Below are 114,227 nucleotides of genomic sequence, written 5' to 3'. Positions count from 1 at the left end.
TAGCCGGACCGCCAGGAACGAGTCCATCCCCAGTTCCTGCAACCTTCGAGTCGAAACCACTTCCCGCGGTTGCACTTTGAGTACCGTGCCGACACACCGTCGGACCTCGTCTGCTGCTGTCACAATCTCCAGCCCTTGCTCGACCAACCCGATACAGCTACGTTAACGATAATGATTGTCAGTATCAATCATTGGCGATCGGCGGTCACGTGAGGTAGCGCCAGTGGTGGGAAGGCTGGCGTCGCGACTGTTTGTTCGGCCGAAACTGCTAGGAGGGAACGGCTTTGGTGAATGACACGACACGTCGCGGCGCAGACGCTCTCGACAGCTATCGCCTGCTCGGGCGGTCAGGGCTGCGGGTATCGCCGCTATCGCTCGGAACCATGACCTTCGGAACCGACTGGGGCTGGGGATCAGACAAGCTCCAGGCCCGCCGGATATTCGACACCTACGTCGCCCGCGGCGGCAACTTCATCGATACCGCGAACCAGTACACCAACGGCACCGCCGAGGAATGGTTGGGCGAATTCGCCGCCGCCCGCCGCGAAAGCCTGGTGCTGGCAACCAAATACAGCGCGATCCGACGGCTGACCGATCCGAATTCCGGTGGCAATCACCGCAAGAGCATGGTGGCCTCGGTAGAGGCGAGCCTTCGACGACTTCGCACCGACTACCTCGACCTGCTGTATCTGCACCTATGGGACGGCCTGACGCCGATGGAGGAAATCATGCGCGCCATGGACGATCTCGTCCGGGCGGGCAAGGTGCTCTACCTCGGCATCTCGGATACACCAGCGTGGCAGATCGCGCGCATGCAGACGTTGGTAGAACTGCGCGGCTGGTCGCCGCTGATCGCGCTGCAGATCGAATACAACCTCATCGAGCGGACCGTGGAACGCGAGCTGATTCCGATGGCACGCGAGCTCGGCCTCGGGGTAGTTCCCTGGTCCCCCTTGGCGAGCGGTGTCCTGACCGGCAAATACACCCGTGCCGATCTCACCGACGCCACAGCGGCCGGAGGATCACGCAAGAGCATCGCAGTGGCCAACGACTCACTGACCGAGCGCGGACTGGCGATCGCCGACGTCGTCGATCAGATCGCCCACGAACTCGGGCGCACACCGGCGCAGATCGCACTGGCGTGGACGCTGCGCAACTCCGCCGTCACGTCCCCCATTGTCGGAGCCCGCACTACACGCCAACTCGACGACAACCTCGGCGCGTTGAGCGTGACCTTCGATGACCACCACCTCAATCGGTTGCAACACGCCTCCGCGGTGGAACTCGGTTTCCCCCACGACTTCCTCGCGCGGCCGCTGGCCCGCAGCACCGTATTCGGTGATCTGCGTATCCGCGCCAACGGGCCCACTGAGCCGTAAACAGCCACGTGCACAACGAATTCTGGCGAATACGTCCAGAACAGGAAGGACGGGTGCTCGCCGATGCCGAACATCGCCGACATGCTGACGGACCGAATGCTGTCTCGTCCCCGGGGGCCGATCGCCCGCCTGTGGTGGCGCGATATGAAGGCCCACCACGAGATCTTTCGCGACACCCTGCGAGCGCTGGAGCTCCAGCCAGCGGACAACCTGCTCGAAATCGGTTGCGGTGGAGGCACCTTCGTACAGTGGGCCCTGGAGTCCGGCTGCCGCGCGACCGCCGTCGACCACAGCGCGGATATGATCGCGCTCACCGCCCGCAACAATGCCGCCGCAGTGCGCGACGGTCGCCTCGAGGTAGTCGAGGCGACCGCAGAGGCACTACCCCTGCCCGATGAGCAATTCACCTGCGCGGCAATGGCAAACGTCTTCTGCTTCCTCGACGCCCCACGCGCACTCACCGAACTGCGCCGGGTACTCGCCCTGAGCGCACGGATCGTCGTGCATACCGTCGCGCCGAATCCGCCCGCATCGGTCGTGCCGCCGCCGGTGGCCCGGCGCATGCGCCTGTACTCCGACGACGACCTTCGCGCACTGTTTCAGGATGCGGGATTCACCGAGCCCAACCTCGCGCGGCTCGGTGCGGCCTTCCAACTCGTCACGGCAAGTCGCTGAGGACCGTACTTCGGCTCGCCGTTGTGTGTCCTCATGCACCGCTACCGGATTCACGAGCCTGACCTGGGCCCGAATCGTCCTATTCCGGGTCGTAAAGGCCGCTGCCGCGAAATCTGCTGTGCCCCGATCGCCGCAGCGACGTAGCCGTCGCGAGCGTTCTCGGTGCGGGCTCAGGCCGATGCCGCGAGGCGTGGGTTGTCGAACTCAGTGTTCGTCGTAGTGGCCGTCGTGCGCGGCGTGGCGATGGCCGTCGTGCACGTAATCGACGTGGTCGCCGTGTGGAACGGCGACATGCCCACAGCCCTCGCCGTGGACGTGGTCATGGCTGCCGTGAGCGATGTGTGTCGCGGGTTCGCATTCGTCGTAGTGGTCATCGTGGGCGCGATGCAGATGGCCGTCGTACACATAGTCGACATGGTCGCCGTGAGGGACAGCAACGTGCCCGCAACCAGGGCCGTGGGTGTGTTCATGGCTTGGATGCGGCGCGTGAGCTGCTGCGGTCATTATGTTCCTCTCCCTATTCTCGCGTACTGAGGTGAATGTCTGCTTGTCGCATCATTATGTGCGCATATGCGATATGTGCTGATGAATTGCTGAGATGTAGCACTACCTGCGGCATGTCCTCCGGCAACGTCACGCACTCGGGTCGTGGATCACCGGGATCCCTGTTAGATTTATGACAATGGTTTTCAGTTTCAAGATCTGATGAGGGATGCACGATGGCTCGTCCGGGTTTCAGTACACGTTTGATAGGGGCGGCGGCTTGCGCGGCCGCGATTGTCGCGATGGGGACGGCGTGCAGTTCATCGTCGGATTCGTCGGAGTCCAGCGGCAAGCTGGAGGTGGTGGCGACGATCAACGCGTGGGGCAGCATCGCTGCCCAACTCGGCGGTGACAAGGTGCACCAGACCAGCATCATCAGCAGCCCCGACACCGGTCCGCACGACTACGAGGCGACGCCCGCGGACGCGCGTACCGTTGCCGGGGCAAAGGTGGTGGTGGCCAACGGGATCGGCTACGACGCCTGGATGGACAAGCTGGTGGACGCGAATCCGAATTCCGAGCGCACCGTATTGGATGTCGGCAAGCTGGTCGGTGTCGCCGACGACGGCAACCCCCACCAGTGGTACGCGCCCGACGCTGTGGCCAAGGTTGTGGACGCGATCACCGCGGACTACAAGAAGGCCGATCCGGCCGATGCCGCGTACTTCGATCAGCAGAGGCAGAAGTTCCTCGACGAGGGGTTGTCGACGTATCACGGTCTGATCTCCGAGATCAAGACAAAGTACGCGGGCACTGCGGTCGGTGCGAGTGAATCGATCTTCTCCCCGCTGTCGGATGCGTTGGGCCTCAACCTGATTACGCCGCCAGCGTTCCTGAAGGCGATCAGTGAGGGCACCGACCCGACGCCCGCGGACAAGGCCGCCATCGATCAGCAGATCGCGACCAAGGCGATCAAGGTGTATGTCTACAACAGCCAGAACAGCACCCCGGATGTGCAGGGTCAGGTCGATGCGGCCAAGAAGCAGGGGATCGCGGTGGCGACGGTGACCGAAACCCTTGCCCCGGAGAACGCGTCGTTCCAGGATTGGCAATCGAGCCAGTTGACGCAGCTGCGCGACGCGTTGCACACCGCGACCGGCAAGTAGGTGACCAGCACGCAGACAGGGGCCGCGATGGATGATGTCGCGGTCCCACCGAACTCAGCGGCCCCTGCCGATGCACCCCCCGCAGCCGCGATCCGGCTGCGGGGGGTGGCCGCGGTCGTGGGTGGGAAACGAATCTGGTCGGATGTTTCCTTCGACGTGCGGCCTGGAGAGTTCGTCGCCGTGCTCGGGCCGAACGGCGCCGGAAAGTCCACACTGCTCAAGGTCGCACTCGGCCTCACACCGACAGTCGCGGGCACAGTCGAGGTGCTGGGCGCTCGCGCCGGTCGAGGCAATACCCGTATCGGCTATCTGCCGCAGCGGCGGGCCTTCGATGCGAGCGTGCGCATCCGCGGCGCCGACATCGTGCGACTGGGACTCGACGGTGCACGCTGGGGGACACCGATCCCGTGGTTGTCCAGACTGCTGACACCCCAACGGTTCCGGGCCCGAGAGCGTCGACTGCGCGAGGTGATCGAGCTGGTCGGGGCGAGCGCGTATGCGCACCGTCCGATCGGGCAGTGCTCCGGTGGCGAGCAGCAACGGCTGCTGATCGCCCAAGCCTTGATCCGACGACCTCGGCTACTGCTGCTCGACGAGCCCCTCGACAGCCTCGACGTGCCGAGCCAAGCCGGGATCAGCGCACTGGTGCGCGATATCTGCCGAGCCCAGCAGGTCGCGGTCGTTCTGGTCGCGCACGACGTGAATCCGATCCTGCCGTATCTGGACCGACTCGTGTATGTCGCGCGCGGAACCGCAGTCAGCGGTACGCCCGAGGAAGTAATCACCGGCGACAAGCTGACCGCCCTCTACGGCATTCCGATCGAAGTGCTGCGCGACAGCACCGGCCGCATGGTGATCGTCGGACAACCCGACGTGCCCGCGGTGCACGCTATCGCGGATCCTGGTGCGGGGCAGCAGCGATGAACCCGGTCGCGACCTGGAATCTGGCGCATGATCTGCGGCAGATGATGGCATATCCGTTCATGGTCAACGCCATGCGGGCGGGCACCATCGTGGCCGTTGTGGCCGGGGCGGTGGGCTGGGTGATGGTGCTGCGGCGCGAGAGCTTCGCCGGGCACACCCTGGCCGTGGTCGGATTTCCCGGTGCCGCGGCGGCCGTCTGGCTCGGATTGTCCACCGGATTCGGCTATTTCGCCGCCTGTGCTGGTGCGGCACTGGTGATTGCCGCGCTTCCGTCGGCGGCCCGATCTCGCGGGGTCGGTGAGCAGCCCGCGGTCATCGGTACCGTGCAGGCCTTCGCGTTGGCCTCCGGCATGCTGTTCGTCGGCCTCTATAAAGGGTTCCTCTCCGGGTTGACGAACCTGCTGTTCGGCACCATCGCCGGTGTCGCCGACGACCAGGTCACCGTGTTACTCGCTGCTGGAATCCCCTGTCTGGGGCTGCTCCTGCTGTTGGGCAGGCCACTGCTGTGGGCCTCGCTGGATCCGGAAACCGCGGCAGCCCACGGGGTTCCGGTGCGATTGGTGGGCACGGCGTTTCTGCTGCTGCTCGGCGTCGCTGCGGCCGGTACCAGTCAGGTCACCGGGAGCCTGCTGGTCTTCGCACTACTCGTCGCGCCCGCGGCGGCCGCGCACCAGCTCACCTCCCACCCGGGTATCGGCATCGCCGTCTCGATAGGGATCGCCCTTGTCGTCACCTGGGTCGGTATGGGTTTCGCGTTCTTCTCGCCGTATCCGATCGGATTCTGGGTCAGCAGTTTCGCCTTCGCCTGCTACCTGCTGTGCGCGGGGTACCGAGCAGCACTGCAGCGTTGGCGAGGACGCCATGCGCCGGTACCGCATCCCCACCGCGCGTTCGAACGGGCCGTCGCATGAGCGAGCGCAGCCAGCGAATCATACGCCTGCCCATATCGCGCAGGCCAGCGCCGGGCGCCAGCGAGGTGCGGGCATGAGCGATCTGCCGGCGATGCTGTCGCAACCGTTCATCATCCACGCACTCACCGCGGGCACCGCCGTCGCGATCCTGTGCGGACTCGTCGGCTACTTCGTCGTCCAACGCGGTGAAGTCTTCGCCGGTGATGCCCTCGGCCACGTCGCCTACACCGGAGCCATGGCCGCCCTCGCCGCCGGAATAGATGCGCGGATAGGACTTTTCGCCGCGACCGTCATCGCCGGACTCGCGCTCGGAGCGGCCGGCGCCCGCGGTGCCGACGATGTCGCGATCGGTTCGTTCTTCGCCTGGATGCTGGGGCTGGGTGTGCTGTTCCTGACCTACTACACCACCCACCGAAGCACAGCGAACGGCACAGCGAACGTCACCGTCCTATTCGGCAGTATCTTCGGCATCAGCGCCAGCGGCGCGACGACCGCGGCCCTCATCGCCATCGGTGTGAGTATGGCGCTGCTTGCGATATCGCGCCCGCTGCTGTTCGCCACGGTTGATCCAGCTGTCGCCAGGGCGGCGGGAGTGCCCGTCCGAATCCTGGGCGCGCTGTTCATCGCGATCGTCGGCGCCACCGTCGCCGAGGCCACCCAAATCGTCGGTGCCATAGTCGTTCTCGGGCTACTCGCCGCCCCGCCCGCCACAGCCGCGCGGCTCACCAGGCGACCTTGGTGCGCATTCTGGCTGTCTGCGGGACTGGCCACCCTGGCGGTCTGGGCGGGCATCACACTGTCCTATGCGATCCCGGCCGCGCCGGCCAGTTTCACGATCATCGCCGTGGCCGCAGTGGGCTATGCGGGCGCCGTACTCTTCGACCAGATTCGCCGACACCGTTCCCAGGTCTATGCCGCAACCGGACCATCGTTCAGCTGAGCGCACAGTGGCGCGTCTACGTGTGACCGTGCGGCAGCGCGTCGTGCTCGACGCGCTGCGCCGCGACGACCGGTTCCACAGCGCCCAGCAGCTACATGCCGACCTGCGCCTGATTTCTACCATCGGAATCGGGCTGACCAGCGTCTACCGCATTCTGCACCGACTCGCCGACCTGCAACTCGTGGAAACCCAGCAGGCTGAGGACGGCGAACTCTTGTATCGAATCCGAGACGGCGTCGGCCACCACCACTACCTGATGTGCCGAATCTGCGGCCGCGCCGAACAATTCACCCTCGACGAGGTCGAACAGCACGCCGAGCCTATCGCCCGGCAACATCGCTACCGCGACGTCAGCCACCGCCTCGACCTCTACGGCATCTGTCCCCGGTGCGCCACATGATCATAGAATGGCCCGCAGTGCCAGGTGAGTACGGCGCGGACGCGTGCGGTGAGCGCGACCGCCGCGAACACCGTATCGCCGATAACACGGGACCACAGGCGGTCCATTATCAATCAGAGGTTGGCTGACGAACCGATTCGACGGCTGCCGCGGACAAGATGGGGGATCAGTGCTCGCACAGAACACGCTGTACTCGGTACGGACGAAGCTGTCCTCGACGTATGTGCTTGCGGCTCTGGTCGTCGTCGGGCTCCTTGTGCAGGGTCCGCTGGCGCCGTGCGGTGGGGGCATCGGCGCGGTTGCAGACCGCGGTGACGATCTTCGCCGGTGTTTTCGTCCAAGCGGTGCCGTTTCTTGCGCTCGGTGTACTGGTCAGTGGCGCGATCGCAGCCTTCGTTTCCCCCGCTGTGCTGCGAAAAGTTTTACCACGTAATGAATCCGCGGCGATCGGTGTGGCCGGTCTGGCGGGTATGGCACTGCCGGGCTGTGAGTGTGGCGTAGTGCCGGTGGCGCGTCGGCTGACCGATCAGGGCGCGCCGGGTTCGGTCGCGTTGGCGTTCATGCTGTCCGCCCCCGCGATCAACCCCGTGGTCTTGATCGCGACGGCGGTGGCGTTCCCGGGCGAGCCGGGGATGGTGGCCGCGCGGTTCACCGGTTCACTCGCCACCGCGGTGGTAATGGGCCTGATCTGGTCGCGGATCGGGCGTCCGGCGTGGATGCTCCCGCGCGGCGGCGGGCACGACCACTGCGTGGTCGGACGGACCCGCTGGGAGGCCTTCACCGAGGCCGCACGCCACGACCTCCTGCAGGCCAGCGCCTTTCTCGTACTCGGCGCCGCGGCCGCGGCCGCCTTGCATGTGCTGGTTCCGCCGTCCTGGTACGAACATCTGGCGGGCCAGATGGCGATGGCCGTTGTGGTGCTGGCCGTCCTGGCGATCGTGCTGGCACTGTGTTCGGAGGCCGACGCATTCGTCGCGGCGAGCATGTCGACGCTGCCACTGCTGCCACGCCTGGTGTTCCTGGTAGTCGGCCCAGCAGTCGATGTGAAACTGTTCGCCATGCAAGCCGGAACCTTCGGGCGGGTGTTCGCAACGCGGTTCGCGCCGTTGACCTTTGTGGTTGCCGTGACATGCGGCACCATCGCCGGACTCGTCTTCCTGGGAGGTGCCCGATGAAACGAGAGACCCAGAATCTGCTGTTGGTGCTGATCGGCGCCGCAGTGTTGTGGATCGCGCTCGACGGCACCTACCTGCGCTACGTGAAACCGAGCCTGTATCCGTTCCTGCTGATCAGCGGCCTCGGATTCATCCTGCTCGGACTGGTCGCGGTCGTACGCGACATCCGCCACGGCACAGCCACCGAGAGTGAGCACCACGAGCACGGCAGCGGCCGCTCCCACTGGTTGCTGCTTATCCCCGCCGCCGCACTGCTGCTCATCGCCCCACCCGCACTCGGCGCGAGCGCCGCCGTGACCAGCTCTCCGGTCCAGGTCGTGCCGCGCGATTCGCCTGCGGCGGCACCGAAGAAGTGGCCGTTCCCACCGCTGCCCGCCGATCCCGCACCGACCTTGCCGGTCGTGGATCTGGTCAACCGGGCGCTGCTGGATTCCAATCATTCCCTGGACGGCCGCGAGGTGACGATCAGCGGATTCGTCATCCGCCCAAAGGATCTCGAGCAACAACACCCCGATACAACCGAGGCCGACCTGGCACGCGTGGTCATCACCTGCTGCGTTGCCGATGCCCGCTACGTACTCGTACATCTGGCCGGTCTGCCGGAACCGATCGAGGACGACGCCTGGCTGGAAGTTCGCGGTGTCGTCCATACCGACAGCGCCCAGCACGACCCCGACCAAACCCCGACCCTCGCCGTCATCAACTACCAACGGATCCCGGCTCCCGACCGTCCATACGAACGCGGCCGCTAGCGCAAGCCCACCGCGCGACCGAGAAGCAGAGCGGGCGAACGGTCTGAATGCCGCCACCTTCTGATCGGTGTGACCAGCGGGGTTACATCGCAAGGGAAGGGCCTCGACGATATCCGCAGAGCTGGAAAGACATTCGTGATATGACGGTCAACGATCGCCGGGTCGACATGCTGGCTTCTCAGGGTTCTCTCAGCTGAACCCGTATTGAACCCCCGCAGGCCACCACCTGCGGTTTTACGATGATTCGGCTCGAAAAAGTCACCCACCCTCCTGCATAACCGCAGGTAGAGCGGGTATTGGTTGTGTCCGGAGGGGGAGCTGACCCACATCCCCAACCTCGCATTCGTCGCCGACCTGCAGTTATCCTGAGCATTCTCGGAGCGACTGCCAGGGGCGCGGGGTTGCGCCTTCGGCGGGGCGTGTCGAACATGGGAATGGGGGACGACCTGCGGGTTTCGGGTGGGCGGCTGGTTATCGAAGCGAATTACCAGCTGTAGTGACGGGTGGTGCCTGTCATCACTTCTCTGGGGATCTTCCGGGCGGCGACTGCCGATTCGGGAGAGTATTTGCAGCTCAGTGGCTTTCGCGCAGACTGTAGCAGATCATGACACGTGTGGTGCTGCAGTCGCTGGCCAGATCGAGGTCAGGCGGGGCGTGGTGCGTACATGATGATCGCGACGCCGATCTGGCAGATCACGGCGCCGGTGAGGTCCCAGCGGTCGGGAGTCGTCCAAGGCCAAGATCGTATTACCTCAGAACTGTAGGGCTCCCCAAACCCAGCCGCCGCCACCGGGCACAACCGCGCAGCCAGATCGGAAAGGTCTTGGCGGGCATCGACGGAAGTGTGCGATGGCGTGTGCACGCCTGGGATCGCGTTCGGTGCCGCTTGCGGAGCCTGGGCTGTGTTTTCGGTGATTGCTCGGTCGGTGTGCTGTGCGGGGGAGTCGTCCACAACGTGGCCGGTAGCGTACGGATGCTCGTCGCCGTGAGTGGAGTGGGCGAGGGCCAACAGTGCGACGGTGGATTGCGCCATCGACCCTTCGATGATCAACGGCCACAACCACGCCTCGCTGTGCGGGACGACGGGCGTGATCACCGTCGATCACACCCGCCAGCAAACATCCCCGAGGGTGCCGCAGCGTCGATTTCCGGCAGATGCGCCACATATCGGCGCAGGTCAGAGCAGAGAATCACAGGTCAACCTCCGTGTGTGCGAGAGCACTCGCACACACGGCACCGATATCCAACAAAAATGTTGCAGATCCGTGCGCGAGAGGGGACTTGATCACGAATCTCTGTCATCGATGACGCGGATTGGTGTTCAAGTGGAGGCTATTTCGGTTCGCTGGAGCATAGCATAGAGTCGCCGGTGAAGTTGCAATGTCTGTATTCTGTTGATTTGTAACGATTTTCGGTACTGCGGTGGAAGTAGCTGAGTGGGACCGTTGTCGCGTTCTGTCGGTTGGTTCGGTTTCGGTCTGTTGCCTGCTTCAAACGGGTTGTGGCATGGGCGGAATCGCTGATCAGAATGTTGTCCAGTGTGGTGCCGGTCTCGTGTTGTGGGCGACCGGGAGCGTGGCTGCCAGAGTGACGTTTCGTAGGTCGGACACCACTTCTGAGCCATACTGCTATCGGTACTGTGCATCGACGCTGACCGGGCCCGCAACCGTCATTGACGGCAATCGACACGCCCACAACGACATTCAGGGCGGGTAGGACTGCGGTGCGTGGCCTCGAGGTCAAGCGGAAGCCCCACATGGGCAACGAACCGGCGAGACTCATGTAGCGGCCGTAGGCAAGGATGACCAACAGCACGCCGTAGTCGCGTGGCCAAGTCCGTGCCGGCAGTACCGCGGCGCCTCCCGCGACGATCAGTACGACTCCCAGGACCAGTGCGGGGGCTCCGAGTGCGGTGATATCGTCGTTGCTGCGCTGGGTATTCGGCGAGGGGACACTTTTGGTGCCTTTCGCCGATGGACGTGGGCCGCTCGGTGCCATCGACTCCGGTGGTGATCACCCAGGGGCCTTCGTCGAACTCCTGCACCGCGGCGGCGACGATCGGAGTTCCCAGTTCGTCCCCGACAACGATCTTCGCGCCGGAGTCGGCCAGGATGTAGGCCACCTCGGGTCCGGTCAGGCGGAAGTTGATCGGCACCGCTATGGCGCCGAGAAGGTTTGCGGCGAGGATGATTTCGACAAACTCGGGGCGGTTCCCCGCGACGAGGGCAACGCGGTCACCGAACCCGACACCCCGAGACGAGAATCCCCGCGCCAGCCGATGGATCCGGTCGCGTAGCTGCACCCAGGTCGCGGTCGTCCCATTGAACCGGATCGCCGCACGGTCACCGAGGACCGCGGCATGCCGCTCCGCATGGTTCATCCGATGCGACCGGCGGGCGAGCTGGGGTTGTTCGGCGGGCTTGGAGTGCACGTGATTTCACCGTTCTTGGAGTTCTTCGCGTGTTGCTCGATCAACCACTCGTGGATTCGATCGGCGACATCGGCCCAGCCGGGCTCGAGCATCAGATTGTGGCCCATATCTGCTGGCCTGGGTGGCTTATGACCGTGGCCAGGCCGAGCGGGCGGCCGGATTGGCCGCTGCCGCCGGGCATGTGTGGCGTTCGCTGGGGACGTCCCTGGACGCCTTCGGCCCGCAGCTGTCCGAATCCCTTGAGCGCCACACCCCGCCGCGTTCGGAATGGTCGACGCCGGAACGCGGTCCGTCCGCCGACCGCATTCGGGATCTCGGTGACGTTATCGAGCTAGGACTGGGACCGGAGGAACACACCGTCGGCGGATCGCGCGTGGCGGCGCAGCCGTTGACCAAGCGGGAACTCGAGGTGGCCGCTCTCGTCGAGAGCGGTCTGTCGAACCGTGAGATCGCGCAGCGGTTGGTCATCTCGAAGCGAACGGCCGACGGCCACATCGAGCGGATCCTCGGGAAACTGGGGTTCACGTCCCGGGCACAGATCGCCGCGTGGATGGCGCGGCACACCAAATCTCAACTCTGACAATAGCCGTGGCCTGTGAGGGGCGGTCGCGGCAGCAATAGGGAGCACAATGCGACGCACGATCTATGACACCGACCATGACGACTTCCGGGATTCGGTGCGAGGATTCGTCGGCCGGGTCCTGCAGCCTCGGCATGAACAGATGCTGGCGGACAAGACGATTCCGCGTGACATCTGGAAGGAAGCCGGGACACAGGGGCTGCTCGGCCTGGCGATACCGGAACAGTACGGCGGTGCCGGAGCTGATGAATTCCGATTCAGTACCATTGTCGCGGAGGAGATTTCGTCACTGAGCCTGGGAATCGCCTCATGCTTCAGCATCCACTCCGATGTGTGTCCGCCCTACCTGGTCGAGTTCGGCACCGAGGTCCAGAAACGGCGATGGCTGCCAGGAATGGCCGCGGGGGAGCTGATCTGCGGTATCGGCATGACCGCGGTTCGAGATCATGCCGTGCGAGGCAGCTGCGCTCGGGCGAGCGTCTGGGAGGCGGATGCGCAGACGCGGCGCAGTGCGTGCTCCAGTCGGCGGCTGTCGAACCGGCCATGTCGTCCGGCTACGGAGAGAGCGGCGATCGCGCGGCCCCGGGAGTCGAAAACCGGTGCGGCCAAGCACACCAGCCCGAGGCGGCTTTCCTGATCGTCGTCGGCGATGCCGTTGGCGCGGATGGTCGCGAGCTCGTCCGCGAGGCGATCCGGATCGGTACGGGTATGGGAAGTGAGGGCTGGGAGCCCTCCTGCGATAACCCTGGCGGCGGTGTGGGAATCGTACGCGAGCAAGATCTTCCCGACAGCGGTCGCGTGCGCGGGGAGCCGCCCGCCGATTCGCGAGGGAGCCGGGATCGTGCGATGTCCGTACAGCTTGGCCAGGTACACGACGTCGGTGTCGTGCAGGGCCGCCAGATGCACTGTGTGACGGGTCATCTCGTACAGGTCGGTCAGGAACGGCAGCAGCAGGTCCCGGACGCGCTCATGCTCGGGCGAGTACACCGCCTGGCCCAGCTGATGCAGCCGAGCTCCGAGCCGGTAGCCGGTGCCGATACGTTCGACCACGCCGTTTCGCTCGAGCATCCCGAGCACCCGGAAGGCCGTCGATTTGGAAAGATCGGCGCGCCGGGCGAGCTCACTGACACCGACACCGGTGCTGGCCTGGTCTCCGAAGGCGACCAGCAGGCTGATGGCCTTGTCGACGGCGGCGCGATCGTCGCGGACCGGATCGGCAAAGGACGTGGTCATTGTGAGTTCCTCCGGCTAACGGCTGGTGTCCAATCTGATACACCGCCTCGGCACTTATATATGACAATCATGCAAACTGGCGGGCCGTTCGTCAATAATGACGACTGGCATATTAAAAGTGACGATCTGTACGTGATCAGGTGTCCGACCACACATTCAGCACAGTGCGGCACGTGAGATGCTCGGATGTATGACCACTTCGGAATCTTCGCCGAGCGCCCGCCGCATGCGATCCGACGCGGCACGAAATCACGCCAAGATACTCGCCGCGGGGGACCGCCTGCTCTCCGAACGTGGATTGGATGTCACGCTCGACGATGTGGCCGCCGCCGCGGAGGTCGGAGTGGGGACTGTGTACCGGCGGTTCGCGAACAAATCCGAGTTGATCGCCGAGATCACCGGCGGATACGTCACTCGATTGGAGGAGGCTGCCGCGGCGGCCGACCGGAATCCGGATCCATGGTCGGGGTTGGCGGGCCTGCTCGAGCGAACCTGTGAGCTCGTGGCAGGAAACCGGGGACTGGCCGCTGCCATGAGCGAATCGGCCGACGGCGCAAGGACCTTCGCGCGCTTCGAAGCGGCCGTCGCACCGGTTCTGGAGAACTTGGTGGACCGGGCCCGGGCCGACGGTGCAGTGCGAGCGGATCTCGCCCCGGCCGATGTTCTGGCATCGATCACGATGGTGCACTCCGTCGCGGCCTTCACCGGGGCTGTGCGGCCGGGCAACTGGCGGCGCTATCTGGCGTTGCTGTTGGATGGAATGCGGTACCCGGCCGCTCCGGCTGTTGAGCCCGCACTCACGATGGCGGAGATCCGGAGCGCGCGGGCGATCGCGGCGGCGCGGGACCGTCGCTGAATCAGAGGCAAGGACAACCCGGTTCATCAAGAGTGACGGCGGTTGCCGGGATCGCGCTCAGGGTGCGGTCGCGGGGCCGTTTCGGTTCGAACGCGGCTGCTCGCTTGTGGAATCCGGTACCACGGTCACCCGGTCGATTCGTGATCGGCGATTGGCTATCTGCTATCGCACACACTCTCAGCCGGCCCCTACTGGAAGTTGACCGTCTGTTCGTCAACAATGACGACATGTACATCAAAAGTGACGGCAAGATCGACGAGAACGAGCTGGTGGCTCGGAACGTCCGTCGGTATCGCCGTGAGCGGGCCATGTCCATCGGCGAACTAGCCCGTCGTTCCGGGTTGTCGAAACAGACCCTGTCCAAGATCGAACAGGGAGTCGGCAATCCCACCGTGGAGACGCTGGCGTTACTGGGCGCCGCGCTGGATGTGTCGGTGCGTCGACTGCTGACCGAATGGGGTACCCCCGTCTATGTCCAGCGAGCGAGTGAAGCGGAATGGTTCGAGTCGATGAACCGGTCCGAGCGCATGCTCGACGAGACCTACGGTTCGGGCTATGTGCGGACGCTCGTGCTGCGGCTGGAGCGGGACAGGCAGCAATCGACCACAATCGAGCCGCACGCCCCTGGCACCCTGCATCACCTCTATGTGATCACCGGCAAATTGCGCACTGGGCCTATCAGCGACTCGGTCGACTTGGTCGCTGGTGATTTCGTTCGGTTTCCGGGTGATGTGCCGCACTGCTATGTCTGCCTGACTGACCGCGTGGTCGCTCACATGGTGACGACGTATCCACAAGTGCGTCAGTTCGGTCCCACGGTGCACGAGGGCTCGCACCGGCCGGGGGTTCCGATGACCGTGCCGGACTGACCAGGCCGGTGCGCGGACCCTGGTAGCAGCAATGCGAACATCGCCAGGACGATCATCAGCAGGCTCGTGACCAAAGCGAGCCAGCAGTATCGCTCTGGGGCGTGTCCGTCCACTGGACGCCGGGCTCGCGGGCGGGAGCGAATCACGTGCCCGGCACGTGGTCGAGGTCCATGTCGACGGCGGTGACCCAATCTGGTTCCGCAACCAGCACACGGAGTTCGATGTCGGGCAGGTCGACGTCGACGACGTAGCGGAATCCTGCTGCCCGCGCGTATTCCAGGGTGCTCGGATCGTCGGTTGGCACCGCGAAAATGACCTTGCGGCACTGGGAATCCGCGGCCTGGACGGCGGAGGTGAGCACTCGGAGCGTGTCCATCTTCTCTTGCGGGTCACCGTCGCTGATCCGGATCTCGAGGTCGTGAGATCCGACCGGATAGGCGTTGCGTAGTCGCCCCGCCACGCAACGTTCCAGCTCGACAGACGCGCGGAAGTCGGGCGTGCGGCAGATTTCGGCGAGAAGAATTGTACGCGAGCGGTCTTGGATGGCGAACGTCCACGGATCCGGCAATTCCAGGATTGGAACGGGGGGCGTGGTCATGGTCGCACTTCCTTGTCGATCAGATGCCGGATCCTGACCTTGTCGAGCTTTCCGGAGGCGTTGCGCGGCACGGTTTCGACAACATGCAACCGCCGAGGAAGTTTGTACCGTGCGAGTTTCGACGCCGTGTGCTGCCGGACATCCTCGAGCGTGAGCTCGGTCCCCGCCGCGCAGCTGATGACGGCCGTGACGGTCTCACCCCACTGATCATCGGGTGTGCCGATCACGGCGACATCGAGAATGCCGGGCAGATCGGCCAGCGCTCGTTCGACTTCGGCGGGATAGATGTTCTCGCCGCCGCTGACAATCATGTCCTTGAGCCGGTCGACGATGTAGAGGAAGCCGTCCTCGTCGAGATATCCGATGTCCCCGGAGTGGAACCATCCCTCCCAGTCGAAGGCCGCACCGGTCGCCGCCGGGTTGTTCCAGTACCCCGGTGTGACGTTGGGGCCACGCACCACGACTTCACCGGCACTGCCAGCCGGTACAGGGGTATTCGTTGGGTCGACAACCCTGACCTCGGTGTGGGGCATGGGGATTCCTGCGGAACCGATCTTCGCCTCGGTGAACTCGGCGGGGAGATGGGTTGCGAAGGGCGCGGTTTCGGTCAATCCCCACGCCTGCTGCAACGTGATCCCCTGTGCTGCATAGTGTTCGATGAGAGACGTCGGGACCGGAGCTCCGGCCACCACAATGGTGCGCAGATGGGGGAGCGCTGTGCGAGCCAACTCGGGCACCCGTGCCAGCGCGGCGAGCATGGCTGGAACCGCGAAAAACGAATTGACCTCGAAGTCGATCAGATCGCGAAGAAAAACAACAGGTTCGAAGCCGCGGCGGATCACCAATGTGCCCCCGCGGACCAACGTGCGCAGTGCCAGTGCGTTGAGGCCGCCGATATGGAACAGCGGGGCGGCGGCGTGGGTAACGTCTCCGCGACGGGTGTCGAGACGAGAATCGACGTTGATCCCGTTCCACCATAGATTGCCGTAGGTGAGAATCACGCCTTTGGGGAATCCGGTTGTGCCGGAAGTGAACATGAGGATCGCGGGCTGGTCGAAAACCCGTCGTAGCGGGACTGTCGTCGGCTTTCTCATGGTGGTGAGTAGCGGGCTCCAAGGCTCCCACCCCAGAGGCGAGCCCTCCGCCGGCACTTCGGTGTCGTCGTCGACGAGCAGAAGGAGACGCACAGCGGTTTCATGCCGCACCGCGTCCAACAACTCACGATGACCGGGCTCACAGACCGCGGCGATGGCGCCGCTGCCGCGCAGCACCGCGCCCAACTCCGGCTCGGCGAGACGGAAGTTGACGGGCACGAAGATGGCACCCAATCGGAAGGCGGCGAGCATGGTGATCAGGAACGCGGGACTGTTGAGGCCGAGATAGGCGATCCGGTCTCCGGCGCCCACACCGCGGTCGGCGAGGGCGGCTGCGAGTCGTGCGGCTCGAACGTCGAGCTGCGCGAAGGTGAGATCGCCTCCCGCATACCGGATCGCGAGTTTGCCCGGGTGGTGGTGGGCGGTCACCGCGATCGCGGATGCTGGATTGACATCTACTGTGGCACCGGGACTCACCGGATGCGTCATGGTCATCGAAACTCCTTTGGCTCGCGGCCGGGCGTGTCAGAGGTGGTCGCCGCCGGCTGCGCTGGCGAAACCGCGCACTCGGATGCCACCGTCGACCTCGATTGCCTGGCCGGTGATGGGGCCGCTCTGTTCACGGGACGCGAGCAGCACATAGGAACCGGTGAAGTCACGGGGATCGGTGCTGGAGTCGTGCAGCGGAATGGGGGGCGGCGGCGTATCGGCGGTCCGCTTGGCGAACGACGTCGCTATCGAACGATCGCGCAGGGCAAGGGATTCCGGTCCGCGCAGGTCGGTGTTCATGCCGCCGCAGGCGACGCCGTTGACGCGTACCTTCGGTGCCAGTTCGTAGGCGAGTTCGCGCATCAGACCCAGACAGGCATGCTTGCTCGCCGTGTAGATCGGTCCCCCTCCGGCGACATAGAAAGAGGCGTTGGACAAGGTCATGATGATGCTGCCGCGCGTCTTCACCAGTTCGCGCCAGGCGGCCTCGGCGGCCAGCATGTAGCCCTTGACGTTGATCGCGAACAACTCGTCGAAGGTGGCGGACAGCTCCTCGGCGGTCAGCCTGGTGAGCTGGCGCTGGTAGTCCCAGATACCGGCGTTCGTCACCAGGGTGTCGAGTTTGCCGAATTCGGTCACGGTTTCGCCGACGGCCGCGTGGAGCTGCTCGGAATCGCGGACATCGGCCTGTACGGCGTGCATGCGGGATCGGTCCGGCGAGTTCGCGCATACCTCCTTCAGCCGGTCGAGGTCCCGGCCAACTATCGTGACCGAAGCGCCTTCGGCGACAAAGCGTTCCGCCACGGCGCGACCGATGCCGGAGCCGCCGCCGGTGATGAGTGCGACGTAGCCGTCGAGCCAGCCGCTCATGCCAGATCCGCCAGGAAGTCGCCGACGAGTCGTTCGAATTCGCGTGCGCGTTCCAGCTGTACCCAATGCCCGCAGTCGCCGAAGACATGCAGCTGCACGTTGCGGATGTTCTTGAGCATGATCTGTGCGCCGTCGAGGGTGATCGTCCGGTCATCGCGGCCCCACAGCAGCAGGGTCGGTGCCTTGATCTTGTGCAGTTCGCGCCAGAGCGGATCCATGCCGTGGCGTTTCGCGAAGGCGGCGTTGTATCGGTGGTAGAACTCGATGTGGCTGTCGTCCAGCGACGCCTCGTAGCGGGCCTTGATCACCTCCGCACCGAACTGTTTGTGGTCGAAGACCATGGTGCGGATGAAGTTGGCCATCTTCTTCTCGCTGGGCCCGCCGCTGTTGTAGTAGCGGAACATCTCCTTCTGGCCCTCGGTCGGAGTAGGGCCGAACGGCAGCCAGCCGCCGCCGGGGGCCATGAGCACCAGACCGGAGATCCGCTCGGGCTGCGACTGCGCCATGGCGATCGCGGCCGCACCGCCGAGGCTGTTGCCGAGCAGATTGAACCGGTCGATGCCGAGCGAGTCCAGGGTCTGGAAGAGGGCGTCGACGGTGATCTGCGTGATCGAGCGCGCGTCGAGCGCGGCCTCGTCGGGCCGGTAGCTGCCGCCGAATCCAGGCTGGTCGGGCAGGATCACGCGGAAGCGGGTGGCCAGCGCGGCCAGGTTCTGGTGATAGTTGCTGACTCCGGACGCCCCCGGGCCGCCGCCGTGCAGCATGACCAGCACCGGGCCCGATCCCGCCTCGGCGACGGCGATCGGACCGAGCGTGGTCGCGACGGTGTGCTGAGTGAGCTGAACGTCGTTCTGCTGCACGGTGGTATCGAGTTCTGTGGTGGACACGATCGGGTTCCTCCCGTTAGAAGAAGGTGGATATGTTCTTGGCCTGCAGGATGTTCTGGTCCAGCAGGATGGTGCGGCGGGCCACTCGCAGCCCGGCCTCGTCGCGGCGCAGGATGTCGGTACGCCCACCCGCGAAGGTGTTCTCCTCGCGTTCGAGCCGGTTGCGGTAGACGAGGAATGCCGACCGAACGAGCAGGTCGTCGGCGGTGAAGCCCGCGTGCTCATTCGGATCGACGTGGTGCACAACCACATTGGTGATCATGTGTCGGGTGCGCGAGGGCGGGTCCTCGGCCCATGCCATGCCTGAGTCGAAACGGCGGATGCGCCAGGCCAGGCTTTCCTTGGACTCGTCGTAATAGGCGGCCTCACCGCGCGCGGCGATCGACAGGGCCTGCTGCCGTCGTAGCCGGTTGGTGCGGGTGGGCATCCAGTAGTCGAGGTCGTCGGCGAGCAACTCCAGCCAGTCGGTGAACCGGCCGTCGTCGAGCAGCTCTGCCTCGAAGTAGTAGAACTGTTCGACCTCGAAGTGGATATCGCGGTCTGCTCGTTGTCCGGCAAGCGACTGCGCTGTCGTGGTGCTCACGCTGTTATTCCATCCTTCTTCAGGAGACCGCCGAAGCCGTTGTGCCGCAGAACGGCACATCATCCGCGCAGTAGTGTTCGAAGCCCGACCGACGAGTCCGCGAGCCGGTCCGGATCCACGGCGATTCCGCGATCGATGAGGCGGCGCGCCGCACGGACCGCCGCGGAATCGTCGACACCGACCGCACCGACGATCCGGTCACCGACCAGGCCGAAGGCAGCGAAAGCGGGATCGCCGAGTGCGCCGCGCAGTACGGTGCGCTCGGCTCCGCCCAGCGCGCCGACAACCTCGATGTGCCGGTGGTGGCGGTCGGTCCAGAACCATGAGGCACTGTCGGCCGGCGCGGCGATGCCGAGGATGGTCGCCGCGGCGCGCTGACCGTCACGCTGTGCGGCTTCCCAATGCTCGGTGCGTGGCGACAGGTCCCCGTCGCGGCGGGTGCGGGCGGGGTCGCCGACCGCGAGCACTGCGGGATTGGAGGTGGTCTGCGTGTGGTCGACGACGATGCCCCGGTCGACGTCGAGTCCGGCGGCCTCTGCGAGCCTGGTCTCGGGTGCCATACCTACACCGAGGACGACCACGTCGAAGTTGTCGGTCCGGTCGGTTCCGGTCAGCAGTGCCTCGATGCCGGAAGCGTTGTCGCGCAACGTCTGCACACCGGCACGTATGGTGCGGATACCGCGGGCGCTGTGCTGCTCATGCATCCATTGGGCGATCTCGGCGCCGACGGCTACCGTCAACGGCGGGCGGACCGGGTCTACGAGTGTGACCTCGCATCCGAGATCGACTGCGGTGGAGGCGACTTCGGCCCCGATCAAACCCGCGCCGACAACCAGCACCCGGGCGCCGGGCGTCAAGGCGGCTCGCAGCCGCGTCGCGTCGTCGGCTGTGCGCAGCACGTGTACCCGGGTGCTGGTGCTGTCTGGAATCGGGGGACGAGCGGCACTGCCGCCGGTGGCGAGCACGACCCGGTCGGCGGTGATCGCCGTGCCGTCGAACAGCTCCACCTCACCGGTGGAAGTGTGCAATGCGGTGACCTTGCTTGCTGGAATTAGTCGAATCTTGTTGTCGTCATACCACTGCGGCGTTTGCAATGCGATCTCGGTGAGCTGTTTGGCGCCGCTGAGGAAGTCCTTGGACAGCGGCGGCCGGTCATAGGGAAACTCACCGGTGTCCACGATAGTGACGTCGCCGACGAATCCCCCCGTGCGGAGTGAGGCGGCGGTACTGACACCCGCGATGCCGCCGCCGACGATCACGACGCTGCCGATCATGGCGCCTCGTTCGGGAACAGGTAGACCTCGCCGTCGCGGACTTCGACGCGGTGCGGACGCGCATCCCGGGTAGCTGGGAGGCATTGCACCTCGCCGCTTTTCAGACAGAACATGCTCGAATGCATTGGGCATTCCACGAATCCGCCCTCCACCCATCCTTCGGCGAGGGACGCGATCTCGTGCGGGCAGGTGTCATCGAGGGCGTAGACGCTGCCATCGTCGTCGCGCAGGAGCGCGACGTCGTCGTCGGTGCCGGTGACGGCCTTGCCGATCGCGATACCCTCGCCCACCGGGATCTCGTCCAATGCCGCGACGCGGATTCCATTGCTGCTCATCGGGTTTCCTTCTCGTGCCAGGCCGGGGTGTTCATCAGGTCGCGCCAGCGGCCGTAGAAGGCCCGGCCAGCCGCGTCGCTGTACAGTTCGCTGGTGGTGCCGGGGTGGCGGCCATCCTCTCGCTCGGAGCCGATCCCCATCTGGTAGTTCAGGGGCACCGAGTTGGTGATGAAGCCGTGCGAGATCGCCTGCACCTCGCTCCAGTTCTCACCGTCGTCCTGCTCGAAGATGCCGCTGGGGCCGAAGGTTCGCAGGTTGTACAGCCGCTGTGCCTCACGCACTTCCGGCGGCATCGACTTGTCGACCACGGTCCAGGACCACACCTCCATCCGGTCGGGCCCCTTGGGATGCCAGACGCGGATGGTGCCGATCACCGGCAGGTAGGAGAAGTTCGGGAAGACCGTGGCATGGCCATCGGTGAGCGGTCCCTCCACCCGGGCCTCGCCGAGACGCTCGCGCAGCGCGTCATAGTCGATCCACTCGTGGACCTTCTGGGCGTTGAACCGGTTCTTCGCATGCACCGGGAAACCCGCGCCGTGCCCGTTCGGATCGAGGAACTGACGACCCGTGCGGTGCACGATCTCGTTCTTGGGATTCTTGGTGGGGGACAACACCATCAGCGCCGAGGCGTGGCTCATGTTGACGTGGTACCAGTCGGTGGCGAACTGCTCGGCTGCCAGCTTCCAGTTGCCCTCCAACACCCATTTGTGCACGCCGCCGACGATCACGGTGCCTTCGTCGTCGTGGTCCAGCATGGCGTCGAGATACCAGGCCATATCGCCGAGATAGTCACGCAGCGGCGAGGGCTGGGGATTCCAGGTGCCGAAGATCAGCCCGCGGTAGGTCTCTACGTGCGGCACCTCGACCAGGCCCCAGTCCTTGGTATCGAACGATTCCGGATAGCCGTCCTTGTTCGGGATCGAGACGAGCTTGCCGTCGAGATCGTAGGCCCAGCCGTGATAGGTGCAGGTGAAGTTGCGGGTCGCCCCTTCATCGGCGCGGCAGACACGGGCACCGCGGTGGCGGCAGGAATTCAGGTAGGCGCGGATGCGCCGGTCCTTGTCCATCGTGACGATGACCGGGTCCTCGCCCATGTAGGTGGTGAAGAAATCGCCCGGTTTGTGGAACTGGTCGATGTGCGCGAGGAACAGCCAGTTCGGAGCGAAGACGCGCCTCAGCTCCTGCCGGTACAACTGCTCGTCGGTGAATATGGCCCGATCCAGCAGGCCGGCGTCGCTGTCGACCAGCCCCGAGACATCGATGTTGCGGACCAGCGCGGCCGGGCGGCGCAATGCGCCACACGGCGTGGCACATGCGGCTTCGCGGCCGGTGGCGGGTTCGATGGTGGAGGTCATGTGTACCAGGGAAGCGGTCGGGCCGGGCCGATCTCCACCGCACGTTCCGCAGGGCGGCACATGCGTCCGGGCACGATAGCCGTGATGTTGGATCCTCCCACCTCGTTCCATTGGACGGCACGCGCGCTATGAAGCGACGGGCCTCGCACGCGACCGTGGCTGGCATGCTCGCAGCACAGGCAATCGCACAGAGTGCTACCGATCCGCTCTCAGGATTGGTAGTGCGCGATATTCCCGTCCCGATCCCGAAGCCCGGGTGGACGCTCGTCCGCGTGGTGGCGACATCGCTGAACATGCACGATCTGTGGACACTGCGCGGTGTCGGCCATCCACCCGAACGGCTGCCCATCATCCTCGGCTGTGATGCGGCGGGTTACGACGCCGCCGGTAACGAAGTGATCGTCCACCCCGTGATCGCTGATCCGGACGCGGGCGATGGCGACGAAACGCTGGACCCGAACCGGGCGTTGATGTCGGAACTTCACGACGGCACGTTCGCCGAATTCCTCACCGTTCCGACACGCAACCTCGTGCCGAAGCCGACGTGGCTGTCCTTCGAGGAGGCGGCTTGTCTGCCCGTCGCGTGGACGACCGCATACCGGATGTTGTTCACCAAGGCGGGCATTCGCGCGGGGGACCGGGTGCTCGTGCAGGGCGCCGGCGGGGGAGTCGCCTCTGCTGCAATCAAACTCGCCGTCGGTGCGGGTGCCGTGGTCTACGCGACCAGCCGCAGCGCCGCGAAGCGGCGCGAGGCTCTGGCGTGGGGTGCACACGTGGCTGTCCCGAGCGGTGAGCGGCTGCCCGAAAAGGTCGACGTTGTCATCGAGACCGTTGGCGCGGCGACGTGGGAGCACTCGTTGCGCTCATTGCGGCCCGGCGGAGCGGTCGTCGTTGCCGGGGCGACCAGCGGTGCCCAGCCGCCGGCCGATCTCGCACGGATCTTCTATCTGCAGCAGCGCATTCTCGGTTCCACGGGCTGCACCCGAGGTGAATTGGTATCCATGCTGCGCATGATGGAGTCCACCGGCGTGCGCCCCGTCATCGATCGGACGTTCCCGCTCACCGATATTCACAAGGGCTTCCAGCTCATGATCGACGGCGAGCTCACCGGCAAGGTCGTCATCAATCCTCCCGCTACGGCGCATTGACCGCCCGGCACTACTCACCTCCGAGGTACCACTCATGACCGCAGCAGCTGTGGGGCTGTCCCATTCGCCACTCATCGGCAAGAACGACCCCGAGCCGGATGTACTCGCCCGCGTCGGCGAGGCCGTCACGGCCGCAAGAGAATTCATCCAGGCATTCGATCCGGAACTTGTGGTGCTCTTCGCGCCCGACCATTACAACGGCTTCTTCTACAAGGAGATGCCGCCGTTCTGCCTGGCCACCGAGGCACACGCGGTCGGCGATTTCGGCACCACCGCCGGGCCGCTGTCAGTGGACTCCGGTGCTGCCAAGCTCATCGCGCGAGGGGTGCTCGATCGGGGCATCGATCTGACCGTGTCGTCGAGAATGACCGTCGACCACGGCTTCGTCCAGCCGTTGGAGATGCTGTTCGGCGGAATCGCCGAGGTGCCGGTCGTACCGGTGTTCGTCAACGGGGTGGCGACGCCGCTGGGTCCGGTGCACCGGATCCGGGCCCTGGGCACCGCCATCGGCGACACGGCCAACGAGCTCGGCCTCCGGGTGCTATACCTGGCCTCCGGTGGGCTTTCCCATGATCCGCCCGTGCCGGTGCTGGATGGCGCACCACCGCGCGTGGCCGACGCACTCATCGAAGGCCATCCGCCCACGCCGGTCCAGCGTGCCAAGGGCGAGGAACGAGTCGTGCAGGCTGGCCGTGACTACGTCGCCGGAACCTCGACGATGATCCCGATCAATCCGGATTGGGACAATCACCTGCTCGACGTGCTCCAAACCGGCGCCCTCGCGGAACTTGACGACTGGACCGTGGAGGGTATGGCAGAGCACGGTGGCGGCTCCGCACACGAAGTGCGTACCTGGATCGCGGCGTACGCGGCCCTCGCCGCCGGTGGCGAGTACGAGATGAATCACCGCTTCTACGAGGCGATTCCGGCTTGGATCGCCGGCTTCGCGGTAACGACGGCACGGCGTCGATGAAGTACCCGCACTACAGCGACAACGGCCTGACCGGCGCACCCGCGGTCGTGTTCCTCGGATCGCTGGGCACCACCCTCGAGATGTGGGAACCCCAGCTGCAGGCGTTCGGCCGCCACTACCGGACGATTGCGGTGGACCTGCCCGGCCACGGCCGCACCGCGGTCCCGGATGACCGCTGCACAGTGCGGGGATTCGCGGATCAGGTAGTGACGCTACTGGACGCGCTGGGCGTGGACCGCTTCTCTGTGGTGGGCCTCAGCTTCGGTGGCGCGGTCGCACAGGCTCTGGCAGGAATCTGGCAAGACCGGGTGGTCGGAGCTGTGATCGCGTGTCCCGCAGCGAGTTACGACTCCGACTTTTGGCGGTCCCGCGCGCTGTACGTGCGCACACATGGTCTCATCGAGATCGTTCGCCGCACCGCGGATCGGCGCTTCGCGCCGGGTTTCGCCCGGCGCGCACCCGACGTATACACGTCGTCACTGCTGACGCTCTCGACGATGAACCCCGCCGGCTATGCCGCCTGCTGCGAAGCTTTGGCCGCACACAACGCCGCGATATTGCTGCCTCGCATCACCGCGCCGACCCTGGTGCTGGCGGGCGAGCTGGATCGGGTGACGCCTCCGTCGCTGGTGCGCGGAGTCGCCGAGGCGGTGCCAGGCGCGATCCTGCGGACTCTGGTCGGCTGCGGGCATCTCGCAAACGTGGAGGACCCGCAGGAGTTCAACGCCCTCGTCGGGGCACATCTCGAGAATTCGATTCGGCGTTTCGGGCGGGCGTACCGCACAGCGGAACAGCTGACTGGCAGCCCGGGTTTGCCCCGGGCATGATCGGCCCGGCAGCTATCGGAAGGACGTGAAACCACCATGAGCACAACCGAAATCGACGCGAACATCGTCGGATTGGCTGCCGACCGCATCACCGGCGCGATCCGCGAACTGCGGCCGGTCCCGCCGGTGCGTGACCTGATCGGCGTAGGCGACATCGCACTCGCCTACGCCGTTCAGGAAGAGCTGATTCGCCGCCGTGAAGCGGCAGGCGGTGTCGTCGTCGGCCGGAAGATCGGACTCACATCTCCCGCGGTGCAACAGCAGCTCGGTGTCGACCAGCCGGACTTCGGCGTGCTGCTCGCCGACATGGACGTCTCCGGTGCGGCCGAGATTCCTTCGCGGAAGCTGCTGCAGCCGAAGGCGGAGGCCGAGGTCGCCTTCGTGCTGAAATCGGATATGGCCGAAGGCGAACTGGACGACGCACAGATCCGCGCCGCGGTGGACTACGCGGTGGCCGCGCTCGAGATCGTGGACTCCCGCATCGCGGACTGGGACATCACCATCAGCGACACCGTGGCCGACAACGCTTCCAGCGGACTGTTCGTGCTGGCCGAGACGCGGCTCACGTTGGACGAGTTCACCCCGCGCGAAGTGACCATGCGGATGTACGCCGACGACGAGCTCGTGTCCGAGGGGACCGGCGCGGCCTGCCTCGGCGACCCGCTCAACGCCCTGGCCTGGTTGGCTCGCACCGCCCGCGAGTACGGAAACCCCTTGCGTGCCGGGCAGATCATCCTCTCCGGTGCGCTCGGCCCCATGGTTCCCGCCCCGCCCGGCACCCGCATTCGTGCCGACATCGGCCCGCTCGGTTCGGTGTCCGCCACGTTCTCCCCGAAGGAGGGGCAATGACCAAGACCAAGGTGGCCATCATCGGCTCCGGCAATATCGGCACCGATCTGATGATCAAGATCCTGCGCCTGTCCGACACCCTCGAGGTGGGGGCGATGGTCGGCATCGACCCCGAATCGGATGGTCTGGCCCGGGCCAAGCGTCTGAAGGTGCCCGCGACTCATGAGGGGGTCGACGGGCTGACCAGCCTGCCCGGCTTCGACGACATCGAGATCGTGTTCGATGCGACCTCGGCCAAGGCGCACATCGCGAACGCGAAAAAGCTTGCGCCGTACGGCAAGACATTGATCGACCTCACCCCGGCCGCGATCGGCCCGTTCGTGGTACCGCCTGTCAACCTGGACGAGCACCTCGACGCCGGGGTGAGCAATGTCAACATGGTCACCTGCGGCGGACAGGCGACGATCCCCATGGTCGCGGCAGTCTCCGCTGTCACGCCGGTGCACTATGCGGAAATCGTCGCTTCCATCTCGTCGAAATCCGCCGGGCCCGGCACCCGCGCGAACATCGACGAATTCACCGAAACCACCTCCCACGCCATCGAAACCGTCGGCGGAGCGGCGCGCGGCAAAGCGATTATCATCCTGAATCCAGCCGAACCGCCGCTGATCATGCGTGACACCGTCTTCTGCCTCATCGGCGACGCCGACCACGACGCGATCCGGGCCTCGATCGCTGAAATGGCTGACCGGGTATCCCAATACGTGCCCGGTTACCGGCTCAAGCAGGAAGTCCAGTTCACCCCAATTCCGGCGGACGAGCCGGTCAACACCTTGGTGCCCGCCGGTGCGGGGCCGGTGACCACTCGGGTTTCGGTGTTCCTCGAAGTCGAAGGCGCGGCCCACTACCTGCCCGCCTACGCCGGGAACCTCGACATCATGACCTCCGCGGCGCTGCGCGTCGCGGAGTCCATCGCTCGACGCAAAACAACTGCCGCCGACGCTGATTCGCGTCTCGCCACGGAGGCTGCACGATGACCCGCCAGCTCTACATCCAAGACGTCACCCTCCGTGACGGCATGCATGCCATCCGTCACCGCATCGACCCCGCTGACGTCGGCCCCATCGTGGCGGCGCTGGCCGCCGCAGGCGTCGACGCCATCGAAGTCGCCCACGGTGACGGGCTCGCGGGCGGCTCGGTCAACTACGGCCCCGGCAGCCACACCGACTGGGAATGGATCGAGGCCGCCGCCGCCAACATCGGCGACGCCGTGCTCACCACCCTGCTGCTGCCCGGCATCGGCACCATCGCGGAACTGAAGCGCGCCCACGACCTGGGGGTGCGATCGGTGCGGATCGCCACCCACTGCACCGAGGCCGACATCTCCGCCCAGCACATCGGCACCGCCCGGGAACTCGGCATGGACGTGTCCGGATTCCTGATGATGAGTCATATGGCCGAGCCGAAGGAGCTAGCGGCCCAGGCCAAGCTGATGGAATCGTATGGCGCACAATGCGTCTACGTCACCGACTCCGGTGGCCGACTGACAATGGACGACGTGCGGGAGCGCATCCGCGCCTACCGCGACGTACTCGACGCCGACACCCAGATCGGCATCCACGCCCACGAAAACCTGTCGCTGTCGGTGGCCAACAGCGCCGTTGCCGTGGAAGAGGGTGTCACTCGCGTCGACGCCTCCCTCGCCGGCCAGGGGGCCGGTGCGGGAAACTGCCCGATCGAACCTTTCATCGCGGTCGCGAATATCAAAGGTTGGCAACACAACTGCGATCTCTTCGCCCTGCAGGACGCCGCCGACGACCTCGTGCGCCCGCTCCGTGACCGACCGGTCCAAGTCGACCGCGAAACTCTCACCCTCGGCTACGGCGGTGTGTACTCCTCGTTCCTCCGCCACGCTGAGCTGGCCGCCCAGCGCTATGGCGTCGACGCTCGGACCCTGCTTCTGGAGGTCGGTCGTCGACGGCTCGTCGGCGGCCAGGAAGACATGATCGTCGATATCGCCCTCGATCTCGTCGGTGAAAAGCAGCTCACGCCCGGAAGCTGATTTCCCGACGAACACCGGTGGCCCACCCCGCTCCTGGCCGGGGTGGCCATCGCCACCCTGCCCCCTGGCCCCACCCAGGATGAATGCACTGTTCACCTGGGCCTACGACTGCGCAGATCAACGACGAACTCAGGAGAGCCGATATGGCGGAGGCAACCACGGCGCGGCAAGACGTGCGTTTCTTTTCGGGTGACGGCGAATGTCAGGCATGGCTTTACCTGCCGACGGTTGCAACGGTTTTCACACGTGTTCCCATCATCGTCATGGCCCACGGTTTCGGTGGCATCAAAGAGATGGGACTCGACAAATACGCCGAGCGTTTTGTGAAACGGGGCTACGCCTGCCTCGTATTCGACTACCGGCATTTTGGTGCCAGCAGCGGCGAACCACGTGAGCTGATCGACGTGGATCGCGAGCTCGAGGACTACCGAAGTGCGGTCGCCTACGCCAGAACAGTGCCGGAGGCTGATCCCGACCGCGTCGTTCTGTGGGGAACCTCGTTCGCGGGCGGCCACGTCACAGTGACCGCGGCCGACGATCCGCGCATCGCGGCGACGATTGCGCAGTGCCCGTTCACGGACGGCTTCGCAGCGGGTAAGCGGATGCCCTTCTTCACGCTTCTGAGACTCATGGGTCGCGCAGTTCAGGACTGGTGTGCAGCTCGACGGGGCAAGGAGCCCGTGCGAGTCGAAGTGGTCGGGGAGCCCGGAGAAGTCGCGGTGATGACAGCTCCCGACTCGAAGCCTGGTTTCGATTTGCTCATCGCGGATTCCGGCCTGACGAACTGGCGCAGCCAGGTCCCGGCCCGTGTCATGTTCCAAGTGCCCCGGTACATACCCGGCCGCCGCGCCAAAGATGTTCGTACACCGATCCTCTTCTGCATCTGCGATGGCGACAGCGTCACGCCGTCGGGGGAGACCGATCGATACGCCGCCCAGGCAGTTCACGGGGAGGTCCGCCATTACCGGGCAGGACATTTCGATATCTACGTGGGGGAACCGTTCGAGACAGTGATTCGCGACCAGATCCGCTTTCTTGAGCGGAACGTTCCAGTGGTTCGGTGATACGCGTTTCGTCAAATGACGGAAAACCAAATTGAAAGAGGGTCTGAGTCCTTCGAGAGCCGGAAGCGTTCGAGCGGTGCGTCTCACTTCCAGTGCAGCCACTCCGGCAGCGAGCAATCGATTCGAACAGTCTGCGTGCGTTTCGGTGTTTCCTCTAGCGCAGCGGCCAGGACCCTACCATCGGTCAGACGGATCTCAAGGTCGAAGTGCAGATGGATAATTTTGGGACGCCCGATCGCGAAGGTCTCTGCAGTTGAGCTCGATCTCGCAGTCCGCGTTCGGGGCGCGGGCTACGACAATTACAGGGATAAACCCGTGAAGCGGCTCCGGGTCGAGGTCGGTCTCAGTCAGCTCCAACTGGCCGAGCGCTCGGATCTCAGTCGACGCATCGTGATCAATCTCGAAGCGGGGGGCAGAAGAGCTAATCCACCTATCTCGCTGTTATGTGCGTGCAGGCTTCGTCGAAAGAAGCTCCTCGTTCGAGCAACTTTCGGTAGGGGCGGAGGAGCTGCTCGTATCCGTTGGAGAAGAGACCGTGGAATTCGCCGTGAGAGCCGAATAGCGCCAGGAAGTTTTCTTGGCTCGGCGATCCTTTAACAAAGACAACATCGTCTTCGGGTCGGCGCCTGCCGTAGGAGTGGAAGCGCATCCCGTACTGATCGCTCCAGAAGTATGGGGGAGTGGTGAATGGGACCAGATCACCTCGCGCGATGTTGAGCCCAACGCGTCGGCCGTGCTCGATGGCATGGGTCCAGTGCTCGACCCGCGACCGGGACTCAAGGAGCGGGTGTTCGAGTGCCGCGACATCACCTGCGGCCCACACATTCGCCACGTTTGTGCGTCCAAACTCATCGGTGACGACGCCGTCGCTGAGCTCCACGCCCGAGTTGACGAGCCAGTCCACGTTCGGTTCGACTCCAATTCCAACCAAGACGAGGGGAGTCTGATGCGATGAGCCGTCACTGAAGTGCAGGACGTACTCGCCTTCGTCGCCGGTGATCGCGCTCAGCGTGATGTCGCCGTGCATATTCACACCGTGGCTCGCATGGAGCTCTTGGAGAAATCCCGCGATTTCCGGGCCGATAAGCGCTTCGAGAGGAAGACGCTTGTTGTCAAACACGTCTACGATGACACCGCTCTCGGCCAGTCCGCTGGCGACTTCAAGACCGATGAAGCCGGCTCCGACGAGGGCGATCCGCCGATGGACCGTCAACGCAGCGCGAAGCGCGATCAGATCGGATGCCGTTCGCAGCACGGGAAGCGGTTTGCCATCCGTGGTGCGAATTGTACGAGCTCGCGCGCCTGTGGCGATGATGATCGACTCCCACGGCATCGGCTCGCCGTTCATGGTGATGAGATAGTGGCGGTCGATATCGAGCCCCACGGCGGTCTCCCCGCTCCGAAGCGTGATGTTGGTTTCCTCGAGCCTCTCGGTGCTTCGGAGGTCCATGAATTCCGGTGCTCCTTCGCCCACCAGAAGTCCCTTCGAGACCGTTGGTCGATCGTAGGGCGCGCGAGTTTCCTCATTCAGTACGGTGACCGGTCCCTGATAACCGCCTTCTCGAAGCCCATCTGCGGCGCTCAACCCGGCCGCAGAACCTCCAACGATGAGGATTCCTTCGTGGGGTGTCATGAGATCGACTCGAGAGGGCGCTTAGCGAGAGCCTGGGCGGGGCAATAGCGGATGGCTTCGTCCAGATCCTCTTCCTCCGACGCGTCGACGGCGTGGACCTTGAGTACTGCGACGGGGCTACCCGGGGGTGTCTCGAACACCTCGGGCATGACACTCACACAGACTCCGTACGCCCGGCAGCGGGTGGTGTCGAGATGGATTTCGAATTGCTCGGTCACTTGAAATCACTGCCCATCCGGGCTGCAGGTTCGACGGTCATCTGAGCTCCTTTGCACCTCTGACTAACCCACCGGACGGCCAGCGCCCAGTTCCGCAAAGTTTATGGTGCCGAATGAAATCGATACAAGCTATGTCCGTCGATGACAGAGAATCAATCTATTTGATATCAGAATTCGATGTACGTCGGAATTCTCCAGCCTGTTGAGCCGCGTCGCGGAGCTTCGATCGCAGCCAGAGATGGCCAGACTCCTCCGTGTAGCTGGGGTGCCAATACATCGCCTCGGAGACCTCTCCCAAGGGGATGGGGGGTTCGAGCAGGCGGAGTCCGACACGACGCGCAACCATGCGGGCGGGAGTGCTCGGCATAAGCATGATCAATCGTGTGTCCTGCAGCAGGAATGGAGCAGTGCCAAATCCGGTGGCAACTTCGGTTCTGCGGGGGACGCCGAGTCGATCCAGTTGACCTTCGACCAGGGCGTAAGTATCGCCGAATGTGATCGCGAGATAGGGCAGATCACTGAACTGCTCAAGGGTGAGTTGCTCCCCGACATCGGGATGCTTGCGGTCGAGTGCCACGACATAGGTGTCAACGAACAGGCGCTCGTGCGCGAGCGATCTCATCTCCGCAGCGCTGACCGTCTCGGGCGGGGAGAGTACGAGGTCGAGGTCGCTGTTTGCTAGAGGCTCTTCGATCCTTGCACTGACGGGCACGACGCGAATGCGGACGTTGGGTGCGTCGGTGCGGAGGGTGGTCATCAGAGGATGAAGCAGGGTGATCGTGCTGTACTCACTTGCCATGATTGTGAACATCCGCGCATCGGTCGCCGGATCGAAGTGTCGGCGTGAACGCAGAAGCAGCTCCGTATCCGCGAGTAGCTGGCGGACCGGACTCACAAGGGACGCCGCAAGCGGAGTGGCCACCATGTTCCTGCCTCGGCGCTCGAGAATCGGATCATCGAAGAGTCTTCGAAGCCGCTTCAGGGTAGCGCTCATTGCGGGCTGGCCGACGGACAGGCGGCTAGCCGCGGAAGTTACATTTCGGTCGACCATCAGCGCATCAAACGCGACGAGAAGATTGAGGTCGACGCGGCGCAGATCCATGCATGCACTGTAGTGCCGCGAATCTGTTACATCAACCAAGCTGATATATGACTATCGCGAATCATTGTTTGAAGCGAAACGGGAGTCGGCCTAACGTAATCGGGAAGTGGCCCCTCGCCGATTAGCAACCGGCCGCGCTGAGCAAGAGAGTCGATGATGACCAGAACCCTTGAACGACAGGCCGTTGATCCTTCGACGCCGTTAGACCCGTCAGACCAGCGAACATTACGCGAGACCCTGGTCGTAATGCTGAGCGAGGCGCCGGGCTTGGCCTCGGACATCGCCGCGAGCCTCCAGCTTCCCGAGGCCGTTGTCCACGCTGTTCTTGTGGACCTAGTGGCGGAGGAGCTCGCTGTGGAGGGATGCGACGGCTCTGTCCGTTGGTACGGCGCACGAACGATCGGAACGGTGTAATGGCACGTCTCCACAGCCTGGGTTATGTCGGATTCCAGACTCCCCGGATCGACGAATGGGAACCGTTGGCGTCCGAAATTATCGGATTTGAAACCTCTCCGCAGGTGGACGGCTCGCTCCGTATTCGCTGGGATGACCGTGCGTACCGCCTGCAGCTGCATCCAGGTCCAGATGATCGCATCGCCTACATCGGATGGGAGATTCGAGACCAGCAGGAACTCCGCTCGTTCGTCGACCACCTTCGCTCACACGGTATTTCTGTTGCTGAGGGCTCCGAAGAGCTTGCCCGCGAGCGAAGTGTCCAGCAGCTGGCGACCTTCACCGATCCTTACGGATTGCCTCTTGAGGTATTCACGGGCCAGACGTACTTGGACCGCACGTTCAGAGGTCGGCGGGCGACTACCGGTTTCATCACCGGCGCTCAGGGGGCTGGCCACATCGTGGTCGTGGTCCCCTCGCTCGAAGGTGCATATGCCTTCTACCGGGATATCCTCGGGTTCCGGGTGACAGACGTGGTTGACACCGGATTCGGCGTGATGTCATTCTTGCGTCTCAATCCACGCCATCACAGCCTTGCCTTGTGGGAGATGCCCGGCGCGCCGGACGGCCTTATCGGATTGCAGCATCTCATGGTCGAGGCGCACGACTTCGACGACGTGGGTCGCGCATACGACCTAGTCGAAGCGAGCGACTACGAGCTCAGTTCGACGATGGGGCGCCACGCGGGGGATGAGCAGATGTCGTTCTATGTGCGCACTCCGAGCGGTTTCGATCTCGAGTACGGCGCCGACTCGCTTGTCGTCGAAGACGAGAATTCTTGGACGGTCCGCTACTACAACAAATCCGCGGGCGCAAAGAACGAGATCTGGGGACATCATTTCCGCCCCCTCGCCCCCCAAACGTCGATCCGGCCGTTTCATCCCGCGGCAGACGGCGAATCTGAACAGACCCCAGTCTCGGCTATCCAATGATCGACAGTCACGCTCACGTCTTTTTTGATGTGCTCCTCGGGAAAGCCGGCCCGTATGGTCCGGCCGTACGCGAGTTCGCGCCGGGGCAGTTCGAGGTCGTGACAGGAGGGTACTCGTTCGCCATCGGCGCGAATGATTCATTCGCACCCGTCATGGAATCGCGGGTCGCGGCGATTGAGCCCGCGGGCATCACCACTCAGGTGTTGTCGCTCTCTCCGCTTTGGCTCTTCCACGAGGCGCCGGCGGCAGTGGCTGTGCCCTTCCTGCGGGAAGCCAACGATCTCACAGCTGAAATGGTTGGGAAGGCACCGGGTCTGCTTCGTGCGTTTGCGGCGCTCCCGGCCCAGGACATTTCGGTGGCGATCGATGAGTTGCACCGCAACGTCAAGCGGGGATTTGTCGGCGGGTATATCGGATCCAACGCGCGGGTCAATCTTGACGACCCGGAGCTGGACGATCTGTACGCGGTGCACGAACAACTGGATGTCCCCCTGCTGATCCACTCGATCGTGCCTGGGGTGGATGGCCCTCCTGGCGACTCGCGGCTGAACCGATGGCTCGGAAACGTGACCATCGGGTACCCCATTGAGGAAACGTTGACGGTCACTTCCCTCATTCTCGGCGGGGTGCTCGACAGACACCCCAAGCTGGACGTGCTGATCCCTCACGGCGGTGGTGCATTTCCCGCGATCGCGGGTCGGATCTTTGACTCGCTCCGTCTTCCTGGCGCTCCCATCTCAGCGGAACAGGCCCGTGAAGGTTTGAGCCGATTGTGGTTCGACACGCACGTGCATTCGCCACATACGCTCGATCTTCTGCTGGAGGTCGCCAACGTCGATCACCTCGTCTACGGGTCGAACTTCGGCGGATGGGACAGCAGCTCGACGTCCGAGGTCGCGAATATGGCCGAGCTCCTCGATGCCAACGCTCGCCGACTGTTTCGAATGACGCCATAAGCCCGCACGACACCTAAAGCGAATCCCGAGCACCATCACTGACACAACGGAGTGGCAATGACACTGATCGACAAACAACCGTCCATACCCACAGACGAACTGATCGAGCGAGTCACATCATCGATCGAGGAGGGCGCCATCCCGGTTGAGATCTATAACGATCTGGGGATCTTCCAACGCGAGATGGACAACATCTTCGGCAGCTGCTGGGTGTTCGTCGCGCATGAGAGCGAGATTCCGAATAAGGGCGACTTCGTTCAGCGCCGCATCGGTATTGACCCGGTTATCGTCACCAGAGGCGGTGGCGGAGACATCAACGTGCTCTCCAACTATTGCCGGCACCGCGGGACTCAGGTCTGCCAGACCGACGCCGGCAATTCGCGATTCTTCAAGTGCCCGTACCACGGGTGGACCTACTCCAATAACGGTGACCTCGTAGGCACGCCCCACGTGCAGGATGCCTACGGTGAGCGGATGGACCCGGAGAAGTTCGGTCTTTTCAAGGCTCCCCGCATCGAGTCCCGGCACGGCTTCATCTTTGCGTCACTCGCTGCCGATGGTCCCAGCCTCGATGAGTATCTCGGTGGAGCGGGCTGGATGTTCGATCTGGTGGTAGGTCTGCACCCCAAGGGTCTGTGTGTGGCTGGGCCCCCGGAGCGCTATCAGGTGAAGGCCGATTGGAAGACCGCTGCTGAGAACTTCGCCGGCGACACCTACCACATCGATTCGCTGCACTGGAGTGTAGAGGAGATCGGGCTGGCGCAGGGCTTTCAGGCGAACACCGCCATCTCCGTCACCTACGAGATGGACAACGGGCACGCCTTCAACGGCCATACCTGGACGAAGGTGATCCACCCCGGATACGTCTTGTGGGGATACCCGCCAGAAGTCACTGAGAAGTTCGACCTGTCGGAGATGGACGAGACACAGATGTTCGTCCTGAACCACGAGCCGCCGGCAACGGGAACGATCTTCCCGAACCTGAGCTTCATCCGGATCGCCGCGGCGATACCCCCGGGGACACCTCCGACGATCCTCACGAGCTTCCGGCAATGGCAACCCGTCGCTCCCGGGGTCCTCGAGATTTGGAACTGGCAGTTCGTGTGGGACTTCCAGACACCGGAGGAAGTGGAGGCAGCCCAACAACTGGGGCAGTTCACTTTTGGCTCCGCGGGCATCTTCGAGACTGACGACACCGTCGCCTGGGAAGGAGCTCCGCGCGCCGCCAAGAGCCCGTGGATGAAGCGGGAGCAGTTCGCTTTCAACTTCGATCAGAGCAAGCGCAGCCCGATTGACCGCGAAAACGACCCGAACTGGACCGGTCCCGGGATCAAACGAAACACAGGCTTCGGGGAAATGAACCAGCTGCACTTCTACAGGCAGTGGGCCAATGTCATGCGAGACGGCATCGACGGCCAGCTGAACCCGGCTCGTAAGGAGGGGCAATGAACGCCGCCGGCTCTATCGACACCGCAGACCGCGTGCTGCTCAGAGAGAACGTGACCCAGTTCCTGGCGCGCGAAGCGCGACTTCTTGACGAGGGTCAGGAGGAGGAGTGGTACGGCACTCTAGACGATGAGTACGAGCTCTTCATCCCAATACGTCAGGCGACCGAGCCACGCTCCAACGAGATCGACCGCTCGGGCTACCGCACCAAAGAGACCAAGGCTCATGTCCGCATACGCCTCGACCGGCTCGCGACTGGTATGGCGTATTCGGAAGTTCCCCCGTCTCGTACGATGCGGATGGTCGGGTCCATCGATATAGAAGAAACCGATCGCCCCGACGTGGTAGCCGTACGCAGCGCGGTGCTGCTCTACCGACAGCGCGGCATCGATCCGCACTTCGATCTCCTGCCCTACAGGCGCTATGACACTCTCCGGTCCACGGCCGAGGGGTTGCGGCTGTTGAGCCGGGAGATCATCCTGACTGAGGTCAGCCTTGCTACCCCCAATCTCGGCCTGTTCCTATGAACGTTGGTCAGCCGGTCACGCTCGATGACCATGTGGTACTTGTCACGGGAGGGGGATCGGGGTTAGGGCTGGGCCTCACCCGCTACTTCACCGATATCGGCGCGCAGGTGATCGTCCTCGAGTACGACGTGAATAAGGTGAAGGCCCTTCAAGCGGAGTTCGGTGATCGAGTTCTCGCGGTCGTTGGGGACGTTCGCAGCGTTGCGGATTTGCAGCACTGCCGTGATGTCATCGTCGAGCGGTTCGGCCGCTTGTCCGCAGTGGTAGGAACGCAGGGCATCTCCGATGGAGTCGTCCGTGTCGAGGATATGACGGCTGAGCATATTGACGCGCTTTTCGACGAGGTCTTTGGCGTGAACGTCAAGGGCTACATGCTCACCGCAAAGGTATTCCTCGAACTCCTACGAGCCGATCGCGGAGCGATCGTGCTCACCGCGTCGCAGGCGGCATATGCAGCTGACGGAGGCGGCATCGTCTACACCGCGAGCAAGGGCGCCGTGACGAGCCTGGTCAATCAACTTTCCTTCGAATTCGCGCCCGAGATCAGGGTGAACGCAGTAGCGCCGACAGGAATCGGCAAGAGCGAACTCCGAGGTCCGGAGACGCTCCACCTTCAAGACTCGAAACAGTCAGATTCCGCCGACGTTTTCCGCGAGCAGTTCGAGTGGCTGGCCCCCATGCAGCACTTGCCCGACGCCGAGGAGTATGGCCCCCTCTACGCGTTCCTCGCCTCACGGCAGAACCAGATCATGACAGGTCAGACCGTCATCGCCGATCAGGGAGCCCTCAATCGTGCGTTGATAAGCATGGGCGACCTGATCAAGCGGATGCCCAAGGCCTGAGTTACCGGACCAAGATAGGAACAGTCGATGTTTGAGTACTTCCCGGGCAATTATGTCTGGAATCTTGCTGTGGTCGGCGCGCTCAACGCGGGCGGTCAGATCGATGAGGTGGACCGCGCGTGTCGACCGCTGCTCGAGGCGGCGAAAGGCGGCAGTGATGCCGGCACCGACCAGTTCTTGCGCGCGTGGACCGACCTCACCGACTCCGTGGCGGGCCAGGCCGAGCAGGCCGAGCGGGATGGGCATTCTCTCTCAGCCGGGGGAATGTATGCGCGCGCATCCAACTATTTGTCCACGGCCGAGCGCATGCTCCCCGCCGGTCACCCCGATCGTCTGACTACCTACCAGCGTGTGCTCGATCTCACGCAAAAGGCGTTTGACCTGCGCGACTACAACGTGTCCAGGGTGGCCATCCCGTTCGGCGAGACCACGCTCCCCGCGTACTTCTCCGCGGCCCCGGAAAGTCAGAACGGCCCCGCCCCCGTCATCGTGCTCCTCAACGGCCTGGATTCCACCAAAGAGCTCATGTACTCGTCCGGCTTCTGGTCTGAGCTGGCGGCACGCGGCATCTCCTGCCTGATGCTCGACCAGCCCGGAACGGGCGAGGCCCTACGACTGCAGGGCCTCGTCGCGGTGCGGGAATCCGAGACGTGGGGCAAGTGGGTAGTCGACTGGCTGGAAACACGTAAGGACGTGGACCCCGCCAAGATGGGGGTCGTTGGCTGGTCTCTCGGGGGGTACTACGCCCCGCGGGTCGCCGCCTTCGAGAAGCGCTTTTCGCTGTGCGTGGCATGGGGTGCCAACCACAACTGGGGCGCGGTCCAGCGTCGCAGGCTCGAGCGAGAAGGCGAAAACCCCGTCCCCCACTACTGGGATCACGTCAAGTGGGTGTGGGGGTACGACGACCTCGACGAGTTCATCGCTTTCGCCGACTCGATCCATCTGGATGGCGTGGTCTCGGAGATCACCGTCCCCTTCCTCATCGTCCATGGCGAGAACGACCGACAGATCCCGGTCGCATATGCGCATCGCTCATACGATCAGGCCGTGAACGCACCGTCTCGCGATCTACGGATCTTCACCCGCGAGGAGGGTGGCGCCGAGCACATCGGCCTCGACCACCTTCCCGCCATGTGCACCTACATCGCGGACTGGGTGAGCGACACGTTCGCGGCCACAGACTCACCCCACACGTCAGCCGCGCTCTCTGCCGAGGTCGCCGGTTGACGGCCTTGCCGCAGATGGCGCAGCGCTTGACACTACTTTTCAGGACGGACTCATGTCGCAGGTAGACAGCTCCAACTCGAGCCTCAACTCTGACGTGGAAGTCGCAATTGCCGAAATGGCGTCGCGGGTTTCAAATCGGGGTCGTTGGGGCGCTGAAGATGTCCTCGGAACGATGAATTTCCTGAACGACGACAAGCGGCGCGAGGGAGCCGGGCTCGTCCGCCGGGGCGCGGCGTTCTCTCTCGCACAGGGCTTCAACAGCGACGGTCCCCAAACGGGGTGGCGTCAACGCAACAACCCGGTACATACCATGTTGGCGACAGGTCTGGATGCAGAGTTTGGCGCGCAGGGGTTGCCACATGGTTGGGGTGGAGCGGATGACTATATCGTCACCCCGCTTCAAGCGTCGACGCAGTGGGATGGCTTGGGGCACGTCTTCGATCATGGCGAGGCGTACAACGGACGTCGCGCGTCCCAGGTCGTCACTAGCGACGGGGATCTGGTGACGGGTATCGAGACCGTCGCCGATCGCATCGCTGGGCGCGGGGTGCTCTTGGACGTCGGGCGTGCAATAGGTTCGGATGGCGAACTCACCGACGGTTATGCCATAACGGTAGATGACCTCGAGCGGACGATCGATCTTCAAGGGGAGAGATCGGCGGTCGGTCGAGGCGACATCATGCTCGTCCGGACAGGGCAACTGTCCCGTGCCCGTCGGGATGGTTGGGGAACCTACGCCGGCGGCGCCGCGCCGGGGCTGTCCTTTACGACAGCCGAGTGGCTCCATGGTCGCGAAATCGCCGGCGTCGCGACTGACACCTGGGGGTTCGAAGTGCGGCCGAACGAGTTTCCCGATGCCTTCCAGCCCCTGCACCAGGTCGTCATCCCACACATGGGACTGTTCATCGGCGAGATGTGGGACTTCGACAAGTTGGCTGAGGACTGCGCCGCGGACGGGATTTACGAGTTCTTCCTGACGGCGGCCCCCCTTCCTGTGACGGCAGCCGTCGGGGCACCGGTCAACCCGGTCGCGATCAAGTAGCCGACATTCGTATTCACGCGTCACACAGCTAGGGAGAAGAGTCCGTTCCATGCGATTCGCCACGTGGGAAATTGATGGCACCGTCACGACCGGAGTCGCTGGCCCGGACGGTCTCCATGCGTTCGCCGATCAGCGGCCCATCTTGGAAATCGTCCGCCAGGGCCTACCTGCAGCACTCGAGGCTGGGACAGCAGCGTTGCGCTCCTCTCCCATCACGTTCGAAGCCGCGCGGCTGCTGCCGCCTCTCAATCCGCCGACGGTGCGGGACTTTGCTGCGTTCGCGGAACATATTGACGGCGTCTCCCGGCTGGTGACGGGCGAAGGCGGGGTCATCCCAGAGTGGTACGAGGCGCCGGTCTTCTACTTCAGCAACCCATACGCAATGATCGGGGCTTACGACGATGTTGCCGTCCCCCCCGGCTGCGACGTGCTCGATTATGAGTTGGAGGTTGCCGCCGTCATCTCGGGGGATGGCTCGTCGGTCGCTCCTCATGACGCGAGAAGCCATATTTTCGGCTACACAATCTTCAACGACTGGTCCGCTCGCGACATCCAGACACGCGAGATGAAAGTTGGCCTCGGTCCGACAAAGGCGAAAGACTTTGCCACCACCCTCGGGCCCTTCCTCGTCACCGCCGACGAAATCGACGAGTTCCGAACGTCGGACGGCTTCCTCGATCTCGAAGCCACAGTCTCACTAAACGGGACAGTGATTGGCCGTGACAACCTACGGAACATGAGCTGGACATTTGATGAGCTTGTGGCGCAGGCCTCGCGGGGCACATGGGTCAGGTCGGGCGATGTCCTTGGGTCCGGCACGGTTGGTAACGGCGGGTGCCTTGGCGAAATTTGGGGACGATCGGGGGAACGCGACCCTTCGCCGCTTCAGCCCGGAGACGTCGTGGAAATGACAGTCGACGTTCTGGGCTCGATCCGCAATGTGGTAGTCGCGGGACCACCTGCTCCACAGATTCCTGAGGGACGCCGACATGACTGGGCAGCCCACCGCCGAGGCTAGGTGGGTTGCTTATAGGGGCTGCTCGTCACTCGATCGTCGCCGGTAGTGCTCCATCTCAACACGAAGTAGGCTCCGGCCACTCACACAAACTACCGGGCGATTCCAACAGAATGGCAGGATCCTCGAGCCTGGTCCTAGCGAAACTCTCAGTCGCTCGTGCCGCCGAAATGAGGCTCACAGGACAGCCGATAATCGAAGCAGCACGCCCCTCGGCGCCCTGCCCGGGAAGTAGATGAGCGTCGACCCGGACGGGTGGCCCGACGCCGCCGGCGCATAGCGGTCGACCCCGGACTCGTCGAGGAACTCCTTCCGCAGCCCGACCGCCGGGCGCACGTCGTCGATGGTGGCGGCGAACTCGTCGACTGCGCGCTGGACCGCCTTCGGCATCGTTCGCCCGAGGACTGGTCGATGACCGCCGCAGCCTGTCACATCGGTCGGGCGGTACCTGAGGCGACGATCGGGGCAGCAAACGGGGGCGCCGGCTCTGCCCGGGACCAAGGGTTGGACACCGTGACACGAGTCACTTAGTCTGAAGAGACATATGTAAGACCTTAGATATGTCGGTCTTGTCAGTTCCGTTGAGGTGAAAGGAGCCTGGGATGAGCGACTCTTCAAACGGGTGCCCCGTGCAGCACATGGTCGGCGAGGACGAGCACGGCCAGTTCGACCATCACGATCCAGCATTCATCGCGAACCCCTGGGCGACCTATGAAACGCTCCGAAGCGAATGTCCCGTGCTACACAGCGACCGGTACGACGGGTACTGGTTGGTGACGCAGTACGACGACATCCTCGCGATCATCAAGGACTGGGAGACGTTCACGTCGAGCGTCGTCGGGACCTTGCTCATTCCAACAGGCGTTTCGCGGACGCTTCCCTACCTGCCCCTCGAATCCGACCCTCCGGAGCACACCCGATACCGCTCGTACGTTCGGCCGGTGTTCTCGCCTCGGCGAGTGAACTCGTTCGCCGGGCAGTTGGCGCAGCTCGCCCGAGAGCTGCTTGCTCCGATGTTCGAGCGAGGAGAGGGCAACATCCCCTCCGAGTTCTCCGAGCACATGTCAGCAACCACGCTCGCAACGTTCGTCGGTCTGCCTCCGGAGGACCACGAGCTGTGGGTCGATCTCGTTCACCGCGCCTTCGAGGGCAACGTCCGCGACGAGAAGGCGGCCCAGCGGGCATCCGCGGAATTCCGCGATTACGTCACGGGCCTCATCGCTCGGCGGCGCGAGCAGCGGGCTGACGACCTCATCTCACAGCTCATGGACGCCGACGCCGATGGCCGTGGCCTCACCGACGACGAGATCTTCGGCTTTGTGCTGCTTTTACTGGTTGCGGGTCACGAGACGACCGCCTCGGCACTCTCGTACGCTTTCTGGCTCTTTGCCTCACGGCCCGACACAATCGAGTTCCTCCGCGAGGATCGCAGGCGTATCCCGCTCGCGATCGAGGAGATCATCCGGCTGTCCTCGCCCGTGAGTATCTTCGCCCGCAACGCCACGAAGGACGTCGAGCTCCGCGGCCAGAAGATCAAGAAGGGCGATGTGGTCGGAATGGCATTCGCCTCGGCGAACCGAGACGAGCGACACTTCGACCACGCGGAGGAGGTCCGCCTGGACCGGACCGGCAATGATCACCTCGGGTTCGGGCATGGCACCCACGTGTGCCTCGGCGCGCCGCTCGCACGCCTGGAGCTCACGAGTGCGATCAATGCGCTCCTGGATGCCGACGTCGACATCTCGCTCGGTGGCGACATCGGTTGGTCGGGTCGCGGCGACGTCATGTCGATGAAGGTCGTGCCCGTCACCTTCCGGCCGCGGGTGACGTCGTGAACGGCCACACCGTGATCGTCTCCGCGATCCGAGACGTCGGGGCGGGCGTCCGCGAGGTCACGGTCTCGGCGAAGAACGGGCTCGAACTCCCGCACTGGTCGCCCGGTGCACACGTCGACCTCCACCTCTCGCCCGGGATGACCCGCCAGTACTCTCTAACCGGTGAGGCCGACGCCCGAGATTGGCGGATCGCGGTGCTCCGCGAACCTGCGAGTCGCGGTGGATCGGCGTACGTACACGAACAGCTGCAGGTCGGCCACGTACTGGAGACGAGCGAGCCGCGTAACCACTTCGAGTTCGATGCGGAACCCGACGTCATCCTCATCGCAGGCGGGATCGGCATCACGCCGATGGTGCCGATGCTGCGCGACGCCGACCGCCTGGGGCTCAACTGGCGGCTTCTCTACGGGGGCCGGTCCGCTTCGAGCATGGCCTATTCGCAGGAACTTTTGGCCAGATTCGGCGACCGAGTGATCCTGTGGCCGCAGGACTCCCACGGCTTGCTCCCGCTCGAGAAGCTCCTCGACGGCATCGATGCGAGAGCGGGCGTCTACGTCTGCGGACCCCCGCCACTCATCGACGCGGTCTATGCGGCCTGCGAACGCGGAGGGTCGGGAGCGACAATCCACTCGGAGAGATTCACGCCCGTCGAGGTGGACGCGGATGGCGACACCGCCTTTGACGTCGAGCTGGCGCGCTCGGGTCTGATTTTGTCGATCGAGCCTGGCGAATCCGTTCTCGAGCGCGTGAACGCCGCCGGTGTTTTCGCGGCGTCCTCGTGCGGAGAAGGTACCTGTGGCGCATGCGAGACAGCGGTCATCGACGGGGACGTCGACCACCGTGACAGCGTGCTCTCCGCGCCCGAGCGTGCAGCCAACGACTGCATGATGATCTGCGTCTCCCGGTCGCAGGGGTCGCGACTCGTCCTCGATCTCTGAGTCCCGCTCACGCCCGTCGGCGGGGTGGCTCTATACACTCACCTCACCATGAGTCTTCGATACGCGCTGCTCGCGCTCTTCACCGGCCGGGAGATGACGGGTTACGAGCTCTACAAGCAGTACCTCGGATCGACCGAGTTCGTCTGGCACGCGAGTAGCTCTCAGATCTACCCAGAGCTCCGCCAGATGGAAGCCGAGGGCCTCATCGTCGGCGAGCAGATCCCCTGGCGTGATCGCGGGCGCAAGACGCTGTACTCGATCACGCCGGCCGGGACGGAGTCGTTCCGGGCGTGGATGAACGCCCCGCTACCCTACGGCGAATTTCGTGACGCGCATCACCTGAAGGCCGCCTACTTCGAGTGGGCCGATCGGGATGCGGCGCGTGCGCAATTGACCTCACACCTCGCGCACTACGCGACCCTGTTGGAGCGTTGGTCGAGGTTGATCGAAGCGCTCAAGACCGGCATCGACTCACCTCTGCAACCGCGGCTTGACAGGATGCCCGCCTCCGACGCGGCGACCATCGTCCGGTTCAAGGTGTTCGCCTACGAGGGCCTGCTCCGTCGAGCTGAGGGAGAGATCGCGTGGGCGCAGGCGGGATTGGCGCTGCTCGACGAACTCCGACCCCCTGAGAGCGGTGTCACTACCAAGTCACGATGAACACCGTAGGTGGTCGAGCCGCACCGACGAGCCCATCCAATTTCGAAGAATCCCCACGACCTGGTACCGGTGGGCAACACGCGGGGAGTTCGCGGGTGAGTACCTATCGGAAGCAAATTGTCTGCGATCAAGTGTGCAGGACACGATGACAGGCCCAGACGACACTATTCGGGCTCTCCGAACCACCCTGGTCGCCAAAGAGCGCGAGCTCAACGATTTGCTGGATCGGCTCAGAGTGGTCGAGCACGAACGCGACGAGGCACTATTGCACGCTGCGCGACAGGGCGCCTCACTGGCCACGGCTTCGGGGTCGGTGACGACTGGCGTGGTGGAGACCGACGACCGGATCGTGTTGCAGGAGGTGGGCATCTACACCTACCAGCACCCCCTGGAGAACGCGGAGCAATTCCGTGAACGGTTGGCCGCGGTTCGTGACGAGATCAAGGCGGCGGTCGTCGGGGGAGAGGCCGTGGTCGCGTCGGACATGTTCAGCTTCAACAATTCTCTCGCCAAAGGCCGCAAGATGACTTCAGATCTGTCGAAGCTCATGCTGCGCGCCTATAACGCCGAGGCCGACATCTGTATTCGTACCATCCGGGCTGGAAACCTTGCGACGGCCGTAAGCCGTCTGGACAAGGCTGCCGCCACGATCGCCAAGCTCGGAGACATGATGCAGATGCATGTCGCCGAGGACTATCACAGGCTCCGGGTCGCAGAACTCGAGCTCACAGCCGACTACATGATGAAGGTGCAGGAAGAAAAACTCGCTCAGCGTGAGGAGCGCGAGCGTCTCCGAGAGGAACGCAAGGTCGAGCAGGAACTGGCCGTGCAGAGGGAGAAGCTCGATAAGGAACGAGCGCATTATCAGAACGTGCTCGACTCCCTGGCCGGCCGCACCGATGAAGAGGCTCAGCGTATTCGAGACAAGTTGGGCGAACTCGACCAGGCCATCGCACAGAACGACTATCGGCGTGCCAATATTCGCGCTGGCTTATGTTTACGTGATCAGCAACCGCGGCGCATTCGGCCCGGATGTGGTCAAGATCGGTATGACGCGGCGGCTCGAACCGATGGACCGTGTCCGCGAATTGGGGAGCGCCTCGGTACCGTTCCCATTCGATGTGCACGCGTTGTACTTCTCCGACGACGCCGCGCGGAGCGACGGTTATGTCATCGGCTACGGCGAGGTCGAGCCCGGATACTGGGGACTCGGCGTTCCGCTGGCCCGACCCGACGACGAGCCCGCAGCTTGCGTCGTACTCATCAGCGCATCCGAAGAACTGGTCCGACGGGTAGTCGCCGACATGTTGGACGCTGCCGCGGAATTGAGCGAGTACAAGGGCTGAGCGCCGGGCACTTGCGATTGCCATAATGGCTGATGTCACTCAAGTGCGTGCAAGTGAAGATCGCTGACGATCTGGAGATGAGCACCCGGGGCCCGGCGAACTGGACCGTGGTGGCTGCGTGCTGTGCCGTCCTTCTCGTTGAAGGTTTCGACCTCGCGATGTTAGGCAGCACGTCCCGTCCTGCGTGAGTACGAACCGTGGGGCGTCGACGCCTCGACGATCGGCTATATGGGCTCCGCCGCGGTCATGAGGCTGACAGTCTTGACGTTGTCAGATTGGTTCGTTGGCGAGTACGGCGGTGGTGATCCCGAACCCCGCGATGTACTCCTTGATAGGCCGATAGAACTCGTAGGTCACCCGGTAGTCCCCACACGCGGCCAATGCCGAATACGCGGACACCCAGTTGCGCACCTCGTGTGCTGAATGGCCGGCCACTGCGTCCATCTCCTCGGCCCTGTAGCCGTCGAAGTTCTCGACGCGACCGGAGCGGCATACGTCGAGAAACGCGCGATCCCAGTCGGGATTGAGATCCATGATGTCGGCGTCACCGGCGGCGAACGCGCGAGCTGTGTCGATCACGCGAGTCTGACGCGCGGCGCGGGCTTCGGGCGTGGGGTTTCGGCCGTCGGTGAGCAGCTTGCGCTGTGCCTCGGTGGCCGTGGCGATTTGGGGTACCGGAGGGTCGTGCGACAACCCGCCGGATCCGATGAACAGGATCCGGCTGTTCGACGACGCGAAGTACTCGCCCACAGCCTGGCCGAAGGCACGAACACGCGACATCTTTACGAACGGCCGTGCCACCGAGTTGACGAAGATCGGGACGACCGGCACGGGCGCTACGTCGCCGAAGATGATTTCCATCGGCTGAACGGCACCGTGGTCGACCTCCATCTGCCGAGAGATCGCCACGTCGATCCCGCGGTCGATGACATGCTCGGCGAGTGCTTCGGCGACATCGGTCGGGACGTTCAGTTCGCCTGCGAACGAGTCGTAGTCGCCGGTGCCGCGCGCCCTGTACCCGATACAGAACGGTGGCATCAGGTCGTAGAAGAATCCGTTGTAGTGATCCGGCCCGAAGTTGACCACAAGATCGGGGGCAAAGTCGCGGACAAAGGCGCGGGCTTGCTCGAATGCGGCGTCGACCGAGGCCTTGACGTCCTCCGGTGGGTCCACGTGATGCAGGAGCGGGCTGTGCGACATGCAGAGCAGTGCGTGTGGCATGACGGTTTCCTCAGTGTCCGACGCCGTGCGAGGCCAGGTATCGGGTGATGACTGTGTTGAAGTCCTCCGCGCGTTCGACCTGCGACCAGTGGCCGCACTGGCTGAAGATGTGCGCGTCGGCATGCGGAACGAGATTGAGCAGTTCCCACGTACGCGACACCGGGATCACGACATCCTGCACGCCGTGGATCAGCAACACCGGAATCTCCAGCGTGGCTAGCACATCGAAGTCGAGGGGCAGTTCGTGTCGATCGCGGTCACGGGCCGCGACGACGTCGGCCAAACGGTCGGACGCGGTGTCGTTGAGTGCGGACTGGTAACGCAGCGCGACAAGTTCATCGGTGACGAGCGACTTGTCGACGACGAAGAGTTCGAGTGTCTTGCGAATTCCTTCTTCGGTGAGCGTCGGATTGGAGTGTCCGGCAAGAGCTCCCGTCAACTTCGCGCCACCGGTGCCCATCGATACGATGCCCAGCAGACGCTCCGGAAAGTCGATCGCGAACTGGAAGGCCAGCCACCCGCCGAGCGAATTTCCGACGATCCATGTCTTCTCGATCCCGATGGCATCGAGGACTCTGACCGCGTGCCGGACCCATTCCTTGATGCCGTACTCGGTACCGTCCGCGACGACGCTTTGACCGTATCCGATGGAATCGATTGCGATGCAACGGCCGTGCTCGCTGATGGCAGGCAGGTTGAGCCACCAGTTCGCCGCGGCCGTGACCCCGGTGCCAGATCCGTGGAGGAAGAGGATGGGGGTCCCTTCGCCGAGCTCGTGGTAGTGCGTGATCTCGCCTGGTGCAGTCTCGATCCACCGGTCCTGTAGACCGAAGAACGGATCGGTGGTGTAGTCGGGGATGGTGGTGCCGGTCATGGTGTTCCTTCGGTGTGGGTGTGGGCCGTGATCAGACTGCGGCGGTGACGATGTTGTGAAGACTCTGTGGGCGACGTCTTCACGAACGACATCGACGCCAGGATCGCGTCGAGGGTGGCCGGTGCGTTCTGGGTCAGGCATGCGCCTGCCACGAAACGGTCGGGACGTAGGAATACCAACGGCGTAGGTCGGTCGTCGAACCACTTCTTGAGCCGCCCGCTGTGGTCTCCCAACACCAGTACGTCTGGATCCATGTGCTGATGCGCCCACTCGCGCTGAGTCTCGGGCACAACTGCCACCAGTCGCGCCCCCAGTGCGTCGAGCTTCCGGAGAGCATCCAGCGGCAGAACGTCTTTGGGACTGTTTCCCCATACGATCACCGACCACCAGTTCCCGATCGCGTCGTCCAACAGAATGCCCGACGCGTCCCCCGTGGTCACCCTCGGCTGCGGGAACTGGACTCCAACAGGGGAGACAGTGGTGTTCGCGGTCCGCACCGGGATCAGCCGGCTGGTGATGGTGGCGCCTGCACGACCGGACGTGCAGTCAGAGGGATCGGCGAGCACACCCTGGGTATAGCGCGGCATGGGCTTGAAGCGCATCTCCGCGAAGTAGCTCTTGATCTGCGGAAATCTGTTGAGGATCGACGATGTGGCGTCACGGGCAAGCGCAGCAACAGGATTGGTGATCCTGATGACGTTGCCGAAGGTGAGGGACAGGTCCACCATCGCCTTTGCGTGATCCTTGCGTTCGGTGGTGTAGGTGTCGAGCAGATCGTCGCCTGCCTGGCCCGAAAGAACCGTGGCGAGCTTCCAGCCGAGGTTGGTGGCGTCGCGGATTCCCGAGTTCCAACCCTGCCCCATCCACACCGGCATCAGATGCGCGGCGTCGCCCGCGACGAGTTGGCGGCCGCGTCGGAAGTTGGAGGCCACGCGACCGTGGTGGGTGAAGACGCGTCGGCGAATGAATTCGAGCCCAGCCGGGTTCGGGACGTGTGCGGCGAGAAGTTCGTTGACATACGCCGGATCGGTGACCTGGTCCTCGGTTTCGTCGTCGTGGAGCATGAATTCCCAGCGGCGAACGGCGTGCGGCAGCCCGATTGAGACGTACGGTCGCCGGGGATCGGCGCCGAGGAAGACGTTGGGCGTGCCGAGTGGGTCGTTGTTCACGTCGACGACCAGCCAGCGCGTCGACGGCGACTCTCCTTCGAACGTCACTCCCAGCCGCTTGCGCGTCGGCGACTTCCCGCCCTCACAGCCGACGAGGTAGCGGCCGCGGACACGGTGCTGCGTGACCTGTCCGTCGGCCGAGGTCGCGAGGGCGAGGGCAGTGACGCCGCCAGCGTCTTCTTCGACGTACTCGACGCGGTGGTCGAATAGAACCTGGACGTGATCGAAACGCGCGAGGCCGTCGTAGAGCGCGCGGTCCACCTCGGGCTGGATGAAGGAGTGCTTGCGCTCCCAGCCGAACTCCTCGGTTTGCGGGTTGTTGACCAGCATGACTTTTCCGGCGCCGTTGACCAGCCGCATGATGTGCTGCGGGCTGGTGTGCGGGCGGACGGTGTCTACGAGGCCCACGGTCTGAATAGTGCGGAACGATTCGTCGTCCAGTCCCACGCCTCGCGGGTAGTCGATGAGCGAACTCATCGCTTCCAGAACAGTGACTCGTTGTCCGTACATCCCGAGAATGTTTGCCAACATCAGGCCGGTGGGGCCGGCCCCGACGATGACGACATCGGTGTCGTGATATGTGTCCATGGCTCCTGCTCAGCCGTTGAGGTGCATATAATGGGTTTCGAGCGCCAACCTGGGTCAGGACACCAGGAGGCCACCGTCGACGTTGAACTCTGATCCGGTGATGTTCCGAGCTTTGCTGGACGCAAGGAATGCCACCATGTCGCCGATGTCCTCGGTGGTCTGTAATCGGCCGAGCGGGATCCTCGAAGCGAAGCCTTCCCATCCTTCTTCGAAGCTGAGGCCATTGAGCCCACTGAATTCTTTCACCACCTTGTCGTGCAGATCGGTGGCCACGATGCCGGGGTGTACGGAGTTGACGGTGATGTCGTACTGGGCGAGTTCGGCTGCGAAGCTTTTGGTCATCCCGACGATGGCGAACTTCGATGCGCAGTAGGCCGCAATCAGGGCGACGCCTCGTTGGCCGCAAATCGATGACATGTTGACGATGCTGCCGCCGCGCTGCTCGATGAGAGCCGGCAGAAGTGCCCGAGTCGTCGTGAAGGTGCCCCGCACGTTGATCGACATGAGAAGGTCGTATTCCTCGTCGGTGACGTCAACGGTGTTGCGGGCTCCGATGTTCATTCCCGCGTTGTTCACGAGGACGTCGACCCGACCGTATTTGCGCAGCACCGTCGAGGCCAATTCGTTGGCGGAGGCGGAGTCTCGGACGTCGAGCTGGACGCCGAGTGAGTCCGTCGGGAGTTCTTCGGCTCGCTTTTCGGCCGCCGTGAGATCGATGTCGGCGATCACGATCTTCGCCCCCTCGTCGCTCAGCTTCTGCGCGCAGGCCAGGCCGATGCCGTTGGCACCGCCGGTGATGACAGCGACCTTCCCGTCGAGATCAGACACAATGTTCTCTTTCGTAGGCTGTGGGTGGAGTTGATGGACCACGATGATGCGCGCCCGCTAGACCGGTGAGGGGGTCCAGAGTCCGACGTCGTCGCGCTGTTTCAGCATGACCGGGAGCATTACCTCGGTCATGGCTCCACCGGTGCCCCACTGATCCTGTGTCTCCGAACGGGTCGGATCGTATACCGATGGCTCCCAAGTGTTTTCATCGACGATTTCGAGTTCGGTCGTGTACTCGATAACATTTTCCAGCGGATCGAGGAAGTAGGAGAATGTATTGTCGCCGGCGCCGTGGCGACCCGGGCCCCACAGCGGCCGGTAGCCACTGCGGATCATCCGGCCCGTGCCGCGCATGTATTCGTCGAGCCCTCGCATCTCGAACGAGATGTGGTTCAACGATGTGGACGGCGCCCGTGAGATCGCCAGAATGTGGTGCTGCGAACTGCTGCGCATGAAGCACATCAGATCGCCCAACCAGTCCGACAATCGGAATCCGAGATGCGTTTCGTAGAACGCCTTGGTCTTCTGGACGTCCGTCGAATTGATCACCACGTGGCTCAGTTTCCGGGGTATCGACTCCCGTTCCTCGAGCAACCGGAACGGGCGCTGCTCCACGTCTGCAGACACCTCGATGAGACGACCGTCCAAGTCGAAGAACCGCAAGCCGTACCCACCGCCGGGGGTCGTCATCACGGCCGGGTCGCGATTGATCTTCACCCCTGCTCGTCCCAGACGCTCAGCCAGGAGGTCGACCTCACCGATCGACTGTGCTCCAAACGAAATGAGGTCGAGACGCTTCAGTCGGTCCTCTCGTATGCGCAGGATGTAGTGCTCTGGATCAGCGGGCGTCGCGAAGAACGTCACCCCCGAATCGTTGGCTATTGGCAGCAGACCCCACACCTTCGTGTAGAACTCCACAGCCTGGTCGTAGTTCGGCACGGCAAGACCGACGTGCCGCAAATGCGTGATCGGACTGAATCCGGAAGCCATCGGTGAACTCCTCACCTCTTTACTGCATCCCGGGTCGGACGCCGTTGAAGTAACGGTAGTGGCGTCGATCACGTGGCACCAACAATGTTTGGCGATGCTTTGCTATCGACCCGATCAATTCGACGGCCTACCATCAGCCCATGGATCTTCGGCAGGTCGATCTGAACCTCCTCGTGGCGTTCGATGTGCTCATGTCCGAGCAGAATGTGACGGCGGCTGCGCGCCGACTTTCGGTCGGACAGTCGGCGATGAGTTCGACGTTGTCGAGGTTGCGGGCGTTGCTCGACGATCCGGTGCTCGAGCGCCGGGGCCGGACCATGTTCCCGACTCCTTTGGCGGAGGCTCTCGTGGTTCCGGTGCGAGAGGCGCTGAGTCGATTCAATTCGATTCTGACCGAACCGCCCGTCTTCGACCCTGAACGGGACCGTCGCAGCTTCACTGTGATGGCGAGTGAGTACGCTGCCCTGGCCGTACTCCAGCCCCTGCTGGTCGAGCTACGGAATGCAGCGCCGCACGTCGAGCTGCGCATCCAACCGGTTTCTGCGACCTTCCTCCACGACATGACAGCCGACACCGTGGATCTGACGATCGTTCCGCTGGCCGCGGACTCGATCACCGATTCCTTCGGTTACCAGACGCTGTACAGCGACCCCTACGTCATCGCCGTCGATGCGGCCAACCCGCTGGTCTCGCGCGAGATCACGCTCGAACAGTTTTCGTCGCTGCCCTATCTCGCAAGCAGCAACGGACATTCCCCCACGCTCGTCGAGACGCAACTGGACCGACTCGGCATTCCGCGGCGGCTGGAGGTGACTACGGGTTTCGGCCTTGCACCGTTCGTGCTGCGCGACACACCACTCGTCACCGTTCTTCCCGCCAGTTTGGCGTCGGCGGTCGCCGAGGGGGCCCGGTTGAAGTTGCTCACGCCGCCCATGCCGCTGGAGCCGATTACCGAGGCCATGATGTGGGCGGATCGGAACGACGACGACCCCAGTCATCGCTGGCTCCGAGAACGGCTCGTTGATATCGCCTCCCGGAAAACGTGGTCTCCGATGCCGGGCGTCGCCCGGTGAATAAGCCGATCGTGTCCGAAACCGGCTCTTCGCCACACCCTTCTCTGGCACAGCTGGGCCGTGTCGATCTCAACTTGCTGGTCGCGTTCGAGGCGTTGATGTCCGAACGGAGCGTCACCGGGGCGGCTGCGCGCCTGATGATCGGACAATCTGCGATGAGCTCGACCCTGGCGCGGCTGCGCAGGCTCTTCAAGGATCCAATTTTGGTGCGGCAGGGCCGAACGATGATCGCCACCCCACTCGCGAACGCACTGACCAGCTCGGTGAGCAGCACGTTGGCCGAACTCCAGGTGACGTTGTCCTCCCTGGGCTCGTTCGACCCGAAGGTCGATGAGCATGCGTTTTCTGTGGTCGCCAGTGATTTCGCGGCGGCCGCGCTTCTTCACCCGCTGCTGGTCGAGATCTCGTCGACGTACCCGAACATCCGTGTGCAGATTCGAACGGTCTCGATTGACATTCCCGCTGAGATGCTGCGCGGACGTGTCGACGTGATCGTGCTGCCTCGAGAGGTCATCTCGTCGTTCCCCGCCCTCTGGAGAGACGACGTCCGTCGCGAGGTGCTCTATCGCGATCGCTACGTGCTGGCTGCCGATGCCGCCAACGGCGCGGTCCGTTCGGCGATGACGGTCGAGGAGTTCAGCGCCATGCCCTACCTTGCGGCAACCTTCGAGGACGGGCGGCCCTCTTTGGGGGACACGAACCTCGATGTCCTAGGCATACCGCGCAGAGTCGAGGTCAGTACCAGCATCGCCGTGGCCCCCTTCATGTTGCGCGACACCACATTGGTGACGCTGATCCCGCGGACACTCGCGACACGCATGGCCAAGGCCGCCAATCTGCAGTTCATCGATCCACCCATGCAGCTAGAACCGATCACCGAAACGCTCATCTGGCTGCGCCGCCTCGATGGGGATCCTGCCCAGGCGTGGTTCCGTGACCGACTGCGGACGCAAGCAGCCAAACTGGTGGCTACGCCTTAGCGCTGATTGCGCGCGTCAGGCCGGGTTGCGGCCTACGAAGAATTCGCGGAGCGGGTCCATGGACGGGTCGAGGCCGGAGTCGATGAGACCCTTGCGGAGAGCGAGCATTTGACCGTCGTGGATTCGTTGGGTGGGCTGACGCAGCGGACCACCGTTGTATCCCTGTAACCAGCCTTGGAACTTCCACGCCTGGCGGTTGATGAACGCGCCACCATTGAGCGTCGGCGCCAGGGCCGCCTTGGCCTTGCGCGCAGGATGCGTTTGCCAAAACAGTTCTGCCGCGTCGTCGTGCTTGCCGTCGGCGAGCAGGTTCATCACCCGCGGAATGATGGGCCCGTAGAACTCGTGGTCACTGGTTGCCGAGAGCTGAATGGGCATCACCTGTGACAGGGGGATCAGATCGGCCTCGATGGGTACAGAGATGACGACTTCGTCGCCGAACAGACGGTGGCACTCGATGATTCCCTGGATGTAGGGAAACCCGCCTTCAGCTTTGATGACGGCGATGTTGTGGCAATCGTCGAGCAGGCGACGGATGAGGCGGCTGGGGATGTCCGACGGGTGGATTCGTGGACTGAATCCCCACAGATACATCGGGAAGACGATGACGGCGAGATTGGTGGCGTCACACACCGCCTTCGTATATCGGTAGACCTCCTCTTCCGACTCCGGGTAGAAGTTCGGCGGGTACGACAGCAGCACGAGATCTGCGCCGGCCTCCTCGGCGCCGCGAACGGCCTCGATGTTGTCGGCGAGAGTGCTCCAGCTTCCGTGGTGCACGACGACGAAGTCCGTGCCGGCCTCATCGCGGATGATGCGCAGGAATTCCAGGTATTCCGGCAGGGTGATGTTGACCTCGGAGACGCCCAGCGTCCCGAGGAAGCCGTGTTCCTTCGCGAGACGGATGTCGTGGCGGATGCCTGCCTCGTTGATGGATTTCAGGTCGCTCGTGAACGACGGGATGGTGCAGTTGACGGCGCCGATGAGCTTCTCGCGGGCCCATTCGCGGGCCTCGGTGCGGGTGTAAGCAGCCATGGTGTTTTCCTCTCGGGGGGTTGTTCAAGGGCCAAGTTGTTTCTGTTCAGGAAGCGATTTCTACGACGCTCCGGCACCCTCCCATGCGAGGTATTTCATTTCCATGTACTCGTCGATTCCGTAGACCGATCCCTCTCGGCCCAGACCCGACTGCTTCACGCCACCGAAGGGCGCGATCTCGTTGGAGATGAGGCCGGTGTTGATGCCGATCATTCCCGCCTCGATACCCGCGCTGACCCGCCACGTACGCTCAGCGTCGCGAGTGAAAAGGTATGCAGCCAACCCGAATTCGGTGTCGTTGGCCATGCGGATCGCATCTGCCTCCTCCTCGAACCGGACCAGCGGTGTCACGGGTCCGAATGTCTCCTCGCGTGTGATGCGCATCGTGGAGTCGACATCGGCCAGAACCGTCGGTTCAAAGAACAAGCCGCCGCGATCGTGACGCCGACCGCCGCAGAGCACACGCGCACCCAGGCCCACCGCGTCGGCAACGTGCTCCTCCACCTTCGTGACCGCGTCGACGTCGATGAGCGGACCCTGCTGGACACCGCTTTCGAATCCATCACCGACCAAGAGGCCCTCGACCTTACGTGTCAACGCTTCGGCGAACCGATCGTAGATCCCCGACTGGACATAGACCCGGTTGGCGCTGATGCAGGCCTGGCCCGTATTGCGGTACTTGGTGGCGATCACGCCTGCGACCGCCGCATCCAGATCGGTGTCGTCGAAGACGAGGACCGGCGCGTTGCCGCCGAGTTCCATGGAGGTTTTCTTTATGGTTTGTGCTGATTGGGCGAGCAGGAGCCGACCGACCTCGGTCGACCCCGTGAAACTGACCTTGCGGACGATGGGGTTGCCGGTCAGCACCGGACCGATTTCGTGCGCGTTGCCGACCACGATGCTGAGCACTCCAGCCGGCACGCCGGCTCGTTCAGCGAGCTCGGCCAGGGCCAGCGCTGTCAGCGGCGTCTGCTCGGCGGGCTTGACCACCATCGTGCACCCGGCGGCGAGTGCGGGAGCAGCCTTGCGAGTGATCATCGCGGCTGGGAAGTTCCACGGCGTGATGGCAGCGCACACACCGATCGCCTCCCGCAGCACCACGACTCGTCGAGACGACTCGGGAGCGGCGAAGATATCGCCGCGAACGCGTTTGGCCTCCTCACCGAACCACTCGATGAAGGACGCCGCGTAGTTCATCTCGCCGATCGCCTCGGCCAGGGGCTTGCCCTCTTCGAGAACGATGAGCCGCGCCAGGTCCTCGGTGTTGTCCCGGACCAGCTCGAACCACCGACGCATAATTTTCGAGCGCTCCTTGCCGGAGAGTCCGCGCCATGCGGGCAACGCGCGCTGTGCAGCGGCGACGGCGAGCTGGGTCTCGTCCGCGCCGGACGACGGCAGATCAGCGATCGGTTCACCGGTGGACGGATTGTGCACGACGAGCCGTTCGCCGCCGTCGCGGGTGAGCCACTGCCCGTCGATGTAGGAGGACGACCTGAACAGCGATGGGTCGGCGAGACCGAGGCTGGACCTCTGTGCGGTCACCTGAGAAGTCATAGCTGCGCCTCTATTTTTGGACGAGGGGGATCGAGATGGGGAGCGGGACTCCGAGTCCAAGGCGCCGGGCCTCGGCCAGACACATGGCTGCGACGGCGATGTCCTGCACGGCTGAGCCCACCGACTTGTACACCAGGATTTGGTCGCTACTCGTGCGGCCCGGATGCCGGCCCGCCACGAGGTCTGCCAGCGAGATGGTCTTCGACCCGAGATCGACGCCGGCTGCTTTGGCTGCCAATGCATCCCCGGTGTCGTGCAGAACCTCATCGACCATGTCAGCGACGATGAGCTCCGCGCGATCCAGTAGCTCGACGTCGACCTCGTGTTGTTCGGGGAGGGTCGATCCGACGGAGACAACGGTGGTTCCGGGCCGGAGCCACGCACCACGGACGGTGGGTGACTCGTCGCGCGAACGGGCCGCACAGATCACCAGGTTGGCTGCGCCGACTGCACTCTCGGCATCTTGGGCAGCGCTCAGGGGCAGTTCCAGATCATCCAGATCCGCGACGAACCGAGACCGGCTCTCCGCACGGGGGCTCCAGACGCTGACCGCGGACAGGGCGCGTGCTGCCTTTATGGCGCGGAGGTGCTTCTTGGCCTCGAAGCCAGAGCCGATTACGGCCACATTGAGCTCGCCGGGGCTCGCCAGGAGGTCAGCGGCGACCGCCGAGGTCGCGGCGGTGCGGAATCCGGTGATCGACTGACCGTCTATCAGAGCCACGAGCTCAGCGGTGTGCTCGTCGAACAAGGGGATCAGGTAGGACACCTGACGGGTCTTCATGGACGCCGCAATGAGTTTGGCGCCCATGAGACCGTTGTCGGCCGATACCCCGGTGAGAGTCCGGAGCCAGCTGCCGTCACCGCGAGCCATCGACCGTTCCGGATAGCGGGAGTCTGCAACATCGCCGGCGTACGCAGCGCGAAGTGCCTCGATTGCCCGTGCCCAGCCGAATGAATCTCGGACGGCCTGGTCGTCGAGTAATAGCGTCATGAGGCGGAGGCCCTGAGGTTGAGCGTGCGCGCCTGGAGGTGCGCCGAGCGTGCAACGTGTCTGCCACCGGCATGACTGATGCGTTCGAATCGATTCATTGGAACCACCTCATCGGGGTCTCGGCGTCCCGCGAACACGGATATGCGGGAGATCCGCTGCGCCAACGTCACGTTAAGACGACCTGCGATTCGCGACAAACAATTTCCGTGAATGCTCGACCATCGACGACATCGATACCGCGCGTGGATCCGAGCCTCTCTTGGCGCTGGCTCGAGTGTGGTCTTCCATCGATGCCATCAATTGTCGGGCATCGAAAGTTACGCCTTCCGACACTGTGAGCGCGGTCATACGATGGGCCAACCACTGTGATCGCGGTCATACGATGGGCCAACTATCACTGGCGTCATATCGGTCCGCCCGGTGCTTGTAAGGAGTTACATGACTGTCATCACACCCACCCTCGCGTCGGAAGTCACGCCGATCCTCGACCGTGTCGAGACGGAGCTCGAGAAGAATCGGGTACCGGCCGAGATCTGGAACAACGAGGCGATCTTCCGCGCTGAAATGGACCAAGTCTTCGGCACCTGCTGGGTCTTTGTCGCGCACGAGAGCGAAATCCCCAACGCTGGAGACTTCGTCCAGCGCCGCATAGGCCTCGATCCCGTGATCGTCACGCGCGATGGCAAGGGTGACATCAACGTGTTGTCCAACTACTGCCGCCACCGCGGCACCCAGGTGTGCCAAACCGACTCCGGAAATTCGCGCTTCTTCAAGTGCCCATACCACGGCTGGACCTACTCCAACAACGGCGACCTCGTCGGCACGCCTCACATGCGCGAGGCGTACGGAACGCGGCTGGACCCGAAGGAATGGGGTTTGAAGAGGGCCCCACGGGTCGACGTCCGGTCCAGCTTCGTCTTCGCGTCGCTGGCCGCAGAAGGTCCCTCGCTGGACGAGTACCTGGGCGGGGGAGGCTGGATGCTGGACGTCCTGGTGAACTTGGCACCCGGCGGCATGAAGGTGGCCGGCCCGCCCGAGCGGTATCAGATCAACGCGGACTGGAAGGCCGGTGCCGAAAACTTCTCCGGTGATGCCTACCACGTCGACACCTTGCACTTCAGCAACGAAGAGGTGGGGATGATCCAGGGTACAAGCGCCAACGCCGAGATGATGCACTCGTACGATCTCGGCGGCGGCCACGCGACACTCGGTTTTCCGTGGGCGCAAATCGGCATGCCGCTGTGGGGCTATTCACCGGAAACTGTCGCTCAGTTCGATCTCTCGGTCCTCGACGACGCTCAGCGGTACGTCCTCGAGACCAACCCGCCGACGATCGGCAACATCTTTCCGAACCTCAGTTACCTCCGCGCCTTCGCCCCTACGGTTCCCGGCGGCCCTCCGTCGGTCGTCACCTCTATCCGGGTGTGGCAGCCCCTCGCCCCGGGCAAGATGGAATTGTGGAATTGGCAGTTCGTCTGGGATTGCCAGAGTGACGAGGAGAAGCTCGATTCCTACGTGACAGGCCAATTGCTCTTCGGATCCGCCGGCACCTTCGAAGCGGATGACACCGTCGCCTGGGAGGGTTCCGCCCGCGCGGCGAAGAGCGCGTGGATGCAACGCGAAAATTTGAGTTTCAACTTCGAGCAGGCCGGTCGGACCACGGTCGACCTCACGCCGGACCCCGATTATCACGGTCCAGGCATCAAGCGGCCCACCGGCTTCGGGGAATTAGGTCCACTGAATTTCTACAAGCACTGGCTTGCCGTCATGCGTGGCGACTCGTCGTCCACGACGACCGAAGGGCGCTCCTCGTGATGACCGCTATCGAGACCACCGAGCACGCGCCCCAAGCTGCCCACCGAAGCCCCCTGGCGGACCCCGAACTGCAGAACATTGCGACTCAGTTCTTGGCTCTCGAATCGAAGTTGTTGGACGAAGCTCACGAGGAAGACTGGTACCAGCTCCTGGATCCCGAACTGCTGTACGTGATCCCGATCAGGCAGGCCACCGAACAGCGATCGGACGAGGTCAATCGCGCCGCGTTTCGGGTCCGCGACACCCTTGCTCACGTACGTCTACGCATCGATCGTCTGGCTACTGCCCAGGCTTACTCGGAAATTCCGCCCTCGCGCACCATGCGTCTCGTCGGGTCGGTCTTGGCCCGACCAACCGACCGAGACGACGTCATTTCGGTCTCGAGCGCCGTGCTTCTGTATCGCCAGCGGGGCATCGATCCGCACTTCGACCTCATCCCCTACCGGCGCAACGACGAACTCCGTATTACGGCTGACGGGCCACGACTACTGCGCCGGGAGATCCTCTTGACCGAAGTTTCGATCGCAACTCCCAACCTCGGACTGTTTCTGTGAGCAAAGGATGGCTTCAAAATGAGTGACCAGACTGTCGTCCGCTTAGACAGCGTCCGGTGTCGTTCCTATGGGATCTGCGCGAGCATTTTGCCCGATGTCTTCGATATCCCGCCAGACGCCCCGTCGGCGGTCCTGCTGCGTCACGAGGTTGATCCCGATGACGTCGAAGACCTCGAGGAAGCAGTACGGGCGTGCCCGGCCCAAGCCATTTTCCAAGGTTCCGGTCCGACGTGACCGCCGGACTGAAGGAGACCGACAACGTCGTCGTGGTCGGAGCGTCAGCAGCAGGCTTGGCGGCCGCAGACGGACTGCGTGAAGGCGGGTTCGAAGGTCCGATCACGGTCCTGGGCTCAGAGCTGCACCATCCCTACGACCGTCCGACGCTATCGAAGGGTCTACTGCTCGGGCAGGGCGAGCCGGAGCTCCTCGAGATTCGCTCAGCAGAGCGAATCAGGCAGAACCGGATCACCCTTCTGCTTGGGCACCAAGCAGTCGGTCTCGACATCGATCGCAAGTTCGTGATCACCAATTACGGTGAGACGCTGCCATGGGACGCCGTGGTTCTGGCGTGTGGTGGTCGCGCGCGAGTGCTTACGACGGTCGAAGGTGAAGCGCTTCCGGTGCTCCGCACACCGAACGATCTCCGGGCCCTGCGACGGGCCGCTGCCCGCCACGGAGACGTGACCGTCGTCGGCGCGGGGCTCATCGGGCTCGAGATCGCAGCTGGACTCAGTGCCCACGGCGTGTCCATCACGGTTGTGCACGACACCGAGCGCCCCATGGACGGCATCGTCGGGCCCGAGCTCGGCCAGGTGATCTCCGACCTGCACTCCAAGCACGGTGTGCAATTGAAGATGTCGAGTGCCGTCACGTCCGTGACGGGTGAACTGGGCGCCTACACCCTTCATCTGGTGGACGGCTCGACCCATCAGACGCCCTACGTAGTCGTTGGCATCGGGGTCGACCCCGAAGTGGATTGGCTTCTCGACTCGGGTGTCGCGCTGGACAGAGGCGTCCTCACCGACGCGGCAGGTCAAACCAACGTGCCCGGAGTGTGGGCGGCCGGTGACGTCGCCCGCTCCGCTCACCCCATGTTCCGCGAGCCGTTGCGCATCGAGCACTGGACACACGCCGTCGAGAAGGGCAGGCACGTCGGGCTCAACATCGCCCGCGGCACCGAAGAGTCCTTCGGCGGCGTGCCCTACTTCTGGAGCGATCAGTTCGGACGCCGGTTCCATAGCTACGGGCGGCGGGCCCCCGGTGACGAGATCTTCGTCGCGGAGGGATCGCTGATGACTGATGAATTCCTGGTCCTGTTCGGCCGCGACGGTGAATTCCACGCCGTCTTCGCTAGCGGGCTGTCACGGTCGCTGCGCGGCTATCGCAAGCTTCTCGCGAGGGGCGGCACCTGGGACGACGCCCTCGATCTCGCGCACGCGTCAAACCCCGATCTGGCACGCTCAGCCGCCCGTTGATGGGTGTCTGCAGCCCCAGCGCAAACCACATCCCGTGAAGGACTGCAAAAAAATGCAACTGCTCAATGACCACGTCGTTCTCATCACCGGCTCCGGCTCCGGCCTGGGGCTCGGCATCGCCCGGTACTTTCGGGACGAGGGCGCGACGCTGGCACTGTTCGAGTACGACGAATCAAAGGTCTCGAAGCTCCAGGACGAATTCGGCGACGACGTACTGGTGGTACACGGCGACGTCCGCAGCATTGCTGACCTGACGCGTTGCCGCGACGAGGTCGTCGGGCGCTTCGGCCGGCTGACAGCCATCGTGGGAGCCCAAGGCATCTACGACGGCAACGTGCGGTTGGCCGACATCCCGGTGGAACGTCTCGACACCCTCCTGGACGAAATCTTCGCCGTCAACGTCAAGGGCTACGCCCTTACCGCACGGATCTTTTTCGACCTGCTCGACGCCGAGGAGGGTGCTGTCGTGCTGACCTGTTCGCAGGCGGCGTTCGCCGCTGACGGGGGAGGAGTGGCCTACACCGCCAGCAAGGGGGCCATCCGCGCCCTGGTCAATCAGCTGTCCTTCGAATTCGCACCCCGGGTTCGCGTCAACGCGGTCGCGCCGAGCGGCATCGCGAACAGCCAATTGCGGGGCCCTGCCGCCCTCGGTCTACAGGACTCCCTACAATCCGACATCCCGGCGGACGCCTTCCGGCAGCAATTCGAGTGGCTCGCTCCGCTTCAGCACATGCCCTCTCCAGAGGAGTACGGCCCGCTCTACGCATTCCTGGCGTCACGACACAACAGGGTCATGACCGGGCAGACGGTACTGGCGGATTCGGGTGCTCTGAACCGGGCACTGATCAGCACCGGCGAACTGATGGCCACGATGCCGGGCGCCTAAGCGCCCCACCCACCACACCGAGATTGCAAGCAACAGAAAGAGACTCATGTTCGAATACTTCCCGGGCAACTACGTCTGGAACCTGTCCGTGGTGGGCGCTTTGAACTCCGGCGGCCAGATCGACGAGATCGACCGCGCCTGCCGCCCGTTGCTCGAAGCGGCGAAAGCCGGTAGTGATGCCGGCACGGACGAGTTCCTGCGTGTCTGGACTGATCTCACGGATGCGCTGGTCGAGCTGGCCCGGGTCGAAGAGAAAGCGGGCCACGACCGGACCGCCGGCGGGATGTACGCCCGTGCCGCGAACTATCTGTGCACCGCCGAGCGGATGCTCTCGGCGGGTCACCCCGACCGCGTGCCCACCTACCGCCGGGTGCTCGAGCTGGCACAGAAGGGATTCGATCTCCGAGACCACAGCATCACCCGGGTTGCCATCCCATTCGAGGACACGACGCTGCCCGCCTACTTCTCAGCGGCGCCGGCGACCTCGGAGGGGCCGGCGCCGGTCATCATGCTCATCAACGGCCTGGACTCGACCAAGGAGCACATGTACTGCTCGGGATTCTGGGCCGAGTTGGCAGATCGGGGTATTTCGTGTCTCATGCTCGACCAACCCGGTTCCGGGGAGGCGCTTCGGCTACAAGGTCTGATCGCACGCCGCGAGTCCGAGACCTGGGCCAGCTGGGTCGTCGACTGGCTGACGGCCAGAAATGATGTCGATACCGCCCGGATGGGGGTCGTGGGCTGGTCGTTGGGCGGCTATTACTCGCCCCGGGTCGCGGCCTTCGAGAAGCGCTTCGCCCTGTGCGTCGCCTGGGGAGCCAACCACAACTGGGGTGCCGTGCAGCGGCGTCGGCTCGACCGCGAGGGCGAGCACCCGGTGCCGCACTACTGGGACCATGTCAAATGGGTCTGGGGCTATGACGATCTCGACGAGTTCATCGAGTTCGCCGACTCGATTCACCTCGATGGCGTCGTCGACAAGATCACGGTGCCGTTCCTGATCGTGCACGGCGAGAACGATCGGCAAATTCCCTTGGAGTACGCGCACCGGTCCTATGAGCAGGCGGTGAACGCACCCTCTCGCGACCTTCGCATCTTCACCCGGCAGGAGGGCGGTGCCGAGCACATCGGGATCGATCACCTCCCCCACGTCGGCGCCTACATCGCTGATTGGGTCACCGACACCTTCGCGGCCATGGTCCCGCAACCGACTGGTTAGTACCCAAGCCAGCCGATTGCATTGTCCGCCCATCAATCTGGTGAGGATCCCACATGCCCGACACCAACGCCGTTGCCGAGACTCGCAACGTCGACACGAACAGTCCCTTCTACAGTCCCGCCGCCGAGGACGCTATCGCCGAAGCCGCATCGCGCTGCTCGAACTGGGGACGGTGGGGCGACGACGACGTGCTGGGCACCATGAACTTCCTCGATGACGCGAAGCGGGTCGAGGGTGCCTCCAGAATTCGTCGGGGCGCTGCCTTCTCGCTCGCCCAGAGCTTCGACGCAAACGGCCCGCAGCACGGCTGGCGAAAGCGCAACAACCCGGTGCACACCATGCTGGTCAGCGGCCTCGATGCTGAGTTCGGTGAACCCGATATGCCGCACGGCTTCGGCGGTGCCGATGACTACGTGGTGATGCCGCTGCAAGCCTCCACCCAGTGGGACGGGCTGGGCCACATCTTCGACCACGGTGTCGCCTACAACGGACGTCCCGCGTCCAAGGTCGTCACCAGCGAGGGCGATCTTCTGACGGGCATCGAGACCGTGGCCGACCGCATCGCAGGGCGCGGCGTGCTGCTCGACGTGGGTCGCGCGCTCAGGGAAGACGGGGAGCTGCCCGACGGCTACGCGATCACCGTCGAGGACCTGGAGAACACCATCTCCGCGCAGGGGGAATCGTCCGTCGTCGGGCGTGGCGACATCATGCTCGTCCGCACCGGGCAGCTGTCCCGGGTCCGTCGCGACGGATGGGGCAGCTACGCCGGCGGTGCCGCCCCCGGGTTGTCCTTCACGACCGCGGGTTGGCTCCACGACCGGGAGGTCGCCGCGATCGCCACCGATACGTGGGGCTTCGAAGTCCGCCCCAACGAATTCGAGAACGCCTTCCAACCGCTGCACCAGGTCGTGATCCCGCACATGGGGCTTTTCATCGGGGAGATGTGGGATCTCGACAAGCTTGCCGCAGACTGCGCCTCCGACGGGATCTTCGACTTCTTCTTGACTGCCGCGCCCATTCCGGTGACGGGCGCCGTCGGTGCGCCGGTCAACCCCGTCGCGATCAAGTGACTCGACCGGCGGGCTGAGCCCGCGTACCAACACGATAGGAGCTTCACCCATGCGTTTCGCCACGTGGGTTCAGGATGGTCAGGTCACGACCGGCGTCGCCAGCGACGACGGCCTGCACGCGTTCGACCGGCAGACCACGATCCTCGAGCTTGTTCGCGCCGGACTCCCGGTCGCCTTCGAAGCCGGGGCCGCCGCACTGGGTAGACGTCCCGTCGATCTCACTGCGGTGCGGCTGCTCCCGCCGATAGAGCCCCCCACAGTGCGCGACTTCGCAGCCTTCGAAGAGCACATCGTTGGGGCCGGCCGATCGATGGCGGCTGCGGCCGAAGTCGAGCCCGAGTGGTACAAGAGACCAGTCTTCTACTTCAGTAATCCCTACGCGATGATCGGTGCCCATGACGACGTAGCCGTGCCACCGGGATGCCAGGTGATGGACTACGAACTCGAGGTCGCAGCCATCGTGTCGCGGGACGGATCGTCCGTCACACCGGCAGAGGCTCGGGACTACATCTTCGGCTACACGATCTTCAACGACTGGTCGGCTCGAGACCTCCAAGCCGGGGAGATGAAGGTCGGCCTCGGCCCGGCCAAGGGCAAGGATTTCGCTACCACGCTCGGCCCGTTCCTCGTCACAGCCGATGAACTCGATCCATTTCTGACTGCCGACGGCCTCTTGGACCTCGACGGGACTGTGTCGGTGAACGGCACAGTCATCGGCCGGGACAACCTGCGCAACATGAGCTGGTCGTTCGACGAACTTCTGGCCCAAGCGTCACGCGGGACGTGGGTCAGGGCCGGAGACGTCCTCGGATCCGGAACCCTCGGCAATGGCGGATGTCTCGGTGAGTTGTGGGGTCGCTCCGGTACGCGCACGCCGGAGCCACTCCAGCCCGGCGACGTGGTCGAGATGACCGTCGCGACACTCGGCACGATCCGCAACACCGTCGTTCCGGGCCCAGAAGCGCCGGCGATCCGCGAGGCACGTCGACACGACTGGAAAGCTCAGCGCCGCAACTGAGTTCGAGCACGGTGGGCCGGCAGGACATTCAGATCATCAGAGCCTTTGACATGGACGTTGTCGTCGAGCCTGCATTCCTGGCGTCGTGGTCGCGCCGGCCCATCGCCAACTCACCGAATTACTCATTCGACAATTGAGGTAGCTACGTGATGACGAAATCCAACACCATATGGCTGATCGCGGAGGTCGGCTGGTACATCGCGGAGGGTGTTGCGGGCCTCGCGTCGACCTACGTCCCATTCGACTATGACTACTGGGCCGGGAAGAGGCTGCAGCGCCGGACTGACCGTGCATTCGGAGTGCTGGTGGAAAGCCTCGACTTCGACCTTGGAAACGGCTGAGTTGTACTTGCCCAGTCTTTCTCGATGCGGGTTCTGGGTGCGGCGGTGTCAGGATGAGCGCGCCACGTCGATGCTGCCGCGGCGGACAACAAAGCTCCCGTCGTGACGAACGCTGCCCCGATACCTGTGCTGGACAACATGACTCCCGCCGCGGCAGGGATGAAGACCTGACCCAACCTGTTCCCTGTCATCCGTAACGACAACGCGGCGCCTCGGCTCGAGGCGACGGCATAGCGGAAGCACAACTTCGATCGATGCCGGATACCGCCACCGCGGCTGTCTTCTGGCGCCGGGCTGCCGGCGCACAGCGATCGACGCCGAATGGGCGGACGAGTTGGTGAACGTCCTCGCCGCAGGGTCGACTTGACGCTACCGACGACGCGGGAAACCCCCTGACCTCACCGCCACGGTGGCCAACTCCGCAGGTCCGTCGAACCCTGCGGGGGATACGATCCCAGAATCTTCAAGTTAACAGCCTCGGGTGGACCGATGGAAGTGCAGCGCGCACCCTTGCCGGAGGCGTCCCGACATCGGAGGTCACCATCACCGGTGAGCCTCACGCGCAATCACCCAGCGGAACTGTAGCTGTCCCGGTCGCGATCGTTGCCACCATGCTGTGCGCCGCACGCACCCCGTGATCGAAGCGTCCGTCTGTGAGATGCGCCGACAGCACCGCCGGTGGGGAGCACGCCGCATCGCGCACGAGCTGCGACAGGAACTCGGCAATCGTGCCCTGTCCACCGAGCCCTTACCAGGAACGAACTGATCAATCCTCAAGAACAGCAACACAAACGAATCTACAAGCGGTGGGAACGCGAAGCTCCGATGCACCTGTGGCAGCTCGACCTGGTCGGAGGGATCTTTCTGGTAGGAGGTCGCGAATGCAAGATCTTGACCGGGATCGACGACCACTCACGATTCATCGTCGTCGCCACCGTGCTCGAGAAGCCTTCCGGTGTGGCCGTGTGCGCAGCGTTCGTCGCCGCGATGGGGCGATGGGGCGTTCCCTTCGAAGTCCTCACCGACAGCGGTAAGCAGTTCACCGGCAGGTTCACCCGCCCGCTACCCGTCGAGGTGCTCTTCGAGCGCACCTGCCGCGAGCACGGCATCAGCGCCCGCCTGACGAAACGGCGATCACCGACGACCACCGGCAAGATCGAACGGTTCCACCGAACGCTGCGACGCGAACTGCTCGACGAAGTGGGGCCATTTGCCACAATCGAAGCCGCGCAGCCCGCCCTCGATGAATGGGTGCACAGCTACAACACCCAACGCCCACATCAGTCCCTGGGCATGGCCTCCCCGGTGACGCTGTTCCGCACACGAAAGGATGCGACGCCGGCTGCTACCAACACTGCACCCACGGCGATCACCGAGTCTGCTGCTGAACAATCAACATCGACGGGCTCATCCGCCAGGGCGCGAAGGATCTGACCATCGTCTCGAACAACGCGGGCAACGGTGAGGTCGGGCTGGCCGCCCTGTTGCAGGCCGGTCGGGTCCGGAAAGTGATCTGCTCCTTCCCACGACAGACCGACTCGTATGTCTTCGACACGCTGTACCGCGCGGGCGAGGTCGAACTTGAGGTCGTCCCACAGGGCAATCTCGCCGAGCGAATGCGCGCCGGCGGGTGCGGGCATCGGTGCGTTCTTCTGCCCGACCGGGGTCGGCACACCGCTGGCCGAGGGCAAGGAGACCCGCGAAATCGACGGGCGCACATACGTTCTCGAATACCCGATCAAGGGTGATGTCGCACTGATCAGCGCCCATCGCGCCGACACCCTGGGCAACCTGGTCTACCGCAAGACCGCCCGGAATTTCGGCCCCGTCATGGCCACGGCCGCCGCGTCGACCATCGTCCAGGGGACGAGAACCGTTGCGCCGTCGTCGATTCCGGCGACTGCCTCGTCGACGGATTCCACATAGACGAGATCGCGGTCGGGCACCCGAACGAGCGGGTCGGCCGGTGCCGGACCATGGATCAACTTCGCCAACGGCGCCTGCGGAAAAGCCAACAGCGGGATCATCGGCCACTACCCGCCAAGCACCCGCCCGACCGCGGGAATCGACCCCACCAGCTAGCACTCTTGCCGACACGCGTGCCCCAAAATATTGCAGGTCAGGACAGACCCTCAGTTGGCTGCAGATACGGGGGCCAAGGGCGACGCCACTGCACTGGTCTGGCGCTATATGCTGAGGTACACCATCGAGCAGGACCTGTATATGGGTGAAATCGACTCGTTCAAGACTCAGCGCGAGGTGATCTCCACGGTCCCGGTGGAGCTGGCGGAAGCTGGATTCGCCGACGCCGAGGAGATCGGTCGCGGCGGCTTCGGCGTGGTGTATCGGTGCTCCCAGACGGCCTTGGATCGGACTGTGGCGGTCAAGGTTCTGACGGCCGACCTCGCGGAGGGCAACCGGGAGCGGTTTGTTCGGGAGCAGCGGGCGATGGGCCGGCTGACCGGGCACCCGAACATCGTGGCAGTACTGCAGGTCGGCACCACCGCATCCGGTCTGCCCTATCTGGTGATGCCCTACTATCCGCAGGATTCCCTCGACGCCCGAATCCGTCGTTACGGTCCGCTGTCGGTGCAGGAGTCGTTGCAAGTGGGGGTGAAGGTTGCCGGGGCGCTGGAGACCGCGCACCGGCTCGGCATCGTGCATCGGGATGTTAAGCCCGCCAACATCCTGATCACCGATTACGGTGAGCCGGCACTGACCGATTTCGGGATCGCGCGTATCGCCGACGGATTTCGTACCGCCACGGGCACGGTAACGGGTTCGCCGGCGTTCATCGCACCGGAGGTGCTGGCGGGAGAACAGCCGACCGCGGCGGCCGATGTCTATGGTCTGGGCGCTACCTTGTTCGCCGCGTTGACCGGGCATGCGGCGTTCGAGCGACGCAGCGGGGAGCAGATGGTGGCCCAGTTTCTGCGGATCACCACGCAGCCGACGCCGAATCTGCGCGAGCACAGCATCGACGAAGAGATCTCGACCGCAATCGAACATGCCATGGCCCGCGCTCCCGAGCAGCGGCCCGCCGCGGCGGCCTTCGGCGAGCAGTTGCAGCAACTGCAGGTCGAGCGCGGGTGGCCGGTCGATGAGATGGCGGTGCGGATCACAACGGGTGCCGAGCAGCCAGACAGAACCCCGATTCCATTGATTCCACTTGCCACCGGCCGCTCGCCGGTTCGGGGGCCCGCACCGTCTGGTTCGTGGGTCAGCGCACAGGCGTCTCTTCCTCTGGAGCTGACGAGCTTCGTCGGCCGCCGCGCCGAATTGACCGAGGCCAAGAGCCTGCTGGCGAGCTCGCGGCTGGTGACGTTGACCGGGATCGGTGGGGTGGGCAAGACCCGGCTGGCGTTGCGGGTCGCGACCGGTGCGCGACGCGACTTCACTGACGGGGTGTGGTTGGTCGAGCTCAGCGAGCTGCACGATGGTGGCCTGCTGCCGGGGGTGATCGCTGCCGCTGTGGGGTTGCGTCCGCGGGGACAGTCGGTGCTCGATGTGCTGATCGAATATCTGGCGCCACGGCAGTTGCTGCTGGTGCTCGACAATTGCGAACAAATCGTGGATGCGGCAGCGAAGGTTGCCGAGACTCTGCTGCGGGCGTGCCCGGGGCTGCGGATCCTCGCCACCAGCCGCGAGCCGCTGGGCATCGGCGGGGAATCCGTACTGCGGGTGCGGCCGCTGACGGTTCCCGATCCAGATCGGGAACCGTCGCTGCGGGGTGCGCCCCGCTACGACGCGGTCAGCCTGTTCGTCGAACGAGCCGCCGCCGCGGTGCCCGGCTTTGCGCTCACCAAGGACAACCTCGCCGCGGTGGCCGAGATCTGCCGCCACCTCGACGGGCTGCCGCTGGCCATCGAGTTGGCGGCAGCCCGGCTGCCAGCACTGTCACCCGAACAGATCCTGCAACGGCTCACCGACCGGTACGCGCTGCTCACCCGCGGCAGCCGCAGCGCGCCGAGCCGCCAGCAGACCCTGCAGTGGTGCATCGACTGGAGTCACTCGCTGTGCACCCCGGCCGAACAGCAGGTGTGGGCCCAGCTGTCGGTATTCGCCGGCAGTTTCGAACTCGACGCCGCCGAACAGGTGTGTCGAGACGACCTCGGAGCACAGGATCTGCTCGATGTGCTCACCGCCCTGGTCGAAAAGTCCATCTTGAATCGCGAGGAGTCGGAGTCGGTGGTGCGGTTCCGGCTGCTCGAGACGGTCCGTGACTACGGCCGCGACAAACTCGACGAAGCCGGCGAATACCTGGAATTGCGGCGCCGGCACCTGGACTGGTATCGGCAGCTCGCCGAGGACGCCGAGGCCGATTGGATCAGCTCTCGACAACTCGACTGGATCGCCCGCCTCGACCGCGAACAACCGAACCTGCGCGAGGCATTGGACTTCTGCCTGACCGACACCCGAGCAGGATCCGACGCCGCGTTGTCGTTCGCGGCAGCCCTGCAACTGTTCTGGTTCTCCCGAGGCCAGCTCAGTGAGGCTCGGCACTGGCTCGACCGCGCCCTCGCCGGCGCACCCGCCACTGCCACGCCCGCACGCGCCAAGGCACTGTGGCGCGCCAGCCTGGTGACCGAATCCCAGGATGATCTCCCCGCAGCATCCGCACTGGTCATGCAGGCGCGGGCGCTCGCCGAACAGACCGAGCATCCGATCGTGCACGCGTTCGCGAACCTCACCCAAGGTCTGCACGCGGTCCGCATCGCTGACTCTGCGCGCGCCCGCGCTCCCACGGAGGCGGCCCTCGAGACGTTCACTGCACAAGGCGAGGTCTACGGGCAGGTCTGGGCCCTGCTCGGGCTCGGATGGGTGCACACATTCCGGGAGGACAGCGCAGCAGCTCTCTCGTACTTCGAGAAGGCCCTCGCGATCATCGAATCCCACGGCGAATCCGCACATCGGTCATATGCCTTGTGGGGGGCGGCGATTGCCGCGTGGCGCCAGGGTGATCGCGACCGTGCGCTACAGTTGCTGCGGCAGGAGTTGCAGCTGGCCAGGCAACAGAAAGACCTGCTCATGGCCGCGATAGCCCTGGAAGGTCTGGCTTGGGTCGTCGGCGCCGAGGGCAGCGCGCGGCGCGCCTCGGTGTTGCTGGGCGCCGCGCAGGCACTATCTCAGGCGATTGGCGGCTCTTCCATACTGTTTCCGGGCCTGGCGGTCCACCATGAGGACTGCGAGCGAGCCGTCCGTCGCACGCTCGGCCAGCGATCCTTCGAGGCCGCCTACCGCGAAGGCGCCGCACTCGATCTCGACTCCGCGACCGACTACGCCCTCGGAGAGCAACCAAGGGCCGCAGCTGCTGATCCGGCGAAGCTGACCAGACGGGAGCAGGAGGTTGCCGACCTCGTCGCCGACGGCCTGACCAACAGGGCCATCGCCACCCGCCTGGTCATCTCGCTGCGCACCGCTGAGGGACACGTCGAACACATCCTGACCAAACTCGGATTCACCTCCCGCGCCCAGATCGCCGCCTGGGTCGCCGAGCGGAGCCGACCCGCACACGGTTGAAGGTGTCGGACTGGGTCATCCCTTTGAACGATCGGCGAGATCGCCCCACGCCGACCGGGTGATCCGGCCACTCTGTACGCGTCCTCGGAGCGGGCGAAGCGCGAATGACTGTCCAGAGAAAAGCCATGCCGATGAAGCCGAGCCCGGGGTGCCGCCGGGACTGATGCCGACGAGGCCGTCTTGGCCTGCTGTTTTCATGCCGAATGCCATCTCGATTGCCGGGAGAGCAGCGTGGGCCGCAAAGCGTGGGGTGGGTCGAGGACGTCGTAGAGTGTGGTGCGCCGGGTCAGCTGCCTGCCGAGTTCGCCGACCGTCGCTGCCAGTTCGGCTTCATCGAGTCGCTGGCCGTGGGCGGCGCCGGCGGCCTGATGTTCTCGTCCATGAGAGTGCCGCCGACGTCGTCGACTCCGACCTGCAGCAATTGCCGGACTCCGGATATGCCGGTCTACATCCACGATGCCACCAATGCCGGAGTGGATTTCGACGCACGCCAACTGGACGCCGCGGGCCTCGGATACCCGCTGGGCGAAGCCGCCGTCATGTTCGACGCGTGTCGGCTCTACGAATTAGCCTCCGCCGCAGCCTGCACACGTGCAGCGAGTCGGCACGGCAGCGGCGAACAATCGGGTCGGCCCCGTGGATCCCAATTTCTTCCGCACAACGCTGGGGCATTTCGCCAGTCGAGTCACCGTGATCACCGGCGCATCCGCCACGGGACCGGTCGGTTTTCAGCTGCCAATCGTCGGTGTAGCGGTCCCGCAGGGCCGATTCCCGTGCACGATGGGAGTCGTCTCGGTGCCGTTCACGCTCACGGTCCATGCTTGCCTGGTGATGGATCGCGTCGAGATCACGGCTGCACGACGGTCTGTCAGATGAATTAACGACGGATCTGAGCATCGGTTGCTGGTCGGAATGGTCCGGCCTTCAAAAGGTGATAGCGAATGCGTTCAGGGACTGACTTCTACGCCGTCCGAAAATGAGTGGAATCTGCAGTGGTGTGAAACCCAGCATGGTGTGATGACACACGAGCAGGCGGCGTATCGGATTGGCTGGGATCAGCTGCCCGGTCCAGTGCGCGCGGCGATCGAGCCGCGCTTGGGTGATCGAGCTCGGATGGTGACGGTTCCGTCTGGCGGGTTCAGCCACGGCATGGCCGTGCTTGTCGAATTGGACAACGGCCGAACGGTTTTCGTGAAGGCTATCCATGGCGATGACACTCTCGCGGTCCGGCATCGGATCGAAGCAGATACCGTGTCCCGTCTACCTGCTGTGGTTCCGACGCCTGCGGTGCTGTTCTCGATCGAGACGGCCGGTTGGGTAGTCACCGTTTTCGAAGCTGTGCCTGGTCGTCATCCTCGCCTCGATCGCCTTAACGAACTGGCTGCCGTGTTGGACGCTGTCGAGCAGCTGGCGGTGGTGTTGACGCCCAACCCGCTCGCCGACATGCCCACAATCGAACAGTCCTACGGGGCGGAGCTGACCGGTTGGCGCCAGTTCGCCGAACACGGTCCGCCCGTCGATCTCGACCGGTGGTCGCTACGCAACCTGGACCGGCTGGCCGCGCTGGAAGCGACCTGGTCGGATCTGGCTGCCGGTGACACGTTGCTGCACACCGACCTTCGCCCGGACAACATGCTGTACCGCGACGACGGCAGCGTGGTCGTGGTGGACTGGGCATGGCCATGCGGCGGCGCCGCGTGGGTCGACCTCGTCTCACTGATGCCATCGCTTCTCGCCAGCGGCATCGATCCCGAACCCATCCTCGCCACCCATCCAGTCACCGCTGACACCAACCCCGCCGCTATTACCGCGTTCGTGTGCGCGCTGTCGGGCTACTGGGCACGCAACAGTCGACTACCCGCACCACCGCGGTCTCCAAATCTGCGCGTCCACCAAGCCGAAAAGGCCCGCATCGCCCGAGAATGGCTGACCAGGCGAATCACGCCACCGGGCGGTAGGCGCGGAACCGCGAAAATCCGTCGACGACAAACACGTTGATGGCTACGGTTCGGACTCATGGCGCCTGTTTCGCGAACCCCGATTCCCTGGGAGGCGGTTCGGCTGCGTCCATTGCGGATATCGGACGAGCATGTCGTCCGCGCGGCGCATCAGGCTATGTCCGACGAGGGCTTTTCGTTCGCCTTGGGACTGGCCCAGGACGTGGCGTGGTCGCAGTATGTGTCCGCACTTGAGGACCAGCGGCAGGGGTTGAATCTGCCTCACGGCGTCGTCGCCGCCACGTATCTGGTGGCCACGGCACGCGACCAGATAGTAGGTCGCACGTCGATCCGGCACACCCTAAACGACTCGTTACGCCGCAGGGGTGGTCACATCGGCTATGGCGTTCTGGCCCAGTATCGGCGTTGCGGCTACGGCACGGCAATCCTGCGTCACAGTCTCACGATCGCCCGCGCACTTGGCATCGACCGCGCGCTCATCACCTGCGACAACGACAACCTTGGATCACGACGAATCATCGAATCCTGCGGCGGCGTCCTGGAATCGGTCGAACCAAACTCCGACGGCACCATCATCCGCCGCTACTGGATCGACTGAATTCCATCTCGCATCAGCTGCTGGCGACCTTCGCTGCATTTCGCGCCTCCCCATGCGACTTTCACGGGTACCGGAAGTATCCCCACCTGAGCGGCCGTACTCGTCGATCAATCACGCTGCCGGGCACCGCGATGGTTGGATGATGCGTGGCGGCAGATGTACGGCTACCGAACGTGTGGAGGGGACTTGTTGGTGGATCAGCGATGGGTGTGGTCGGAGGACGAACTGGACGGGTGGGGCGCTCAGGCACTGGCTGATGATGCGGGGATCACGATGGCACGCAAGGAGTTTGAGCGCACCGGCTACGCCGTGGTGTCACGGTTGATTCCTGCTCAGTTGCGGTCGGCGGTCGCCTCAGAAGCTCTGCGGTTGGTAGAGCACGTGGGTGTCCGGCGTGATCTCGTTCTCGCCGCGACCGGATACACGCCGCGGCGGATGCGGAACGTGACTCGGGTCAATATCGCGTGCAACGGTTCGGTGATCGAGGCGATCTACGATTCCGCGGCGACAACACAGCTGCTGTCGGCCGTGGCCGGGAAACCAGTATTTCGGTGTCCGTACGAGCCCGAGCAGTTCGTGATCACCAGGCTGGAGGACGCTGGTGATACGCATGGATGGCATTGGGACGATTACAGTTTCGTGTCGTGTGAGGTCTCGGGACCTAGTTGACGCGAGACGCTCAGCACCAGGTTGAAGGTCTCAGGACACGGTGGACTGCGGCGGTCAGAGTTTCGGGGCGTGGATCTTGGCTTTCCAGCGGCGGATCGGGATGTCGGTGGTGCGGGGGTGGATGCAGATTTCTGCGCCATCACAGGTGACGCGGAAGTGGGTGTCCTCGGCGTGGATGGTGACGATCCGTCCGGCGTAGGTGCGGCCGATCCTCAGGTTCTGGCGGGCCACCATGACGACACCGTCGCGGGGGACTTTCCGTTGGACGCTGATCGGGCCGGGTTTCGGTGGTGGCAGCGGGGTGTTGGCGATGCGTGCTCCGCGAAGTTTGGTGCGTTCTTCGGCTGGCATCGGCGCCGGGAGCGTTTTCGCGAGCACGCCGTCATGGACGACGTGGAGCAGATGTCCATCCAGGCGCAGCAGGACCTTTCGACCGGCGAGTTCGGATCCGATTTTGACGCGATATTGGCCGAGTCCCGTTGTGCCGCTGCCGTCTACAGATCTCTCTAGTTCGATAACCGCCCCGGCCGGGAGTTCGTCGACGTGTCGAGCAACCGCCGCGGCCGGTGGTGAGCCAGCGGGCTGGGCGCCGCGCATGGTCAGCTGGTGGAGGTCGTCCGCGGTGAGGTTGGACGGCACGGTCTTGATCAATTTGCCGCCGATGAGGACATGGACGCTGTGCTGGTCTGCCCACACATGCGCAACCTGCCCGGCCAAATCTGGGCTAACCCGCGCTCGCTGCACCGGTGCGAGCACAGCGATCTGCCCGCTGGGCGGCACGACTGTGTCGAACTCCACCGCCCCCTCCGAGGACGGCATCACCAAACCCGCTTCCTCTGGGGCGGAACTCGTGCCCGTGCCGGTGGTCGTGTCCATGCTGGCCTCGTGCGGTGAGGCACTCATCTGGGTGATAGTCAGCGGTTCGGGCTGGTCGTTGGGCCGGAACAGAGTCGCCGGGGTCTGCATGTCCAGTGCTTGATGCGGGCGCGAGTGGTTGTAGGCGTGCACCCATGCCGTGATCGCTGCCTGCGCCGATGGCAGATCCTCGAACGACCCTGACGGGTCCAGCAATTCACGACGCAGGGTCTGATGCCACCGCTCGATTTTGCCCGTTGTCGTTGGTGAGAACGGTTTCGTCAGCCGTGCTGTGATGCCGTTCTCGCGGCAGACTCGTTCGAACAGCACCTCCGCTGGGCGGGGTTTGGTGAAGCGGCCGGTGAATTGTTTTCCGTTGTCGGTCAACACTTCTGCGGGCACGCCGTAGATGCGCATCGCTTTCAGGAACGCATCGGCAACCGCTCGCCCGGATGGCACCGCGAGCACCGAGGCGATCACCACGAACCGGGAATGATCATCGATCCCGGTCAGCATCTTGCACTCACGACCGTCTTTCAGGAAGATCCCACCAACGAGGTCGAGCTGCCACAGATGCATAGGCGCTTCACGCTGCCACCGCTTGTATTTGCGTCGATGCTGCTGCTCCTGGCGCCGGACCAGGCCATTGCGCACCAACATACGATGTACCGTCGCCCGTGACGGCGGCGCGGTCACTCCGGATCTGGCCAGCTCGAACGCAATTCGCCGAGCGCCCCACCGCGGATGCGCGCGCCGCATCTCACACGTGAGCGCTTCGACATCAGCCGATACTCGGGTCGGACTCGTCCGAGGGCGGCTCGATACCGCACGGAGCGCCTCGATCCCACCTGCCTGGTACTTGGCCTTCCAGTTGTAAACCGATTGTCGAGACACGCCGTACCGCACGGCCACCTCACTGACCGCGGATCCGTCCAAGACCTCCAGGACAGCACGAAAACGATGCTCTACCAACCAATCCCGGTCTTCGGTCGACTCGCCACTCGGCACGACCAGTCAGCATCACGACGCACGCCGAATTTGTCAAAAAGGTCCCGAGAACCGAAAGCCCAAGAGGTCCTGAGCCTTCACACGACACAGTTTCGCATTGGTGTGGGTGGCGGAATGTCCACCGACCCACGATGGCGGGTTCGTGGAGTGCATTCCGGACACGGTATGGGACAAGGCGAAGCCAGAGGTAGCCCGGCTCGTGCAGGATCGAGTGGTACACACCTTGAGTGTCGGCGCGGGGAATGTGTACTTGATGCGGACGAACACAACATTGCATCGGGTGCACCCGATCCGGCGCGGGCGACGCACGATTGTCAACATGGCATTCGCGTCGGCGGGCGAGCTGAACGCGGCGGTGTCGCACGAGACGATGGACAGCCTGTGGTCGACGCCAGGGGCCGAGTGAAGGGGAGCTGACCGGTGCAACGCCTCGAACTGAGTTCTGTGGACGGTATCCGGCTGGACTTCGCGCTCCACCACTGCCCGGTCGAGCCCCCATTAGGAGTGGTGCTGTTGGTGCACGGCATCACGGTGGACATGGACGAGGGCGGGGGCATGTTCGTCCGGTTGGCGCAGCAGTTGGTGTCGCAGGGGTTCGATGTCGTGCGGTTCTCCTTCCGAGGGCACGGTGCGAGCGGTGGAACGCAGCAGGGGGTGACGATCGCCGGTGAATGCTTGGATCTGCAGGCCGTAGTGACCGCGGTCCGCGAGCGATTCGCTGGGCAGCGAATGTCGATTGTGGCGGCGAGCTTCGGTGCTGTATCGACGGCAATGTCGTTGTCGTGGCTCGATGATCTGTATCGGCTGGTGCTGTGGAATCCGGTGCTGGATCTGCGGCGTACGTTTCTGGTTCCGGAGTTGGCGTGGGGTGAGGAGAATTTCGGCGCTGTTGGGCAGAAATGTCTGGCCGACAACGGTTTTCTGCTCGTTGACGGTGAGTTCCAGCTCGGTCGTGTCCTGTTCGCCGAGTTCGCGCATTATCAGCCGTTGGATGATTTCCATGCCGCAGACGTGCCGACGCTGATCGTGCACGGCGACCACGACACGGCAGTGTCGTATGACGTCACTGCCCAGGCCGCGCGATCACGATCACACACCACACTGCACACGATTGCCGGGTCGGACCACGGATTCGACTCCCGGGCACGCGAAGACCAAGCGATCAGCACGACCGTCGACTGGCTGGTCGAACAGTCGATGTCGTGACGGGCGTAAAGCTCTCGCAACTGTATACGCCGATCCGACTCGGCGAATCCGTCATCGTCGGGGAACAGTGCACGCTCGGGTATCCGAAGGAAGCCCGTATCCGAGACGCGCAACGCGGGCAGCACACGATCGGCGAACCTGTCGTGATCGGAGACCGCACCCTGTTGTTCAACCAGGTAGTAGTGAACGAAGGCACCACGCTGGGGGCGGACTGCGTGCTGGAGGATCGTTCCCGGATCGGCTACGGCTGCGTGATCGGTGACCGGACGAGAGTGGTGCAGCCCCTCCGACAAAGTCGGAATGATCTCAGTGCGTCCGGATTACGCGATTGTTGCGCGCATCCCCAGGAACTGCTTCACCTCTGCAACTGCGGCATGCGGCCGTACCGCAGTCGCGATTGCATCCAACTTGCGTTGTAATCGAGCGGACCCAACCCCGCTGATGCTGTTGAAGTTCGCCGTAAGCAGCGAACAGCCGTGGGCAGCATCGCCAGCCTTGATGTGGGTGTGGGCAAGCTCCAACTGCCACACGCTTCGCTCACGGGGCCATTGTGCTGTACCGGCAATAGCCTCCTGCAGATAGGCCACGGCCTGGTTGTAGTCACCGGCTCCCATGTATGAAATGCCGGTCAGCCCGTTGAACTCCGCTTCGGGCAGCCATACCCAATCGGGGTCATACCCTCGTCCGGACTCGTACGCGCGGTGTGCCCGGCTAAGTGTCTTCTCCATCGCTGGCTTGTCAGAAGCGGCACCCAGAGCTTGTGCCTCGCGAAGAGTGGTCAGTGCGCGCACCTTCGGGCCACCGCTGCGACGAGCGGCATCCTGCGCGGCCTGTGTCAGATGTACCGAGTCCTGCGGGCGTGGCTGACGGCCGGGAAGTTCTTCCAGCCCGTCGGTATCCAGGTCGATAATGCTGGCGTTGAGCAATGCGTGCGATGTGGCGATCCCGTCGCCTGCTGCGGCGGACTTCTGGGCTGCGTCGGCGTAATAGCGGCGGGCGGCGTTTCGGTGGTCCGCGTCGTAGTGCACCCATCCTGCGGCGGTCATCATCTCTGCGGTGGCCGTGGCCAGCGCTTTGCCGGTGTCCTCGTTGTAGCTGCCGCTGTCGAGCAACTGCTGGACGTAGCGAGCCTGGCCAGCCGCCAGATGGCACAGTCGGTCACCGCCAACAACGAGATCCAACTCGTGAATCTGGTTAATACTGTCCGTGATTTGAGCGACGTCGCTGGCGCCGACTTTTATCCCGGATGACGCAGCGTGGGCTGGCACGTTCGCCGCGACCATGGCAGCGCCTGCGCCCCCGAGTGCCCCTGCTCTGAAGAAGTTGCGACGGTCCACGTCTGCCTCCTCGTCCGACTCCACTACCAGTATGGCCAGCGGAACCTGAAGCGCGCGTGCGACGAGTCGCAGGACACGGACGTCGTGTGAGGCGGGGCCGCCGCGCTCCAAGCCCGAGATTGCGGGCTGAGAGAAGTTGAGCAACTCTCCCAGCTCTGTCTGGGTCATCCCGATAGATTTCCTGATCCGGCGGATGACGTCGCCGGTTGTCATATACATATCCAGCGTCCCCGATTGTCGGCTGATTTGCCCAAGCTGTCTACCTGAAAACCATTCCCCCGCAGAATATATGGGTTTTCGTATAAACAAAATGGAAACCTAAATTTCCGCGCCCACCTGGCGTTTTGGCGGCTTTACGGTCGGTTTCGGTGCCCGGCACCGGGCCGACGCCGTTACCGCCTCGGGCGGCGCATTGGCCCCTGTGAGCCGGGGCCGGTGGCGAAAGCCCCCGGTGCCGGGTACCGCCTGACCTTGCTGCTTATTGCACCGGAAGAAGGATGGACGATGCCCACGAATTCTCTTGCCATGTACCAACTCATCGCCCTGTGCGACGCTGGTGCCCATCAGGCGCCGATGCTGCCGTTCACAGTTGCCCAAGCGCACGAGATTATGCAGATCCATATTGCTTGCCGTGCGAAGCAGTGCCCGCGCAAGGCTGCCGCACAGCAGATCCTGGTCGACGCCGATCGGATGGTTCTAGCCCCGAACAGACTGCGGTGATGGTGGTGACGACACATCAGTCGCATGTCGCATCGCCGCCGCGTCGAATTCGCCACATCCACATCGAATTCGGAGCGCTGAACTTGGATTACCAAGCCAGTGCCGAACAAGCCCAAAATGTGGCCGATGAACTGGCCCAGGGCTTTCCTGAATTCGTTGTCACGGTCGATGACGATGTGCGCGTCGATCTGCCGCCTTTGCCGTGCGGCGAACTTTGGGACTGACCGCACTGGCCAACCATCGAGCACCAGTTGTCTGCGAAATGTGAAGGGACGCGCACTGTGCCATCTGACCATCAACCACCAGATCATTTTGTATTCGGGCTCTCACTGAACAGAGCGGCGTTGTTTTCAGCCCCACCGGTTGAGGCTCGGCCTGACCAGCCACTGCCGGATGCGGGGCCGTTCCTGCGGGTGTTCGCGAGCGTCGATGAACCCGGCACGGTGCTCATGCGCTGTGCTCGGCAGTACATCGGCATCTGGCGCCACGTCTACGAGCATGGCCGCAACACGGGCGTCCCGGCTGAGGAGCACCTTTCACTGCTGACGTGGCTGATCGACCGCGAAGCGGGAGGGCACGTCAGGGGGATTACGGTCGACGCTGACGCACCGACGAATCCGTCGTCGTATGGCGAGATGGTGGCCTGGCTGGGTTGGAAGTACCTGCTGGTGGCGCTGCGGCAGGACCAATCCGCTCACGCCGAAAACGATGCGGTGGAACTGAATCGGCAGATCGAAGCGCTCGACCGGTTGGTCGCCGATGTGCGGGCTGGACGGGTGCGGTTGCCGGACAAGGCCAGGGGTGTGTTTCCGCCGAAGACGATTCGGCCGGAAGGACCAACCAGCGACGAGTCTGACAGACCGCAGGCGAATGGGTCGCCCGAAGAGGCAGAGTGCTGATGACGAACTCCTTCAGCCACAGGACATTCGTTCAAGCCGAGGGAGTGCTCGCGGAGTACATGTGTCAGGTACACCTGATGGAACTCACCCCTAAGCGTGCTCGCCAGCTCCTCGAGATCCACCGCTACCACCATCCGGATGACTGCGTGGTGCATGCGGAGGCGGCGTATCTGCTCCTGAGCGAGAACGAATCCTGAACGATGCCAACGCTGCTCGTCGCCATCCCGTGGAGCGGCTCAGTCGTCTTCACAGCGGTGTTGTGCTTCCGGTTGGGTTACTGGTGGAAGACAACCGAGCTACAAGGGCGGCACGCTGTAGGGAACGTGTCGAGTAGGGACGATCCGTGGGAGTCCGACGAGTACGAGCTCGGTGACGAAGTGTCGACGAGTGCATCGCTGCTGGCGAGGCCGCGGCGGTGGTGGAGCGAAGATGACGACACTGAGGTGATGCCGGTGATCGATGACGCCGCAGATGACCAGTAGCTCGGACATGCACCGTCAACGTGGCCCGCTCCGTTTCCGGAGCGGGCTGTTGGCGGCTCATGAGACTTTCAGTTTCGCCCCTTTGCGCAGCCGAATTGCCCGGTGCCCGTTCAGATCTCCCGATACCGCGCCAGGACTTGTTTCACGGCATCTGTGACCGGTGGTTCCTCGGCCAGGCTGGTCCATGTGTACGCGTCGTGTTCGGTCAGCTGCACTGTGTCGGTACTGGCGACCTCGACGGTGAAGTTGAATTGGCGGCTCTTCTTGCCGCTGCCGGACTGGTAGTCGAAGTCGCCCAGGTAGTTTCGGATGGCGGTGACGTCGAGGCCGGTCTCCTCTTTGATTTCCCGGATCAGGGCTTGGTCGATGGATTCGCCGGGATCGACTTTGCCGCTGGGAAGTTCCCAGATCCCACCCATGAAATCGTCAGTGGGGCGTTGCAACAGCAGAATCTTTCCGCTGTGTTGGACGACGGCGCCCACGACGAGTTGTTGCACCTCGTCACGGTCGGCTTCCCGCGTCAACTTCTCCAGCAGTGTTGTCTCGACCATCGAGTTCTACCCTTTCAAATCGGCGTGGTGGGTGATGACTTTGTAGAGCGCTTCGATGTAGCGGTCGACGAGCGGCAGGTCCTCGTCTCGATGCCAAACAGGGAGTTTGAGAGTGGCATGGTGGAGCTCTTCGGCTCGTGGGTAGTCACCAGGGGCGTAAGCCAGCTTGCCAGTGAAGGCGGGAAACAACGGATCTGGCTCCTGGAAAAGCGGCAGCAGGTTCAGCGGGCAGGTCGATCCTGGTCGGTCGAATTCGTAGCAGCCCTCGGCCTGCAACGCGGCGTGGAAACGCTCGACCGGCACGTCGTCGAAGAATTCGCCGTCGTAGAGGATCGTGAGTCCGTACCAGGCTGGTCGCGTGTGTGGTTCGTGCCAGGTAATGGTCAGGCCCGGCTCTCGCTGGAGTTCGTCGTGGATGTGCTCGGCGATGTGCTGCCGCCCTGCGAGGTAGTCATCCAGATGTGAAAGCTGTTCCAGCGCAACGGCTGCGGCCAGTGGGTGGATGCGATGCTTGAGTCCCATGCCCGTCACGGCGTAGCGACTGAGGTCGGAACGCGCTGGGATTTCGTTTCGGCACCGCTTGTTGTACTGGCCATGCAGCAAGACGCGGTGATACACCTCCTCGTCATCGGTGAGGATGAGGCCGCCTTCGCCTGCTGACAGCGGTTTGGGCCCGTTCATGCTGAAAGCGGCGGCTCGCCCGAACGTGCCGAGCTTCTTCTCACCGATACTCGCCCCGTGAGCGTGGGAAGCGTCTTCAAGCAGTAGCAAGCCGTGGGCGTCCGCCAGTGTGCGCAGACGTTGGACTTGGGCGGGCATCCCCCACATATGGGTCACCACAATGGCTTTGGTGCGGTCGGTGATGCGTCTCGGCACGTCGGCCGGATCGAGGTTGCCACTGGCGTCGCAATCGGCCAGGACGGGGGTCGCAGCCAGGTGCAAGAGCGGTGTGGCGGTGGCGAAGAACGTGTATGCGGGCACGATCACTTCATCGCCCGGCCCGATGCCGCAGGCGGCGTACATCGAATACAGCGCCGCTGTGCCTGAGCTGGTGAGGATGGCGTGGCGGACACCGAAGTAGCGCTGAAGCGCATCTTCCAGTCGGGCGATGACACCCGAGCGGTCATAGATCGAGATGCCCTCGTCGAGCTGGTCGAGGACGGCGATGCTGGTGGCTTCGGTCAGTGGTGGCCATGAAAAGTGCGGCGCTGCTCCGGATATGACAGGCGCGCCGCCGAGCAGCGCGAGTGGTGAGGTCACAAGAGCTCCTTGGGATTGAGGGGGATGTGGGTGCGCGCAGCCTCGTAGCAGGCGGCGACAAAGGCCATGTGAGCGAGGTTTTCGGCTGGATCGCTGAGGTTGGGTCGGGTGCCGTTGATGACGCGGTGGAAGTAGTCGATCTGGCAGGCCGCGGCCGAGGGCCAGGCTTGTTCACGATGCAGTGACTCGATGACCTCGCCGCTGTTGGTTAGTCGGCGGATGCGGCCACGTTCCAGATGCACGACGCCGTCAGACCCGACGAGCCGGATTTCTTCGGTTTTCGGTCCGATGAACCGCGAGAGGAGCAACGAGCCGTAGAGGCCGCCTTCGTACGAAAAGTGAATGAGCGCAGTATCTTCGGCGTCGTACCGCCGGTCCGGTCGCGCACCGACCGACAGTTCGGCAGCGATGCTGTCGGGCAATCCGAAATACCACAGGAGCAGGTCGATGAGGTGGTAGCCCATGTCGATCACGCAGCCGCCGCCCGCCTTGGCGGTCTGCCCACGCCAGCCCTCGGACGGGTCATCGACATGCACGGTGTAGCGTGCGTCGATCAGAAACGGCGTGCCGATCTGATCAGCGAGCTGTGGGAAGCTCGTATAGATCGGATTGAATCGCCGTTGCAGCGTGACCATCAGCTTGATGCCGGATCGTTCGCACAACTCCGCCAGTTCGATGGCCTCGACCAGGTCGGTGGCGAAAGGCTTCTCCTTGAGCACGTGGACCTTATGCTCCGCCGCGCACTCGATCACCGCCCGGCCAACATCGTGCGGGACACAGACCACGACGAGGTCGACGGCCTCAGCCTCAAACATTTCGCGGTAGTCGGTGAAGCCGGGCACCTGATGCAACGTTTGCTGCTCATGCACGATGTTCGCGTCCGCATCGCAGACGGCGACCAGCTCGACGTGATGTGACGCCACGAGCGCTGGAAGGTGATCGTTGATTGCTTGACGTCCGAGGCCCACTACAGCGGCGCGCAGTGTTGTGCTGCGGTCAGCGACACGGCGCGCTGTGCGCCACCCGGATTCAACGTCCGGGTGGACGATGCGCGACGCTGGTGCCGCACCGATAGCGCCTTGGACCGATTCACATGGTCTCATTGGATCCCCCAACTGATCACGTTGTGCACGACGCCCCCGCCAGATCGGAGCCGTTGTTCAAGCCTCACGCACGCGGCGCTTCAGAAAGAGGGCAAGTTACGGGGCAGATAATCTGCCCGACTCGGTGTCGGTGCCGCTGGATAGACTGAGCCGACCAATACCGGCAAGGGACGCATGCAACCGAACGTGCAACTCCAGCAGCGACGGGAGGCCACACCGTCGTCGGTCAATTCTGGTCAGGCAATTGGCCGCGCCGAGCTGGCCGAGGCCGTCAACGCCTACATTTGGCGCCAGCACGGTCAGCGACGCGAACTCGATGCCCGCACCATCGCCCGCTACGAGCGCGGCACTGTCCGCTGGCCCAACGAGCTCTACCGGGAAGCCTTCCGCGCCATCCTGCACGCCACCGACAGTGAGCTGGGCTTCATACCGAATCGTCGGCGCCGCGACGCGGCGACACAGCCGGACGGGCTGCTCGCGATAAACCTATTCAGCCCTTTCGATCCGGGCACCGGTCCTGCCCACTATTTCGGCCCGAACGCCGACGACAAGCCGATCCGCCGTGTCGGCACAACCGAAGTCATCGACATCCAAACGGCCACGCGCACAATCGCTTCGGCGGAGAACCTCCGTGGCGGCGGCTCGATCAGCCTTGTCGCGGGCAGACAACTTGGCCGCTTCGTGCGCCTGCTCGATGCAAAGGCGTCGCCGGGCACTCGCCGGGCCATGCTCGAAGCGATCGGCAACTTCGGTAGCGTCGCTGGATATGCCTCCTTCGACATCGGCGATCACACGGCGGCTGAGCGCAGGTTCCGGCTGGCACTATGGTGCGCCGACGCAGCCGGATCGTGGGAGCTGCGCGCCAGCACGCTCGCCGACATGGCACGCAAGATGGCCTATATCGGCAATCCTGATGGCGGATTGTCGCTCATCGAGCTGGCCCAAGTGCGATCCGACCGACTCTCCGCCACAACCCGCGCCATGCTCAGCGCCCTACGCGCCCAATACTTGGCCGCTACGGCACGGCCCGACGAAGCACTCTCCGAGGTGGCACGCGCCGACGAATACTTTGCCCAGCGCACCCCTGCCACGGACGCCCCGTGGCTGTGCTTCTACGACGAGGCGGAGCACCTCGGTAGCACCGGCAAGGCCCTGATCCCGATCGCACAAGCTCGACACCGAATCAAGTTGGCAGCACCCAGGATTCAGCGAGCTGTCGAACTTCAAGCTGCAGAATACCCGCGCTCCCAGACGTTCTCGCTCACGCGCTTGGCTACCCTGACGATGCAGATCGGCGACCCGAAAGAAGCAGTAGTCCTTGGGATCCGTGCGGCTACGCAGGCCGGCCAGCTCGACTCGCATCGTATCCACAACGAACTGCAGCGATTGGCTGCTGCTTCGTCACGTCACCGGCGAATGAAGGACGTCGTGGAACTGCGCGAAGTCATCACCCGCCGATCTGCAGCGAAAGCAGCGTTATGACGGCAGCAACATCATCCGAGGAAATACTGGCGAAGGCCGCTCAGCGAGCCGACCTCGACCTGAATGAGCACGAGGTGATCCGCGAAGGATCCCACGCGATTTACCGGGTTGGTGACATCGTGGCCCGGATCGGGAGGCCCGGCAGCCTGAAGGCTGCCGAGCGGGAGTTGCGAGTGTCGCAGTGGCTCAACAGTTCTGGTATCCCGACAGTGGAGACGGTATCGGAACTGCCTCAGCCTATCGTTGTCGACGACCGACCCGTCACCTGGTGGCATCTCATCCCGAACCATCGGCCGGCCACCCCTGCCGAGCTCGGCGCCATGCTCCGCGCACTCCACTCGTTGACACCGCCGACCGATCCCGACTTGCCGAAATACGACCCGTTCGGTGACCTTCGCGAACGATTGGCGACCGCGGGCACGGTAGACCTCGATGACCGAATGTGGCTGCTGACGCGCTACGACGAACTACGGCGGCAATATGACACGCTGCCCGGTCCGCTACGGCTCTCGGTGATTCATGGTGATGCCTGGCAAGGCAATCTGCTCGTGCCGCAATCGGGTGTTGCGACTGTGCTGGATCTCGACAAGGTATCGGTTGGCCGGTCGGAATGGGATCTCATTCAACTCGCTGTCGACTACACCGACTTCGCACGGATTCCCGAGACTGACTACCTGTCGTTCGTGAACGCTTATGGCGGCCAGGACATCACAGGGTCATCGGACTTCAGACTCTTCGCCGATATCCAAGAGCTACGTTGGGTGGGGTTCTCGCTCGAGCGCGCTGCAGCGAATGCGGTTGCGGCGCAACAAGCAAAACATCGAATTGCTTGCTTGCGTGGGCACTTACCGAAACCGTGGGAATGGAAGGCACTCTAAGTAAGGCGGGCTTGTCGGTGCCGGAAACGAGTGGGAGGCCGCACATTTGATGCGATCCGGCCAACCCGGCGGGATCAGCCACTGGCTCCGGCACCGGATACCCCGGCGGCTGACAACACCGTCGGAGCGTTCGCCGCCGTGATCACTTATGCGTCGCTGTGTGCGGGCGCCGAGCGTGAGACAGGGGTGGATCACGGAGGCGCGGTTCTGCTGAGTCGGCTCTGCCGTGCCTACGACATCCCCGCGCCGGATTGCTGTCCGGCGCATCACGCTTGCCGGAGCACACAAGGTCACCGCATGCCGGGAACGAGCGGTCGCGTACTGGTGGTTCCGCGCCGCCTCCTCGGCCTGCGCTGGTGGTGGGTGAGGGTGCCTGTGTGGCATGTCGGGAACTCACCGATACCGGTATCGCTGTGGTCGGTACAGGTGAATGGCCGGTAGCGGTCCTGATGCGGCTCGGCTGGAGCTTCGAAGAAGCAACGGTCATGATCAGCGGCATCACCGGGTGTATGGGCGTCGGACCACTGACAGATCGTCATCGTCAGCGTCCTGCCTTGCTGGTGGCGCCGGTGCTAGCGTCCCAAGCTATGGCTGGCTCCGGGTATGTGCCGCATCTGTATTCGATCTCGATCAAGGGCGTCGTCGTCCGTGACGGCAAAGTGCTACTGCTCAAGAACGAACGCGAGGAGTGGGAACTGCCGGGCGGTCGGATCGAACCGGAAGAAACCCCCGAGGAATGCGTGGCACGGGAGATCACCGAGGAGACACAGTGGCCGGTCAACACCGGCCCGATCCTCGACACCTGGATCTACTACATCAACGCAGCCGAACGACACGTCTTCATCGTCACCTACGGCTGCTATCCCGACACCGACGACGAACCCGTACTTTCCCACGAGCACAAGGAAGTCGGGCTGTTCCGGGATGACGAGATCGGCGGGCTGAACATGCCTGACGGGTATAAGCGGTCGATCATGACGTGGTTCGCTCAACTGCGGGCAGCCGAAAGCGTCTAGGTGCCCGTGGCGGCCGGGGACAAGCGGTGGCCTCCGCAGGGGCGAGAAGAATCAACTGAGGCCAGACGAACCGGATGGCGGTTGCGGAGTATCACCCAGCACTTTCACCTCCTGGGTCGGTGCAACCACCTGGTATGGGTCGGTTTCGGTTGCTCCGCAGCCACCGCCAACGAGATACCGACCCGCTGCCAGGTTGTCACGCATGATCTGAATCGTCTGCCCCGCTTGTGCGTACCCGGCACCGCTGTGTTCGGCGAATTCGTGCACTGATCCGTCGATTCCGATCGTTGCCCAGCAGATTCCTGACTCGTTCGGATTGTGGATTGTTGCAGTTACCTCGTGCGGACCGGTCGCAGCGAAGCTGAGGTCCGGCACCTGGTAGCTACCCGATGCGGCGACGGACGGTGCGGCAGCGATCGGCAATGTCCAAGTGGCCATGATTGCCGCGAGCAGTATCGTGGGAGTCCTTGGCACGCAGATGATTCTGACAGGTTTGGTGGGAAGGTACTCAGCTTCCAATCCGATCCGAGAACACACTCGGCCACCGCGGGGAAAGCCTGTCGACCAGACGACTGGCCGCTGAATCCGCCGATCGGTTTGTGGGATCCAGAATTGGCGGAGTGGGTGATCAGCGAGGATGAGTTCGAACGAGGATCGCCGCGTAATCCGCCGCGGTCGACTGGTGATCATCAGGCTCACGGGTGCGCTGACTCTCCCAGCACCGCAGCGCTACGTCGCGAATGGCGATTATCGGGAGGTCGGTTCGGCGTGCTGGCCAGAGTCCATCGGTTGTGGCAAGTTACCGATGAATCCGCCGCGTGCAATAAGCGCACGAGTGTCTTCGCCGGGTATCGGCGCCGAGAAGAGGAAACCTTGTCCGCGAAAACAGCCCAGCTCGACCAGTATTCGGGCGGCTTCCGGTGTTTCGATTCCCGCGGCGGAGACTACTAGTCCGAAGCTTGCGGCCAGTCCGATGATGGCCCGCACCACCATCGCGTCTTGATTGTCGGCCTTCAGTTGGAGCACAAACGAGTGGTGTATCTCGAGGTAGTCGACTGGTAACTGTCGCAGCATCGCTAGTGAGCCGTTGTACGTTCCGAATCCACCGATGCCCACTTTGATTCCGAGCCGTTTCAGACCGCGGACGACAGCGACGGCTGACTCGAAGTCGGTGTCGGCGTCTTCGGCGAGTTCGATCGATACCGATGCGGCTTCGATACCGGTGCGGCGGATAACTGCATCGAGGGTGTCGACGAACTCCGGCTCCGCGAGCAGTAGAGGCGAGATGTTCATCCGCAGCGTCATGTCTTGCGCGAGTCCCTGCGCCCGCCACCCGACGAACTCGGTGCAGGCGGTGCGGATGACCCACCAGCCGAGTTCGGGTGCGAGACCGGCCTTTTCGACGGCACGGAGAAAGGCCGACGGCAAGAGCAGTCCCCGGTCGGGATGATTCCATCGCACCAGGGCCTCGACGGCCACCAGTGCTCCCGTGCGCAGATCGACTTCAGGCAGATAGTGAAGCACCAATTGCCCGGATCGGATGGCGTGACGCAGTTGCACCTCGAGTGGGGGACCGCCTGATCGGGATCGGTTGCGAATCAACCCGAGTTGGTCGAGCAGGGGGTTGAGGTCGGCCTGCGGTTGACGCAGGCCGACCGCGATTAGTTCATGGCAGAGTTGCCGGTGCAGGGCGGGCAGCGTCAATAGTTCATGGCCGCCGGGCAGGCCTTCACTCAACAGGCGGATGAGACGACTGGTGTAGGCGGGGTAGGTCTCGGCGTCGAGCTTTTTCGAGATCCCGTTGGGCGGTGCGGATGTCAGGATGGCCGTGCCTTCGGTGACGATCTCGTTCAGCAGGCCTTGTCCGTTTGCGGACTGGTTGACGCCGAGTGCGCGTCCGGAATAGCAGCAGTCCAGGATCACGACCTTGGCGGCTGCGGGGCTGTCCACGTAGAGGTCGCGGAACGCTTCGAATGGAATGCCACCGATTCCGGGGCGGTCTGGATGCGTGTCTGCCACCGCCAGATGCAGCTCGCCACGCCGGGGACCGAGCACTCCATGCCCGGCGAAGTAGATCAGCAGCAGATCGCGGGCCTGCGCCGCCGCCGCAGCGACCGCGTGGCCGATTGCCGACGGCGACGCGGTTTCTGGAAGAAGGGTGCAGTGGTCGGCAAGCAGCGATCCGTGTACCGGATCGCTGAGCACATCACGCAGCTCGGCCGCGCCTGCATGTACACCCGGAAGATCCGGCAGATGCTCATAGCAGTCGATCCCGATAAGGACCGCATGCGAGGTCTGTTGATCCGGTAACCGCATCTCGGCATTCCCTTGCGCCGCTTCAGCTCACCCGTCGGCGTCCAGGACCGCTTGCAGCAAAGCTGCCACATCAGGCACACGCTCAGCATCGACAATCACCGACCGCCCACTGAGGTTGCGAACCTCGATGTGGATGTCGGAATGCCGTGGCTGGGCGAACCAGGTCTTCAGAGATGTAGCCAGCACCGATAACACCCCGCCGCCGCCGACCGCGACGGTGGCCAGCTCGACCAGCGAACCCATGTCGCCGGGATTGGGAACCGCGTCGGTGACGGTGATTTTTCCGCGCAGTTCTGGCTCCGCACGCAACCAGCGGACTAGTTCCCCCATGTGCCAACCGGGATCGGCACCGATGATCGACAGTGTCAGTTCCGTGTCCATGACTGCCCCCGCTTCGCCCTCGTGATCGCCGAGCCACTGTGGACGATACCGTGATCATCGAAGTCCCAGGCCCAGAGCCGATTTCGAACTTACCGGAACTCCGAACCTGGCAACATCCGTTCGGAAAATGACGTTGGGTTTATGAGCCTGTCGCTCGGCGATTCCCGGTGAAAGCGTCACACGGGTTCGTGCTGCGCTCACTCACAGTCCGAAATCGTGCTCGTGCTGTGCCTGGCTGATGTCGACGGGATCGTCGAAGTAGTCGAAGCTTTCGTCGTCGGGCCCGCTGAGTTGTTGACGTAGTTGTTGTTCGATGTCGGCCTCGATGGGGTTCAGTTGGGTGCGTCGGTGTTGTTCGGATAACAACTGTTCGAGTTGTTGCTCGAAGTCGGCGATGCGAGCGGCGTGGGCTTGTTCAGCCGGGTCGATCTCGGCTGGCTGCGGGGTGGTGGATGTGGAGGCAGGTTGACTGTCGGCGGTCAGGATTTGTTCCCATTCCTCGGCGGGGCCAGCGATCTGTAGCGCTCGACGTTGGGCGTTGCGGGCGGTGGTGCGTGCGGAATCCCTGAGGTTGGTGCGGCGTTGTCGTTCGGTTTCGAGGCTGGCGATCTGGGTGTTGAGGGCGCGGCGTTGGCTACGGCGGTAGACGGGTGTGTTTGCGAGTGTGGTTCTGGCGCTGTTGAGTTGGGTGGCGAGGGCGCGGACGGCGCGTTCGGCGTCTTCGAATTCGCGGATGCTGGTGTGGGCGTTGTTGATGGCTTGGCGTGCTTGTTGCTGATGGCGGACTGGTTCCTCGTCGTAGGGGTCGGGATGGTTCGGTCGGGGGTTGTAGATGATTGCGTCGGTGTCGGCGAGTGCGATGCACTGGTAGAGGTCGTTGATGTTCTGTTGGAGTTCGGTTTCGCTGAGCATTCCGAGTGCGTCGAGCGTGGGGGCGGTGACCGGTTGGGGGAGGGGATGAGCTGTGGCCCATGCCGCGATTCGCGCGCGGGCGACGGGTCCGCTGGCGCGCCAGTCGCGTCGCAGTATTGCGCGGGCGGCCTCGGGTGGGTGGATGGCGGCGATGTGGTCGCAGCGGGCTCGGATGTGGTCGGTGGGGTCGTGGTCGGGGATGCCGGGTTCGTTGTTGTCGCGGCAGTCGCTGCAGAGTCCGTCGTCGCTGCGGCGCAACGAGATCGGCGTGGTGTCGATGCGGGCGCGTTCGAGTCCGCAGCAGACGCAGCTGAGGCCGTGGCTGTCGGGAATGGCGGCTAAGTCGTAGTCCAGGACGTAGCCATCGGGCTGTGATTCGGGGATGACGTCGCGGTCGTAGTGGTGAGGAACTCCTTCGGGTAGTGGCTGATCGAAGGGGTTGTCGTCGACGTTGGCGCGGGTATCGAGGTAGTCCTCGACCGCTTTTGCGGCGTCTTCGTCGATCGGCTGCGGGATCGTGTCGGATCGGCGCGCTCCTGTGCGGGTGGGGTTGTCGCGGGCGGCTTCATGGCGCCGGTTGCGGCGATATGTGGGTGCGGCGGGGACGGTGGCTGGTTGGTATACGTGCGGATCGCTGCTCGGAGTGCAAGATTCGATGAGTGCGCGATGCTCAGGGAATTGGTCGGCGGCGTGGCGTAGCCGAGCGAGCGCAATGGGAAATGCATAGCTGTACAGGGTTTCCGCGACGCGTTCGATGATTGCGCGTTGCTCAGCGGTGGCGTTGTCGGTCAGTTCGCGGAACGCAGCAGCGGCGGTACGGATCTGGCCGGTCTGCATCAACTCTGCGATCTCGCCGATGTCGACTGAGGCGCTATGGGCCTCGAAATCACCACTGTGCCTGCGTGTTTCCGGACGGTCCCCAGTGGTGGTGTTGGACGGACGGTCGGAACCGGCATCGACATGCGCCTGAGGTTCGGTGTCCCCGTCAGGTGCGTTGTCGGTGGGGTTGTGTTGCAGGAGTGCGTCGATGCGCCAGGCGAGTGCGCTTGCCAGTTGGTCCGGGCGTAGGGCTTGGGTGTGGTCTGGTTGGGCTGCTTGGAGGAGTTCGTGTGCGGTGGTGAGGAGTTCGTGGGGTGTCCAGTCGGTGCCGGTGGCGCGGTCGATGGCTGCGACGATGCGCGGCCACGCCGGATCGTTGATGACCCGGTCGGCGGTGTCGGTGCCGAGGATGTCGTGCAACTCGGTGGTCCATGGCGGGCGCAGATCGCGGTCGCCGTTGGAGTTGTCGAGCGCTGAGGGTTCGAGTTCCAGGCGTGACCACAATGCGGCTGCGGGCATTTCGTCGGGCAAGGGTCGGAGAGCAGCGGCGTCGCGGAGGCGGGTTTTGATGTCGATTCCGGCGCGGTCGGCGAGGTCGATTTTGTCGGCGAGGGTAGGCCAATAGGGGTCGGTGGTGATGCGCTCGTCGAGCTGTTTCACCGCGGGCAACCACTTGTTGACGGGCCGATCGATATCGCCCACTGTCTCGGTTACGCGAGTGTTCAGTAGCTCTTGATGCTCGCGTTCGAGCACGGTGTGCCGGGCGGGTCCGGTGGGGCGTAGGTCGCGGTCATCGACGTGCAGGGAGGCTCGCCAGACCGCGAGGTCGGCGAGCAGTTGCGGGTCGCTACCGATCAGGGGTCGTGCCCAGAACGGCGCTGTGGCCGCGGTCCAGTCTCGGGCTTCGGTGCGGATCGCGGTGGCGAGGTCGGCGACGATCCGCGCTCGCGCCGCGAGCTGCCCGGAATCAGTGTCCTCGCCCAGGCCGCGCGGCAGCCCCCGCGTCCAGGGCAGCGGCCCGACGCCGCACGAATGCGCACCGGAAGGGTCCAGGCGCCAATCCAACACGGCGGCAACATCGTCGGCGGTATCGAGTTCCCGAACCGCCGCAGCAGTGTGCAATGCGGGGATCGGATCAGCTCCAGTGAGCGAGATACTCGCGAGATGCTGCCGCAATATCGGGTAGGCGGGGCAGTCGGTGAGCCCGGCACACAGCGCTTCAGCCGCGGCGTCGAGTGCAGCGAGTCCGTCTGCACCGAGGGCGTTTTCGGCGGCGATACCGAGCGCGTCGAGGTAGATGTCGACCGAGCGGCCGATGCGGCGGAACGGATTCAGTGCGTCCCGCAGCTCGGTGTGCGCGGATTTCCGTGTGCCGTCGCGCCCGAAAATGCGTAACAGGACTTCGACCGCGGTGCGCGGAAACACCGCCGGCTCGCTGTAGAACGATGCCTCGTTGCCGTCCAAAGTGGTCGGCACGTAGGCGTGGTTTGTGTGCGCGCCGCGGGTCATCGCGACATACAACTGCGCGCGAGTTTCGTATCCGGTGAGCGCGACGTGACACGTTTCGGCGGTCACTCCTTGTGCAGAATCGATCGTTGTCGCGTACCCGAGCCGCACAAACGTGGACACGTATTGCGCGGGAAGTGTCACCGTGTGACCGCGTTCGCGACCCGAACGCAAGTGGGTGACGGTCAAACTTCCGTTGTCGTGGACTCCGGCGATGATCCACCGATATCCGTTGCGAACCCAATCCCGATCGCCCACACGCAGCCGTCGATCGTTGCGTCGGGTCAGGATCGTGTCACCGACCGACGCGCGAAGCCCGTCGGCGAGTGCGCATTCCGGCCCGACATGTGCATTTGATCGAGCGATCCGATCCGCGCGGGCGCGCTGGTTGAGCTCACCGACGATGTCGTGGATGGCCGCGAGCATGATGCTGTCGCGACCGCCCAGGTGGTCGTCGATCCACCCGGTGTAGGTGTCGTCGTGGGTGGTAGCGGCGGAGCCGGAGTGGATGCGTCGGTGATCGAGGTAGAACCCGAGCGCGGCCGGATCACCATCCCGCAACAACAAACTGGCGGATGCTTCGCCAGGGGAGGCGAAGCGCACAACGTGGCTGAGGGTAAGTGCGGCGTTGTTGGTGGCGTCGTTCATGTCGGTGTGGGCGCCACCGGCCTCGATGGAGGGCAACTGTTTCGGGTCACCCAGGCAGCGGATCGTCGTGCCCCGTCCGGCCAGGAATTGCAGTAGGCGCAGGCGTTTGAGGTTCCCGATTTTGATGTGTTCGTCGACGATCACCAACGTGTCGGAGTCGATTTGCAGCACCCATTGCGGCAGCGATGGTGGTGGTCGATTGCTGTCGCGGGCAAGGTTTTTTAGTGTCGGTGTGTGGCGGCCCAGGACGTCGAGGAGTTTGTCGACGGTCTCCACCCGCGCCCCGATCGAGGTACCCAACTCCGCTGCCGCGGCCGCGGTGGGTGCTAGACCGAGGACGGTGCCGCCGCTGGCGTGCCAGGCGTCGGTGAGCACGCGCATGGCGGTGGTTTTGCCGGTCCCGGCGGGGGCGTCGATGGTGTGCACGCGCAGCGGGGAGGACGCGAACCCGTGTACGGCCGCGATCTGCCCGGCGTTGAGCTGCCTTTTCGGGTGAGCTTCGTTGTATGCGTTGACGGCTTGTTCGATGGTGGCGGAAGGGATTTGGCGGCCCCCGGGTTGGACGGCGAGGTCGATCAACTGCTGCGTGACACCCAAAACCTGCTTCGAGGTGTACACCTGCGAACCGGCGCGGGTGTGCACGCTGGTGCCGTCACGGCGGGCGAACATCACCGGCACCGCTTGTAGTCGCGGCTCGTCGGCGATATCGGGATCTCCACGCGCGACTACCTCACCTGGTGAGAGCGCTTCGGCGACGACGGCTTCGGCGACGTGTTCCCACTCACCGAGGCGGATGTGTCCGCGGAGTTGGCGTTCGGTTTCGCTGCGGATGTGGTGGTGTTGCCAGGTCGAACGCTGCGCCGACACCGTTTCGACCACCGTCGCGGCGGTGCGCGCGATCCACGTCTCATCGATTGCCGCACGCGCCCGCCGCACCGGATTCAGGGCGGCGGAAACCATCCGCGCCACCGCTTCCCGCCCACCCAACACCGTGACAGCTTGGGCGCGCCAGTCGCTGCGCTGCTGGGCTCGTGAGCGCATGAGGTGTTTGTCGGGACGGGTTTGCAGGGTGGCGCGGTCCATCAAATCGAACATCTCCGCCGGTAGCGGTTCGCGCCCGAGGCGGCGTTGGAACTCCACGGTGAGCCGTCCGAGATGTTTGGTGATCGCCGCATCACGCGCAGACCACAACTCGTTCAACTGGGTTGGGATGCCGACGATTTCGCGGATCGGGCGTTTGGACGGGTCCAGGCCGGGCCGTTCGGTGAACTCCACACCCACCATGTCCCCGAGGAACAACTCCAGGCTGGTGTTGTAGATCTCGGAGACGGTGACCACGTGTTGGTAGATCATCGCGCCGTCGAGGGTGCGCCACTGCCCATCCAGTGTGCGGACACGGTTGGCGATGAGCATGTGCGTGTGCAGGTCGGGGTCACCGGCACGGCTTTCTCGATGCGTGAACATCGCCGCAACCAGGCCCTCGACATCGACTTGGCGGACACCGTTGCGCCCCAGCCTGGTGAAGATCGCGTGCTGTTCCAGCCATCGCACTGCCACCTCGATCGCGGCGTGGTGGGCGTCTTCGATCTTCTCGGAGACCGCCCTCGGTGCCAGCGCCCAGAGCGCGGAGACGGACTTGACGGGGCTGAAGGTGATGTCGAAACCCGCGACAGCGGTCGCTTTCGGGCGCGAGTTCCGTGCGACCCAGCTCGACAATTCACGTGCGTCCAAGGGTGCGCGGTCGTACTGTTCGGTGAACATTTCCGTCGCGATTTCGGTGCGGATTCGTGCGCGAATGTCATCGGGAATGTTGTCATCGAGGTCTGAACCGTTCGCGGTGTTGTGTTCTTCGTAGGCTTGCGCGCACCGTTTCCGGTATTCGGTGACGTCGGAATAGACTCGGAAAGGATGCCCCAACTTCGACGCTTTATCGGCCGCGCGCGAGGCGTCTTTGATTTTCGCACCCGCCTCTATCTGCTCATCGAACACGCGCGCTTCGATGGCGTCGGCGTTCGGGTGGCGACCCAACCCGAACAGGGACTTCATCTGATCCTCGGTGACCTCGTCACCGAGCCCGATCCCCAACGCCGCCAACCCCGTACCGTGCCAATGCCCCGGCGACTCCCCATGAACCGAGTAATAGTCGGCCAGGCTGGACCGGCCGCGAGCGGGATCATCATTCGCGGCCACATTACGCAGGTAATACTGATAGCCATTTCCTGCGACGACTTTATGCAGTGTCGCGGTCATACCTCCAGCAAGCACCACATCCGCGATAAAAGCCAGGCCCGCAATTCACCTAATTATCGGCAAATCAAACAAAACCCCTGGTCGTTATAAAATTGTGACAGCTGTGGGCGCTGGGGAACTATAAATGATGCGTCAACAATCTTGAAGTCGGTGCAAGAGTGTCGCGCGGTGGCAGTTCCTGATAGTCCGCCTGGGAGACCGCGACGTTGTCGCGTTTCAGGCGATAGTCCCGGTTCGTGTCCTCGATGCAAGAGGTCTGGTTGGGAGAAAGAGATAAAGAGAGGGGAGTAGGTGGGTAGTAGAAGAAGAAGTGTAGAGGAGGTGAGGTATGCGGGTGGGTGGATGAGGGTGATGTGTGGAGAAGTGGTGGGGTGAAGAGTGAGGGAGACGTGGTGGTCGGGAGGGTGCTGGTGAGTGGGGCGGGGTCCGTATGCGCGGTCCCGGCCCTTGGCCGTCGGCGGTGCGAGCGCTCAGGTGAGTGGTGCGGTGATGCGCGTCCACCCGGTGGACTCGCAGGCGTAGTGGCGGTCGTCGATGGCGACGACGTCGCCGACCGACAGCGACCGCAACGGCTTCGTCGCCCACGCGTCGGCGTGGGTGTGGTCGTCGGGGTGCTCGGGGTGGCCGTTGAACGCGGCGAAGGCGCGTTCAAGGATCACCGCGTCAGCCGCGGGACCTTCGGTCGAGATGGCGTACTCGTAGGCGAGGACCAGCGGCGCGGCGGGGGTGTAGCCGTGGAGCAAGGAGTGCGGGGCGTGGTTGAGGAACACGCGCACGGTGACGGTGCGGCGCTGTTGTGTGAACGCGCGGTGCAACATTCGGGTGAGGCGGCGTAGCCCGGTCGCGGGGCGGTGCATCACGTGGGCTCCTGAAGGTTGGGGTGGTGGACCGGTCCGCCGTGGGTGCGAGGCAGCTACGGCGGACCGGCGATCAAGGGGAGACAGCGGATGTCGGGTCAGGCCGCCTGCGTCTGACGGGGGCGCGCGGGGGTGAGGCCGAGGTCGATGCGGCAGGTGAGGCAGTAGCCGTCGGTGTGGATGACGGTGTTGTGGTCGCAGCGGTCGCAGCGGCCGTGGCGCTGATCGGCTCCCAACTTCGCCCGCCGGTTGCACACGGTGGCGCGGGGACGCGGTGCTCCCTCGGTGGCGGCAACCTCGGTGGCGCGTTGGAGTGGCTTGGCCGGGTTGGGGGTGAGCTCGGGGTGGGTGGCGAGGAAGCGGGTGATGTGGCGGCAGATCGGGTGTGGTGCGGCCCGGTGCCAGACTTCGACGATCAGGGCGTGCGCGGCGGCGGGGTAGGTGGCGGCGAGGAATTCACAACGCGAGACCACGAAGTCCTCGATAGTGAAGGTCTCGGGCAGCGGGGCGATCCCGGGTCGTGCGTTGGCGCGGCAGTGATCGCAGAGCCCGTCATCGGAGACCAGCTGTCCGTCGCGGGTGTGGATGGGGCGCTGGTCGGTCATGGGGCGTTCGATGAAGCAGGACACGCATCGCCATCCCATGATCGGGACCATCGCGGCGTCGTCGTAGTCCAGGCCGTTGCCCTGGTTGGGGATCTGCGGTCGTGCGTCGTCACGCACCCGCAACCCGGTGCGGGCATCGGCGAATGCCTTCGCCTCGTCCTCGGTGATCCGGCTGCTGCGCCGCGGCGCAGCGGGCTGGCCGCGTCGGCGCGAGCGCCGACCCCGCGGTGTGGTGTCGTCGTGGCTGTCGAAGTAGTCGCTGGTGCGTTCGTCCAACGTCTGGTCGGTGTGGTCGCCGTCGCGGTCGCGGCGGGCAGTCCAGGCGGCGCGGTGCTCGGTGTCGTACTGGCCCGCAACATAGTTGAGGTAGACGCGGTCCCACAGCTGCGTGGCTTCGGCGTGGTCGCGGGCATAGCGACGGCGCTGGCGCTTCTCCCGTTCCTCCTCCGAGTCGGGATCGGGCACCGCAACCTCGATCGGGCGCTGCGGTGGTTCGGGTGCGGCGTCGGGGTCGGCGATGGTGGTGCCGTCGGTGAACATGCTGCCGGTCACGTACCCGGTGACCATTGCCTCGGTCGCGATCGCATACGGCAGCAGGTGGGCACGGTGATCCCTGGGAAGACTCGGCGTCGAGATCGGGCGGGCTTGGGTGCGCGCGGCGACCTTGTCGGGGGCGAGGCGGGCGGCGTCGGTGGCTCGCGACGGGACGCGGTGGGTGATCAGCGGCCGGTAGCGGTCACGTACCGGCATCGGCGGGAGTTCGGCGGCGGTGTAGGAGACTTCGACGATCTCGGGCAGCTGCCGGGTGTGCAGGCCGGGTTCGGTGTCGGGGGCGCAGCGGTTGATCAGCTCCCGGCGTTCGGGGTCGGCTGTCTTCCACATCGCGTCGAGCCGCTTGTGCGCGGTCTGGAAGGGGTAGCGGGTGAAGGTGTCGGTGAGCTCGTCGAGGAACGCACGCTCGGCCGGTGTGGCGAGAGCGAGCGCATCGGGGAACATCTCGCGCGCGAGGCGCGGGCTCTCGACGTGGAAGAGCCGGTCCAGGTGGAACAGAGCATCGAGGAAAGCACTGGGCATGACGAATGTCCTGTCTCGCGAGGAAAAAGGAAACCCACCCCGGGAGATCGCGTGCGCTTTTTCGCAACACGAGGGGTGGGCGGCTGGTCGGGTGACCCGCCTGAAGGGCGATCGACCAGCGTGGCGTGCGACGCGGCGGAGGGAACGCGCCAAAATTGGGTGGGCGCGAATTTCCCGCGCACACAACCCAACCCACACCCGAACCGCTGGGCGTCGCGCCGGAGGGAAATTCGTGCACGCACGGGCGCGGGCACGCAGGCGCGGCGGACGCCACCCTGGTAGCCCTTCAGTCAGGCGGGGCGCTCGACCAGACGAACACCCCGGACACCCCACCTGACCCTCTTGTGTTCTTCCTTCGTGAGACCGGGGTCAGGCCACCAACAGCGGACGGTCCGCGAAGTAGGCATCGGCGTCTGCTTCGCCGCGGCGGCGGCGTGCGGCGCTGCGTTCGTCGCGGGCGCGGTGGCGCAGCATCACGGTCCCGATAGGTCGGGGCGTGTGGCGGGCGCGGCGGCGCGCTATCGCCTCGGGCGCGGTCCGTGCCGCATCGGTCGCTGTGGTCGGGATCGCGTGCAGGCGAAGGTCGTCGGCGAGATCACGGACCGAGGTCCGCGTCCACCGAGCGAGTTCGACTTCCATCGGTACCTCGACGGCGTCAGCGGTCGCGTACAGGCCGGTATCACCGTCGGTGATCTCACCGGTTTCGACCTCGGGCGCGCCGATGCGGGCGCGTGCGATCGAGACCACCCGTGCCAGTGCCGTTTTCGGGCTGTGGGCGAAGGCTCGGTGGATGAGTCCGAGAAACGCCCAGTCTTCGGCAGTGACGTCGTTGAGCGCTTGGCGGAACTCCAGGCGCGCCCGATACGGTTCGGTGTCGATCAGCTCGGCGAGGGCAGCGATATCGGATAGCAACGGGGTCACCGCGATCGCGGTGCGGGAGGCAGAGGAGGTAGTCACATCGGCTCCTGATCACGAAAGTGGAATGGATAGAGCGGGATTCGCTTCGGCGGACGACACGGTGCCCGGCGGCTACCGCCGGGCACCGTATGGTGAGCAGGTAGGTCAGAACTGGGGGTCGTCGTTGCCGGTGCCGCCGCCGAAGGAGCCCGCGCCGTTCACCGCCCACGGATCGTCGGTCCCGCCGGTGCGACTGGTGGCTGCTGCGCCGACCAGTTCGCCGGACCAGTCATCGGATTTCGGGCGAGCGGTCGAGCGCCCGAAACCGTTGTCGCCGTTGGTCCCCCGTTTGACGCGGTTGACTTTCGCCGTGGCAAAGCGCAATGACGGGCCGAGCTCGTCTACTTCGAGCTCAACGACGGTGCGGTTCTGGCCGTCTGGGGTCTGCCAGCGGCGCTGCTTCAGACGGCCAGTCACAATCACGCGCGAGCCCCTGGTCAAGCTTAAGTAGACCTCGTTTGCGAGTGTCCATAACGTCCGTACGGTTTGTATTTGGTCGGTAGTTCCTGCTACACAGACACCTCGTCGTGTTGTGTCGTTGTGGAGGAGGGTGGCCGGTGCCGCTTCGGGTGCAGCGGTTGCGGTCACTGGATTCGGGGCGGCGTTCGTTCACGGTGGTCGACGCTGGCGGTGTGCCGGTGTGGCCGATCGAGGAGTTCTTGTCGCATCTAGTGGCGGTGGGTATGGCTCCGAACACGGTGCAGGGTTACGCCTACGATCTGCGGGATCTGTTCACCTGGCTGGATCAGCGGGGGTGGGATTTCCGGAGCCTGAGCCTGGAGCAGTTGTCGGAGTTCTTCTCGTGGTTGCAGCGTCCGAAGCTGACTCGGCAGCCCGGGGTGTTCGTGCTGCCGGGAAGCCCGGTGGCTGTGACGCGGACGACGTTGGTGCGCAAGCGTTCCGCGGTGGCATCGTTCTACCGGTTTCATTCGCGTCGAGACGATTCGGTGCCTGCGCTGCTGGGCGAGTTGGTCGGCCCGCGGGCGACGGGCGGGTATGTGCCGTTGCTGGCGCATACCCGCCGGGGTGGGCCGAATACTGATTCCTACAGCCCGATCCGGCTGCATGCGCATCGCAAGCCTGCCCGGACGGTGACCGTCGAGCAGCAGACCGCGCTGATGGATGCGTGCGCGCGGTTGCGGGACCGTTTTCTGCTGCTGTTGTGGTTCGAGACCGGGCTGCGGTTGGGAGAGACGTTGGGGTTACGGCATTCGGATCTGCGGCTGCGGACCGGTGAGGTCCATGTGGTGCCGCGGGAGGACAACGCCAATCACGCGCGGGTGAAACGGCTCAAGCCCCGTGTCGTTCCTGCCGCCACCGAGCTGTTCGACCTGTATGCGGAGTACATGGAGGTCGAATACGGCTGTCTCGACAGCGATTTCGTGTTCGTGAACCTGTTCCGGCCACCGGTGGGCGCGCCGATGACCGAGGCGAATGTCCACAAGCTGGTCGAGCGGCTGCGGCTGCGCTCGGGTGTCGGGTTCTTCGCGCCTCACCTGGCCCGGCACACCTACGCGACTCGACTGTTGCGGGCCGGGGTCCGCATCGAGATCGTCGCAGCATTGCTCGGTCACTCGAGTTCGCAGACGACCGAGATGACGTACTCGCATTTGACGGTCGAAGACCATCGCCACGCCCTCGTCGCTGCGGGAATTCTGCCGGAAGGAACTGAACAACCTTGACCATGCCGCACGAGGTGCAGACAACGACGTCGGGGTTGCTGGAGCGGTTGATGCAGACCGTCGATCCGATGTTCCGCGGCGAGGTGTTCTACCCGCCCACCGACAGTCGGGTCTTCGTCCAGGACACCTGCCGCATCGACTCGTGCGGCATCGCGCTGAGCTATGCGTCACGGCGGTTGTGTCAGGGGCACTATCAGCGGTGGAGGGGAGCCGGGCGGCCGGATATGGATGAGTGGGCCGCGGCCGAGGAGATCGCGACAACGCAGCGGCGGACCGTGCCGGGGTGCGGGGTGCGTGAGTGCAATCGGGCCCAGAAGTCGCACGGTTTGTGTCATCGTCATGCCAGCGCGTGGATGCACTACGGCCGCCCGGACCTGGAGGGCTGGCTGGCGCGCACTCTCTACCACCCGCCCCGCGGGTCGGTCGAGACCGATTGCGAATTCCCTGGTTGCGCCCGCTGGAGCGATGGACCCAGCAGACGGTTATGTCGCGCGCATCACCAAACCTGGTGCTACGCCGGGCGAATGCCGTTGGCTGAGTGGTTCGTCCACGTCGAACAGCAGCGCAACCCGCACGTGAAGCTGCATGATCTGGGCGGGCTGGTGCGGTTGGAGATCGGATACGGACTGCAACGCCGACACGAACTGGGCCATCAGCACACCGCGCCGCGGGTGGTGACCAAGGCGGCCGGGTGGATCCGCTCGGCGGGGGTGCACAGCCTGCTGGACTGGGACGACGAGGAATGGAAGGCGTTCTGCTTGCCGAGGGAGGCCAACTACGACACGTTGTCGCTGGCTTTCATCAAGGACACCCGGTTCGAGCTACGAGCGCTGCTCATCGACGCAGACCCCTGGGCCGACCAATATCCGTGCGACACATGGGATCTCAAACACGTTGGTCTGAACACCAGCGACGTTCGCTACCTCCGCTTCGGCGACATCACCCAGCCCTGGTTGAGAGAGCTGACCAAGCGATGGTGCCGGTGGCGGCTGAGCCGCGAGCTCAGCCCGTCCACCGTCGCGATCAATGTCCGCGGCTGTGTCCGGTTGTCGGAATACCTCAGCCACGCGGTGGGATCGGACACCGGGCCGGACCAGCTGACCAGGATGCGTCTGGAAGGGTGGCTGGCCGACTTGCAGACCAAGCTGCCGGACGCGAGTAGTCGCGGCGCGGTGATCGCCTCGATCAGTGCACTACTGAAAGACGCTCACCGGCACGACTGGCAACCGGGACTGCCGCGCAACGCGTTCATCTACGACGACATGCCCACACGGTCCCACGCCAAGCCGAGGTTTATCCCGGAGCAGGTGATCCGGCAAATGGAGACGCCACAGGCGCTGGCACTGTTCCCCTCCCCTGACGGGAGCCTGATCGTGGAGATCCTGATCCGCTGCGGGCTGCGGCTCAAGGACGCGCGCACCCTGCCGTTCGACTGCATCGTCCGCGACGGCGACGCCAACCCCTACCTGGCCTGGCTCAACCGCAAGATGGCCGACCGCCCGGCGTTCTTCCCGCTCTCGGAAGAACTGGCCGAGAAGATCACTGCGCAGCAACGGGCAGTGCTCGACCGGTTCCCCGCAGGATCGCCGTGGTTGTTCCCGGCGATCAACGGCAACATCGACGGCAGCCGCTACGCCAGCAGCACCAGACTGCGCGGACAGCTGGATCGCTGGCTCGGGCAACTGGACCTCACCGACGAGCACGACCGGCCGATCCGGGTCACGTTCCACCAATTCCGGCACACCGTCGGGACCAGGCTCATCAATGCCGACGTTCCGCAACCGATCGTCCAAGCGCTGCTCGATCACATGTCTCCGGCCATGACCGCGATTTACGCTCGTTTGCACAACGAAACATTGCGTGAGCACTGGCTCACGGCGGTGAAGATCAACGCCGCCGGCGAACCCGCCACGATCACCGCCGATCACCCACTCGCCGATGCGGCCTGGGCGAAACTGAGCATGGTCCGGGCGAAAGTGACGTTGCCGAACGGATATTGCGGCGCCCCGGTCCAAACCGATTGCGAATACGCCAATCCATGTCTGGACTGCCGATTCTTCATCACCACCACCGAATTCCTCGGCCAGCACCGTCGCCAGCGCGAGGACACCGCACGCATGATCGACGATGCCGAAGCCGCCGGGCACAAGCGGGTCGCGGAGAAGAACACTCGCACCCTGATCAAACTCGACACCATCATCGGCGCACTCGAATCCGCCCACGACGGCCAGATCGTGGCCGGAGGAAAGGTCGAAGAACTCGATGCCGCCGGCTGACAACACACGGTTCCTGCTCGAAGCCACCCAACAGCGCAGCGCGGACGCACGCAGGCGAGCCGAAGCCGCGATCACCGCAGCGGCCCGCGGCGCGGGCCGCATCACCGTCGCTGGGATCGCCAAGACCGCAGGCGTTTCACGATCCTGGATCTACACACAATCCGACCTCGTCGACGCGATATCCGCTCTGCAACAACGGAAACCGGCTACCGGCCAGGTGAGGTCGACCTCAGCGACAGTGGAATCGTTGCAGACCCGGTTAGCAGCAGCCAACGAACGCAGCAAACAGCTACGCACGCAAGTCACCCAGCTGACCGCCCAACTCGAAACCGCATACGGCGAAATCCGGGCCCTGCGCAACGCCCAGCCGCATTGATCCCAGGCCTCCGGCCGCGCCTCGCGGCCGGAGCCCCCGAGAGGATCAGAACGGCGCATCCTCCCCGCTAGCACCGAAGCCCCCGGCGGCAGCGCTCGCGAACGCGGTCTCCGCGGAAGCAGCAGAACCCCACGGATCATCACCGGCGGTGCTGCTACCGAAGCCGTTGTTCGCACTCCCACTGCCGTTTCTGTTGACCCGGTTGACCTTTGCGGTCGCGAACATCAACGACGCAGCAACGTCCTCGGTCTGCACCTCGACCACAGTGCGTTTCTCACCCTGCTGGGTTTCATACGAGCGCTGCACCAACCGCCCGACAACCACGACTTTCGCGCCCCGCGTGAGGCTTTCCGCGACATGCTCGCCCAGAGCATTCCAGGCGCTGCACCGCAGAAACAATGCCTCGCCATCCACCCACGTGTTGGTTTGACGGTCGAACCGGCGCGGCGTCGAGGCCACCGTGAACGACGCAACCGGCTTGCCTTGCGGCGTGAATCGAAGCTCCGGATCCGATGTCAGATTCCCTTGAACTGTGATGACCGTGTCACCAGCCATGACGAACCCCTTCCTCAGATAAGTGATTGATCTGCTGACCGGTCAATGCGCGGGAATCGCAATCGCTCCGGAAGTGCTCGAAATAGACATGTCCACGTCGGAAAACTGCTGGTAGACAGCCATTTTCATTTTCGAGATCCACATAATCAAGCACTCGGCGGCATTCTCCGCTGCCTCTCGCCACACGTTGCAGCGCAAGAACAATGCGTCGGCATCCTTCCACTCGCTGGTGTTGGGATCGCGATACCGCGGTGTCGACGCGACGGTGAAACTGGCCACCGCGACTCCTGCGGGCGTGAATCTCAGCTCTGGCGCGGCTGTCAGATTCCCCTTGACAGTAATGACCGTGTCACCAGCCATGATGATCCTCCAAAAATTGTAGTGGACAGTGTTCGTCCCAGTTGCATAGGGCAGCAGGGGATTTGAGGGACACACGTAGGTTCCCGAACTCACGGGTCAGATAGCCTTGTAGAAGGCAGCACATGCTTCAGTTCCGGGCAACAGCCACTTCGGAATTCGCGAACCCACGGGAAACCGGGGTGAAACGAAGTTCCGGATTTGCTGTCAGATTGCCTATCACGGTGATGACGGTGTCTCCGGCCATGGGGGTGCTCCTTCACTATTCGCGGGGGATGTGGTGTGCGACCACGGCGCACGGTGTGGGGGTCAGGGATGTGTGCGGGTCGTGGCGTCGACGGCGGTGATCAGGAGGGAAGGTCGCCGACGGGTGCGGCGGTGAGAGTGATGCTGGTGACGCGGTCACGGGCTGCAGGTGTGTGAATGCGCACCTCGATACGCGCTGTGTGCGCGCCGGGTGCCGGGGATCCGGTGTGCCAGGGTTCGAACCGGTCCTCATCCAGCGCGGGCAGGTTCGCGCGGATCCACGCCACGAGCTCGGCGGCGCTACCGATCACTACAGTGCGGTGTGGTCTGGAGCCGCACCGCTCATCGGATCGGTGCCGAGGTCGATGCCGAGGTCGGCGGCGATCCCCAGACCGCGACAGGCCAACCGGCGCAGGATGTCAGGGCGCATCCCGGTGTGTAGCGCTGTCGCCAGCAGGGTCGCCATGGAGTGTGTGGGGTCGGCGTCGAGGGCGGCCTGGAGGGCGACGCCCGCGAGGGGGCCGTCGCCGCGGAGGTAGGCGCTGTAGGCGAGAAGTGTTGCGGCATCGGCACGGTCGCTGCCCGGCAATGCTCGCGTCAGTGTGGCCCACAGGTTTTCCGCGGCGGCGGCGTGCTCGCCGACGGCTAGGGCGAACAGCGAGTCGCGCACGGTCCGATCGCGCAGTGCCGCGGCCAGTTCTGCGCATGCCGGGGCGGTGAGCGCCCCACCGGAGTCGGTGTCGGCGATCTGCCACAACACGAGTTCGAGTGCGCGCCGGTGATATCCGTCGGGATCACCACGCCGGACCGCCGTCTCGTAGCGTTCGTGCACGAGAGCGTGGGCGCTGTCGAGATGAGCCGTCACCTGCTGGACCAGTTCGCCATCGGGGGTTACCAGATCGGTCAGCTCCGAGCGGTCGCCGCGGATCGGGCGTCCGTTGAGCACGTGCGCCAAGGTGACCATCGATGCGGCCGGGTCCGGCAGTACCCCACGACGATTCGCCTCCAGCAGGCTCCACCACCGCTGCTGCGCCTCGATCGCGCGTACGGCCCACGCGCCCTCGAGGAACACCTCCTGCTGTGCGAGCCGCCGCGCGAACGCGGCGATGAGCGCGGCCCACGGCCCGGTACTCACCGCGCCGTGTCTGCGGGTGCGACGTGGTTCGCGCACCCGATCATCGACGATTACCGCGAGCACCTGCGAGGCCCCCTCTGTGGCACAGATCTGCGCCACTGGCTGTGCGTATGCCGCGGCCAGGCCACGCCGAGGGCCGCCGTCGGGTTGCAGATCGAAGCGCAGCACCGCGTCGATGATCGGACTGTGGCCCGGATTCGGTGCATCCCGCAGGACAGCGACTACCAGGGACCGCTGTGGTACGAACCCGACCATCGCGGGCACTGCGACAATCAATTGCCCGGGATCATCGACATGCAATCTGTCCGCGGCCGTGTGGTCCTCGTCGGTCTGGCCGGTGGCGGAGTGCGTATCGGTGCTGGCTGGCCACTCGGCGTCGTCGGTGTTGTCGGGCATGGGTTTTCGTCTCCTTCGGAATGATGTCGGTGGTAGGTGCGATTCGCAGGGGGTTGGCCGTGTCGGGCCCGGCCTCTCGGTTCGAGGAATGCGATCGGTTGGGTCGATGCCGAGGCAGGGGCGCAGTGGCCTCCTGGCGGGGCGGATCAGGGGTGCACGCGCCCGGTGGGTGTGGCTCGACCGGTGGTGAGGATCAGCAGGCAGCCCTCACCCATCCAGGCGGAATGGGCGTTGCTGTGGAGTGAAAGTCGTTCCCGCTCAGGCGATGCCCGGTGGAGGTGGGAAGCCCGGTCATGGCGAGGGAGGGCATCGGACCTTGCCGCGCCGAGGGTGAGGCGATCACGATCGACGACGACCGCAGAGGGTTCATCGTGCGGGCCCGCCGCCCCGCCTACCTGGACGTGGACGAGTTCGAGGTGTGGCGGGATTCGGGTGATCAGCCGTACTGCTGCAGGACGGTGGACACCGCAGTGCAGCAGGCGGTAGCCCAGCGGCGCGCCCGCGCGGGCGGTATCGGGGCCAGACGCCGCGCCACCGGTCCTTGGTGCGGGCGTTTCCTGATCAGGTGTGCTGTGATCGGGTCATCGTCGAGGTCGACGCGGTAGGTGTCGCCGTCGGGTTCGATGACGTCGAAAACAGTGGTTGTCGAGTCGGGCGCACGATAGATGTCGAACGCCGCGAACGCGGCCGAGAGCGGTTCGTCAGCGCTGACGTCGATCTCCCAGCGGACGTAGTACTCGTGCACGATGGGGCTCCTGATCCGATGGCAGGGGGTTAGTTGCGCAGCCACCGGTGAAGGTCATGTATTTGGACCGTGCGCTATTGCTGTGGCTGCCCTGGTGAACTCCGGCTTCGCCGTCGGCGTGGTTGTGGCGTCGGCGAGCGGATGTTGAAGGCGGCTTGTCTCGGTGAAAGTGACGTCGGCAGGACCCTTCGGCGGCTCCATCCTGTCCTGTTGACAACATGCCAATAACACGGAAGGGTTCGGACTGTCTGGAAATCGGCGCAGTGTCGCGCCGGGATGGAGGCTGCCCGGAATGAGCAAGTACGCGCGGAACAGCGGTTTGGGTTTGCCCGGTGGCCCACCGCCACTGTCGTTCGCCGAGTCGAATGCGCAGGCCGAGGAGTACTTCGAGGAGTACGGAGTTGGCTTCGAGCAGCGGTTGGGAGAGTTGGCGCCGCTGTGGGCTCGGCAGGCCGAGCTGGTGCGGGAGTGGGCGCGGGCGTGGGTTCTGCAGGGTTACCAGAACCATGACCCGGATGTGTTGGCGGAGTGGGTGACCGACGATTTCGTGCAGGAGGACCCGCTGAATCTGGGCCGGTTCGTGCAGGGCCGTGAGGCGTTTCGGCAGGTGATGGTGGAGACGTTCATAGCGTTTCCCGACTGCGCGTTCGTCGCGACCGGCCCGTTCTGCCTGGGCATGGATGGGGAGACCCTGGTCGTGCCATGGCGGACATTCGGGCATTTCAGTGGGCCGTTGGCCTGGGGTCCGCCGGGACAACGGAAGTCGTTCGCCCCGACGCATCGACGGTTTGATTTCGAGGGCTGCGATTTCTATCGGTTCCGCGATGGCAAGGTGGCGTCACTGCGAAGCCTGTATGACCCTCTGCAAGTCGCCGAGCAGCTTGCACTGATCCCGAATCGTCAGGGCGTGGCATTACGGATCGCTCCGTATGTGCAGAGTGTGATTGCGAGTTTGCCGCTGGTTCGGGGGTAGTCGGCGACGGTCGGAACACCCGAGCATGCCGCATATCGAGTGTTCGGTGGCCAAGTCTGGAGCCGGTGGGGTATGGCTGCCCGCGCAGACCCAGTTGGTTCCTATTTCAGCGTGCCGAACCGGGGGGCCTCGGAAGTCACGCGCCCTGTTGTATCAGATGCAACTTTGATGCATCACCGAAACTGGCCAGGACGAACAGGATTCCGGTGGCCGGCAGTTCGGCATCGAGCACGCAACGAGCAGGGGATACGGCAGTTCCAGAAAGCTGCGCTATGTTGCATCAGATGCAATTCCTCCTAATTCGTCGGGGGCGTGCGTGGCTGTAGCGGAATCCGTTGCTGACGGTGCGGTGGGCTTCGGCGGCGGTGAATCCCTCGACGCCGATGTGGGCTGCGGCGGCGTCGGTGAGGACGGTGCGGGCGTCGTTTTCGCTGACTTCGTCGGCGGCCACGAGCCGCCCGAGGACCAGCGCGGATCGGAACAGGATGTGGTTGCGCAGGTGCACCCGCGCGTGGGCGACTCGCTCGGCTTCACTGGCCAGGATTGCCGCTAGATACGAATCCGGCGCGACCGCTACCGACCTGCGCCAACCACCGGTCGGTGGCGGAGGCGGCAGGAGTAGAGCGATCAGCATGCCGGGAAGATCGGCGACCGGCCGGTTCTCGGCCACGGTGTAATCCCCGTGGGGCGTACGGGATCCGGGGGCGACGATGTAGCCGCCGTGCCCGCGGGAATCGATACCGTCGCCGATCGTGCCACCGTGCACCGCAATATCGGCTCGTTCGGGGCACGGTAGTACAGGTGCCAGCCGGCTGTTATCGTCGGTTTAGCCGATATCACCTCGTGTTTGTGCTGTTCGTGGTTGCTATTGCTATCGCATCAGCGCGGAGAGCGGGCCGAGGACTTCGATAATGACGCCGAATAATTCTCAGTGCCCCAAATCTGCCAATCTCCGGCTCCGCATGTCAGACTTAGGTGACGATCTCAAACGGGCGGATTCGGGCGTTTCGTATGGGAGGTAGGCTATGGAGATGGGCAGGGGCGAGGTGCATGGAGCGGCTGGGCAGCAGCAAGTCGCGCGCATTCTCGAATCCTTTAGAAAAGTTCGCACGAAGTGGACGGCTAGGATTTTCGTTGTAGTTCTTATTTGCGCGATATTTATCCATGTCGCACATGCATTCGGATTTCTGGAGATAGTGCCCCATGAAGCTCTTGCTATCACGCTCGACCTCGTGGTGTTCTTCGCAATCTACCTCCTCTTGGAGGGATTTGTTGAGAACGACAAGAGGATCGACGAGATGGCTCAGGACGAAAGAATTCATCACAAACTGGTGGGCGATAAACTCAGGCAACTGTCAGCTAAAATCGAGCTGACTTCGGGCGTCGAGAGCTACTCCGAGTTGGGTGTATTCAGAACGAAATTTAAGAGGATGTGCGCAAATTTCGATTCTGTGGTTCTAGTGGGCGAAGTGCCTGTCGACTACGCGAGGGAGGTGGATCGGATATGTCGAGAGGGTAACAATAATCTGACAGCGGTGCGGGAAAATAGATTGGCGATCTACCGCCCGCTTAACACTCACACAGGTGGCAAAGTTGCGGAATTGATCAAGTTGCTCCCAGAAGTGCAGTCCGACCCGATAGGGCTCTACCATATATATGGCTTCGAATGGGGTTCGTTCGTCATGGGCAAGAATCAGCGCACAGACGAAACGGAGGTGCTGATGAACTATGCCAACGTCGACGGCGATACGCTATTCGGGCTCCATTTGAGTGGTGGATCGGCCAAGATCTTCGAAAAAGCGGTACGCTCACAGCTCAGTCAAATAGGCGATTCTGGCGTCGGCTACCCTCCGGTCGAGATTGTAAGCCGAGAGCAGGTCGACTATATTGTTGACAGGAAAAAGGACCATCAAGACGAAATCCATGACATGGCAAACCGAGGGGTTCCTCTTGTAGGTGCTGATAGCATCTGTCGGGCCATGATCGGGCTTGTGCAGAAAACAAATCGCTGTTTGCAAGTAACGCATCTATGCGACGACGATCCTGCAATCATGCGTCTTCGGGATAAGGTCTTCAAGGAGTGGATCGGCGAAAATTACAAGGCTAAGAAACGAAAAGTGGAAATCACCCGTATATTCATCGTTGCAGAGACGAACTACGACCACCATGTCATCCGGGAGGTCAGAGAGGAGATGGAATCCAACGGGATCAAAGTGCTACTGTGCCCGCTGGACGGCCTGAACCGGAAATTCAGGAAGGACTTCAGCATCTATGACGAAAAGCACCTCGTTTATATGGATGAGGCGCCCAGTAATTGGTCGGGAACCGGCGTTGCCTTCGCGAGGCACACTGAGAATTCTAAATGGATCGACGACTACAAGTATATTTTTCAAAGGCTGCAAGACGTGGCAAACAGAGGAGTTTGAGCTTCGTCTTGTCGCCTGGTTGGACCGTTGCACTCGAGGCTGCTCCGGCGGTGACGATTCGGATCTGGTTGCATGCCGGTGTGCTGGGGGTATGCATTATGAATGGTGTTGATCGGTCCAACCGCGACGGATTAGTTCACGGCGGAGGTCGAGGTTCTCGCCGTGTGCTTGTGCGAGTGCGTTGCGTAGTTCGTTGACCTGGTGGCGATGCTGCTGTTTCAACTGCTTGATCTGGTGGGTGAGGGCAAGAACGAGAGAGCTTTCGGAGTCCGGGGCCGGGGCGGGGGCGGGGGCTTCTCGGAAGGGCTGGGAGTTGACGCGCAAGTCTTGGATGCGGCTGCGGAGTTCGGGATGGTTGTAGAGGAAGGTGTGGGAGACGCCGGCTTCGCGTCCTACGGCTTGGAAGGTGATCGGTTCGTGGCGTTTGATCAGTTTCCGGATCGCTTGCTCGGCAGCGTGGGTCTTGTTCTGGGACTTGGCTTTCGCGGCTGTGGTTAGCACCTCGACGCGGTGGTCTCGGGAGCTGGTCATGGTTGTGTCCGGCGATGGCGGGTGAGGTCGAGTTCGATGCGGGCTGGGCCACGTCTGGTTGCCGGGGCTGCGGCGCATCCGCCGCCTTCGATCGCGTGCCCGGGTTGGTGCGGAATCTTGGCGAGCAACTGCGTCAGGGCTGCCTGCTCGGCGCGGCGTTGGGCGAGCCAGACGTTATCGGCGGGCATGGGCTTGCCGTGGCGCTGCTCGAACGCCGCAACTGTGCGGTCGATGAGTGCGCTGGTATCGGTGAGTTGCTGCTGCAGCGTGGCCTGGTGGCTGTGGTCAGTGACGAAGACCGAGCAGGTCAAGCAAGCGTTGCCCTTGTCGCAGGTCTGCAGGGGCGGTAGCAGGCACCACCCGTGCGGGAGGATGCGGTCGGCGCGGTCGAACAGGCGCATGCCGTCGTGGTCTTCGCGGGAGAAGCTGATCTGGGTGCCGTCGGCTTTGAACTTGGCGGTGGCCAGAAACGCCTGTTCGGCGTGCTCTTCGCGTTGGGCGATGTAGTGCATCGACATGGTCGGGGTTGCGTGTCCGGCGTAGCGCTGCAGGACCTTGATGGGGAGCCCGAGTTCGGCCAGGCGGGTCAGTTTGGTGTGCCGGAATCGGTGGGTGTGGCCCAGGCGGACGTGTCTGCCCTTGCTGTCGCTGATCTGCACTATGTCGGTGAATTTGTTCAATATCCGGTTGTAGGTGGTGGACGCATACGGTTTTGCGCCGGCCAGATTGCTGAACCGCTGAGTGAACAGGTAGGGCAGCGCGACACCGGGGAACCGGTCGCGGACCCATTGTTGCTGGTCGTCGATGACGGCGGCGACCTCGTCGTCGACGAGGATGGTGTCCGGGGCGATGTCGATCTTGCTTTGGGCGTAGCGGAGCCGGCTGAGTCCGGCGCCGTCGACGGAGTCGGTTGCTGCGGTGGATGCTGGTGTGAGGCAGTCGAATTCGCAGAGCCGGATTTCGCTGGAGCGGCGGCCGGTGAGGATCTGCAGCAGGATCATCCGCATGACCTGCGGATCACCGTATCCCTCCGCAGTTATCGTGGTGCCGTCCCCACGGGTTATGGGCATGTGTTCGCCGCGGGGCAGACCGAGCAGCGGCAGTGCCGCGATGATCTGGGCGAGTGCATGATCATCGACGTAGTGGTCGTCGTTGAGTTGAGTGGTGTGCCGGATGCGGCTGACCTGGCGGCGCCAGGAGTCAGCGTGGGGCACGGTGATCGTCGGCCAAGGTGAGGCAGCCAGGACGGTGCGGGCTTCGCCGGTGTTGGTGGCGACGAAGTCGAATAGTTCGGCGATCGCCCTCAGATCGTCGTTGACCTGCCGGGGATGAACGGGTTTGCCGGATCGGTGCCTCTCGTTGGTCCGGTTGATGCGGTTCATCGGATCCGCGGCCCAGCGGCGGAACGCGGCGGCGTGGGCCGATGCCGATGCGGGGTCGGTGAGCACTTCGCGCGGATCGTTGAAGGTGCTGGTGATCCATCGGTCGAACCGGGTCAGTTGGCGGGCCTGGCAGATGGTCCCCCAGCGCAGCACACCAGCTTCGAGTTGGGTGCCCAGGTGCCATTTCACGGCGGCGCGCAGCCAGGGCTGGGTGAGGTTTCCCGGCGTGATCCGCCCGGCGTGAGGTTCGCGGGCACCGATCGGGATGCGCGGGTCGCAGCGGGGAAGCCAGGTATCGAGTTCCCACCAGTGTCCGTCGTGGCAGGCCACGATCAAGGCCAGGCGTGGGATCCGGAACAAACCCCGTAGCCTGCCGCGGCAGGCTACGGGCATGAGCCGTTTCCAGCGGGTGGCGTAGTACCGGCCGAGCAGTGCTTCGGCGGCTTGCCAGTCGATATCGAGGATAGAGGTGGGCAAGTCGCGGCCTTCAGAGGTGGCCCGGCGGTAGGCGAGGGCGAACTGGTTGATGGTCTGGACCGATGTCGGTGTGCCGTCGATGATTTCCTGCCAGTGAGCGATCCACGCCAGTTCGGTGTGCAATGGTTCGGGCAGGTCGGCGAGGTGGAGGTTGTCGATGTGTGCGCCGGGAGCGTCGTACCAGCCTGGGATATCGGGTCCGATGACCGGGCCGCGCCAGGCGGGTGGCAAATCCGCGCGCAGCCGGTCCAGCCGGTCGAGTTGGGTGGCCAGCCGAAGGCCGGTGGGGCGGTCATCGACCATCGTTCACCTGCCAGGTGGCGGTGTAGGCGCGCCAGTTCGCGGCGGCGCGCAGTGCTTCGTCTTCGCGGACCCAGCCGTAGAGATCGAGGGTGGTCTGCACGTGCGCGTGGCCTAATCTGCGTGACACCACCCACTCGGGGGTGCCCGCCAGCAGCAGCGCGGTGGCGTGGCTGTGCCGGAACCAGTGCGGTGTCCACCCGTCGGCGCCGATTCCCTTGCGCCGCAACGCCGCTGTCTTGTCCCGGACGGTGCCCTCTCGTAGCGGCGCCAGGAACGGAGGACGATCCAGGTTGACCAGCAGCGCCGAGTCCGAGGTGATGGTGAAGCCCAAATCCGTGGCCCGGCAAGCCAGGTGAGTCACGTAGTCGGCGAACAACCTTTCCAGGTCCGCGCCGACGTAGACCCGCCGCGGGCGCATCATCTTGACCCGAGCGCCGTTGGTGTTGTCCTCACGAGGGACGATCTCGATATGGGCGGTGCCGCCACGGCCCATCACGAAGTCGCTGATCCGCAGACCCAGTACCTCACCGAGGCGGCACCCGGTCTCGGCCAGCAGCGCGAACAAGAACCGGTCGCGAAGGTTGCCTACCCACTGCTCGGTGGCAGCGTCGGCGACCGCGCAGCCGTCGAGGATCCCCTGAATTTGAACGGGCAGCAGCAGCGGCGGCCGATCGCGGTGCCGCTGGTGGCGGACCCGCACCAGCGACGATGGCCGGGGCGCCGAATACGGGGCCAGATGGGCCAGCAGCCCCCGAGTCGGCATCCGGCGCGGGGCTCCGCGCAGTAGCCGCCCGGCGACTGGCACCCCGAAAACTGCTTGCTGCCACCGGTAGAACGAGATCAGCGCCGCGAGCCTGGCTTCCAGAGTTTGCGGCGACGGACTCGATTTCAGGACGACGAGGCTGTGCTCAACGGTGCGGCCGTTGCGTAGCCACGACAAGAACCCGGTCACGGTTGCCACCCCGGCCTCGCTCCACCGGTCGGTTTCGCCACGCTGTTCGAGGAAGGTCCACCACTGGGCGAGTGCGGTGCAATACCCGCGGACAGTGTTCGGTGACCACAGGTGCCGGTGTGCCTCCACCCATTCCTCGACCGGCCCGACCGTGCGGTGCGAGCGGTCGATCACCATCCAGGTGCGCCGCCCTGACGAGGGCCGCACCGCCAATGCATGCGCCACGCGCGATTCCCCGTCTTGTCGGAAACAGCTGGTCAGGATCGGTGACACTGATGCGAAACATTAACGATCACGATCAGCGATCCAGGTCAGCCCCGAGCGGTCGGCGAGTCGTGGCTCAGCGCATCGTGCCCGTGGCTGATGCGCTGGTGAGGGTCATGTGTTTGGACCGTGCGCTATTCCCGTGGCTGCGCTGGTGAACTTCGGCATCTGCGATCGGCGTGGGTTTGTCGAACGCGCGGTAATGCCGAATTGAGACGTTTCGGGTTCGCATGAAGGACGGCTCGTCGTGAGATGCGTCCGGAGCGTCGTGCCGCCCGCGCCCGTCGAGAACCCACCGGTCGATCAGAA

109 protein-coding genes and 6 pseudogenes (1 of these 115 running past the window's edge) are annotated in these 114,227 nt (G+C 64.1%); 66 read left to right on the top strand and 49 right to left on the bottom strand.

All coding sequences use genetic code 11. The features are described 5' to 3' along the window. Positions 1–123 carry the beginning of an amino acid adenylation domain-containing protein gene (locus ACIBJI_RS34630; protein ID WP_397087488.1) on the bottom strand. The gene continues 3,693 nt to the left of window position 1, outside the view, so 123 of the gene's 3,816 nt are visible here — the first part of the coding sequence; the start codon lies at positions 121–123; its stop codon lies off the left edge, out of view. Positions 124–287: 164 nt separating this feature from the next. Between ACIBJI_RS34630 and ACIBJI_RS34625 the strand changes: the two genes are divergently transcribed. Together ACIBJI_RS34625 and ACIBJI_RS34620 are read left to right on the top strand one after the other, a co-directional pair. Continuing rightward, a complete protein-coding gene (locus ACIBJI_RS34625) occupies positions 288–1,379 on the top strand; it encodes an aldo/keto reductase (protein WP_397087486.1) in 1,092 nt (363 codons plus the stop codon). A gap of 81 nt (positions 1,380–1,460) precedes the next feature. Further along, positions 1,461–2,054 carry a class I SAM-dependent methyltransferase gene (locus ACIBJI_RS34620; protein ID WP_397087484.1) on the top strand — a complete coding sequence of 198 codons (594 nt, stop codon included), beginning with the start codon at positions 1,461–1,463 and terminating at the stop codon, positions 2,052–2,054. Positions 2,055–2,258: 204 nt separating this feature from the next. On the opposite strand, the gene ACIBJI_RS34615 is transcribed toward ACIBJI_RS34620, so the two are convergent. After that, entirely contained in the window at positions 2,259–2,558 is a 300-nt protein-coding gene (locus ACIBJI_RS34615; RefSeq protein ID WP_397087482.1) for a hypothetical protein, read from the bottom strand. Positions 2,559–2,773: 215 nt separating this feature from the next. Here ACIBJI_RS34615 and ACIBJI_RS34610 point away from each other — a divergent pair, with 215 nt between their 5' ends. The 7 genes from ACIBJI_RS34610 to ACIBJI_RS34580 all read left to right on the top strand — a co-directional run bounded on the left by ACIBJI_RS34610 (position 2,774) and on the right by ACIBJI_RS34580 (position 8,805). Next, entirely contained in the window at positions 2,774–3,703 is a 930-nt protein-coding gene (locus ACIBJI_RS34610) for a metal ABC transporter solute-binding protein, Zn/Mn family (protein ID WP_397087479.1), read from the top strand. Then, on the top strand, positions 3,704–4,627 hold the full coding sequence (locus tag ACIBJI_RS34605; protein ID WP_397087477.1) for a metal ABC transporter ATP-binding protein: 924 nt from the start codon (positions 3,704–3,706) through the stop codon (positions 4,625–4,627). It begins immediately after the preceding gene. Further along, positions 4,624–5,538 (top strand): metal ABC transporter permease, encoded by a 915-nt coding sequence (locus ACIBJI_RS34600; protein WP_397087475.1) that lies wholly within the window; start codon positions 4,624–4,626, stop codon positions 5,536–5,538. The genes ACIBJI_RS34605 and ACIBJI_RS34600 overlap by 4 nt, the downstream gene beginning before the upstream one ends. 73 nt (positions 5,539–5,611) lie before the next feature. Next, positions 5,612–6,478 (top strand): metal ABC transporter permease, encoded by an 867-nt coding sequence (locus tag ACIBJI_RS34595; protein ID WP_397087472.1) that lies wholly within the window; start codon positions 5,612–5,614, stop codon positions 6,476–6,478. 7 nt (positions 6,479–6,485) lie between these two features. After that, positions 6,486–6,878, top strand: coding sequence for a Fur family transcriptional regulator (locus ACIBJI_RS34590; RefSeq protein ID WP_397087470.1), 393 nt, complete (start codon positions 6,486–6,488; stop codon positions 6,876–6,878). A 281-nt stretch (positions 6,879–7,159) separates the two neighbouring features. Further along, a complete protein-coding gene (locus ACIBJI_RS34585; RefSeq protein WP_397087468.1) occupies positions 7,160–8,053 on the top strand; it encodes a permease in 894 nt (297 codons plus the stop codon). Then, the gene (locus ACIBJI_RS34580; RefSeq protein ID WP_397087466.1) at positions 8,050–8,805 is read left to right on the top strand and encodes a TIGR03943 family putative permease subunit; all 756 of its coding nucleotides are present in this window, start codon (positions 8,050–8,052) and stop codon (positions 8,803–8,805) included. The genes ACIBJI_RS34585 and ACIBJI_RS34580 overlap by 4 nt, the downstream gene beginning before the upstream one ends. Before the next feature lie 643 nt (positions 8,806–9,448). On the opposite strand, the gene ACIBJI_RS34575 is transcribed toward ACIBJI_RS34580, so the two are convergent. Beyond that, a complete protein-coding gene (locus ACIBJI_RS34575) occupies positions 9,449–9,901 on the bottom strand; it encodes a hypothetical protein (RefSeq protein ID WP_397087464.1) in 453 nt (150 codons plus the stop codon). A gap of 573 nt (positions 9,902–10,474) precedes the next feature. Further along, positions 10,475–11,185 (bottom strand): AMP-binding protein, encoded by a 711-nt coding sequence (locus ACIBJI_RS34570; RefSeq protein ID WP_397087578.1) that lies wholly within the window; start codon positions 11,183–11,185, stop codon positions 10,475–10,477. A 172-nt stretch (positions 11,186–11,357) separates the two neighbouring features. On the opposite strand from ACIBJI_RS34570, the gene ACIBJI_RS34565 reads away from it, so the two are divergent. Both ACIBJI_RS34565 and ACIBJI_RS34560 read left to right on the top strand, forming a co-directional pair. After that, positions 11,358–11,816: a response regulator transcription factor gene (locus tag ACIBJI_RS34565; protein ID WP_397087462.1), complete on the top strand. Its 459-nt coding sequence runs from the start codon at positions 11,358–11,360 to the stop codon at positions 11,814–11,816. Positions 11,817–11,865: 49 nt separating this feature from the next. Further along, a pseudogene (locus tag ACIBJI_RS34560) lies at positions 11,866–12,213 on the top strand (acyl-CoA dehydrogenase family protein); the annotation flags it as partial. 47 nt (positions 12,214–12,260) lie between these two features. Here ACIBJI_RS34560 and ACIBJI_RS34555 read toward each other — a convergent pair. Next, positions 12,261–13,049, bottom strand: a complete 789-nt coding sequence (locus ACIBJI_RS34555) for an IclR family transcriptional regulator (RefSeq protein ID WP_327100392.1) — start codon at positions 13,047–13,049, stop codon at positions 12,261–12,263. Between the two features lie 190 nt (positions 13,050–13,239). Between ACIBJI_RS34555 and ACIBJI_RS34550 the strand changes: the two genes are divergently transcribed. Next, positions 13,240–13,905 carry a helix-turn-helix domain-containing protein gene (locus ACIBJI_RS34550; RefSeq protein WP_329407893.1) on the top strand — a complete coding sequence of 222 codons (666 nt, stop codon included), beginning with the start codon at positions 13,240–13,242 and terminating at the stop codon, positions 13,903–13,905. A gap of 227 nt (positions 13,906–14,132) precedes the next feature. Then, positions 14,133–14,774: an XRE family transcriptional regulator gene (locus tag ACIBJI_RS34545; RefSeq protein ID WP_327100390.1), complete on the top strand. Its 642-nt coding sequence runs from the start codon at positions 14,133–14,135 to the stop codon at positions 14,772–14,774. 142 nt (positions 14,775–14,916) lie between these two features. Here ACIBJI_RS34545 and ACIBJI_RS34540 read toward each other — a convergent pair whose 3' ends face one another. The 8 genes from ACIBJI_RS34540 to ACIBJI_RS34505 are packed head-to-tail and all read right to left on the bottom strand — an operon-like array spanning position 14,917 to position 22,259. Beyond that, positions 14,917–15,372, bottom strand: a complete 456-nt coding sequence (locus ACIBJI_RS34540; protein WP_327100389.1) for a hypothetical protein — start codon at positions 15,370–15,372, stop codon at positions 14,917–14,919. Further along, on the bottom strand, positions 15,369–16,961 hold the full coding sequence (locus tag ACIBJI_RS34535) for a long-chain fatty acid--CoA ligase (protein WP_397087459.1): 1,593 nt from the start codon (positions 16,959–16,961) through the stop codon (positions 15,369–15,371). Before ACIBJI_RS34535 ends, ACIBJI_RS34540 begins: the two co-directional genes overlap by 4 nt. A 30-nt stretch (positions 16,962–16,991) precedes the next feature. Continuing rightward, entirely contained in the window at positions 16,992–17,825 is an 834-nt protein-coding gene (locus ACIBJI_RS34530) for an SDR family NAD(P)-dependent oxidoreductase (protein ID WP_327100387.1), read from the bottom strand. After that, complete coding sequence (locus ACIBJI_RS34525) at positions 17,822–18,712, bottom strand: alpha/beta fold hydrolase (RefSeq protein ID WP_397087457.1); 891 nt, start codon at positions 18,710–18,712, stop codon at positions 17,822–17,824. Before ACIBJI_RS34525 ends, ACIBJI_RS34530 begins: the two co-directional genes overlap by 4 nt. Before the next feature lie 16 nt (positions 18,713–18,728). Beyond that, entirely contained in the window at positions 18,729–19,295 is a 567-nt protein-coding gene (locus tag ACIBJI_RS34520; protein ID WP_327100386.1) for a 3-phenylpropionate/cinnamic acid dioxygenase subunit beta, read from the bottom strand. A gap of 59 nt (positions 19,296–19,354) precedes the next feature. Then, the gene (locus ACIBJI_RS34515) at positions 19,355–20,569 is read right to left on the bottom strand and encodes an NAD(P)/FAD-dependent oxidoreductase (RefSeq protein ID WP_396959126.1); all 1,215 of its coding nucleotides are present in this window, start codon (positions 20,567–20,569) and stop codon (positions 19,355–19,357) included. Next, a complete protein-coding gene (locus ACIBJI_RS34510; protein ID WP_397087456.1) occupies positions 20,566–20,904 on the bottom strand; it encodes a non-heme iron oxygenase ferredoxin subunit in 339 nt (112 codons plus the stop codon). The genes ACIBJI_RS34515 and ACIBJI_RS34510 overlap by 4 nt, the downstream gene beginning before the upstream one ends. Next, on the bottom strand, positions 20,901–22,259 hold the full coding sequence (locus ACIBJI_RS34505) for an aromatic ring-hydroxylating dioxygenase subunit alpha (RefSeq protein WP_397087454.1): 1,359 nt from the start codon (positions 22,257–22,259) through the stop codon (positions 20,901–20,903). The genes ACIBJI_RS34510 and ACIBJI_RS34505 overlap by 4 nt, the downstream gene beginning before the upstream one ends. A 164-nt stretch (positions 22,260–22,423) precedes the next feature. Between ACIBJI_RS34505 and ACIBJI_RS34500 the strand changes: the two genes are divergently transcribed. From ACIBJI_RS34500 to ACIBJI_RS34465, 8 genes and pseudogenes are all read left to right on the top strand, one after another. Further along, on the top strand, positions 22,424–23,407 hold the full coding sequence (locus tag ACIBJI_RS34500) for a zinc-binding dehydrogenase (protein WP_396959128.1): 984 nt from the start codon (positions 22,424–22,426) through the stop codon (positions 23,405–23,407). A 34-nt stretch (positions 23,408–23,441) separates the two neighbouring features. Further along, positions 23,442–24,380 carry a 3-carboxyethylcatechol 2,3-dioxygenase gene (locus ACIBJI_RS34495; RefSeq protein ID WP_327100381.1) on the top strand — a complete coding sequence of 313 codons (939 nt, stop codon included), beginning with the start codon at positions 23,442–23,444 and terminating at the stop codon, positions 24,378–24,380. Continuing rightward, the gene (locus tag ACIBJI_RS34490) at positions 24,377–25,207 is read left to right on the top strand and encodes an alpha/beta fold hydrolase (RefSeq protein WP_397087452.1); all 831 of its coding nucleotides are present in this window, start codon (positions 24,377–24,379) and stop codon (positions 25,205–25,207) included. Before ACIBJI_RS34495 ends, ACIBJI_RS34490 begins: the two co-directional genes overlap by 4 nt. A gap of 36 nt (positions 25,208–25,243) precedes the next feature. Continuing rightward, positions 25,244–26,056 carry a fumarylacetoacetate hydrolase family protein gene (locus ACIBJI_RS34485; RefSeq protein WP_327100379.1) on the top strand — a complete coding sequence of 271 codons (813 nt, stop codon included), beginning with the start codon at positions 25,244–25,246 and terminating at the stop codon, positions 26,054–26,056. Then, a complete protein-coding gene (locus ACIBJI_RS34480; RefSeq protein WP_397087449.1) occupies positions 26,053–27,033 on the top strand; it encodes an acetaldehyde dehydrogenase (acetylating) in 981 nt (326 codons plus the stop codon). Before ACIBJI_RS34485 ends, ACIBJI_RS34480 begins: the two co-directional genes overlap by 4 nt. Then, on the top strand, positions 27,030–28,058 hold the full coding sequence (gene dmpG / locus ACIBJI_RS34475; RefSeq protein WP_327100377.1) for a 4-hydroxy-2-oxovalerate aldolase: 1,029 nt from the start codon (positions 27,030–27,032) through the stop codon (positions 28,056–28,058). Before ACIBJI_RS34480 ends, dmpG begins: the two co-directional genes overlap by 4 nt. An 83-nt stretch (positions 28,059–28,141) precedes the next feature. Then, positions 28,142–29,122, top strand: a complete 981-nt coding sequence (locus tag ACIBJI_RS34470; protein ID WP_397087447.1) for an alpha/beta hydrolase — start codon at positions 28,142–28,144, stop codon at positions 29,120–29,122. Positions 29,123–29,137: 15 nt separating this feature from the next. Beyond that, a pseudogene (locus tag ACIBJI_RS34465) lies at positions 29,138–29,518 on the top strand (hypothetical protein); the annotation flags it as partial. Positions 29,519–29,552: 34 nt separating this feature from the next. On the opposite strand, the gene ACIBJI_RS34460 reads toward ACIBJI_RS34465, so the two are convergent. The 3 genes from ACIBJI_RS34460 to ACIBJI_RS34450 form a co-directional block, all read right to left on the bottom strand. Then, on the bottom strand, positions 29,553–30,755 hold the full coding sequence (locus tag ACIBJI_RS34460; RefSeq protein ID WP_397087445.1) for an NAD(P)/FAD-dependent oxidoreductase: 1,203 nt from the start codon (positions 30,753–30,755) through the stop codon (positions 29,553–29,555). Next, positions 30,752–30,973, bottom strand: coding sequence for a ferredoxin (locus ACIBJI_RS34455; protein ID WP_327100374.1), 222 nt, complete (start codon positions 30,971–30,973; stop codon positions 30,752–30,754). The genes ACIBJI_RS34460 and ACIBJI_RS34455 overlap by 4 nt, the downstream gene beginning before the upstream one ends. Positions 30,974–31,130: 157 nt before the next feature. Then, a complete protein-coding gene (locus ACIBJI_RS34450; RefSeq protein WP_396959143.1) occupies positions 31,131–32,075 on the bottom strand; it encodes a LysR family transcriptional regulator in 945 nt (314 codons plus the stop codon). A gap of 413 nt (positions 32,076–32,488) precedes the next feature. Between ACIBJI_RS34450 and ACIBJI_RS34445 the strand changes: the two genes are divergently transcribed. From ACIBJI_RS34445 to ACIBJI_RS34410, 8 genes are read left to right on the top strand one after another with little or no spacing between them, the layout of a single operon-like run. Further along, positions 32,489–33,460, top strand: coding sequence for a VOC family protein (locus ACIBJI_RS34445; protein ID WP_327100372.1), 972 nt, complete (start codon positions 32,489–32,491; stop codon positions 33,458–33,460). Further along, complete coding sequence (locus tag ACIBJI_RS34440) at positions 33,457–34,416, top strand: amidohydrolase family protein (protein WP_397087443.1); 960 nt, start codon at positions 33,457–33,459, stop codon at positions 34,414–34,416. The genes ACIBJI_RS34445 and ACIBJI_RS34440 overlap by 4 nt, the downstream gene beginning before the upstream one ends. A 57-nt stretch (positions 34,417–34,473) precedes the next feature. After that, entirely contained in the window at positions 34,474–35,865 is a 1,392-nt protein-coding gene (locus tag ACIBJI_RS34435) for a Rieske 2Fe-2S domain-containing protein (protein ID WP_397087441.1), read from the top strand. Next, positions 35,862–36,389 carry an aromatic-ring-hydroxylating dioxygenase subunit beta gene (locus ACIBJI_RS34430; protein WP_327100369.1) on the top strand — a complete coding sequence of 176 codons (528 nt, stop codon included), beginning with the start codon at positions 35,862–35,864 and terminating at the stop codon, positions 36,387–36,389. Before ACIBJI_RS34435 ends, ACIBJI_RS34430 begins: the two co-directional genes overlap by 4 nt. Next, positions 36,386–37,231, top strand: coding sequence for an SDR family oxidoreductase (locus tag ACIBJI_RS34425; RefSeq protein ID WP_397087439.1), 846 nt, complete (start codon positions 36,386–36,388; stop codon positions 37,229–37,231). Before ACIBJI_RS34430 ends, ACIBJI_RS34425 begins: the two co-directional genes overlap by 4 nt. 27 nt (positions 37,232–37,258) lie before the next feature. After that, complete coding sequence (locus ACIBJI_RS34420) at positions 37,259–38,458, top strand: alpha/beta hydrolase family protein (RefSeq protein WP_397087437.1); 1,200 nt, start codon at positions 37,259–37,261, stop codon at positions 38,456–38,458. Positions 38,459–38,510: 52 nt separating this feature from the next. Beyond that, on the top strand, positions 38,511–39,500 hold the full coding sequence (locus ACIBJI_RS34415; RefSeq protein ID WP_397087435.1) for a cyclase family protein: 990 nt from the start codon (positions 38,511–38,513) through the stop codon (positions 39,498–39,500). Between the two features lie 49 nt (positions 39,501–39,549). Continuing rightward, positions 39,550–40,518, top strand: a complete 969-nt coding sequence (locus tag ACIBJI_RS34410; RefSeq protein ID WP_397087433.1) for a fumarylacetoacetate hydrolase family protein — start codon at positions 39,550–39,552, stop codon at positions 40,516–40,518. Positions 40,519–40,692: 174 nt separating this feature from the next. On the opposite strand, the gene ACIBJI_RS34405 is transcribed toward ACIBJI_RS34410, so the two are convergent. Continuing rightward, the gene (locus ACIBJI_RS34405; protein ID WP_327100364.1) at positions 40,693–40,905 is read right to left on the bottom strand and encodes a hypothetical protein; all 213 of its coding nucleotides are present in this window, start codon (positions 40,903–40,905) and stop codon (positions 40,693–40,695) included. Positions 40,906–41,117: 212 nt separating this feature from the next. Between ACIBJI_RS34405 and ACIBJI_RS34400 the strand changes: the two genes are divergently transcribed. From ACIBJI_RS34400 to ACIBJI_RS34385, 4 genes and pseudogenes are all read left to right on the top strand, one after another. Then, positions 41,118–42,350, top strand: a complete 1,233-nt coding sequence (locus ACIBJI_RS34400; RefSeq protein ID WP_396960239.1) for a cytochrome P450 — start codon at positions 41,118–41,120, stop codon at positions 42,348–42,350. Further along, a complete protein-coding gene (locus ACIBJI_RS34395) occupies positions 42,347–43,288 on the top strand; it encodes a PDR/VanB family oxidoreductase (RefSeq protein ID WP_397087431.1) in 942 nt (313 codons plus the stop codon). Before ACIBJI_RS34400 ends, ACIBJI_RS34395 begins: the two co-directional genes overlap by 4 nt. A gap of 48 nt (positions 43,289–43,336) precedes the next feature. Beyond that, positions 43,337–43,948 (top strand): PadR family transcriptional regulator, encoded by a 612-nt coding sequence (locus ACIBJI_RS34390; RefSeq protein WP_397087429.1) that lies wholly within the window; start codon positions 43,337–43,339, stop codon positions 43,946–43,948. 145 nt (positions 43,949–44,093) lie between these two features. Then, positions 44,094–44,597 (top strand): annotated as a pseudogene (locus ACIBJI_RS34385) (DUF4041 domain-containing protein); the annotation flags it as partial. Here the strand turns inward: ACIBJI_RS34385 and ACIBJI_RS34380 are convergent. Beyond that, positions 44,478–44,810: a hypothetical protein gene (locus ACIBJI_RS34380; protein ID WP_397087427.1), complete on the bottom strand. Its 333-nt coding sequence runs from the start codon at positions 44,808–44,810 to the stop codon at positions 44,478–44,480. The pseudogene ACIBJI_RS34385 and the gene ACIBJI_RS34380 sit on opposite strands and share 120 nt — an antisense overlap. Positions 44,811–44,919: 109 nt before the next feature. Between ACIBJI_RS34380 and ACIBJI_RS34375 the strand changes: the two genes are divergently transcribed. Beyond that, positions 44,920–45,294, top strand: a complete 375-nt coding sequence (locus tag ACIBJI_RS34375) for a GIY-YIG nuclease family protein (RefSeq protein WP_397087425.1) — start codon at positions 44,920–44,922, stop codon at positions 45,292–45,294. 270 nt (positions 45,295–45,564) lie between these two features. Here ACIBJI_RS34375 and ACIBJI_RS34370 read toward each other — a convergent pair whose 3' ends face one another. Genes ACIBJI_RS34370 through ACIBJI_RS34350 form a run of 5 tightly spaced genes read right to left on the bottom strand, consistent with a single transcriptional unit; the run spans position 45,565 to position 50,964 of the window. Beyond that, positions 45,565–46,515: a 3-carboxyethylcatechol 2,3-dioxygenase gene (locus ACIBJI_RS34370; RefSeq protein ID WP_397087423.1), complete on the bottom strand. Its 951-nt coding sequence runs from the start codon at positions 46,513–46,515 to the stop codon at positions 45,565–45,567. Between the two features lie 10 nt (positions 46,516–46,525). Beyond that, a complete protein-coding gene (locus tag ACIBJI_RS34365; protein WP_327100357.1) occupies positions 46,526–47,389 on the bottom strand; it encodes an alpha/beta fold hydrolase in 864 nt (287 codons plus the stop codon). Next, positions 47,386–49,146: a bifunctional 3-(3-hydroxy-phenyl)propionate/3-hydroxycinnamic acid hydroxylase gene (locus ACIBJI_RS34360; RefSeq protein ID WP_327100356.1), complete on the bottom strand. Its 1,761-nt coding sequence runs from the start codon at positions 49,144–49,146 to the stop codon at positions 47,386–47,388. The genes ACIBJI_RS34365 and ACIBJI_RS34360 overlap by 4 nt, the downstream gene beginning before the upstream one ends. 54 nt (positions 49,147–49,200) lie before the next feature. After that, positions 49,201–49,974, bottom strand: a complete 774-nt coding sequence (locus ACIBJI_RS34355) for an SDR family oxidoreductase (protein WP_329407950.1) — start codon at positions 49,972–49,974, stop codon at positions 49,201–49,203. Positions 49,975–50,031: 57 nt separating this feature from the next. Next, positions 50,032–50,964 (bottom strand): VOC family protein, encoded by a 933-nt coding sequence (locus ACIBJI_RS34350; protein ID WP_327100354.1) that lies wholly within the window; start codon positions 50,962–50,964, stop codon positions 50,032–50,034. Between the two features lie 140 nt (positions 50,965–51,104). On the opposite strand from ACIBJI_RS34350, the gene ACIBJI_RS34345 reads away from it, so the two are divergent. Both ACIBJI_RS34345 and ACIBJI_RS34340 read left to right on the top strand, forming a co-directional pair. After that, on the top strand, positions 51,105–52,037 hold the full coding sequence (locus ACIBJI_RS34345; protein ID WP_396960251.1) for a LysR family transcriptional regulator: 933 nt from the start codon (positions 51,105–51,107) through the stop codon (positions 52,035–52,037). Beyond that, positions 52,034–53,017: a LysR family transcriptional regulator gene (locus tag ACIBJI_RS34340; RefSeq protein ID WP_397087420.1), complete on the top strand. Its 984-nt coding sequence runs from the start codon at positions 52,034–52,036 to the stop codon at positions 53,015–53,017. The genes ACIBJI_RS34345 and ACIBJI_RS34340 overlap by 4 nt, the downstream gene beginning before the upstream one ends. Positions 53,018–53,032: 15 nt before the next feature. Here the strand turns inward: ACIBJI_RS34340 and ACIBJI_RS34335 are convergent, their stop codons facing one another. The 3 genes from ACIBJI_RS34335 to ACIBJI_RS34325 are packed head-to-tail and all read right to left on the bottom strand — an operon-like array spanning position 53,033 to position 56,477. Further along, complete coding sequence (locus tag ACIBJI_RS34335; protein WP_327100351.1) at positions 53,033–54,052, bottom strand: dihydrodipicolinate synthase family protein; 1,020 nt, start codon at positions 54,050–54,052, stop codon at positions 53,033–53,035. Between the two features lie 60 nt (positions 54,053–54,112). Next, positions 54,113–55,606 (bottom strand): NAD-dependent succinate-semialdehyde dehydrogenase, encoded by a 1,494-nt coding sequence (locus tag ACIBJI_RS34330; RefSeq protein ID WP_397087418.1) that lies wholly within the window; start codon positions 55,604–55,606, stop codon positions 54,113–54,115. Positions 55,607–55,616: 10 nt separating this feature from the next. Further along, positions 55,617–56,477 (bottom strand): ornithine cyclodeaminase family protein, encoded by an 861-nt coding sequence (locus ACIBJI_RS34325; protein WP_397087416.1) that lies wholly within the window; start codon positions 56,475–56,477, stop codon positions 55,617–55,619. A gap of 558 nt (positions 56,478–57,035) precedes the next feature. On the opposite strand from ACIBJI_RS34325, the gene ACIBJI_RS34320 reads away from it, so the two are divergent. The 15 genes and pseudogenes from ACIBJI_RS34320 to ACIBJI_RS34250 all read left to right on the top strand — a co-directional run bounded on the left by ACIBJI_RS34320 (position 57,036) and on the right by ACIBJI_RS34250 (position 73,720). Further along, the gene (locus ACIBJI_RS34320) at positions 57,036–58,412 is read left to right on the top strand and encodes a Rieske 2Fe-2S domain-containing protein (protein ID WP_397087414.1); all 1,377 of its coding nucleotides are present in this window, start codon (positions 57,036–57,038) and stop codon (positions 58,410–58,412) included. Continuing rightward, positions 58,412–58,966 (top strand): aromatic-ring-hydroxylating dioxygenase subunit beta, encoded by a 555-nt coding sequence (locus ACIBJI_RS34315; protein ID WP_329407961.1) that lies wholly within the window; start codon positions 58,412–58,414, stop codon positions 58,964–58,966. Before ACIBJI_RS34320 ends, ACIBJI_RS34315 begins: the two co-directional genes overlap by 1 nt. Positions 58,967–58,984: 18 nt before the next feature. Beyond that, positions 58,985–59,200, top strand: coding sequence for a ferredoxin (locus ACIBJI_RS34310; protein ID WP_329407963.1), 216 nt, complete (start codon positions 58,985–58,987; stop codon positions 59,198–59,200). After that, the gene (locus ACIBJI_RS34305; RefSeq protein ID WP_397087412.1) at positions 59,197–60,441 is read left to right on the top strand and encodes an NAD(P)/FAD-dependent oxidoreductase; all 1,245 of its coding nucleotides are present in this window, start codon (positions 59,197–59,199) and stop codon (positions 60,439–60,441) included. The genes ACIBJI_RS34310 and ACIBJI_RS34305 overlap by 4 nt, the downstream gene beginning before the upstream one ends. Positions 60,442–60,493: 52 nt before the next feature. Continuing rightward, entirely contained in the window at positions 60,494–61,327 is an 834-nt protein-coding gene (locus tag ACIBJI_RS34300) for an SDR family oxidoreductase (protein WP_396960266.1), read from the top strand. A gap of 46 nt (positions 61,328–61,373) precedes the next feature. Beyond that, positions 61,374–62,546: an alpha/beta hydrolase family protein gene (locus ACIBJI_RS34295; RefSeq protein WP_397087410.1), complete on the top strand. Its 1,173-nt coding sequence runs from the start codon at positions 61,374–61,376 to the stop codon at positions 62,544–62,546. Positions 62,547–62,599: 53 nt separating this feature from the next. Further along, the gene (locus ACIBJI_RS34290; RefSeq protein ID WP_327100342.1) at positions 62,600–63,616 is read left to right on the top strand and encodes a cyclase family protein; all 1,017 of its coding nucleotides are present in this window, start codon (positions 62,600–62,602) and stop codon (positions 63,614–63,616) included. 49 nt (positions 63,617–63,665) lie between these two features. Then, entirely contained in the window at positions 63,666–64,634 is a 969-nt protein-coding gene (locus ACIBJI_RS34285) for a fumarylacetoacetate hydrolase family protein (RefSeq protein ID WP_327100341.1), read from the top strand. A gap of 149 nt (positions 64,635–64,783) precedes the next feature. Next, entirely contained in the window at positions 64,784–64,975 is a 192-nt protein-coding gene (locus ACIBJI_RS34280) for a hypothetical protein (RefSeq protein WP_327100340.1), read from the top strand. A gap of 631 nt (positions 64,976–65,606) precedes the next feature. Beyond that, positions 65,607–66,295, top strand: a pseudogene (locus ACIBJI_RS34275) (integrase core domain-containing protein); the annotation flags it as partial. A 77-nt stretch (positions 66,296–66,372) separates the two neighbouring features. Further along, a pseudogene (locus ACIBJI_RS34270) lies at positions 66,373–66,901 on the top strand (3-oxoacid CoA-transferase subunit A); the annotation flags it as partial. Positions 66,902–67,198: 297 nt separating this feature from the next. Next, positions 67,199–70,495, top strand: a complete 3,297-nt coding sequence (locus ACIBJI_RS34265) for a protein kinase (RefSeq protein ID WP_397087576.1) — start codon at positions 67,199–67,201, stop codon at positions 70,493–70,495. A gap of 1,017 nt (positions 70,496–71,512) precedes the next feature. Then, positions 71,513–72,493: a phosphotransferase gene (locus tag ACIBJI_RS34260; protein WP_397087407.1), complete on the top strand. Its 981-nt coding sequence runs from the start codon at positions 71,513–71,515 to the stop codon at positions 72,491–72,493. Positions 72,494–72,511: 18 nt separating this feature from the next. Continuing rightward, positions 72,512–73,051 (top strand): GNAT family N-acetyltransferase, encoded by a 540-nt coding sequence (locus ACIBJI_RS34255; protein WP_397087405.1) that lies wholly within the window; start codon positions 72,512–72,514, stop codon positions 73,049–73,051. Positions 73,052–73,243: 192 nt separating this feature from the next. Continuing rightward, a complete protein-coding gene (locus tag ACIBJI_RS34250) occupies positions 73,244–73,720 on the top strand; it encodes a hypothetical protein (RefSeq protein ID WP_397087403.1) in 477 nt (158 codons plus the stop codon). Between the two features lie 54 nt (positions 73,721–73,774). Here ACIBJI_RS34250 and ACIBJI_RS34245 read toward each other — a convergent pair whose 3' ends face one another. Continuing rightward, a complete protein-coding gene (locus ACIBJI_RS34245) occupies positions 73,775–75,583 on the bottom strand; it encodes an IS481 family transposase (RefSeq protein ID WP_397087401.1) in 1,809 nt (602 codons plus the stop codon). A 253-nt stretch (positions 75,584–75,836) separates the two neighbouring features. Here ACIBJI_RS34245 and ACIBJI_RS34240 point away from each other — a divergent pair, with 253 nt between their 5' ends. Both ACIBJI_RS34240 and ACIBJI_RS34235 read left to right on the top strand, forming a co-directional pair. Further along, positions 75,837–75,989, top strand: a complete 153-nt coding sequence (locus ACIBJI_RS34240) for a hypothetical protein (RefSeq protein ID WP_397087399.1) — start codon at positions 75,837–75,839, stop codon at positions 75,987–75,989. 14 nt (positions 75,990–76,003) lie between these two features. After that, positions 76,004–76,789, top strand: a complete 786-nt coding sequence (locus ACIBJI_RS34235) for an alpha/beta hydrolase family protein (protein ID WP_397087397.1) — start codon at positions 76,004–76,006, stop codon at positions 76,787–76,789. Positions 76,790–77,109: 320 nt separating this feature from the next. Here the strand turns inward: ACIBJI_RS34235 and ACIBJI_RS34230 are convergent, their stop codons facing one another. Beyond that, positions 77,110–78,339 (bottom strand): helix-turn-helix domain-containing protein, encoded by a 1,230-nt coding sequence (locus tag ACIBJI_RS34230; RefSeq protein WP_397087395.1) that lies wholly within the window; start codon positions 78,337–78,339, stop codon positions 77,110–77,112. 291 nt (positions 78,340–78,630) lie between these two features. Here ACIBJI_RS34230 and ACIBJI_RS34225 point away from each other — a divergent pair, with 291 nt between their 5' ends. The 5 genes from ACIBJI_RS34225 (at position 78,631) to ACIBJI_RS34205 (ending at position 80,227) form a co-directional block, all read left to right on the top strand. Next, positions 78,631–78,846 carry a hypothetical protein gene (locus tag ACIBJI_RS34225; protein WP_329405706.1) on the top strand — a complete coding sequence of 72 codons (216 nt, stop codon included), beginning with the start codon at positions 78,631–78,633 and terminating at the stop codon, positions 78,844–78,846. After that, a complete protein-coding gene (locus tag ACIBJI_RS34220) occupies positions 78,846–79,070 on the top strand; it encodes a hypothetical protein (protein ID WP_397087393.1) in 225 nt (74 codons plus the stop codon). Before ACIBJI_RS34225 ends, ACIBJI_RS34220 begins: the two co-directional genes overlap by 1 nt. Positions 79,071–79,190: 120 nt before the next feature. Next, the gene (locus ACIBJI_RS34215) at positions 79,191–79,745 is read left to right on the top strand and encodes a hypothetical protein (protein WP_397087391.1); all 555 of its coding nucleotides are present in this window, start codon (positions 79,191–79,193) and stop codon (positions 79,743–79,745) included. Then, positions 79,745–79,942 carry a hypothetical protein gene (locus ACIBJI_RS34210; protein WP_397087389.1) on the top strand — a complete coding sequence of 66 codons (198 nt, stop codon included), beginning with the start codon at positions 79,745–79,747 and terminating at the stop codon, positions 79,940–79,942. Before ACIBJI_RS34215 ends, ACIBJI_RS34210 begins: the two co-directional genes overlap by 1 nt. 3 nt (positions 79,943–79,945) lie before the next feature. Further along, positions 79,946–80,227, top strand: a complete 282-nt coding sequence (locus ACIBJI_RS34205) for a hypothetical protein (protein ID WP_327097363.1) — start codon at positions 79,946–79,948, stop codon at positions 80,225–80,227. A 110-nt stretch (positions 80,228–80,337) separates the two neighbouring features. Here the strand turns inward: ACIBJI_RS34205 and ACIBJI_RS34200 are convergent, their stop codons facing one another. From ACIBJI_RS34200 to ACIBJI_RS34185, 4 genes are read right to left on the bottom strand one after another with little or no spacing between them, the layout of a single operon-like run. Beyond that, complete coding sequence (locus ACIBJI_RS34200) at positions 80,338–80,778, bottom strand: NUDIX domain-containing protein (RefSeq protein ID WP_327097364.1); 441 nt, start codon at positions 80,776–80,778, stop codon at positions 80,338–80,340. 6 nt (positions 80,779–80,784) lie between these two features. Continuing rightward, entirely contained in the window at positions 80,785–82,038 is a 1,254-nt protein-coding gene (locus ACIBJI_RS34195) for a DegT/DnrJ/EryC1/StrS family aminotransferase (protein WP_397087387.1), read from the bottom strand. After that, positions 82,035–83,006, bottom strand: a complete 972-nt coding sequence (locus ACIBJI_RS34190; RefSeq protein WP_397087385.1) for a Gfo/Idh/MocA family protein — start codon at positions 83,004–83,006, stop codon at positions 82,035–82,037. Before ACIBJI_RS34190 ends, ACIBJI_RS34195 begins: the two co-directional genes overlap by 4 nt. Next, a complete protein-coding gene (locus ACIBJI_RS34185; RefSeq protein ID WP_397087383.1) occupies positions 83,006–83,131 on the bottom strand; it encodes a hypothetical protein in 126 nt (41 codons plus the stop codon). The genes ACIBJI_RS34190 and ACIBJI_RS34185 overlap by 1 nt, the downstream gene beginning before the upstream one ends. A 184-nt stretch (positions 83,132–83,315) precedes the next feature. On the opposite strand from ACIBJI_RS34185, the gene ACIBJI_RS34180 reads away from it, so the two are divergent. From ACIBJI_RS34180 to ACIBJI_RS34170, 3 genes are all read left to right on the top strand, one after another. Then, complete coding sequence (locus tag ACIBJI_RS34180; RefSeq protein WP_397087381.1) at positions 83,316–84,623, top strand: XRE family transcriptional regulator; 1,308 nt, start codon at positions 83,316–83,318, stop codon at positions 84,621–84,623. Continuing rightward, positions 84,620–85,501: a phosphotransferase enzyme family protein gene (locus tag ACIBJI_RS34175; protein ID WP_397087379.1), complete on the top strand. Its 882-nt coding sequence runs from the start codon at positions 84,620–84,622 to the stop codon at positions 85,499–85,501. Before ACIBJI_RS34180 ends, ACIBJI_RS34175 begins: the two co-directional genes overlap by 4 nt. 377 nt (positions 85,502–85,878) lie before the next feature. Beyond that, a complete protein-coding gene (locus ACIBJI_RS34170) occupies positions 85,879–86,517 on the top strand; it encodes an NUDIX domain-containing protein (RefSeq protein ID WP_397087377.1) in 639 nt (212 codons plus the stop codon). A gap of 51 nt (positions 86,518–86,568) precedes the next feature. Here the strand turns inward: ACIBJI_RS34170 and ACIBJI_RS34165 are convergent, their stop codons facing one another. The 8 genes from ACIBJI_RS34165 to ACIBJI_RS34130 all read right to left on the bottom strand — a co-directional run bounded on the left by ACIBJI_RS34165 (position 86,569) and on the right by ACIBJI_RS34130 (position 99,430). Then, complete coding sequence (locus ACIBJI_RS34165; protein ID WP_397087375.1) at positions 86,569–86,991, bottom strand: hypothetical protein; 423 nt, start codon at positions 86,989–86,991, stop codon at positions 86,569–86,571. 273 nt (positions 86,992–87,264) lie between these two features. Then, entirely contained in the window at positions 87,265–88,833 is a 1,569-nt protein-coding gene (locus ACIBJI_RS34160; protein WP_397087373.1) for an EAL domain-containing protein, read from the bottom strand. Positions 88,834–88,860: 27 nt separating this feature from the next. Further along, positions 88,861–89,214 (bottom strand): hypothetical protein, encoded by a 354-nt coding sequence (locus ACIBJI_RS34155; RefSeq protein WP_397087371.1) that lies wholly within the window; start codon positions 89,212–89,214, stop codon positions 88,861–88,863. A gap of 201 nt (positions 89,215–89,415) precedes the next feature. After that, entirely contained in the window at positions 89,416–95,349 is a 5,934-nt protein-coding gene (gene mobF / locus ACIBJI_RS34150) for a MobF family relaxase (protein WP_397087369.1), read from the bottom strand. A gap of 470 nt (positions 95,350–95,819) precedes the next feature. Continuing rightward, on the bottom strand, positions 95,820–96,209 hold the full coding sequence (locus tag ACIBJI_RS34145) for a hypothetical protein (protein WP_397087367.1): 390 nt from the start codon (positions 96,207–96,209) through the stop codon (positions 95,820–95,822). A 95-nt stretch (positions 96,210–96,304) separates the two neighbouring features. Beyond that, the gene (locus ACIBJI_RS34140; protein ID WP_397087365.1) at positions 96,305–97,885 is read right to left on the bottom strand and encodes a hypothetical protein; all 1,581 of its coding nucleotides are present in this window, start codon (positions 97,883–97,885) and stop codon (positions 96,305–96,307) included. A gap of 369 nt (positions 97,886–98,254) precedes the next feature. After that, entirely contained in the window at positions 98,255–98,842 is a 588-nt protein-coding gene (locus tag ACIBJI_RS34135) for a hypothetical protein (protein ID WP_327100288.1), read from the bottom strand. A 105-nt stretch (positions 98,843–98,947) separates the two neighbouring features. Further along, positions 98,948–99,430 (bottom strand): single-stranded DNA-binding protein, encoded by a 483-nt coding sequence (locus ACIBJI_RS34130; protein WP_397087363.1) that lies wholly within the window; start codon positions 99,428–99,430, stop codon positions 98,948–98,950. Here ACIBJI_RS34130 and ACIBJI_RS34125 point away from each other — a divergent pair. The 3 genes from ACIBJI_RS34125 to ACIBJI_RS34115 are packed head-to-tail and all read left to right on the top strand — an operon-like array spanning position 99,400 to position 103,176. After that, positions 99,400–100,524, top strand: coding sequence for a tyrosine-type recombinase/integrase (locus tag ACIBJI_RS34125; protein WP_397087361.1), 1,125 nt, complete (start codon positions 99,400–99,402; stop codon positions 100,522–100,524). The two genes, ACIBJI_RS34130 and ACIBJI_RS34125, sit on opposite strands and share 31 nt — an antisense overlap. Positions 100,525–100,526: 2 nt before the next feature. Beyond that, the gene (locus tag ACIBJI_RS34120; protein ID WP_397087574.1) at positions 100,527–102,800 is read left to right on the top strand and encodes a tyrosine-type recombinase/integrase; all 2,274 of its coding nucleotides are present in this window, start codon (positions 100,527–100,529) and stop codon (positions 102,798–102,800) included. Continuing rightward, positions 102,787–103,176, top strand: coding sequence for a DUF6262 family protein (locus ACIBJI_RS34115; protein ID WP_397087359.1), 390 nt, complete (start codon positions 102,787–102,789; stop codon positions 103,174–103,176). The genes ACIBJI_RS34120 and ACIBJI_RS34115 overlap by 14 nt, the downstream gene beginning before the upstream one ends. 45 nt (positions 103,177–103,221) lie before the next feature. On the opposite strand, the gene ACIBJI_RS34110 is transcribed toward ACIBJI_RS34115, so the two are convergent. The 5 genes and pseudogenes from ACIBJI_RS34110 to ACIBJI_RS34090 all read right to left on the bottom strand — a co-directional run bounded on the left by ACIBJI_RS34110 (position 103,222) and on the right by ACIBJI_RS34090 (position 106,610). Next, positions 103,222–103,731, bottom strand: a complete 510-nt coding sequence (locus ACIBJI_RS34110; RefSeq protein ID WP_397087357.1) for a single-stranded DNA-binding protein — start codon at positions 103,729–103,731, stop codon at positions 103,222–103,224. A gap of 147 nt (positions 103,732–103,878) precedes the next feature. Beyond that, positions 103,879–104,091, bottom strand: a pseudogene (locus tag ACIBJI_RS34105) (single-stranded DNA-binding protein); the annotation flags it as partial. 344 nt (positions 104,092–104,435) lie between these two features. Then, positions 104,436–104,645 carry a hypothetical protein gene (locus ACIBJI_RS34100; RefSeq protein WP_397087355.1) on the bottom strand — a complete coding sequence of 70 codons (210 nt, stop codon included), beginning with the start codon at positions 104,643–104,645 and terminating at the stop codon, positions 104,436–104,438. Continuing rightward, the gene (locus ACIBJI_RS34095) at positions 104,645–105,865 is read right to left on the bottom strand and encodes a DUF4192 domain-containing protein (protein WP_397087353.1); all 1,221 of its coding nucleotides are present in this window, start codon (positions 105,863–105,865) and stop codon (positions 104,645–104,647) included. The genes ACIBJI_RS34100 and ACIBJI_RS34095 overlap by 1 nt, the downstream gene beginning before the upstream one ends. 436 nt (positions 105,866–106,301) lie before the next feature. Further along, positions 106,302–106,610, bottom strand: a complete 309-nt coding sequence (locus ACIBJI_RS34090; RefSeq protein ID WP_397087351.1) for a hypothetical protein — start codon at positions 106,608–106,610, stop codon at positions 106,302–106,304. A 292-nt stretch (positions 106,611–106,902) separates the two neighbouring features. On the opposite strand from ACIBJI_RS34090, the gene ACIBJI_RS34085 reads away from it, so the two are divergent. Further along, on the top strand, positions 106,903–107,583 hold the full coding sequence (locus tag ACIBJI_RS34085; RefSeq protein ID WP_397087348.1) for an ester cyclase: 681 nt from the start codon (positions 106,903–106,905) through the stop codon (positions 107,581–107,583). A 280-nt stretch (positions 107,584–107,863) separates the two neighbouring features. Here the strand turns inward: ACIBJI_RS34085 and ACIBJI_RS34080 are convergent, their stop codons facing one another. After that, positions 107,864–108,391, bottom strand: coding sequence for a bifunctional DNA primase/polymerase (locus tag ACIBJI_RS34080; protein ID WP_397087572.1), 528 nt, complete (start codon positions 108,389–108,391; stop codon positions 107,864–107,866). Positions 108,392–108,614: 223 nt separating this feature from the next. Here ACIBJI_RS34080 and ACIBJI_RS34075 point away from each other — a divergent pair, with 223 nt between their 5' ends. Beyond that, complete coding sequence (locus ACIBJI_RS34075) at positions 108,615–110,009, top strand: hypothetical protein (protein WP_397087346.1); 1,395 nt, start codon at positions 108,615–108,617, stop codon at positions 110,007–110,009. Between the two features lie 96 nt (positions 110,010–110,105). Here ACIBJI_RS34075 and ACIBJI_RS34070 read toward each other — a convergent pair whose 3' ends face one another. From ACIBJI_RS34070 to ACIBJI_RS34060, 3 genes are read right to left on the bottom strand one after another with little or no spacing between them, the layout of a single operon-like run. Further along, positions 110,106–110,540, bottom strand: coding sequence for a DUF6262 family protein (locus ACIBJI_RS34070; RefSeq protein ID WP_397087344.1), 435 nt, complete (start codon positions 110,538–110,540; stop codon positions 110,106–110,108). Next, entirely contained in the window at positions 110,537–112,702 is a 2,166-nt protein-coding gene (locus tag ACIBJI_RS34065; protein WP_397087341.1) for a tyrosine-type recombinase/integrase, read from the bottom strand. The genes ACIBJI_RS34070 and ACIBJI_RS34065 overlap by 4 nt, the downstream gene beginning before the upstream one ends. After that, complete coding sequence (locus ACIBJI_RS34060; RefSeq protein WP_397087339.1) at positions 112,692–113,879, bottom strand: tyrosine-type recombinase/integrase; 1,188 nt, start codon at positions 113,877–113,879, stop codon at positions 112,692–112,694. Before ACIBJI_RS34060 ends, ACIBJI_RS34065 begins: the two co-directional genes overlap by 11 nt. Positions 113,880–114,227 lie beyond the last annotated feature (348 nt).

The organism is Nocardia sp. NPDC050408 (assembly GCF_044458905.1).
In the GTDB taxonomy this organism is placed as follows: domain Bacteria; phylum Actinomycetota; class Actinomycetes; order Mycobacteriales; family Mycobacteriaceae; genus Nocardia.
The sequence above is the reverse complement of the archived record's forward strand: the minus strand, read 5'-3'. Positions and strand labels throughout refer to the sequence as shown.

Coding starts and splice junctions, on each gene's coding strand:
- ACIBJI_RS34065 (WP_397087341.1), bottom strand. CDS start 112,702: ATGGTCGATGACCGCCCCACCGGCCTTCGGCTGGCCACCCAACTCGAC.
- ACIBJI_RS34360 (WP_327100356.1), bottom strand. CDS start 49,146: ATGGACACATATCACGACACCGATGTCGTCATCGTCGGGGCCGGCCCC.
- ACIBJI_RS34530 (WP_327100387.1), bottom strand. CDS start 17,825: ATGAGCGGCTGGCTCGACGGCTACGTCGCACTCATCACCGGCGGCGGC.
- ACIBJI_RS34320 (WP_397087414.1), top strand. CDS start 57,036: ATGACTGTCATCACACCCACCCTCGCGTCGGAAGTCACGCCGATCCTC.
- ACIBJI_RS34200 (WP_327097364.1), bottom strand. CDS start 80,778: ATGGTCGAGACAACACTGCTGGAGAAGTTGACGCGGGAAGCCGACCGT.
- ACIBJI_RS34445 (WP_327100372.1), top strand. CDS start 32,489: ATGGCACGTCTCCACAGCCTGGGTTATGTCGGATTCCAGACTCCCCGG.
- ACIBJI_RS34325 (WP_397087416.1), bottom strand. CDS start 56,477: ATGGCTCGCGGTGACGGCAGCTGGCTCCGGACTCTCACCGGGGTATCG.
- ACIBJI_RS34485 (WP_327100379.1), top strand. CDS start 25,244: ATGAGCACAACCGAAATCGACGCGAACATCGTCGGATTGGCTGCCGAC.
- ACIBJI_RS34310 (WP_329407963.1), top strand. CDS start 58,985: ATGAGTGACCAGACTGTCGTCCGCTTAGACAGCGTCCGGTGTCGTTCC.
- ACIBJI_RS34500 (WP_396959128.1), top strand. CDS start 22,424: ATGCTCGCAGCACAGGCAATCGCACAGAGTGCTACCGATCCGCTCTCA.
- ACIBJI_RS34505 (WP_397087454.1), bottom strand. CDS start 22,259: ATGACCTCCACCATCGAACCCGCCACCGGCCGCGAAGCCGCATGTGCC.
- ACIBJI_RS34390 (WP_397087429.1), top strand. CDS start 43,337: ATGAGTCTTCGATACGCGCTGCTCGCGCTCTTCACCGGCCGGGAGATG.
- ACIBJI_RS34450 (WP_396959143.1), bottom strand. CDS start 32,075: ATGGATCTGCGCCGCGTCGACCTCAATCTTCTCGTCGCGTTTGATGCG.
- ACIBJI_RS34365 (WP_327100357.1), bottom strand. CDS start 47,389: ATGACCGGCACCACCATCCCCGACTACACCACCGATCCGTTCTTCGGT.
- ACIBJI_RS34600 (WP_397087475.1), top strand. CDS start 4,624: ATGAACCCGGTCGCGACCTGGAATCTGGCGCATGATCTGCGGCAGATG.
- ACIBJI_RS34330 (WP_397087418.1), bottom strand. CDS start 55,606: ATGACTTCTCAGGTGACCGCACAGAGGTCCAGCCTCGGTCTCGCCGAC.
- ACIBJI_RS34345 (WP_396960251.1), top strand. CDS start 51,105: ATGGATCTTCGGCAGGTCGATCTGAACCTCCTCGTGGCGTTCGATGTG.
- ACIBJI_RS34405 (WP_327100364.1), bottom strand. CDS start 40,905: ATGCCGAAGGCGGTCCAGCGCGCAGTCGACGAGTTCGCCGCCACCATC.
- ACIBJI_RS34570 (WP_397087578.1), bottom strand. CDS start 11,185: ATGAACCATGCGGAGCGGCATGCCGCGGTCCTCGGTGACCGTGCGGCG.
- ACIBJI_RS34335 (WP_327100351.1), bottom strand. CDS start 54,052: ATGGCTGCTTACACCCGCACCGAGGCCCGCGAATGGGCCCGCGAGAAG.
- ACIBJI_RS34555 (WP_327100392.1), bottom strand. CDS start 13,049: ATGACCACGTCCTTTGCCGATCCGGTCCGCGACGATCGCGCCGCCGTC.
- ACIBJI_RS34075 (WP_397087346.1), top strand. CDS start 108,615: ATGGGCAGGGGCGAGGTGCATGGAGCGGCTGGGCAGCAGCAAGTCGCG.
- ACIBJI_RS34435 (WP_397087441.1), top strand. CDS start 34,474: ATGACACTGATCGACAAACAACCGTCCATACCCACAGACGAACTGATC.
- ACIBJI_RS34425 (WP_397087439.1), top strand. CDS start 36,386: ATGAACGTTGGTCAGCCGGTCACGCTCGATGACCATGTGGTACTTGTC.
- ACIBJI_RS34510 (WP_397087456.1), bottom strand. CDS start 20,904: ATGAGCAGCAATGGAATCCGCGTCGCGGCATTGGACGAGATCCCGGTG.
- ACIBJI_RS34300 (WP_396960266.1), top strand. CDS start 60,494: ATGCAACTGCTCAATGACCACGTCGTTCTCATCACCGGCTCCGGCTCC.
- ACIBJI_RS34180 (WP_397087381.1), top strand. CDS start 83,316: ATGCAACCGAACGTGCAACTCCAGCAGCGACGGGAGGCCACACCGTCG.
- ACIBJI_RS34490 (WP_397087452.1), top strand. CDS start 24,377: ATGAAGTACCCGCACTACAGCGACAACGGCCTGACCGGCGCACCCGCG.
- ACIBJI_RS34410 (WP_397087433.1), top strand. CDS start 39,550: ATGCGATTCGCCACGTGGGAAATTGATGGCACCGTCACGACCGGAGTC.
- ACIBJI_RS34120 (WP_397087574.1), top strand. CDS start 100,527: ATGCCGCACGAGGTGCAGACAACGACGTCGGGGTTGCTGGAGCGGTTG.
- ACIBJI_RS34175 (WP_397087379.1), top strand. CDS start 84,620: ATGACGGCAGCAACATCATCCGAGGAAATACTGGCGAAGGCCGCTCAG.
- ACIBJI_RS34265 (WP_397087576.1), top strand. CDS start 67,199: ATGGGTGAAATCGACTCGTTCAAGACTCAGCGCGAGGTGATCTCCACG.
- ACIBJI_RS34580 (WP_397087466.1), top strand. CDS start 8,050: ATGAAACGAGAGACCCAGAATCTGCTGTTGGTGCTGATCGGCGCCGCA.
- ACIBJI_RS34545 (WP_327100390.1), top strand. CDS start 14,133: ATGTACATCAAAAGTGACGGCAAGATCGACGAGAACGAGCTGGTGGCT.
- ACIBJI_RS34380 (WP_397087427.1), bottom strand. CDS start 44,810: ATGCGCTCGTTCCTTATCGAGCTTCTCCCTCTGCACGGCCAGTTCCTG.
- ACIBJI_RS34595 (WP_397087472.1), top strand. CDS start 5,612: ATGAGCGATCTGCCGGCGATGCTGTCGCAACCGTTCATCATCCACGCA.
- ACIBJI_RS34515 (WP_396959126.1), bottom strand. CDS start 20,569: ATGATCGGCAGCGTCGTGATCGTCGGCGGCGGCATCGCGGGTGTCAGT.
- ACIBJI_RS34115 (WP_397087359.1), top strand. CDS start 102,787: ATGCCGCCGGCTGACAACACACGGTTCCTGCTCGAAGCCACCCAACAG.
- mobF (WP_397087369.1), bottom strand. CDS start 95,349: ATGACCGCGACACTGCATAAAGTCGTCGCAGGAAATGGCTATCAGTAT.
- ACIBJI_RS34440 (WP_397087443.1), top strand. CDS start 33,457: ATGATCGACAGTCACGCTCACGTCTTTTTTGATGTGCTCCTCGGGAAA.
- ACIBJI_RS34280 (WP_327100340.1), top strand. CDS start 64,784: ATGACGAAATCCAACACCATATGGCTGATCGCGGAGGTCGGCTGGTAC.
- ACIBJI_RS34230 (WP_397087395.1), bottom strand. CDS start 78,339: ATGACAACCGGCGACGTCATCCGCCGGATCAGGAAATCTATCGGGATG.
- ACIBJI_RS34070 (WP_397087344.1), bottom strand. CDS start 110,540: ATGACCAGCTCCCGAGACCACCGCGTCGAGGTGCTAACCACAGCCGCG.
- ACIBJI_RS34480 (WP_397087449.1), top strand. CDS start 26,053: ATGACCAAGACCAAGGTGGCCATCATCGGCTCCGGCAATATCGGCACC.
- ACIBJI_RS34155 (WP_397087371.1), bottom strand. CDS start 89,214: ATGGACACGGAACTGACACTGTCGATCATCGGTGCCGATCCCGGTTGG.
- ACIBJI_RS34370 (WP_397087423.1), bottom strand. CDS start 46,515: ATGCCACACGCACTGCTCTGCATGTCGCACAGCCCGCTCCTGCATCAC.
- ACIBJI_RS34110 (WP_397087357.1), bottom strand. CDS start 103,731: ATGGCTGGTGACACGGTCATCACAGTTCAAGGGAATCTGACATCGGAT.
- dmpG (WP_327100377.1), top strand. CDS start 27,030: ATGACCCGCCAGCTCTACATCCAAGACGTCACCCTCCGTGACGGCATG.
- ACIBJI_RS34420 (WP_397087437.1), top strand. CDS start 37,259: ATGTTTGAGTACTTCCCGGGCAATTATGTCTGGAATCTTGCTGTGGTC.
- ACIBJI_RS34400 (WP_396960239.1), top strand. CDS start 41,118: ATGAGCGACTCTTCAAACGGGTGCCCCGTGCAGCACATGGTCGGCGAG.
- ACIBJI_RS34240 (WP_397087399.1), top strand. CDS start 75,837: ATGCGGACGAACACAACATTGCATCGGGTGCACCCGATCCGGCGCGGG.
- ACIBJI_RS34615 (WP_397087482.1), bottom strand. CDS start 2,558: ATGACCGCAGCAGCTCACGCGCCGCATCCAAGCCATGAACACACCCAC.
- ACIBJI_RS34260 (WP_397087407.1), top strand. CDS start 71,513: ATGACACACGAGCAGGCGGCGTATCGGATTGGCTGGGATCAGCTGCCC.
- ACIBJI_RS34470 (WP_397087447.1), top strand. CDS start 28,142: ATGCACTGTTCACCTGGGCCTACGACTGCGCAGATCAACGACGAACTC.
- ACIBJI_RS34225 (WP_329405706.1), top strand. CDS start 78,631: ATGCCCACGAATTCTCTTGCCATGTACCAACTCATCGCCCTGTGCGAC.
- ACIBJI_RS34535 (WP_397087459.1), bottom strand. CDS start 16,961: ATGACCATGACGCATCCGGTGAGTCCCGGTGCCACAGTAGATGTCAAT.
- ACIBJI_RS34085 (WP_397087348.1), top strand. CDS start 106,903: ATGAGCAAGTACGCGCGGAACAGCGGTTTGGGTTTGCCCGGTGGCCCA.
- ACIBJI_RS34220 (WP_397087393.1), top strand. CDS start 78,846: ATGGTGGTGACGACACATCAGTCGCATGTCGCATCGCCGCCGCGTCGA.
- ACIBJI_RS34285 (WP_327100341.1), top strand. CDS start 63,666: ATGCGTTTCGCCACGTGGGTTCAGGATGGTCAGGTCACGACCGGCGTC.
- ACIBJI_RS34290 (WP_327100342.1), top strand. CDS start 62,600: ATGCCCGACACCAACGCCGTTGCCGAGACTCGCAACGTCGACACGAAC.
- ACIBJI_RS34620 (WP_397087484.1), top strand. CDS start 1,461: ATGCTGACGGACCGAATGCTGTCTCGTCCCCGGGGGCCGATCGCCCGC.
- ACIBJI_RS34295 (WP_397087410.1), top strand. CDS start 61,374: ATGTTCGAATACTTCCCGGGCAACTACGTCTGGAACCTGTCCGTGGTG.
- ACIBJI_RS34205 (WP_327097363.1), top strand. CDS start 79,946: ATGCCAACGCTGCTCGTCGCCATCCCGTGGAGCGGCTCAGTCGTCTTC.
- ACIBJI_RS34430 (WP_327100369.1), top strand. CDS start 35,862: ATGAACGCCGCCGGCTCTATCGACACCGCAGACCGCGTGCTGCTCAGA.
- ACIBJI_RS34415 (WP_397087435.1), top strand. CDS start 38,511: ATGTCGCAGGTAGACAGCTCCAACTCGAGCCTCAACTCTGACGTGGAA.
- ACIBJI_RS34210 (WP_397087389.1), top strand. CDS start 79,745: ATGACGAACTCCTTCAGCCACAGGACATTCGTTCAAGCCGAGGGAGTG.
- ACIBJI_RS34610 (WP_397087479.1), top strand. CDS start 2,774: ATGGCTCGTCCGGGTTTCAGTACACGTTTGATAGGGGCGGCGGCTTGC.
- ACIBJI_RS34350 (WP_327100354.1), bottom strand. CDS start 50,964: ATGGCTTCCGGATTCAGTCCGATCACGCATTTGCGGCACGTCGGTCTT.
- ACIBJI_RS34460 (WP_397087445.1), bottom strand. CDS start 30,755: ATGACACCCCACGAAGGAATCCTCATCGTTGGAGGTTCTGCGGCCGGG.
- ACIBJI_RS34095 (WP_397087353.1), bottom strand. CDS start 105,865: ATGCCCGACAACACCGACGACGCCGAGTGGCCAGCCAGCACCGATACG.
- ACIBJI_RS34495 (WP_327100381.1), top strand. CDS start 23,442: ATGACCGCAGCAGCTGTGGGGCTGTCCCATTCGCCACTCATCGGCAAG.
- ACIBJI_RS34315 (WP_329407961.1), top strand. CDS start 58,412: ATGACCGCTATCGAGACCACCGAGCACGCGCCCCAAGCTGCCCACCGA.
- ACIBJI_RS34160 (WP_397087373.1), bottom strand. CDS start 88,833: ATGCGGTTACCGGATCAACAGACCTCGCATGCGGTCCTTATCGGGATC.
- ACIBJI_RS34140 (WP_397087365.1), bottom strand. CDS start 97,885: ATGCCCAGTGCTTTCCTCGATGCTCTGTTCCACCTGGACCGGCTCTTC.
- ACIBJI_RS34550 (WP_329407893.1), top strand. CDS start 13,240: ATGACCACTTCGGAATCTTCGCCGAGCGCCCGCCGCATGCGATCCGAC.
- ACIBJI_RS34540 (WP_327100389.1), bottom strand. CDS start 15,372: ATGACCACGCCCCCCGTTCCAATCCTGGAATTGCCGGATCCGTGGACG.
- ACIBJI_RS34255 (WP_397087405.1), top strand. CDS start 72,512: ATGGCGCCTGTTTCGCGAACCCCGATTCCCTGGGAGGCGGTTCGGCTG.